This window comes from Rhodococcus erythropolis NBRC 15567, assembly GCF_001552595.1.
Classification (GTDB): domain Bacteria; phylum Actinomycetota; class Actinomycetes; order Mycobacteriales; family Mycobacteriaceae; genus Rhodococcus_F; species Rhodococcus_F erythropolis.
In genome coordinates this window covers 455,467-568,417 of sequence record NZ_BCRM01000001.1, presented here as the reverse complement: position 1 = coordinate 568,417, position 112,951 = coordinate 455,467, and the positions used below count along the sequence as shown (strand labels likewise).

Sequence of the window (112,951 nt, the reverse complement as noted above, 5' to 3'; positions counted from 1 at the left end):
GACCACGCGAACAACGACAAGAAGTACGAAAGCTTTTTCGACACAATCGGTTCCATCTTCCCGAAACCCGACGCGATCCTCTCCAACGGCGACATGATCAACGACAACGGAGACGGCAAGGGGCCTGACCACAAGATCGTCGCAGAAATCTTCCAGGCAAACCTCGCCAGGAAGGGCATGAACGACACACAACTCCTGATCTCCAACGGCAATCACGATGCAAGTCTCGCGGCGATCAGAGCCGGATATCCGGCGGAGTGGTTCCCGGATTCCGGTGGCGGATACTACGAGTCCGACGTCAGCGGTGTCCATCTCTTCACGGTCAACACCGAGACATACAACAATGATTCAGCGCAACGTAGTTGGCTGAAGTCCCGCCTGACCGAAATCACCGCGGAGTCCGGGAACCTGACCAAGCCGATCCTGGTCCAGGGACACCGACCGGCAAGCAACACAGCCATGGACGGCCAGCAGGCGTCGAACCCTCGACTGACCGAAGACTTGAGCGCCTTCCCTCAGGCAATCTTCTTCTCCGGGCACTCGCACCTGAACAACAACGACGACCGGTCGATCCATCAACGCGACTTCACGGCGGTCAACGACGGCTCGATGTCGTACATCGAAATCGATCACGGCTACCAGATGGTGACCGAGTCCGGTCTCGCGAACCGTTTCGAATCACCCACTGCCCAAGCGCTCTTCGTGGAGGTCTACCAGGACCGCACGGAAATCAACCGCATCAACATGGCGGCAGACAAGCACGACATCTACACCGGAGGCGCGTGGTCAGCCAACTGGCAGCCGCCGTACTCGAGCGCGGGCACGCTGAGCGGCTCGGGTTGGACGGTCGAACTCGACGGGTCGACCAACCAGCAGATCAAGGACAACTTCCGCTACACCTCGGGTGCACGAAACACGAATGCACCGGAATTCACCACGGCCACCCCACTCTCGGTGAGCACCGGAGCGAACGGTGAAACTGCGCTACGGATCGCGCAGGCGAAGGACGACCAGATGGTCCATCACTATGCCGTCGAGATCACGGACACAGCCACCGGAGCGAAGGTGGTCTCGTCGAAGGTGCTCTCCGACTTCTACTTCATGCCACGGCCGAACAGCCTCGACATTCCGATTCCCGATGCCGCAGCGGGCACCGCATACGAAGCCCGCGTCGAAGCCGTTGACGCATACGGCAACCGGTCACCGGTGACAACCCTGGCCTTCACCCGCTGACCCGACACGACAAAGCGGCACCGCGCATGTTCGCGGTGCCGCTTGTCGGCTCAGTTGTACGTGCGAAGCAGGCCCTTGCTGATGATCTGCTTCTGGATGTCGCTGGTGCCTTCACCGATGAGAAGGAACGGCGCCTCACGCATCAACCGCTCGATCTCGTATTCCTTGGAGTAGCCGTATCCACCATGGATACGGAAGCTGTCCTGCGTGACCTCCGAGCAGAATTCACTCGCCAGATACTTCGCCATACCCGCTGCGACGTCGTTGCGCTCACCCGAGTCCTTGAGCCTGGCTGCGTTGACCATCATCAGATGTGCCGCTTCGACTTTGGTGCCCATTTCGGCGATCCGGAACGCGATGGCCTGATGCTCGGCGATCGGCTTGCCGAACGTCTCGCGCTGCTTGGCGTAGGTGACAGCCAGTTCGAAAGCGCGCTGGGCGATTCCGCACGCACGCGCGGCGACGTTGACCCGGCCGACCTCGACGCCGTCCATCATGTGCCGAAATCCCAAGCCGGGAGTGCCACCGAGAACCTCTTCGGCTCCGATCTCGAAGCCGTCGAAAATCATCTCCGTGGTGTCGATTCCCTTGTAGCCCATCTTCTCGAGCTTGCCCGGAATGGTCAGGCCCGGGAGTACCTCGCCGAAACCTGCGGGCTTCTCGATCAATATCGTCGTCAGATTGTTGTGCGGCTTCTCCGCGCCCTCGTCCGTCTTGACGAGGACTGCCACCAACGTCGACGAACCACCGTTGGTCAGCCACATCTTCTGGCCGGTGATCACGTAATCGCCGGACTCCGTACGCTTCGCCTTGGTCGATATGGCAGCAACATCGGAACCCAGGGCCGGTTCCGACATGGAAAATGCGCCGGTGAGTTCCCCGGACGCCAGACGTGGCAGGTACTTCGCCTTCTGTTCCGGCGTCCCGTGCGCGGAGATCATGTGAGCCACGATGAAATGCGTGTTGATGACGCCGGACACGCTCATCCATCCACGGGCCAGCTCTTCGACGCACAGCGCGTAGGTGAGCAATGATTCGCCGATACCCCCGTACTCGGGGTCGATGGTCAGTCCGAACAGACCCATGTCCTTCATCTGCTTGACGATGTCGGTCGGGTACGTATCGGAGTGTTCGAGCTCCTGCGCCGCGGGGATGACCACACGATCGACGAACTCGCGTACCGCCCCGACGATGTCGCTCTGGGTCTCGGTCAATCCCGCCGTCTGCGCCAAACGAGTCACTGTTCCACCTGCCTGTCGGTACTTCGTGCTCTCCTGTCGACGAAACTGATTCGACTCCAGGAACTTTCACCCCACCGCGACATGTGTGCGGCAGAGACGCTGCATCCATTCAATCCCCGAACGGTATATGTGTCAAAGTCGATTTCGCATACGAACCGTATGGCGGAAACTATGTCCGAACAGGTCGTTCCTACTGTTGACAACCGCGCCACGCGTGCTGGATATTCGAGTGGCCAGGTCGCTATGGGGCCCTTCGATCGGCCCGTTCACGCGACGCATTCCCCACCTCTCCTCGAGACAGGCGCATTCCATGCACGACGCAGTCATCTGTGAACCCGTTCGCACCCCGGTGGGCGGATTCGGCGGAGTCTTCAAGGACGTTCCCGTCACCACTCTCGCCAGCACTGTTGTGCGTGGCCTCGTCGAACGAACCGGCATTGCGTGCACCGATGTCGACGACGTCATCTTCGGTCAGGGTTACGCCAACGGAGAGGCCGCGGCCATCGGGCGAATCGCGGCACTCGACGCCGGTCTGGACGTGTCCGTTCCCGGAATACAACTCGATCGCCGTTGCGGTTCGGGATTGCAGGCGATCATCTACGCCGCGATGCAGGTACAGACCGGGATGAGTGATCTGGTCATCGCCGGCGGCGCCGAGAGCATGAGCGGAACCGAGTTCTACTCCACCGATATGCGTTGGGGCACAAAGCGCCCTTCGGTCGAGTTCCACGACCGATTGGCCAAACCGCGCACGAACTCCGGCGGAGTCAACTTCCCGGTCGAAGGCGGCATGATCGAGACCGCCGAGAACTTGCGCCGGGAGTACTCGATCACCCGCGACGAGCAGGACCGATACGCGGTGCGATCGCACGAACGGGCCGTTCATGCCCAGGACAGCGGGTATTTCGACGACGAGACCATTCCCGTTTCGGTGCGCGGGCGCCGTGGTGAGCAGACAGTCGTCACTCGCGACGAGCATCCACGCCGAGGGATTCAGCTGTCCGATCTTGCTGCACTGCGCCCCATTCGAGGTCGAGTCGACCCCGAAGCCACAGTCACCGCCGGAAACGCCTGCGGCCAGAACGACGCCGGAGCCGCGGCCATCGTCACCACTGCGGCCAACGCCGAACGCCTTGGCCTGCGACCGTTCGCGAAACTGGTCAGCTGGGGTGTGGCGGGTGTGGAGCCGAACCGAATGGGCATCGGACCGGTGCCTGCCGTGGCGAAAGCTCTCTCCCGTGTCGATCTGTCGCTCGACGACATCGACCTCATCGAAGTCAACGAGGCATTCGCCGCACAGGTTCTCGCGTGCGCCAAGGCCTGGGGATTGAGCGCGCAGGACATCGAGGAGCGCTTCAACGTCAACGGTTCCGGGATCTCGCTCGGACATCCTGTCGGTGCCACCGGTGGGCGGATCCTCGCCAATCTGCTGCGCGAACTCGACCGGCGCCAGGGACGGTACGGGATCGAGACCATGTGTATCGGTGGCGGACAAGGGATTGCAGCGGTGTTCGAGAACCTGCGACGCTAGAAGCGTTAACCGATCGATCCGTCGCGGCGAAGGTCCGCGATCTGGTCTCCCGTACGCCCCAACTCGGCCAGCAGAGAATCCGTCTGCTGGCCGAGTGCCGGAACGTCACCCATGCGCATTTCGACGTCCGAGTACGTCATCGGAGGCAGCACGGCATCGATCGGTCCGTTTTCGGTGCCCACGGACCTCCACCTGGCACGCTTCTCCAACTGCGGATGTTCCAGTAGACCTGCCATGTCGTTGAGTGCAGCGGCCGGGACACCGGCGGCGGCAAGGCGTTGATCCAGATCTGCCGTCGAATACAGACGAGTCAGGGAACCCACCAATTCGTCTACCTCGCCGCGATTTTCGACGCGCACGATGTTGGTGGAAAAGCGCGGATGGTCGACCAGATCCTCTCGCTCGAACACGTCCACCATCAGTGCACGCCATCCACGATCGTTCTGGACGCCGATCAGGATCTCGCCGTCGGCCGTGGGATACGAATCGTAGGGAACGATCGCCGCATGGCCGAGCCCGACCCGCGAAATCTGCTTTCCTGCATACATTTTCATGTACATCGGATGCCCGAGCCACTCGACGGTGGAATCGAACATCGAGACCTCGACGAGCGCTCCCTTACCCGTTCGCTCTCTACGGAACAGGGCGCTCAGAATCGAAGTCAGCGCGTACATTCCAGCGGCGATGTCCGAGACCGGGATACCCGTCTTGGTGGCCGTCTCCGGTGTGCCTGTCACGGAGATCATTCCGGTCTCGGCTTGGACCAGCATGTCGTACGCCTTGCGCTCACGCCGTGGGCCGGCACTGCCGTATCCGGACATGTCGATCACGATGAGCTGTGGGAATTTCTCGCGCAGTTCCTCCGCGCCGAACCCCAGTCGCGCAGCTGCGTCAGGTGCCAGATTCTGTAGGAACACATCGGCTCGCGCGACAAGATCGAGAACGATTTGCCGGCCGGATTCCGACTTCACGTCGACAGCGATCGATTCCTTGGAACGGTTGAGCCACACGAAGTGTGACGCCTGACCATGAACCGCCCGGTCGTAGTGACGCGCAAAATCGCCCTCGCCGACGCGTTCTATCTTGATCACCCGCGCACCCATGTCCGCGAGATGCCTGGTGGCGAGCGGTGCCGCCACCGCCTGTTCGAGTGCAACCACGGTGATTCCGTCGAGCGGAAGATCCGAGTTCGGCTGTCCCATGTCAGTAGTCACCCCAGAAGTTTTACACCCAGAAGTTTTACACTCTGAATTCTTGCACTCGAACAGGACGGGTCAGATGTGGCGGCCGCCGGTGATCTCGAGAACCGTGCCCGTCATGTAGCTCGAGAGTTCGCTCGCGAGGAACAGTACAACCGAAGCAACCTCCGAGGGCTCGGCCGCACGCCCCATCGGGATCTCGGCAAGCTTCTCGTTCCAGATCCGTTCGGGCATTGCCTCGGTCATCGCCGTGCGGACAAGTCCGGGCTGAACGGCGTTGACGCGAACGTTCTTGAACGCGACCTCCTTTGCCGCGGCCTTCGTCAGACCGACGATGCCGGCCTTGGCGGCCGAGTAGTTGGTCTGCCCGAGCATGCCCACCTTGCCGGAGATCGACGAGATGTTCACGATTGCGCCCGTCTCACGCTCGCGCATGCGGGCTGCGGCAGCGCGTGTTCCGTTCCAGGCGCCCTTGAGGTGAACGGCGATCACGTCGTCGAAGTCCTGCTCGGTCATCTTCCGCATCGTGGCGTCGCGCGTCATGCCGGCGTTGTTGACCATGACATCGACTGGACCGAAAGCACTTTCGGCCAGATCGAGCATGGCCTCGACCTGTCCGGAATCACGCACGTCGCAGGAAGCGAAACGGGCGACCGACTCTCCACCGAGTTCGGCGACCGCAGCCGTTCCGACGGTTTCGTTGATGTCGCCGAGAACGACGGTCGCACCTTCCTTGATGAAGGTGCGCGCAATTTCGAGCCCGATGCCCTGCGCTCCGCCGGTCACTACCGCAACCTTGCCGTCCAACAATCCCATGTCCACTCCGTTCGTGAGGTTAAAGCTCGTCAGGTAAAGGTGTCAGCGCTGGTTTTGCTTTTTCGCTTGCGCCACGAGCCCACCGCCGAGAATCAGTCGCTGGATCTCGCTGGTTCCCTCGTACAGGCGCAACAGGCGAACTTCACGGTAGATGCGTTCGACCGGCACACCGCGCATGTACCCGTTGCCACCGTGGATCTGCACGGCGAGATCCGCGACCTTGCCCACCATCTCGGTGCAGAAAAGCTTTGCCGCCGAGGGGCCGAGACGTCGATCCTCACCGCTGACGTACCGCGCAGCCACCTCACGCACCATCGCACGCCCGGCCATGACACCGGCCTGCTGGTCAGCCAGCATCGCTTGAACCAGCTGGAAGTCACCGATAGCGGTGCCGCCCTGTTCCGTGACCACGGAGAACGCGACAGATTCGTCGAGCGCTCGCTGTGCTGCTCCCACCGAGAGCGCCGCGATATGGACTCGTCCGCGCGCGAGAGACGTCATCGCTGCGCGGTATCCGGTGTCCTGGTCGCCACCGACGAGGGCCGACTCGGGAACCCGGACGTTGTCGAAGGTGACCTCGGAGGTCCAGGCACCTTCCTGACCCATCTTCTTGTCCTTGGGACCAACTGTGACTCCTGGCGTGTCAGCCGGAACCAGGAAGACTGCAATTCCCGGACCATCGGAATCCGCCGGGCGAGTGCGCGCGAACACCACGAACAGCTGTGCCAGTGGAGCATTGGTGATGAACCGCTTGTTGCCGTCGATCACCCATTCGGATCCGTCCAGAACGGCCTTGGTCCGAAGGCCGGCCGGGTTTGAGCCCGCGCCGGGTTCGGTGAGAGCAAAGGAAGCCACGACGTCGCCGGAGGCGATGCGCTCTAGCCACTGAGCCTTCTGCTCGTCGGTACCGAAGCCGACCAGCACCTGCCCGGCAATTCCGTTGTTGGTACCGAACATCGAACGCAGCGCCAGGGACGTGTAGCCGAATTCCATTGCCAGTTCGACGTCTTGGGTGAGATCGAGTCCGAGCCCACCCCATTCCTGAGGAATCGCGTAGCCGAACAGCCCGATGGCTGCGGCCTTCTTGCGTATGTCCTCAGGAATGGCGTCGGTGTCGGCAATCTCCTGCTCATGCGGAACTACTTCCTTACGGATGAACTCCCGCGCAGTCGCCAAGATATCTGCGAAGTCATCTGCATCGACCTGCATTCCCACCACTCACCTTGCTGTTTCCGAAGTCCATGCCGTCCTCCGAAGTCAATACCGTGAGGCAATCGGAGTCAAAGACCTGAAAACGAACCGAAGGTAAGGCAGAACCTATAGCAGGTGTCAGACGGTGCGCAGTTCCCGCTTGAGCAGCTTTCCGCTCTGATTTCGCGGGAGTTCGGCCACGAAACGCACGTGCTTGGGGACCTTGAACGGGGCAATTCGCTCCTTGACGTGGGCAATCAACGCCTCAGGCGTCAACTCGTCGTTGCCGTCCTTGAGCACGACGATCGCGGTGACGGCCTCGATCCACTTCTCGTCGGGCGTACCGATCACGGCAACTTCTGCCACAGCCGGGTGTGTGTAGACCGCATCTTCGACCTCGCGCGACGCCACCAAGATGCCGCCGGTGTTGATGACGTCCTTGATTCGGTCGACGACCGTGATGAACCCTTCTTCGTCCCGCACGACAAGATCGCCCGAATGGAACCAGCCGTCGCGGAAGGCGTCGGCGGTGGCTTCCGGATTTTCCCAGTAGCCGTTGCACAGCTGCGGTGAGCGGTAGAGAACCTCACCGGACTCACCGTCGGCAACGTCGTTTCCGTCGGCGTCGACGACACGGGTTTCGACGAAGAACACCGCTCGCCCGCAAGAAGACGGACGATCAGCATGCTCGCCGGGCTGGAGAACTGTTGCCAGCGGACCGATTTCGGACTGGCCGAAGCAGTTGTAGAAGCCGATGTCCGGGTAACGCTCACGCAGACGATTGAGCACCGTGACCGGCATGATCGAGGCGCCGTACTGCGCCTTCTTGAGCGAAGACAGATCGCGGGTCTCGAGGTCCGGATGGTTGGCCAACGGTACCCACACGGTCGGGGCCAGGAACAGCGATCCGATCTTTTCTGCTTCGACGCGGCGCAGAATCTCCGGGATGTCCGGCGCCTGCATCAGACTGACCGTCGCACCGACGGACAGGTACGGCAGCATGAAGACGTGCATGCCCGCGGAGTGGTACATCGGCATGCAGATCAGCGGGTTGTCGTTCTTGTCGAGCCCGAGCGCGATCACCGAGGACACGTACTCGTGAACCAGCGCGCCGTGAGACATCATGGCGCCCTTGGGCTTCGAGGTGGTGCCCGAGGTGTACAGCAGTTGCGCCAGATCCGTCGACGTCGCACGCGGTTCGAAAACAGGCACCTCGCCGGCCTCGCCGATCGTGACCACCGACAGTTCCGCGTCCCGCAGTGCGATCACGTGGTCGAGATCGAGGTCGGAGCGAACCGAGTCGAGCGTCGACGCCAATGCCGGATCCACCAACACCGCGCGGGCGCCTGACTGCGCCACGAGGTACCGGAGTTCCTCCCCCTTGAGTGCGTAATTGACCGGAACATGCACCAAACCTGCTCGCGCACAGGCAAGGAATCCGATTGCATAGGCGTCGGAGTTGGTTCCGTATGCCGCGACGCGGTCGCCGTGTTCGAGGCCCAGACCGAGCAAGTGGGCCGCGACCCGCGTCACCGCGTCGTCGAGTTCGCGGTAGGTGCGAGTGCGATCTTCGAAGACGACGGCTACGCGGTCGGGGTACTTGGCTGCCGAGCGCCGAAGCACTCCGTCGACGGTGTTGGTGCGTGGATCCAGGCTCATTCGCTCAGGTTATAGGACGTCCAACTAAACCGGAAGAGCGATCGTTACTTATTGCGCCATTCAGGCTTTCGCTTGTCCACAAAAGCTTGCATACCTTCTTGAGCGTCGCAGGTCACGGCATTGGTTGCCATCGTTTCCGCCATCGCCTCGTACGCCTGGGCTTGCGGCAGATCGATCTGGTGATAAAACGCTTGTTTACCGATCTTCACCGTCAGGGGGCTGGCCGTCGTGATCTTGCCGGCCAGTTCGCGCACCTCTCGGTCCAGGTCTTCGGGCGCGACGACGAAGTTCACCAGACCCCAGTCCGCAGCGGTGTCGGCGTCGATCGTCTGCCCGGTGAGCAACATCTGCATCGAGCGCTTGCGCCCTACTGCCCTGCTCAGGGCCACCATGGGCGTCGAGCAGAACAGTCCGATCTTGACGCCGGGAGTACCGAAGACAGCGTTCGACGCAGCAACAACCAGATCACACGACGCGGCCAGTTGGCAGCCCGCCGCGATAGCCGGGCCCTGTACTGCGGCAATCACCGGCTGCGGAATCCGCTGTACGGTCTCCATCATCTCGGTACAGCCGTCGAAGATCGCCCGCTCGTCTTCGAGGGTTCTCCCGATCATCTCCGTCAGATCGTGGCCGGCGGAGAACACCGGGCCTTCGGCGCGCACGATCACGACCCGCACGCGCTCGTCTGCAGACAATTCGAGAAGGGCAGCCGTCACCTCGCGCATGGTCTCCGCCGAGAGCGGATTGCGCCGCGCCGGCCGATCGAGCGTCAGGAATCCGAGTCCCACCGACTCCTCGACGGAAATCTTCACTGCAGTGTCTTCTACCTGTGTCTGCGACATGTGTTCTCTCTACCAATCGAATCCGTCCCGGTCAACGAGACGAAAGGGGCATCTGTTCGCGCCGCGTCGATACGGTCCGGTCAATACTTCGCCACTACGAGGAGTGCCCATGAGCACCGATGCCGCCGTCACCACCGATCTCGAAGAGATTCTGCGGGCCCAGCAGGAAGCAACTCGCGCCGCTGGTCTTCCGTCCGCGCAGACACGACGCGAGCGCATCCAACGCGTCGTCGATCTTCTGGTGGCAAACCACAAGGATCTGACCGAAGCGATCAACGAAGACTTCGGCGGCCGAATCCCGGCCTACTCGGTGATGAATGATGTTCTGGGATCCATGGTTTCACTCAAGCACGTTCGTGATTCACTCGAAGAGTGGATGATTCGCTCACCGAGAGCCACCGGGGCGATGCAGGATCAGCTGGGTGCCACGGCGTACGTGTCGTACCAGCCGAAGGGTTCGATCGGCATCATCGGAACCTGGAATGCTCCCCTTTTCACTCTCCTGAGCCCGCTCGCCTGCGCCCTCGGAGCGGGAAATCGCGCCGTTCTCAAACCGTCGGAGATCGTGCCGAACACTGCGGCGGTCCTGGCCGAGGCGGCGCGTCGAACGCTCGACCCCGTGGAGGTCGCGGTGGTGACAGGTGGACCGGAGGTCGCTGATCTGCTGACGTCGCTGCCTTTCGACCACCTCGTCTTCACCGGCAGCACAACCGTCGGAAAGCTGGTCATGGCCAATGCTGCGAAGAACCTGGTGCCGGTCACCCTCGAGCTCGGCGGCAAGTCACCGAGCGTCTTGAGCCGCAGTGCCGATATCAGCTCTGCTGCATCACGTTTGGCCATCGCGAAGTCGACCAATGCCGGCCAACTCTGCGTCTCTCCCGACCTGATCTACGTCCCGCACGAGAACACAGAAGCGTTCATCGACGCGTTCACCGATCAGTTCACCGGACTGTTCCCCACGATCGCCGACAACAAAGACATGGTCTCGATAGTCAGCGATCGTCACCTCGCACGCATCGAGGGGTACATCGCGGACGCGGAAGAGCGTGGGGCACGAATCATCACCGTTCCCGACGAAGAACTCTCCGCAGACACTCGCCGCCGCCCACTGCGAATCGTGGTCGACCCTCCGACCGACGCGCAGATCATGAAGGAGGAGATCTTCGGACCGGCCGTCGTGATCCTGCCGTACGACCAACTCGACAGCGTCGTCGCCGACATCAATTCACGGCCGAAACCGTTGGCGCTGTATTACTTCGGAACCGACCTGGACGAGAAGGAATCCGTGCTCGAACGCACCGTCTCGGGCGGCGTCACCATCAACGACGCGATGTCACACCCGGGCCTGAGCGACGCACCCTTCGGCGGCGTCGGAGCTTCGGGTATCGGGCACTACCACGGCCGCGAGGGTTTCCTCGAGTTCAGTCACGCCCGAACGGTATTCGAAGCAGCGCAGCATGACCCGCGCGGTGAATGGGGAATGCTCCCGCCGTACGGTGAGGGTTTCGAGCAGATGATGTTGGCTCAGGTCACGCCCTGAGGCCCTCCGGCCCCGTGCGCCTTTTTGGTAGTGCACGCTACCGGAAAGGCGCACCGGCAAGGCCGCGGCTGAGGAACTCCACCAGCTGACCCGGTTCGGTATCCACCGACTCGATCAGTTGGATCAGTTCCTTCTTGTCCTCTGCTGCAAGCGGTTCGATGCCACCGAAGGTGCGCATCGTGGAGCCGGCGGGGAGAACGCGTGCACAGACGAGCGTGCCCGGCTCGAGATTGACTGAGCCCCACTCGTCCGTGACCTTCACCAGATGCCCGTTGCGGACGTCGCTGAGGGTCACCAACTGTCCCGGCTCCGTCGAGGCGACCTTGTACACCGAGCGCGGAATCGACAACCACTGATCGGCCAGTTCGCGTTCGTCGGCAGGCAACAGTTCTCCGCGCCGCTCGACAAATGCCGCGAAAATACCCGCATCGAACAAGGCAGCGTCGACGGCCAATCCGCCTTCGACGGCCAACGTCAGTGCTTCTTCGCTGTTGAACTGCTCGGCACGGATGAGCGCAAGATCGAACACGGCGTCGAAGTACTCCGGTGTGCGCGAGAACAACTGAGCCTTGACGTAGAGCCAGTTGGCCCGATCGTCGAACGTCACCTCGGACTTGCCCAGATGGCAGACCTTGAACTTGCGACCGGAACCGCACCAGCACTTGTCATTTCGGCCGAGTTCGGGGTGCTCGGCCGGGGCATAGCGCTGAAGAACCTCGTGCAGAACCTCGGACTCGCCACCCTCGATCCGGCCGAGAAGTGCCAGCGCGCGGGTCACGTCGCTGCGATCGGCCGCCAGTAGTGCCAGATCGAAGATCGCGGGAGTCCAGTCGGGATCGAGATCGTGCGCCGTTTCGTACGACGCCTCAGCGACAAGGATCTTGCCGAGACGATCCGAAGCCTTGCCTGCCAGCCAATGCGCTGCCGGCTTGACACGACGCGACCCTTTCTCGGCGAGAGCAGTTGCAACAGAATGCAATACGGAATCATGATCGTCGAGTTCGGACAACAGCTCCAACGCTGCCGCAGCCGCGGGCGGCTCGGCGATGCCGGCGAAGGTCTGCGGATCCTCCTTGATCTGCTTGCGCGCCCAGTCCGAGACATCCTCGACGGCTTCGGCTTTCGCGGCCATGACCACATCGACGAAGGCAATCACCGAGGCGGCTTCTTCCGGGTGCAGGTTCTCCCGAACCTCGAGCATGCGGGCTCGGTTCGCCAGGTGGTATGCCTCGAAATCGAATCCGTCGACCGCAACGTAATCACCGTCGCGGACGTAACCTGCCGCCTCGAGCATTTCGCCCAGCGGTGCGGTGGGCTGACGGAACAGCGACGGCTCGTCGAGCATCAATTGCCAGACAATGGCATCGAGGGTGTCAGCACCGATGTCTGCGAGGACCGTCCCCAGGCTCTCGCCGAATCCGGGTGCGGGATCCAGTACCTCGGGGATGGTGCAGAGCGTCAGCTCACGGTCAGCGACGAACAGTCCGATCAAATCGCCCGCAGAACATTCGGCGAGAGTATCGGTGTCGAGGAGAAAACCCTCGTCGTGCGGGAACTCCGGATCTTCGATCCCACGATCAGCCAACAGGTCGTCGTCGATCCCGCGGTGCACGACGCTGATGCCATGAATCTCGTCGTCGTCACGATCGAGGAACACCCGCAGCATCATCAGATCAGGGTTCGCGTCGAGAACGCCGGACTTTATTTCGGCTTCGGTGAGCCGATGGGTCAGCACTCGATGCTCGAACAACGTGTCGAGTGCGGCGTACCGCTCCTCACTCAAGTAGCCGAGCAGTGGGTCCTCGACGTACTCGACGAATTCGGCCATGTCGTCGGCTGTACCGTGGCCGGCATCGGCCAACAGGGTGCCCCAGTCCGCCGCTGTCTGCGGGCCGTGCTCACGCAACAACTCCATCGCGGCTTCGGCGATCAAGTCATTGGCATCCATCGGTTCGTTCACCTATCCAACTTTAACGGGGTCGACTCGATACATCGTCACCGGTCATCGGTCGAGTGATCGGCGCCTCCACGCGACTCGCGGACCAGTTCTTCGGCGTCGAGTTCCTCGGAGGCGAGAACCTCGAGTACCCTCGCAGCCTGCGATTCCGAGGACATGACGACTACGCCCACCGCAAGCGCGCCAGTGGGGGCCGTCAGGAGCCTGGCACTGATCAGGTCGCCGGGCTTTCCTTCGACCGGGTGAACAACGGTGACGGTTTCCTCGGACACACGATCGAGCAGCACGACGCCGGTGTCGGAAGTTTCGATCACCTCGTACACCGACCTCCGGACCCCGAGCCACTGTGCGGCTGTCACTACTTCCGCCTCGGGAAGTAGTTCGCTGCGTCTGGCCAGGAAGTCGGCAAAGATCCCACCCTCGAACAGAGCCACGTCCAGTGCCGAGCCGTCGAAGATCGTGGCGGCGATCAGTTCGTCCTCGGAGAGATTCGCGTTTTCGAGATCGTCGAGCCCGGTCACGACGTCGACGAATTCGGAGGCAAACGCAAACAGGCACGCCTTCTTGTACAACCAGCGACCATCTGCCTTGACCGATTCATCGGCCTTTCCGAGGTGGCAGACCTTGTACTTGCGGCCGGAACCGCACCAACACTTGTCGTTTCGCCCGAGTTCCGGGTGATCGACTGGGACGAAGTCCTGCAGTACGGCGTAGAGATTCTCTTCACTTCCGCCGTCGATCCGCCCGAGCAGTGACAGCGCCCGGGTCGCGTCGCCGCGGTCCGACGCGAACTGAGCCAGCTCGAACAAGGCCGGACCCCAACCGGATTCGGCAAGGAGCGCTTTCTCGTAGTGCGCCTCCGCTTCGAGGACGCGCCCCAGCCGATCGACGGCCTTACCGGCGAGCCAATGAGCCGCCGCCCTGACCGACCGTGGCCCTCGCTCGGCCAGTTCGGACGCAAGCGCTTCGAGGATTGCGTCGGTCACCGGGTCCTGATTCCGAAATCCGAGATCGAACACGGCCACTGCAGCACCCGGATCTGCCAGTGAGACAAAGAAATCCGGGGCGGCGCTGACGTGACGGCGAGCCCAGTCCACGATGTCGAAGTCGGCGATGACGGCATCGGTGTATCCGCGGTCCGCCAGATCGACAAATGCAACAGCAGCGACGGCCTCGTCGTGGGTCAGGTCGTAGGTACTGGCGATCAAAGCTGTCCGAATCTGCAGGTCGTAGGCATCGAAGTCGAATCCCCGCCGAGCCAGTAGTTCACGCTCGTGCTCGTAACCTGCCGCCTCGAAGATCTCACCCAGCGGCGCAACAGGAACCGTGAAGAGAGACGGATCCTCGAGCAGGAGTTGCCAGCACACCGAATCCAGGGCCTCGACTCCGTCCTCCTCGAAGAGTTCGCCGAGCGCCGGAGCAAGATCGGGTTCGTCCTCGATCTCGACCAGACGAAACGCAAGTCTTCCGTCTTCGACTGCCAGGCCGATGAGATCACCGTCGGCGCACTCGCCGAGGGTTCCGGCTGGAAGAACCACAACTCGTCGACTCCGGAAGGGAGCAGCTCCACGTTCCACGGCCGCTTCTTCCGCCAGGGCCACCCGGATCGCCCCGTCCTCGCCGTCGCCGAATGCCAAGATCGGTTCCAGATCGGGGCTCGCGTCGAGGATGTCGGACGCAATCTCGAGCTCGCTTAGCCGGTGAGTGAACACGAGCCCTTCGAGGACCGTGTCGAGGGCGACGTACTTTCCGTTGGGCAGGTACCCGAGCATCGGTTCGGACAGATACTCGAGCACGTCGGCCAACTCGGTCGCAGCTCCGTACTCCTCGAGATGGGTCGCCCACTCTTCGAGACTCAGCGGGCCTTGCTCGCGCAGAACAGCCAAAGCAGCGGAGGCAATGGAACCAGCAGCGTCGGAACCAGCGGTTTCGTCGTCGAAATCAGTCACCCGCCAATGGTAGGCGACTTATTGCAGTCCACTGAGCCCCTCGCCCAGCACGGTCGCACCGAGGATTGCCAGGATGACCGTCATCATCACTGCGTTGTTCGCGGTCATCCATGACTTCGCTGATGCGAGGATCTCGTCGGCTCGCTTGCCGGAGAACACCTTGACCAGGATCGGCGACGCGATGCCGACGCTCGCGATGACCGTGAAGATCACCGCGGCAACAATCTGTTGGGCAACAACATTCGTGGCGACCGCGATAGTGGCCGCACCGGATACCGCCAGCGCTGCATTTTTGGGATTGACCGCCGCGGACAAGAACGCCAACCCGAACGCCTTCCGCGGAGTCAAGCCGTCGATGCTCTTCATCCACTTCGGAACTGTCGGATCACTTCCGTCCCTCGGACGCGCTCGCCACTGCTTGTACGCCAATCCGAACAGAACGAGCCCCAACACGATTCGTACGACGCTCGACCACACCGAAGTCTGCGACGACTCCGACTCCGCAAACGAATAGTCCGCGATCACGATCGTCACCGCAACGACTGCCGAGATTCCGAGGACCCACCCGAGTAGAAAAGATGCCGCCCCTCGATGTGCTCCAGCGGTGATCATGACGAGCACGATCACCGCCATGGGCATCGAGACGAAAAGCAGGCCGAGGGCAATCGGAAGAGACAGACCGATCGCAGCTAGCACCAAAACCTCCAGTTGAATGCAAAATCGACGATCGATTCGAGGTCGAAATCACGACGGCGGAGGCAGCATGACCTCGATGAGATGCGGGCCGGGTTCCGCCAGCGCTGCGGCAAACTGTTCGGCCAACTCCTCCGCTGTGTTCGCCCGCGACGCGGGCACTCCCAACCCCTCGGAGATCTTGACGTAGTCCATGTTCGGAGACGACAGATCCAACATCGACTGTGCGACGACGCCGCCACCTTCTGCGCCGACTCGTTGCAGTTCGCCACGCAGGATGGCGTATGCGCGATTGTTGAGCAGAATCGTCGTGACGTTCAACTGTTCTCGCGCCTGCGTCCACAACGCCGTGATGGTGTACATCGCGCTTCCGTCGGCTTCGAGATTGATCACCGGCCGCTCCGGCGCTGCCACAGCGGCGCCCGTCGCCACCGGGATGCCCTGGCCGATGGCACCTCCGGTGAGCGTGAGCACGTCGTGGCGCGGCGCTCCGGCAAGGGCAATCGGGATCGCCCAACCGGAAGTGGCCGCCTCGTCGGAGATGATGGAGTCGTCTGGCAGCAGGGCCCCGATCACGTCGGCCCAATTTCGCACGTCGAGAGGCCCGCTCGGCAGCGACGGCCGATTTGCCTCCTGCAGAACGGGTTCCACTCCGGGTGCCACGAGTTCCGCCACTGCTTCCAACGCGCCGACAACATCGTCGCTGACATTCGCCAGCGTTGTCACCGCGGCGCCGTCCGGGACCAGATCGCTCGGTTTTCCGGGATACGCAAAGAACGAGACCGGCGAAACCGCGCCGGCCAGGACGAGCTGAGTTGTTCCGCGAAGTTGTTCGGTGGCGTGCTCGGCGAAGTATCCCAAGCGCTCGAATGACGGTAGTCCCGCACCGCGTTGAAGCCTGGCCGGAAAGGTCTCGACCAGAATCTGTGCACCGGTCGCGACTGCAATTCGGGAAGCGGCGCGCAGTCCGGCTTCGGAACACGCTACGCCGCCCAGCAGTAGCGTGGCGCGCCCCTCGGCATTGAGCGCGCCTACCACCGAGTCGATCTGTGCTGCAGTTACTTCCGCCCGCCCCGGTATGTCTCGAGGACCCGCAAGAACTCCACCTTCGCTCCACGAGACGTCGGCGGGGAGGACAAGTGTGGCAATGCGCCCGGGCGGATCCATGGAGGCGGCAACGGCGTCGGCCGCATCGCTACCGACGGTCGCGGTGGAGTCGGAGCGTCGACTCCATCCCTCCAGCCACTCGGTCAGCGCGTCGATATTCGATTCGAGTGGAGCGTCGAAACCGTGGTGGTAGGTCGCGTGGTCCCCGACGATGTTCACGATGGGGGTGTGGGCGCGGCGCGCGTTGTGAAGGTTCGCCAGTCCGTTCGCCATTCCGGGGCCGAGATGAAGCAGCGTCGCGGCAGGCTTTCCGGCGATACGCGCGTACCCGTCCGCGGCACCGGTGACGGCGCCCTCGAACAAGCCGAGTACCGCACGCATCTGGGGAACGGAATCGAGTGCGGCAACAAAATGCATCTCGGACGTTCCGGGATTGCCGAAGCACACCTCGACACCCGAGTCGACCAAGCTCTGGATAAGCGATTGTGCACCATTCATTTCGGTCACCTCTTCTTCATGAAAGCTGCGAAGGCTTCTTGCGCTTCGTCGGATCGCCGCCGTCTCGCGAAATGATCCGACTCCACGTCGATGGTTTCCAGCAGGGCATCGAGATGTGGGCGGCGGAGGAGCATCTTCGTCAGCGTCACCGATTCAGCCGGGGAGTCTGCAATGCGCACCGCGCGCTCCAATGCCACGTCGAGCGCGGTCTCGGTCTCCACAACGCGATTGATCAGGCCGGCTTCGGCAGCTTCCTCCGCCCCGAACATTTCTCCGAGCATCAGTAGTTCCGTTGCCCGCTTGAGCCCCGCGATCTGCGGCAACAGGTAACTCGATCCGCCCTCGGGCGAGAGCCCGAGCGGAACGAACGGCAATCGGAATCGTGTACCTCGCCCCGCGAATGCCAAGTCGCAGTGCAACAACATCGTGGTGCCGATTCCGACTGCAAACCCCTCGACCGCTGCGACAATCGGTTTGCGTGCGGTGACGAGTGCGATCAGCAGGTCTTTGGCCTCGCCGCCGTCTCTCCCGGCAGTGTCCTGGAAACTTCCGATGTCGTTGCCGCTGGTGAAGACACCACCGGCGCCCGTCAGCACCGAAACCCGCACTGCGTCATCGTCGTCAGACTCCCGGATCGCGTTCGTCAGTTCGCGGTAAGTCTTGGGGTCGAGCGCGTTGCGCCTCTCCTGGCGATCCATCGTGAGCAACCGGACTCCCGGTGCGTGCTCCTCGATCCGAACAGTCATCCGTACCTCCGTCGTGGCCGAGAGTCTCGATTCAAGCTACTCGGTCGGGAGTTCAGCGTTCATAGCCCTTGCGCATATCGTCGACGATGCGCGGCCGGTCGAGTGTTGACGGCTCCAACTCCCGCCTCGGGCGATCGCGAGGAAACACCGAGGCCGACGCCAGGGTGGGCTCGTCGAGGAACCGCAGGTTCGGCACATCAGCGGGCAAACGAAGCTCGGGCGGCGTGGAACCTCTTTGCGCGAGCACGTATCCCCAGTCACCGAAGCTCGGCACGAAAACGTGATAGGGCGAGACGCTCAGTCCGACAGCCGATACCGTCGACACCGTTCTCCAGTACGCATCGGGTGTCGAGTACGGACTGCCGGACTGGACGACCATCAGCCCGCCCGGATTCATCGCGGCAGCGGCAAGTCCGTAGAACTCCATCGAATACAAGCGGCCAAGTGCGGGGGTGTCCGGATCCGGGAGGTCGACGATGACCGCATCGAAGCCTGGATCCGGACGCTCGCGCAACCACCGAAACGCGTCGTCGAGTACGACGTCCACCCGTGGATCCTCGAGTGCTCCCGCGTTCAGATCACGAAGACGCGTGTTGGCCAACTCGATGACTGCCGGGTCGAGTTCCACCTGAACGATCTGCTCGACGCTGTTCATTCGCAGCACTTCCCGTGCAGCGAGGCCGTCACCGCCGCCCAGAATCAGCACGCGCCGCGGGTCGTTGACCAGGGCCGGATACACCAGCGACTCGGTATACCGATGCTCGTCGACACTGGAGAACTGCAGGTCTCCGTCGAGGAACAGTCGCACGTCGTTTCCCCGCTCGGTGACGACGATTTCCTGGTACACCGATCGCTCGGCGGCCACCACGGGATCGGTGTAGAGCCGCTGCCTCGACGTGGTCTCGATGTCCGAGGCCGCGATCAGCAGCCACCCGATCAAGCTCGCCGCCAACAGCATTGCGACGACGGCGATCAATCGTGCACGCAGGCTGAGCTGCCACCGAAGAAGTATCAGCGCGACAACTGCCGCAGCCACGAGATTGATCATGCCGGTGAGTGCGGCACCGCGAATCATGCCCGCCCACGGCAACAATACGAACGGCCACAGGAGGCCGCCGATCAGCGCGCCGAGATAGTCGGCTGCATTGAGGTTGGCCAATACCTTTCCGGTGCTCTGTGCGTCGTTGTCGCTGCGACCGGACTGCAACAGCGTCATCAGCAGAGGCACTTCGGCACCCACGAGGATACCGATCAGCGCGGTCGCAGCCACCAGAACTGCTGCGCTGGAACCGAAGAACGTGAAGGTCACGTACAGCGTGACGGCACTGAATCCGCCGATCAGCCCGAGCAGGATTTCGACGGTCACAAACGAGATGGCCGCATGCCCCAACAGCGGTTTGGCGGCCAGCGCTCCGATACCCAGCGCCGCAACAAATCCCGCGACGATCAACGACGTCTGGGTGATGCCGCCGCCGGTCAGACTCACGCTGAGCGTCAACAGGGCCAGCTCGTAGATCAGGCCGCACGCCGCGCACGCGGCAACAGCCGCAAGGAGAAGCACGCGTGCGCGTGAGCCGAGCATCGTCGAACGCTCGGCAACTTTCACATCGCGATCAGCGGCAACCATCAGGTGAGCGCTGCGGCGTTCACCAAACCGATGGACAACAAGCTCACACCCACCGCCCACGCGGCGCCGCACATCTTCGGATCCTGCACCAGTGCAACCAACTTGCCGGGAAGGAATGCGTTCATCAAACGCAGCGCGATCGCTTGCAACACGATCGCGAACAGTCCGTACACCGCGGAGTCGGCGAGTCCCTGGGCAAAGCCGTCCGAACTGGTCAGGATTGCCGTCACCACGATGATCGCCAGCGCAAGATGGTTGGAAGCCAACAGAATCGCAGCGTTCGGGTTCTTGTCGACGTAAACCTGGTGGCGGAGATTTCCGGGTGTCATGAGGTCGAGGACCAGGAATCCCGTCGCCAGAACCGCTACGCCGACGACGAAGTAGGCGAGGGTGCCGAGAACGCCCCCGACGAGCAATGCCGGATCCACCGTTCCGATCTCGACGGAAGTGGATGCAAAGATGTTCGTCACGCCGTTCTCCTTCTCATTGAGCACTACCGTCATTTGGCACTACCCGAGCCGCCGCTGCCACTGCTTCCACCCGCCGGGGATCCCGGGTTGAAGCCCGGTCCCAGGTACGCGTATCCGCCGCTGCGATACGTGCCGTCGATGTCCTCTACCTTGATGGTGCTGCCACCGCCCGAAGCCGAACTGACAGTGACGATGTCATCGTCGTAGCGCAGGTATTCGTTGCCGCCGTCAGCACTTCGCGCCGCTGGTTCGTCCGCGTCGACAATCCGTGAGACGGTCGTGCCCACTGGATCTTTCGACGAGTACAACACGACGTCGCCATCCTGGGACGTCTTGGAATAGTTGTCCGCGATGAAGTCTTTGGCTCCACCACCGCACGCCGACAACATAATTGCGGCTGCCACCATCACCGGAGCAAACCACGTCCGCCCCCTCACGGGCGCCACCTACTGCGCGTCTTCACGATCACTCCTGTCCCCTCCCCCGGGTACAAATGCCAACTCTGCCAACTCCACCCCTGGCGGTCTCGCACGCCACACAACGCGGTCAACGCTGTGTCGTCGCCGGGAAAGGATCCGCAGATCCAACCGTCCTGGCCGGCGGATTCTCTCAACGATGCAGCTTCCGAATCGAATTCGACTCGGTCCAGGATCAGCGACGAAGACTCGAACCGGTAGTTTTCCGTGGACTCCACTGCCGGCAAGGGTTCACCGCCGGCGGCAAGAGCATCGCACGAAACCTGCTCGGTCAGTTCCTTTCCCGACGCCCGGGCCGTCACCACGTGAGATGCCCCGAGCACTCCGAGTGTCAACGTCGCATCGGAGGTTTCGATCACCAACTCGGCGAGGGTCGGCGGCGAGGGAGCTCCCAGCACCAACCCCAGTGCCGAGGCATTCACGTCGGTCGGTTCCACATCGAGTCGATACAGACTCATTCCGGTGGGCCCGAGTGGATGACGGTGAGTTCGCTGCGGGTGACCGCACGTCCCGTGGAAACCTCCCACGACTGTCCGCGCGCCCACTTCTCGAATGCGATCAGCCCGGTCTTGTCGGCGGTCGCGTAGTCCGCGTATTCCATCGAGCCGGAGGGGGCCGTACCCGTCGTACCCTCGGCCGTGAACTTCGCCGTTCCACTTTCGATCTTGCGGTGAACCTTGTCGTCGAGAATGACGTCGCCGTTCGGGACCAGGTTGGTTCCTTCTCGACGCATCCAGAGAGTCATCTCGAGTTCGCCCTCGTCGTCCTCCACTGTCAGCCAACGACGACCGGTCGACCCGTCGAGAAGGTGCTCACGCCAGATGTATCCCTCTTCGTCGAGCGTGATGGTCCCTCGAACAACGTGGTCGATACCCGCGTACGTGATGATGTCGCCGACCCCGATCTTGTGGGGGTCGTACACCTCGGGATAGTCGGCGAGCGGGTCCACGCGAGCATTCGGCTTGCCCTGGCGTCCACGCAGGACCACAAACGCGACGGCAGCGATCACTACGAGTATCAGGACAACTATCAGCACGTTGGTCAACGGTTTCTCCGAAATCGTCTCGGCAGGGTTGCCGCGGGCCATACCCTACCGATCCGTTCTCAGCCTTTTCGGATGAGACTGCCGGCAAGCTGACCGACCGCCGGCCGGGCAGGTCTCCAGCGCCGTGGGCAGATCGAAAGACTGCCCCGGCGCACCTTTGCGTTTACGCTCAGCCCGAGGAACTCCGCGCGAAAGAAAGCCGGTCGACTGACGATGAGCAAGAACACGGAGCCGTCTGCCCGCACCGTCATGCACACTCCACGATTCTGGTTGACGCCGTTGATAGTGGTCACCCTCTTGATGTCGGCGCTGGCAGCGCTGTACATGGGCGGAATACTCGACCCCAAGAAACACCTGGACCAGTTCCCGATCGCCCTGGTCAACCAGGACGAAGGCGACACCCTCCCCGGCGGCGACCCCGCCGACCGGAAGAATTTCGGAAACGACATCGTCGCCGGCCTCGAAAACGGAATCGACCACCAGAAGATCGACCTGCAGCAGATCGGTATCGCCGAAGCCCAATCTCGGTTGAACTCCGGCACGCTGTACGGCGCGATCGTGATTCCCAGTGATTTCACGAAGAGGACGATCATCCTGGCGGAGGCCAGCGTCGTCGCCGGTGACGTAGAGCAACCGATCATCACGATCTACACCAATCCACGTGCAGGTTCCGTATCCGCATCTCTGGTCCAGTCGATCGGAACTACAGCCCTCGCCTCGGTCAACAAGAATATGGGCGAGCAACTCACCACCCTGGTCACCCAGCAGTTGGAAGCGGGAGGCACCGGAACCCAGATCTCAGGAGCGAGCCGCCTGCTGCTCGAAAATCCGGTGAACGTACTCACGGTGGCCCACGATCCGCTTCCCGACGGCACCGGATTCGGTTTGGTTGCATTCTATTTCGCGCTGCTGTTGGTCCTTGCGGGATTCACCGGAGCGACCGTGGTCAATTCCTTGGTGGACGGCATGCTCGGATATGCGCCTACCGAATTCGGTCCGCTCTTCGTTCAGAACGACGTTGTGGGTATCAACAGGTTTCGGACGCTGCTCGTCAAATGGGCGTTCATGATCGTGTTGTCCGGCATAGTCTCCGCGTTGTTCCAGTGGATCAGTCGCGCCCTCGGAATGCCGGTCACTCACGGGCTTGCATTGTGGGAGTACGGCGCGCTGGTCATCACTGCAGTCGGCATCACGGCGATGTCGGTGATGGCCGCATTCGGCTCGTTGGGCATGTTGATCAACCTGTTCGTGTTCGTCATTCTCGCGCTGCCCTCTTCCGGTGGCACCATCCCCCTCGAAGCCAGCCCCAGGTTGTATGCCTGGCTGGCGCAATTCGAGCCGATGCACCAGATCTACATGGGTACGCGATCGATCCTGTTCTTCGGCGCACGCGGTGAGGCAGGGCTGCTGCATGCCGTCTGGATGACGTTGGTGGGTCTACTGATCGGCGTCGTACTCGGCATCGTGACCACCCGTTTCTACGACCGCAAGGGCTACGAACGCACCCATCGCCCCAAGGTGGCGTGAGATGGTACCCAGCCGGGATTTGATCGAAACCTGTTGGGCCGATTCAATGTGATTGTGCGTTTCGGGAATCTTCGACCCCCTTCCGCACGTTGTACAACTATGGCTAATTACAAAACAGTCAATCCCGCGACAGGTGAAACCGTCAGGGAATTCGATACTTTGGATGACGCCGGAGTTGAAGCCGCACTTGCGAACACGCATCGCGGCTACTTGACCTGGCGCAACAGTGCGCCACAGCAACGTGCGGCAGTCCTGAGCAAGACCGCCGAACTGTACACAGAGCGAGCAGATGAACTGGCCCGAATGATCTCGTTGGAGATGGGTAAGCCGGTCCGCGAGGCCAAGGGCGAAGTACAACTCTCGGCCGCGATCTATCAGTGGTACGCAGACCACGGTCCGGCGTTGCTCGAGGAAGAACGGCTCGACGTTCCCGGGGCCGAGGAGTCGGTTGTGTACCGGCGACCGATCGGTGCCCTGATCGGCGTCATGCCGTGGAACTTCCCGTACTACCAGGTCGCCCGCTTCGCGGCACCGAATCTCATGCTGGGCAACACGATCATTCTCAAGCACGCGTCCAACTGTCCGCAGTCGGCTCTGCTGATGGAAGAGATTTTGCGACAAGCCGGATTGCCGGACGACGCGTACGTCAACGTCTTCGCGACCAACGAGCAGATCGCGGACATGATCGCCGATCCACGAGTTCAAGGTGTGTCACTGACTGGCAGCGAACGCGCCGGCACCAGTGTCGCCGAAACTGCGGGACGCAATCTCAAGAAGGTCGTCCTCGAACTCGGCGGATCGGACGTGTTCATTGTCCTCGATTCCGACGACATGGATGCCACCGTCAAGTCCGCAACCAAGGCGCGTCTGTCCAATGCCGGTCAGGCCTGCAATGCGGCCAAGCGTTTCATCGTCACCGAAGATTTCTACGACGACTTCACCCGCAAATTGGCGACGTCCTTCGAATCCGTTTCTGCCGGTGACCCGTTGGACGAATCCACTGTCCTGGGCCCGTTGTCCTCACAGAGCGCGGCAGACACTCTGATCGAGCAGATCGACGACGCTGTGTCCAAGGGAGCGACGCTGCTCACCGGTGGGAAGAAGATCGACGGCCCGGGCGCCTACGTTCAGCCGACGTTGCTCGCAGACGTGACCCCGGACATGCGGGCTTACAGCGAAGAACTGTTCGGACCTGCCGGCGTCGTCTACAAGGTCAAGTCGGCCAGCGAGGCTGTGAAACTTGCCAATTCGTCGGTCTACGGTCTGAGCGGGTCTGTCTGGAGCAGCGATCTCGATTCCGCCCGGTCGGTCGCTGCCGATCTCGACGTGGGAATGGCGTTTGTCAACGAGCACGGAACGACGTTGCCCGGTCTGCCCTTCGGCGGAGTCAAGCGCTCCGGAGTCGGCCGCGAGCTCGGTCCGTGGGGAATGGACGAGTTCGTGAACAAGAAGCTGCTCCGCGTCTCCAAGAAGTAGCTCGGTGCAAAAGTAGCGCAATACAAAGGAAGGCCCTGATCTCTGTTGAGGTCGGGGCCTTCAACTGTAACGCTCCGCAGGATGAAACCGACCTGCTGGTATGACACTTTCACGAATCGCTCGCACTACCGTGATCGCCGCCGCCATCAGCGCGAGCGCCGCGATCTGGTCCGCGACGTCAGCTTCCGCGGACGTAGTCGACGTCACGATCCTTCCGGGTCTCAGTAGCGGGCCGACAACGCCGTACGGGGCGGGCTGCACGTATCTGGTGGTTGCCAGGACAGCAGCGTTGGACGAGTCGAACGTCTCGATTGTCGACCTGAACCGGGCGTCGACCATGTTCCCGCAGGAATTGATCTGGGACACCGTCAATCCCTATTTCACCTTGCCGGTTGTACTCGGCCACGCCGTCACGCTGTGGACTCCGACCGCACCCGGCGAACACTCTCTGATGGCCTACCAGACGTCAGCGGGCGGGCCGGTCACAACGGTCAATGTCAATCCGGCCACCCCGATCGGTCCGGGGTGCGTCGTCGCACCCTGATCCGCTACCCCTCCAAGAAGTCGACGAGCACCCGGTTGAGTTCATCGGCGGGAACCATCGGAATACTGTGATGTGAAGCATCTTTCAGCACCTCGACACGTGCTGCGGGAATCCTCTCCCGCACCGACCTCGACACCGTTTCCGCATCATGCACCCGTCCGTCCTGTGCGAGGACCACCAGCAACTCGACATCCAGTGCGCTCAAGTCCTCTTTCGAAGGGCGTTGAGGCACTACGAGATCGGGTCGCGGTAGATCCGAAGTGCCCACTTCCACAAGAGACAGCCAGTCGGAGTCGATACTCGACTCACCTGTCTCCCACTCCAGCAGTCGTCGTCGGCGTGCTCGCGACGGGGATATCAACAGCGGAAGCGCACGCAGAAGGTAGCCCGCCTTCATGCCGGCGAAACTCGAATTAGGATCGAGCAGAACAAGTTTCCCGACACGATCCGGTCGATGCAGCGCAAAGGCCAACGCAATCATTGCGCCGTAGGAATGTCCGATCACATCGACGGTGTCGGCGCCGGTGCAATCGACTATCGAGTCCATCCACTCGATCAGATCGTCGACGGACTTCATCGGATCACCATTGGGAATGCTGAGTCCGGCATCGCCCAGGGTGTCGACGGCAAAAACACGCCGGAATTTCGACAGCGCCGCAACGTTGTCGAACCACACCGTCGAAGTGGCACCTCCCCCGGGCAGAAGGATCAACGGCCGCGAGTCTTCAGGTCCACAGACGTTCACATGCGTTCGGCCGAACCGGCCTGAGAGATCCACACCCAGCGGTTTTTGCGGCCATTTGGTCAGTACCGCGTCGTATGCGCGATTGAAGTCCATTCCCCACCCCCATTTTCTCTCGACTATCGAGATAGTAGACAATCGAGAGACAACACACCAGGGCTGGAGGCATCCATGAGCGTCGGCGATGCAGAAGACGAAGCGATGGCGATCGTCCACTCGCTTCGCGCACTGACCGTCGACTTGAACGTGGCGGTTTCCGGCTTTGCGAACAAGTACAAAATGCACTCGACCGACGTCCGCGCACTGATCTGCCTTCTCGATGCCGAGCGCTCGGACACACCGGCGACGCCTGGTTGGTTGGGCTCACAGCTCGGGATCAACTCGGCGTCGGTGACTGCACTGGTCGACCGGATGGTCAAAGCGGGGCACGTAGCTCGGGAGCGAGATTCAGCGGACCGTCGACGGGTGCTCTTGCAGGTCACACCATCGGCGGTCACTCTGGGCGAGAGCTTCTTCGGCCCCCTCATTTCACGGGCTGCGAGCACCGTCGGGAATTACACCGCGGCCGAGCGAGCTACCATCGCGAGTTTCATCGTGGCGATGCGAGCGGACGTGGAGCGGACTCGAATCGATCGGGAGCCCTCCCTGTGACTCGCATACTTCCCGCGGGAGAACGCGCATTTCTCGTAGACCTCGATTCCGAAGCTGACGTTCTCGCGTTCACCGAAGCACTGACGCGTAACACCCCGGTCGGGGTCGAAGACTTCCTCCCCGCTGCTCGCACGGTCCTGGTCACGTGCACCCCGGCGGCAGATCTCACGTACGTCCGGAAGTGCTTGAACGATCTCGAGCAAACCAATTCTGCCGCGACCACAGACGAGCATTCCGAGACGGATGCACTCACCATCGCCGTCAGGTACGACGGGCCCGACCTCGACGACGTCGCACAGTCACTCGGAATGAGCCGTTCCGAGGTGGTTGCGGCCCATACCGGGGCGATGTGGCGTTGCGCCTTCATCGGATTCGCACCCGGCTTCGCCTACCTGACTTCAGGCGACACTCGGCTCGACGTTCCACGTCGAACTCAGTCGCGAACCGCAGTGCCAGCCGGTTCCGTCGCCCTGGCCGCTGGATACAGCGCGATCTACCCGCGGGCATCGCCGGGTGGCTGGCAGATCATCGGGAGCACCGACGCCGTGATGTGGGATCTGAACGCCACACCACCGGCCGCCGTTCAGCCCGGGTGCCGCGTGCGCTTCGTCAACGAGGACGACCGATGAGCGGTCTGGAGATACTCGACACCGGGCCGCTGAGTTTGATCCAGGACCTCGGACGGACCGGACACCTTCGCTCAGGCGTCGGGGTTTCCGGTGCTGCGGACAGGCGATCGCTCAAACTCGGCAACCGGCTCGTCGGCAACGACGAGGGCGCGGCAGGCGTCGAGGTCCTCCTGGGCGGATTGAGCATTCGAGCGCAGCAAAAGGCAACGATCGCGTTCACCGGGGCGCCCGCACAGGCCTACCGCGACGGCATTCCGGTCGGGCATTCGAGCGTGATCGCTCTCGACGTCGGTCAGACCGTCCGCCTCGACTACGCACCGAGTGGCCTGCGGACGTATCTGACCGTTCGAGGCGGCATTGTGGTTCCCGAGATCCTGGGATCGCGCAGCACCGACACCATGTCCGGGATAGGTCCGGCGCCTCTCGAGCCCAAGGTTGTTCTCCCGATCGGGCCTTCGCCGACCGCGTTCTCGCTCGTCGACCTTGCACCAGTTCCACCGATGACAAACGAGACTCTCGAGATTCGAGTCGTATTCGGGCCGCGCGCAGATCGATTCACCAACCCCGAATCGCTCCTGCGGGGGCAGTGGGCGGTCTCCACCGACTCGGACCGAATCGGGGCGCGACTCGATCGTGTCGGCACCGACGAACTGCTGCAACAAACGAATGACGCCGAACTCCCCACCGAAGGCGTAACGCTCGGATCGATCCAGGTCCCACCCAGCGGCCAACCTGTCGTGTTCCTCGCCGATCACCCGATCACCGGCGGGTATCCGGTGGTCGGAGTGGTCGCGGACGCAGATATCGACCGACTCGGCCAAGCCCGCCCGGGTCAGCACATCCGGTTCGTCGGGGCCTGAGCAGCGCCGAGCGATGGCGTGTCGGACCCTGCCGTCACACTGATGTCGTGCGAGTTGTCCTGGTCCCCGGTAGTACGACGTCCACGGGAGCTGTGACGGCAACTGTCCTACGGACCGATCCCGGTGGAACGCCGCTCGCCGATCCCGTCGAATACCCCGACCTGATCGCAGCGGTGCGCACCATCGAGGAAGCCGAGCACCCGCGGTGGGTGTGGCCGAGTACGGCGACCGTGTACCCACCGCTACTGCGGGCAGGCGTACGGGTTCAGCGGTGCCACGACATCTCCCTGACCCGCGCGATACTCGGAATGCGCGTCGGCAAACCGTCACCGCCTGCCGAGGAGTTCGACGACGATCGACTCGGACTCTTCGACACTGCACCCGTTCTCGATCCTCTCGCCGTCGCCACCGAATTCGCCGATCAGCGCGCAACCATCGGCACGGACGCTCGACTGGACTTGTTGATCGCAGCAGAATCGGCCGGCGCTCTCAGCGCCGCCGAGATGACGCACACGGGCCTGCCGTTCTCGACGCAGAAGCACCGCGAACTCCTCGAAGAACGACTGGGGCCGCGGCCGACGGGATACGACCTCCCCGCACGCATGCAGGAACTTGCCGCCCAAATCAGCGAGGTCTTCGGGCGCACCGTCAATCCTTCGTCTTCGGTGGAGATCACCGAGGCGTTCGGGCGTCAGGGCATCGAACTGCCGTCGACGCGCAAGTGGTTTCTGCAGGAAATCGATCATCCGGCTGTGCCGCTGCTCCTACGTCACCGCGAACTCGCCAAGCTGTACAGCACCAACGGTTGGCAGTGGATGGACAGTTGGGTGCGGGGCGATCGATTCCGCCCGATCTACGTTCCCGGTGGTGTCGTGTCCGGCAGGTGGGCGAGCCGGGGCGGCGGGGCCCTCCAGATTCCTAAGACCATGCGCTCAAGCGTCGTCGCAGATCCGGGCCACGTGTTCGTCGTCGCCGACGCCGGTCAGCTCGAACCCCGAATTCTGGCCGCCATGTCCGGCGACCGCCGCATGATGGCTGCCGCCGGCGACGACGATCTGTACGCACTTGTCGGTGCCGAAGCCTTCGGCGGGGATCGCGCAAAAGCCAAGGTCGCAATCCTCGGAGTCCTGTACGGGGCGACGGCGGGTGAAGCCAAAGCACTGCTCATCTTGTTGCGGAAGCGATTCCCGGTCGCCGTCGAGTACGTCGAGCAAGCTGCCAAGGCAGGTGAGCGCGGCGAGGTGGTGAAGTCACTGCTCGGCCGGGCCTGTCCCCCACCGTCTCCCGACTTCTACTCCCACGGCGACGCTCATGCCCGCGGTCGTTTCACGCGAAACTTCGTCGTTCAGGCCACTGCGTCCGAGTGGGCGTTGTGCCTGCTCGCCGACCTCAGGCGACGCCTCGCCGAAGATCCGGACGGCGAGTTGGTCTTCTTCCAGCACGACGAAGTGGTCGTGCATACCCGAAACCCCGAGTCAGGTGCCGCCCACGTGCTGGCCGCTGCGGCTTCGGCAACTCGATTGTTGTTCGGCGACACAGTCGTTCGTTTTCCCATGGACGTCGCAGCCCGCGAGACTTACGGCAAAGGCACTTCGTAGCGTCGTCAATTCCACTCCAAGTGGTTCCACCGCGCCCGTATTGCGTGTTCTACTGGAAAACGTTGCTTTGTTGGTGCTGGTCGACTGCGTTCGAGGAGAACCATGACCAAGCTGGATACAACTGATGCAGAACGGAACGAGCGCGGAACGGTCAAACGCCGTCGACTGCCGATCTTCACCGTGATCGCGCTTGCAATCTTTGCCTTCGTCGCAGGCGGATTCGGCGGTTCGTTCCAAGGCAAACTCGCCGAGGTTCAGAAGAACGACAACGCCTCGTACCTGCCGAGTTCCGCAGAATCGACGATCGTCAGCAATCAATCCGCGAACTTCCTCGCGGTCGAGACGATCCCTGGTTTCGTTCTGTTCCATCGAGATTCGGCCCTCACCGAGGCGGACAAATCTGCAATCAACTCGGCGTACGGCGCTATTGCCGGCATCTCCGGAGTAGACGCCGACGGAATGCAACCCACTCAGTACTCCGCCGACGGCACAACTGCGTCGATCTTCGTGCCACTCGTCGCCAAGGACGGAGACACATCCGTGGCAGGCGATGTCCTGGCGACCACCGAGCAGAACGTCATCGACGCAGCAAAACAAGCAGCTGGTGATGTCGAGGTACTCCCAGCCGGGCCAGGTGGGCTACTCGTTGCGTTCATCGACGCCTTTGCCGGTCTGGACGGAGCGCTCCTTGGCGCGGCACTCCTGGTCGTGATCCTAATCCTGCTTGTCGTGTACCGATCGCCGGTGTTGTGGTTCTTCCCGCTGTTCTCCGCGCTCCTCGCCATCGGCTTGTCGTCGATGGTGATCTATTTCCTCGCGAAAGCCGAATTACTCACTCTGACCGGACAATCTCAAGGCATCCTTTTCGTGTTGGTGATCGGTGCCGGTACCGACTACGCCCTACTCTTGATCTCTCGCTATCGCGAAGAACTGCACACGTATCCCAACCGCTTCGACGCGATGATCAAGGCCTGGCGCGAGTCTGCGCCGGCCATCACCGCTTCGGCTGTCACCGTGATTCTCGGTCTGCTTTGCCTGACGTTCTCTCAACTCAACTCCAACAAGAGCCTCGGACCCGTTGCCGCCATCGGGATCGCCTGCACCTATCTGGTGATGATGACGTTCATGCCGGTCGCTCTGGCCGCCACCGGACGGTGGGTCTTCTGGCCGCGCAAGCCCAAGGTCGATCACGCCGCAGACCTTACGACGCACGGGATGTGGGGCAAGATCGCCGAGGCCGTCGGCAGCAAGGACCGCCCACTGTGGATCGGCGCCACAGTCTTGTTGATCATCCTGTTCGCGGCCGGGATCGGCAGTCTCAAAACCGATGGCCTGACATCCACCGAAAGCTTCACCAATCGTCCCGACGCTGTTGTCGGACAAGAACTCTACGACTCAAAGTTCGATCCCGGAGCCGGCGCACCGGCCGTGATCACCGCAAACGCCGACCAGGCCGACGCCGTCATCAAAGCAGCCAGCGGCGTCGAAGGTATCTCGCAGGATCCCGGCGCCGTCTGCACCCAGGTGGACGTCGCAAAGGTCAGCGAGCTGATCAAGACCAACCCCGCTGCCGTCGCACAAGCCGCCGCTGCGGGTTGCGCCCCTGCGGCTTTCACCGTTGCACCGATCGACGGCCGAACCATGATCAATGCAACCCTCGCCGACTCTTACGATTCGCCGCAGGCACTCGAAACTGTCAAGCGACTGCGGACTGCCGTCCACGACGTGCCCGGCGCCGACGCGCTCGTCGGCGGCAGCACGGCCACCACCCTTGATGTTCAGGCGGCCTCGGTCCGCGACAGAAACCTGATCATCCCGATCGTGTTGGTGGTGATCTTCCTGGTCTTGGCCGCTTTGCTCCGCGCTCTGCTGATCCCGGTGATTCTCATTGTCACCGTGGTACTTTCCTTCGCGGCGACCCTCGGTGTGAGCGGATTCTTCTTCACACACGTATTCGGGTTCGCCGGGGCGGATCAATCGTTCCCACTGTTCGCCTTCGTGTTCCTGGTCGCTCTGGGTATCGACTACAACATCTTCCTGATGACCAGAGTCCGGGAGGAGACCGGAGAATTCGGTACCCGTGCAGGTGTCCTGCGCGGTCTTGCGGTGACCGGGGGTGTGATCACCTCAGCCGGAATCGTCTTGGCCGCAACATTTGCCGTACTGGGCATCCTGCCGCTGGTCTTCCTCGCCGAGATCGGATTTGCCGTGGCCTTCGGTGTGCTGCTCGATACGATCATCGTGCGCAGTGTCCTGGTGCCTGCGCTCTCTCACGACATCGGGAAACGTATATGGTGGCCGTCCGAACTGGCCCGCGCGAAAGACTGACCACTACAGAAACGCTTCCTTGGTCCACAGATGAAAGAGTGCGTACGCTCGCCAGGGTCGCCAGCGCTCGGACAACGCTGCGGCTTCTTTGCCCGACGAGACCCCCAACGCTCGCTTCAACACCAGATCGTCGGGTACGAAGGCGTCGCGATCACCGAGAATTCGAACAGTGAGATAGTCAGCGGTCCACGGTCCGATTCCCGGTAGCGCCAACAACTCTTGTCGAAATTGGACAGGATCCGCATCCCAGGAGAGATCGAGACCGTTCGCTGCCGCAGTTGCCAACGTGTGCACTGTTCTTGCGCGCGCTGTGGTCAATCCGACGGCTTTCTGTATGTCCTCCGGCGATTGCGCTGCAACCGCGTCCGGATCAGGGAAGGCAAGAAACTCCCCTTCCACCGGCGCTCCGAATGCGCTGACAAAACGACCACCGAACGTCCTCGCTGCGGCGAGCGAAACCTGTTGCCCCAGAACGGTGAGCACTGCGGTCTCGAAACCGTCCACCGAGCCGAGCACCCGCAATCCTGGACGGGCGGCAACGAGTGGGGCCAACAACTCATCGCTACCGAACGCTGCTTCGACAGCAGTGTGATCGGCGTCGAGGTCGAGCCAACGACGCACGATCACCTCCAGCACTGCGGAATCCCCCGCTGGCACGTCGGAATCCACGACGACGCTGCCGTCTGTCCACGACACCGACACAACTACCGGACCGGAAGGCAACGGGATGACTCTGGTGTGAACACCGTCGTCGTGACGCTCGAGGCCTGCGACGCAGTGAGCCCGCAAGGCACCGGTGAGCGGTTCGACTGCGTAGGGCGCCTGAAAGCGCAGCGTCACTGCGCTCACCGGCCGGCTTCCAGATCCAGCAGAATGGCTTTCAGTTCGGGGCCGCCGGCGTACTGCCCGAGGCTGCCGTCGCTGCGCACCACCCGGTGACACGGGACCACCAACGGCAGCGGATTCTTTGCGCATGCGGTCCCCACGGCACGCACGGCACGTGGGCTTCCCGACGCTGCTGCGACCACCGAATAGCTTGCAGTGTGGCCGTATTCGATCTCGGGGAGATGACGCAACACTTCGCGTCGGAACCCCTTCGCGAGTTGGAAGTCCAAGCGCAGATCGAATTCTCGACGCGCACCGGCAAAGTACTCGTCCAACTCGCGAGCGACAGTGTCCAGCCTGCGCGGGTAATGAAGCACACGGGGGCTGACGGTGTCCGCCAAACGTTCCAGAACGAGGTCGTGCCCTTCGACGGCAAAGGCAACCCGCACCAGGCCGACATCGGTCGCCGCCAGGAGCAGCTTTCCGACCGGCGAATCGACGGTTCGATATGCCACGTCGATCAATTCAGCTTCGGACGCCTGCGCAGCCAGGCGCGCCCGTAGGCGGATCATGGCGTCAGCGTCAACGGCTGGAAGCGCCTCGAACACATCGTTACTCATGAGTGACTCCCTTCCGCAGCGGTAGCGGACAAGTAGGTTCTTCGTAGTGTGGCGATACCGTCGGCACCCGCGCGTCTGGCGGCCGCCGGGGTGTTGCCGAGGATGTCCGCGATCTCTGCGTACGGCAGCCCACCCAGAAAGTGATAGGCGACTGCCGCACGTTGTTTGAGCGGTAGCTGTTCGAGTGCGTCCCAGAGTTCGTGATCCCACGTTCCGGGTACGCCGATTCGCGTCGGCAACTCCGGAACCTCGTCTGTCGGCACGGCCACGCGGGCGCGCACTCGGGTGATGTCGATTGCCTTGCGGTGCGCGATGGTCACCAGCCAGGCTTCGATGTTCGCGTCCGGATTCAGATCCGGATATGCCCGCATCGCTGCGATGAACGTCTCGGACCACGCGTCCTCGGCGTCGACGGGACCGACCACCGCGCGGCAGACACGGAGGACCACTGCACCGTATTCGGTCACGACGTCTTCGAACGGTTTGAGTCTCACGATCGGTAGACGTTCCCGATCACCGAATTGTGAGCCGAGCGCATCAGAAGAGGACGTCCGATTCGCCGCCGTGCTCGCGGTCGAGCAGGAACCGCTTGCGTTCGAGGCCGCCGGCGAAACCGGTCAGACTTCCGTCGCTACCGACCACACGATGGCAGGGAACGATGATGCTGATCGGATTCTTGCCGTTTGCCGCGGCGGCGGCACGGATCGCAAGCGGGTTACCCAAAGTTTGCGCGAGCTCCATGTATGTCCAGGTTTCGCCGTACGGGATCGTTCGCAAGGTATCCCACACCCGCTTCTGGAACTCGGTACCCACGGGCGCCAGCGGCACGGAGAACTCCGTGCGATCACCCTCGAAGTACTCGGTGAGCTGCGATTCGACTTCACCGAAGACCGCCGCGGAACGATCACCGAACGTGGACTCGTCCGGCTTGTGGCGATGCTCCGCCATGTACAGCCCGCAGAGGTCGTCACCTGCTGCTACCAGCGTCAACGCCCCGATCGGCGAGTCGATCACGGTGTGCGTACGGATAGCCGTCATGTCTCGATCCTTCCAGGTTGCGCGGTGCAGCAGGCAGCGGGTGAATTGATTGTCCGCGCCGGCACCGACACCTCGAAGACGCCGCTGGCCTCGTGAATGTGAGATTTACCTGTACTTTGACGTCACATCAGGCAGTATCGAGGGATGGCTCTAGTTTTGCCCGGCAGCTCCACCGTCGTCCGCTCCGTCGGCGACGTGGTGCACTGGTCCCTGTCCACGGTCGCTTTTGCGGTCACCCTGCCCACTCGACTCGAGGCGCTCCTCTTCTCGGTCGAGAGGTTGGTGGCACGCATCAACCAGATCGCCGACAACGCCGACCGCGTCGTGATCGGAGCCGCCGCCGTGACCGTTCGAGCTGAGACGCTGGTCGAGGCCGTCGAACAGACCTCGGACATCGCGGGACAACTCCTCGAGATCTACGAGCCCATTGCGTTGCAGCTCGCGCCGCTGGCGGCCAGATTCGCCGACGACCTGTCCGAGGCGGAGGTCAGCGCCGCGATCAAACTGATCGACCAACTGCCGGAGCTCACCGACCGCGTGACCGCGGTGCTGCCCATCCTCGGAACCTTGGACTCCGTCTCGCCCGAGATCCACGAACTCCTCGGAGTGGTAAAGGACCTGCGTCAGGCGATCGTCGGAGTGCCCGGCTTCCACTTTTTCCGCAAGCGGGGCGAAGCCAAGCTGGATTGAAATTTCAGGCGGAGTAGCCGTTGGTCCCAGCACGCGTCATGACGACCTTCGGAACCACTGCTCGAGACGAGAGCTTGAGCAGTCCGTCCACCAACTCCACGATGTCGTCGACCTTGATCATGGTCTCGGGTGTGATCCGATCGTGCGTCCACGCCGACATGTCCGTGTCGACGTAACCGGGAGCAATGGCCGTCGCGCTCACTCCGTTTCCGGATTCCTCGGCGTTGAGTGCTTCGACCATCGAAATGAGTGCAGCTTTGGTGGCTCCGTAGACGGCCAGACCGCTCTCGGCGTAGACGCCGGCCATCGAGGCGAGAGCGATCACCTTTGCTCCGCCGGCGAGGTCCGCGTCCGCCGCTGTACGCAGGAGCGGCAGCGACGCTTGCAATAGTGCGAACGGTGTCCGGAGATTGACGGCAACGGTCTTGTCGAAACGTCGCATGGGGTAGTCAGCCACTCGCCCACTGGTTCCCACTCCGGCGTTGAGGACGAGGGCTCGCATGGAGCCGAACCGCTCGCCGTGCGTGGCTACGAGTGCTGCGGCGAAGTTCTCGTCCGCCATGTCGCCGGCCGAGACGACGACGTCCGGCGATCCGGCGCGCGTAAGTTCTTCGGCGACAACGGCGAGCCGTTCGGCATCACGCGCCGTGATGGTCAGCCCGTACCCTTGCGAAGCCAAGCGTGTTGCGATGCCGAGCCCGATTCCCTTGGAGGCGCCGGTGACCAGTGCTGATCGAGTCATTCGAATTTCCCTTGCAGTGCATTGAGTCCGGCCGAGATCAGTTCCGGCACAGAAGATCCAGCCTTGTCGAATCCCCCACCGACGGTGGCGCCTGCTCGGAATCGGTGATCGATGCCCTGCGCCACGACGGCGAGTTTGAAGAACCCGAGCGCCATGTAGAAGTTCCAATGCGCCAGTTCACGACCCGAAACGGACGAATACCGTTGCGCCAGATCGACAACGGACGGTAGCGACGGGCTCGTCCACGCAGCAGGCTCACCCAGAACCAGATCCAGCGCGGGATGCCGATAGACGCACATCATCGCGATGTCCGCCAGCGGATCTCCCAGCGTCGACAGTTCCCAGTCCACCACTGCGGCAACCTTGGTGACGTCGTTCGCCGCGAGAATCGTGTTGTCGATCCGGTAGTCGCCGTGCACGATCGACGAAGCCGATTCAGCCGGAATCAATTCCGCGAGGCTCGACGCCAACCTGTCCACATCGGCCGAGTCCTCGGTCTTGACGCGTGACCATTGACCGGCCCACAACTTCACCTGGCGGGCTACGTAACCGTCGGGTCGGCCGAGTTCGCCGAGACCCACTGCGTTGTAGTCGACGTCGTGCAGGGCAGCGAGAACACGCACCAACTCGTCGGTGCACTGCGTGACCAGCTCTGCCGGAACAGCTTCCAACTCGGTTTTGGTCCGGATCACTTGACCGGTGACGAACTCGACCACCGTGAACGACGCACCCATCACCGAGGCGTCCTCGCACAGCACGACGGTCGGCGCGACCGGCACGGCAGTGTTCTGCAACGCCGAGGTGATTCGGAACTCGCGCGCAACGTCGTGCGCCGAAGGCGTCAGGCCGGCCGTGGGTGGACGACGCAGAATCCACTTCGAGTTGTCGTCGAAGATTCCGTAGGTGAGATTGGATTTGCCGCCTGAAATCAGTTCGGCTCGCAACTCACCGCTCACCTCGACGCCTGCGGCTTGCAGATACTTGTGGAGCGCCGCGAGATCGAGTCCTGGGAAGTCCGTCACTTCGACTCCTCCCGAGCAGCGCGCTTCGCAGCGCCGACAACACGTTTCGCAATTGCCCAGCGATGAACCTCGGACGGACCGTCGTAAACGCGGAAGGGACGCACTTCGCGGGACAACCGTGCCAGCGGCAGATCGCCGGACACGCCCATTCCGCCACACATCTGAATGGAGCGGTCGACGATCCGGAAGATCGCCTCGGCCGCGTAGGTCTTGGCGATGGACGTCGCGTTGCTCGCGTGCCCGCCCTGATCGAGTTCGAAGCAGGCCTGCACCAGAAGTGCGCGACTGGCTGCGATGTCGATCTCGTTGTCGGCGACCATCTTCTGGATCATTCCGAGATCACCGAGTTTCGAGCCGAAGCCTTCTCGTTCGGCAACCCTGGCCACGGCGACGTCGTGGCCGCGGCGCGCTGCACCGAGCCAGCGCATCACGTGCGTCATCCGGGCGGGACCGAGACGAACCTGCGCGTAAGCGAAACCCTGATCGACCTCACCGAGAACGGCCTCGTCGGGAACGAAGAGATCCTCGAACGTGACCTCGCAGTGCCCGCCGATCATGGCCTTGTCGAGGGTGTCGATGTGTCGACCCACGATGAGACCCGCTGTGTCCGTCGGCGTCAGGAACATGGTCGCTCCGCCGCGCTGCCCGGGCTCGCCGGAGGTGCGCGCCATGATGATGAAGAATCCGGCGCCGTCGGCGCCGGTGATGAACCATTTCTTACCGTTGATCTTCCAGCCACCGGGGACTTTCTCGGCGCGGGTGTTCAAAGCCGAGGGATCGGATCCCGCTCCCGGAGCGGGTTCGGTCATGGCGAATGCCGACCGCATGTCCCCGCTTGCGAGCGGCGCGAGGAACTGCTGCTTCTGTGCTTCGTTCGCGACGTGGGCCAGCATGTGAACATTGCCCTCGTCCGGCGCAGCGATGTTGAGCGCCGTCGGCCCGAAGAGCGAGTAGCCGGCTTCCTCGAAGACAGGCGCGCGATCACTCATGTTGAGTCCGTGGCCGCCGTACTCAATCGGTGCATGCGGTGCGAAGACACCGGCTTCTTTTGCTGCCGCCTGCATCTCGATGCGGATGGCATCGCCACCCGCGACGGCGATGTCACCGGCGTGTTCGTCTTCGATGGGGAGCACTACGTTGCGCGTGAAGTCGCGCGTCTTCTCGATCAGCGCCACCACCTCGGGCGCGTACGTCAGATCGATTGCCACCAGCCACCTCCGAAAGAACATCCCGACCGAGCGATCGCTCGGTAACAGCACTCTCGCACATGCCGATGCGCCGGGTCAACAATCTTCGAGCATCGCCTCGCCCTGATCGAGCCGGCCGGCAACCACCATGTCGCGGTACAGATCGTCCTTGTCCATGAGCTCGTCATGGTTGCCGATGTTGCGGATCCGACCGTCTTCCATGACCACGATCCAGTCGGCGTCACGCACCGTTGAGAGCCGGTGAGCGATGGTCACCACGGCCCCGGTACGTGCACGTTCGTTGATCGCGTCGACAATCGCGGCTTCGGTGAGTGTGTCGACCTGGGCAGTGGCTTCGTCGAGCAGAAGCAAAGCACTCGGTCGCAGAACTGCGCGTGCCATCGCGATCCGCTGACGTTGGCCGCCCGACAGCGAGGTGGCCGTCAGAGCGGTGTCGAGTCCGTTCGGCAGGGCCTCGATCGCGTCGTCGAGTCGGAGCAAGCGCAGAACGGCCTGGACTTCTTCGTCCGTCGCGTCGGGATGGCTGAAGACGACGTTCTCCCGAATCGTTCCGGGCACCACCGGTGTCTCTTGCTCCACGTACGCGAGACTCTCGCGCACAGCGCGGTGATCGAGCGCGTCGTAACCGACTCCATGCAGGAGAACCTCACCCGATCGCGGTTCGACAAATCGCAGCACAGTCGAGAGCAAGGTCGTCTTTCCGGCACCCGACGGGCCGACGATGGCCATGTGCCCACGCGTCGGAATGACCAGCGAGACATCGCGCAACGCCGGCTGGTTCGACCCGTGGTAACTCACGGTGACGTCGCGCAACTCGATCAGCGGCGCGGCAGCATTTGTTTTCGCGACCACGTCCACGACCTCGTCGTACTGCTCGGTGGGCAACGACTGCATCTCGCGAATCCGGATAGCTGCCGCGATTCCCGACTGAACAGAAGTCACGTTCTGCGCAAGCTCCGACACCGGCCCCATCAGGGTGAAGGCGTAGAGCAGAAACGCGATGAGCGTCGAGACTGCCATTTCACCGTCGGCGACTCGCCAGGCACCGAAGCCCAGGATGGCAATGATCGATCCTTGAATGGCGGTCCACGCGACAGTCCACGCGGTTGCCGACACTCGAACCGCCGTGATCGCATGCTTTTTCGCATCGGACGCATTGGTCGTCACCAGAGCGCCGACGCGATCCTCGGCGAGGGAAACCTTGACCGTCCGGATCGCACGCAAGCCACCCTCGAGTACGCCGCCGAGCTGACCGAGCGATTCCTGGGTTCGCGCTTCGGCTGCGGAAATCCGAGGCATCAGAACGGCAAAGAGTATGGAGGCGAACACGATTGCCACCATGGTGACCCCCAACAACGGCAGATCCAGAACGCCCATCAGAACAATCGTTCCGATGGTCAACGCGGCTGCGTTCAGAATATTCACTGCGGCCGACGACGCCGCCTCCCGCAGCAGCAAGGTGTCCGACGTGACCCGGGTGACCAATTCACCCACGGATCGCGATTGCAGCGAAGGTACGGTCGCCGCCAGGAATCGCCTCACCAGCGAAGACCTGGCGTCGAAGACAACCTTCTCGGCGGCGGTTCCGAGAACGATCCACTGAGCACAACCGAGCACAGCACCGACGATCAGAAGGACGACGAGCGTGAGGATCGGTCCCTTCAGCGACGCACCGGTATCGAGGGTGTCGAGAACCCACTTGGTGACCATCGGCGTTGCCAGCGTCGCCGCCGAGCCGCACAGCGCCAGTACCAATCCGAGGAGGAGCGACGGCAGATGCGGTCGAGCGAACTCCGAGAGGACGCGGAGATTGCTCCCTTTCGGTGCGGGCTGAGAAGCGTCGGATTCAAGCATGAATTTATGGAACACGAATGTTCCATAAAGGGCAAGAGAAATTCCGATTCGGAAACACTGGATACCGAAACCGGACACGGCTACGCTTCGAATTCGTGACAACGATCCACAGCGCACCAGAACAAAGCGCGACCCGCGAGCGCACACGGAAGGCCATCCTCGATGCTGCCGTTTCGGTGTTCGCATCCAAGCCTGCTGCGACCCTCAGCGAGATCGCTTCGGCCGCGAAGGTCGGCCGGACCACTTTGCACCGCTACTTTCCCGAACGATCCGACCTGGTCGACGCAGTCGCGGCCGAGGCCACTCGCGCCGTCGGTGAGGCCGCAGCAGCGGCGCGACTCGGTGAGGGCACCGGAGCCGAGGCACTGGTTCGCCTCTGCCACGAATACTTCGAACTGGCCGACCTTTTGACGGTCCTGTTCTTCACTCCCGGCGTCTATCAAGAAGATTCGTTTGCCGAGTCCGCGTCGAACGACGACGGAGTCACCGACGCCATCGAACGCGGACACTCCGACGGGTCCATCGACCCCGACATGGGTTCGGACTGGGTGCAGAACCTACTGTGGTCACTGCTTTACACGTCGATGGACTACGTGAACCGCGGTTCCGGGACTCGACTACAAGCCTTGGATCTGACGGTTCGCAGCCTCCGTCGCGGAATCGCCCCCGATCCCGCGGTCTAGGTTGTCGGCTGCTTGAACAGCGGCACGCCGCTTGGCCACACCTAATTTGCGGTAAATCGAGCGAATGTGAGTCTTCACAGTGGGATAGGCGATGCCGAGGTGCGCAGCGATCTCGTCTGCAGTCATCGTGGTGCGCAGAAAAGTGAGAATCTCGTTCTCGCGTTCGGTCAGGACTCCGGCGAGCTGGGCAGAGAGCCGGCTCCGTTTTTCCAGAATCGTGCGCAGGAGGTCCTGGTGTCTCGACCCCTGTATTGCGTGCGCGTTCAAGAGATCGACAATTACCGGATCGCCGCTGAGAAAGGGGGCGAGGATCTGCTCCGGGATTGCCTCAGCCAGCGCACGATCCAGCTGCTCGTGCGCCTGCGGCCCACGCCCTGCGACGGAGCTCAGCGCTGCAGAGGTGACAAGTGTGCTCACCAGCGCATATCGCGGCAGCGCGGCCGAGCTTGCCAACCGAAGCGCCTGCGCCGACGGTTCCGGATCCCCCAAGACTCGATAGAGCTCGGCGAGCAGCGCGTGAGCGACCGCAGCACCTGTTCTGGTCAGCGTGGGCTTCGCGATGCGGCGCGCTTGCTCGTCCTGCCCCTGAGCGTGGGCGAGCCAGGCCGTGGTGACGCGCCGCAGCGTATCCCAAGGAATGCCGTGCTTGTCCGCAGTGCTCACGCCTCGCAGCAGCCGAGCGGCGTTGTGGTACCGGTCTTTCCGGTTCAGAGCGATCAGGCTCATCACCAGGTACAGACGGGCGAGCGCCTCGAAGTTGGTTCCGGGACTGCCCTCCACGATTATCGAGTCGAACTGAGCGATCGCTTCCTCGAAGTCGCCACGCCAATAGGCGATGCACCCTCGATTCGACTGTGGGAGTCCACCTTCGAAGCGTTCCCAGTCGGATGCAACCTCTCGGGCAGGAAGGCCGTCGAGGATCTGTTCGGCTTCGGTGAACACTCCCGCGTGGGTGAGTGCAAAAGCCAAATTGGATTGCGCGAGACGCAACGTCTCCGCACGCGACTGCAACCGCGCTTCATCGCCGGCGGAGCGAAGTAGCGCGATGGCGCGAGGTAGATCACGACGAAGCCTGATCTCGGTCCACCCGAGGAGGAAAAGCGCGGACGGGTAATCGTCCTCGGGCTCGCACTGGGCGAGCGCGTGACGCGCGCGATCGGCAACGACGGCCTTGGTCGAGGTGTCCGGAGCGAGCAGCAGGTCGGTGAAACAGACGACAAAATCGTCGGACGCGACCCGTAGACCCTGCCCGCGGAGAAACTCCGCGCCGTACGGATCGCCGCTGAGGTCGCGGCAGCACGCCCGTATCAGCAGGATGTGTGGATCGTGCGGATCGGGATGCGCAAGGCAGAGTTGCTCGAGTTCCCTGGTATGAGATTCGAGAATCAGACGGAGCCAATTCTTCCGCAGGACGCGTCGAGCCTGCTCCGCCTCACCGGAGGCAAGTGCGTCACGCACGGCTTCGATCATGTGTCGAAGATACTCGAGACGTTCGACGGCCGTGGAAATCCCGTCTCATCCGCTTCGGATGAGACAGCGACCGAAGCATGCGGAAACCGGTGAGAATTGCCGGAATCAACTGAAAAGCGCGAGTCGGCGGAATGCCGACGCGCAGGCCTGACACGAACGGACAAGACACATGAGTTTCTGGGAAAGCCTCGGCTGGATGCTGTGGGCGACCGTCTTCGTCGGATATCTTTTCGCGCTGTTCGCGATCGTCGCCGACCTGTTCCGCGACCACAAGCTGAGCGGCTGGTTGAAAGCTGTTTGGATATTTTTCCTGCTCTTCCTACCCATCCTCACCGCGCTCGTCTATCTCGTCGCCCGCGGCGATGGGATGACGGAACGCAGCAACAAGGCCGCACGCGAGGCCGAGAGCGCGGCCGAATCGTATATCCGCGAAGTCGCAGGAAAGAGTCCCAGCGAGGAAATCGCCACAGCTGCAGCACTCCTCGAAGCCGGATCGATCAGCGAGGAAGAGTTCGCTGCACTCAAGCTGAAGGTGCTCTCGTGAGTGCCACGCGTTTCGGCCCCGTCGACTTCTACCTTCTCGGTCTGCCGGGGCAGAGCCTCGACCCCGCCGCGTTCTCCGCGCTCACCGACATCACGGATACCGGCCTGGTACGACTCCTCGATCTGATCGTCATCTCCAAGTCCGACGACGGTGAACTCACCCTCGTCGAGGTCGAGGAATTGCCGAACGGCTTCGAGATCAACGTCGAAATGCTCGGCGCGTCCGGTCTGCTCGGGCATGAAGACATCACCGAACTCGCGGAGGCGATTCCCGCCGGCGCTTCAGCGCTGCTGGTCGCGCTCGAGCTGGTCTATCAGCGCGAACTCGCCGCCCGGACCGCCGAGTCCGGCGCGGTGTTGCTGGGTTACGAGCGGATACCCGCACCCGTCGTCAATGCCCTCATGGACACGATCATCCCGAAATTGGAGGTCTGACATGCCGTACATCCCGAGACGAGGACGCCCTGGACTGCTGGGCCTCGCCGCCCGCACCGCGGTCGTGACCGGTACCGCGAACGCCGTCAGCGACGGTATGGCCACCCGCCGGCAAAGGAGAGCTCAGGCCGACTACGAGCAGGCGCAGTACGAATTCGCCCAGCAGCAGGCCGTACTCCCCACACCCGCACCCCCGGTCGATCTTGTCGCCGAGTTGCAGAAACTCGGCGATCTCAAATCACAAGGCCTACTGAGCGACGCCGAGTTCCAGGCCGCGAAAGCACGACTGCTGGGCTGATTCACCCCGACGGGCCATGGATTACCGCGCCCGCTTCCGTACCCCGACACCGATTGGAATCCGCTATGTCCACGATCGCCGTCAACGTCCTGAACTTCAATCGGGCAGAATCCGATCTCATGTTCGCTCGCCTGGCCGCGGGCGTCGGCCTGGGCACGTGGAACCACACTCGCGAGCTCGGGTCACTCGACAACCAGCCGATCATCCGCCAGAACCGCGACACTCTGTACAGCAGCGCGATCATCGACGTGCGCGAAAACGTCACGATCACGGTGCCCGATACCGGCAAGCGCTACATCTCCGTCTGGGTGGTCAGTCAAGATCATTTCGGTCCTGTCATCCTGCGCGATCCGGGAGAGCACCTGCTCACACGCGAATTGGTCGGGACCGACTACGCCGCACTGATCGTGCGCATCCTCGTCGATCCGAACAGCCCCGAAGACGTCGCCGAGGTGAACCGGTTGCAGGACGCCCTCACCATCGACGGCGGCGGAACGGGCGAGTTCCCGTTGCCCGACTACGACGAACAGTCGCAGACCGAGACCCGCGACGCGCTCCTCGCACTCGCTCGTGGCATCACCACCTACGACCATTCATTCGGCACCGCGGCGGAAGTCGACCCGATCAGGCACCTGCTCGGTACCGCATCCGGCTGGGGTGGCCTTCCCGAGTACGAGGCCACCTACGTCAACTTCGACGAACGTCTCCCGGTCGGGGAATACCGTCTCCGCCTGAACGTTGTTCCCGTGGAAGCGTTCTGGTCGGTCTCGCTGTACAACGCAGCCGGATACTTCGAAGAGAACGCCTTGGGCGTCAACAGCATCAACAGCCTCACAGCCACCCCCGACTCCGACGGCAGCACCACCATCCGGTTCGGCGTCAATCTCGACGGCGTCGCGAACGCACTGCCCATCATGCCGGGCTGGAACTACGTACTGCGCCTGTACCGCCCCCGCCCCGACGTGCTCGACGGCACCTGGACGGCGCCTCGTCCCGAGGCCCTCCAGCAAAGCGTTCCCCACGCACACACCACTCTCGGGTGACTCGACCTGATCACGGAGGTACAAGCCGGTTTCTTGGCCGCTATCGGCGTATTCACCCTCGCCCACATGATTCTCGGCCCATTCGTGCTCAGCGTGGCACTGCACTACGCGGCTCCGCTCGCGGGTGGTGTCGGCTTGGTCGCCACGCTGCTCGCGCTCTGGGTTGCGACCCTGGTCCCCGACGGCATTGAGATCAGCGGCGTCGGGTCCTGGATCCTCGCCCCGATCATCGTGTGGGTGATCACCGCGTTGGGAGGATGGATCTTCATGGCTCTCGTCATCGACAAGTGGATCAAGAGACGCAATGCCGAAAAGCTCGTGCGCAGTGTGCAGAAGGCATGAATGATCAGTTCGGAAACGGAACCCACAAGGAGTCAGCCATGCCAACTCACCCGCTCGATCGTCGCGTTCTCCTGAAGACCGCTCCGAACTTCCGGGATCTCGGTGGCATTCCCGTTGCTGATGGCACCGTCCGCGCCGGCGCGCTCTACCGTTCGGCGACGCTCGCGAAACTCGACGGCGACGACGTCGCCGCGGTCGCCGACTTGGACGTCCGGACGGTCTACGACCTGAGGACCGCTGCCGAGCGCGACGGCGCACTCGACAATCTCCCTGACTCGACACGGACGGTCTGGCTCGACGTACTCGCCGACAACGCCCAAAATGCCGCGGCCACCGGACTACTCATGACGGACCCGGTCGCGTACGCCGAGACCATCAGCGGTGGCCTTGGGATCGCGCAGATGGAGGAAGCGAACCGCAACTTCGTCAGCCTGCCGTCCGCCCTCGACGCCTACCGCGCGTTCTACCTCGACCTCATCGACGAAACACGAACCGGGGCAGCACTTTTCCATTGCACCACCGGCAAAGATCGCACCGGGTGGGCCGCGACCTCTTTCCTGCTCCTCCTCGGCGCCGACGAAGCCGATGTACGCGCCGACTACCTGGAGACGAACACCGATCTGGCACCTATGACGGAACCGATCCTCGACTTCGCCGCAAGCAAAGGCGTTGACGGAGAACTGCTCCGGCCGCTCCTCGGAGTCCGTGACAGCTACTTCGACGCCGCGCTCGACGAAATGCGCACGCAATTCGGCGCAGTCGAGGACTACGCAATCAACGGACTCAAGCTCACCGCAGAACAAATCACCGCGCTCCGCGAGCGGTTCACATCGCGATCGGGCTTCGTCAGCGCGACGTGATCGGAGCTCTTGCCGGGCAGGAATCCGTGCTCTCATCATGCTTCTTCGGTCGATTGTCCACCCGGGTGACCACGACGACGGCGACGATGCCCACCGCCAAGCCGAGAGCGGTGAACGGAGTGAAGGATTCTCCGAACATCAGTGCGCCCCAGACCGCGGTGACGGGGGCGATCAAGAACATCAAGGTGTTGACGGACGTGATGCCGATGCGACGAAGCAACAACCAGTACAGCCCGTATCCGCCGAAGGTGGACAACACGATCAACCAGAGCAATGCGATCCAGAATGTGCTGACACTCGGCGGTACGGCAGCACCCGAGACGATCGCCAGAGTTGTGAAAACTATTGCGCTGGTTGAGCAGTGGATGGCCAAAGCCTGCAGTGGCGGCGTGGACGTGGGAGCGCGTTGCTGAACGAAGGTGGATGCAACGAGGCTGAGCATTCCCAGGAACGGAATCGCGTACGCCCACCACGGGGCCGATGTACCCGCCCCGGCGTCGGCTGCCGTGACCATCGCGACGCCGGCCAGTCCGATCGCCAATCCGATCCACTGCATCCGCGGGACCGCGACGCCGAGGACCGGACCGAGTAGCGCGGCTGCCACCAGCGGCTGAATACCGTCGATCAGCGCTGTGGTTCCGGTGTTCACGCCGAGATCGACTGCCCAGTAAACGGACAACAGATAGCCGCTCTGGGAGAGTATTCCGATCACCACCTGCCTGCCGAGAGCCCGCGGTGTCGGCATCGTTTTCCGGCGCCGGGCGGACAGCCAGACAATCGGGACCAGTACCGCCGCAAGCGGGAGAAAACGCCACATCAGCAGCGTGGAGACCTCGGCACTACCGGCGCCGAGTTTGGCTCCGATGAATCCCGAACTCCAGCACGCGACGAACAGGACCGACAAGGTGGCCGTCACGGCAGATCTCGAGGTCACGCTCCGAGGTATACCGATCTGTTTACTCATGGAGTCGACTATACAGATCGGTATACTTTTGTCCATGGCAGACGAATCCGTACCCGAATTGACTCCGAAAGCACGTCGCATTCTGGAGTCGGCATCGAAGCTGTTCTACGAAAAGGGAATTCACGCCGTAGGCGTGGATACCGTCGCACTGGACGCCGGGGTCACGAAGAAGACTCTGTACGAGCGGTTCGGCTCGAAAGACGGCCTCGTCGTGGAATATCTGAAGGATCGAGATCGGCGGTGGCGAGCCTTTCGCGACAAGAAGCTCGCATCAGCCGGACACAGCCGCGCCGAGCAGTTGAGTGCGGCATTCGACGCTTCCGCCTCTTGGTCCAAGGCGAGCGGAGGCAAAGGTTGCAGCATGGTCAACGCTCACGCCGAGTTCAGCGATCGGTCACACCCGGTGTTCGCTGTCATCGCCGAACAGAAGCAGGAAATGTTGGACGTCTTTCGGCGCATTCTGGCGACAGACGGGCAAGCCGACGAACGTCTCGTCGAGGCAATCATGCTGCTTCACGAAGGCGCCCTCGTCGCAGACGGTATCGGTATCGGCACCGACCCCTTCGACGTCGGCCGGGATGCGGCCCTCGAAATGCTGAAGCATTCCGGGTGATCGCCCCTACGCCCCCACCATCCGACGCGCTATCTCCAGATACCTCTCCACCAACTCGTCCGGAGACAACTCACCGTCCGGTCGGTACCACACCGCGACGGCGACGCACATCGTCACGACAGCTCGGCTGGCATCCTCGGGATGGTCGGCCTCGAACACGCCCGAAGCAACGCCGTCGAGGACGATCCGGTCCACCTGCTTCTGCTGTTCGTCGCGCTGCGCGATGTAACTAGCCCGGCTGTCGGGCTCCATGCTGCGGATCTCGGAGGAAGCGACGAACGACTGCTCGCGTCGAAACATGTGGAACCGCAACAGAGATTCGATCACCGCGTCGAAGCGATCCGAGGGATCGTCCCCGGCATCGAGTTCGGCGGCGCGGCTTCGCTCCAACAACTCCGTCATCACCACGGTCGCCAGACCGATCAACAGAGCCTGCTTGGACGGGTAGTGATGGTAGAGCCCCGGCACCGACAGCCCGGACCGCGACGCGACGTCACGGATCGAAGTCCCGTGATAGCCCTGCTCGACGAACGCCTCCAGCGCCGCAGCGAGCGGTTTCGGCAGTCCCAGGTCTTCGTAATCGCGCCAGGACCCGCGTACCGGAAGCTCGTTCGTCATACCGATACCGTAGATCGCCGTTGCGCCGCCGCCGAACGCGTCGGTGCCATTGGTTACAGTCGATGTTCACCGAAAGACAGGGACCAGTCATGATCCATGTTCGCCACTCCGCGGTTGCTGCCGTGCCGGTTGATGTCGCCTTCGACTACATCGACGACTACCGCAACGTCCCGACGTGGATGTTCGGTGTTTCCGAGTTCACACCGTTCGGAGAGTTCGATCAGGGGCTCGGCGCCACGTTCGACGCGGCCATGCAGATCGGGCCAAGCACGTTGCGCTCCAAGCTCGAGGTCACCGAGTGGGAGAAGAATCGGATCATCAAGCTGTCTTCGCTCGGCGGTGTATCCAACTCGTCCACGTGGGAGTTCGCCGCGATCGACGATTCCAAGACCGCGCTTTCCGTCGACTTCGCCTACAAACTCCCCGGCGGCATTGCCGGCAAAGCTCTCGGCCGCTTGATCGGGCCGTTCGTCGAAAACGCTGTCAGGAACAGCGAGGAGACGTTGCGCCACAGCCTCGAGCAGCAGTTCGCGGCCCGCGGCGAAGGCTGAAACTACCCGCGGTCGCCTTCGAGGCCCAGCGCGTTGGCCCACACCTGGGTAGCCGTCTTGACGACGTCCTCGAACGGGACGGGGTTGCCGTCGGCGCCAGGTTCCTCGGAGACGAACGAACTGTAGGCAAGACGGCTCACCATCGCCGACAGTGCTCGGGAAGCCAGCAGCGGATCCAGTGAGCCGTCTGCCTTGCCAGCTGCTTGCAGGCGTTCGATGGCTCGCGCATTGCGAGAAATGAAGGTCTCGGCTCGGTCCCGACGCAGTTTCGCGAAGGCCGGATCGATGTGCGATACCTGCTCGAGCAGACCCATCAGTTTGGCGTTGCGGCGGAAAGCCGTCAGGTAGGCACGGTTACTCGATTCGAGGACCGCATACGGATTGTCGACGTCGCGGACCCGTCCCATGCCGGGGTGCAACATGTCTTCCTGCGCAACGTCGAGAACTGCGGCGAAGATCTGCTCTTTGTTGTCGAAGTAGGTGTAGAACGTGCCGGTGGAGCAGTTCGCTTCCTTGGTGATGTCGGTCAGCCGGGCGTCGAGGTACCCCGCTCGCTCGAACACCGTTCGAGCCGCTGCGACCAGAGAAGCCCTGGTCCGGACGCCGCGGGCAGTCACCGGCAGGTCACGCAGAAGCTCCGTCGCAGCCATGGATGGTGGCGGACGGTCTTCCCAGTTCTCCTGAGGTTCGGCGCGAGAGGTCACCAGCTACTTATACGGCAAAGCCGGCGACATCTCGGCATCGGCGTCAGGTGATGGTGATTCCTCCGTCGACGGCGATGGTCTGACCGGTGACGTATCCGCCTGCCTCGGACGCGAGCCACACCATGGTGGCCGCGAGCTCTTCCGGATCGCCCATGCGGCCGAGGATCAGGCGCGGAGCCATCGCGTCCAAGTAACCGTCGTTGTATTGGTCTGTCATTTCCGACTTGAAGAAGCCGGGCGCGATCGCGTTGACGCGAATGCCCTTGCGCGTTCCCCACTGCTGTGCGAGGTCACGGGTCAACCCGACGACGCCTGCCTTGCTCGCCGCATAGGCGGCCTGTGGGAGTCCGGCGGTCGTCAATCCGAGAATGCTCGAGATGTTGACGATGGAGCTGCCCGGGAGCATGACGCGGCCGCAGGCCTGCGCTGCCCAGTAGGACCCATTGAGGTTGATGTCGATGACGGCGCGGAACTGGTCCGGGGTCTCACGGGTCGCCGGAACAGCGGTTCCGACGCCGGCGTTGTTGACCAGCACGTCCACGCGGCCGAACTTCTCCATCGCGGCGTCGACCATGTTCTGAGCCTGAGCCGGATCGACGATGTCGGTGGCCACGCACAACGCTTCGCGGCCTGCGTCACGCACGAGCTTGGCCGTGTCTTCGAGCTTGTCGACGCGGCGAGCAGCGAGGACGACGTCCGCACCCGCCTCTGCTGCGGCTTTCGCAAACGCCACCCCGAGGCCCGACGACGCACCGGTCACGATGACCACTCGATCGGTCAGAGAGAACTTGTCGAGAACAGACATGCGCGGTGATGCTCCTGTGTCGTCGGGTTCGGGAAGTGACGTATGGACTGCAGTGACGTATCGACTGCAGTGACATATGGACTGCAGTTGCGAAATTACAGGCCGAGATCGCGGCCGATGAGTTCCTTCATGATCTCGTTGGATCCCGCCCAGATCTTGGTGACGCGGGCGTCCATCCACGCGCGAGCGGCGCGGTACTCGGTCATGAAGCCGTAGCCGCCGTGCAACTGAACACAGTGATCGAGGACCTCGTTCTGAACCTGCGCGGTCCACCACTTCGCCTTGGCGGCGTCGATGGCGGTCAGCTCGCCGGCAGCGTGTGCTGCGACGCAGTTGTCGACGTAAGCCTGGGTGACCTCGATGCGGGTCACGAGATCCGCGAGAAGGAATTTGTTCCACTGCAGCGAGCCGATCGGCTGACCGAAAGCCTTGCGGTCCTTGGCATATTGCAGCGTCTCTTCGAGGATCGGAGCAGCGTGCGCGATGTTGGACACCGCAGCGCCGACGCGCTCCTGCGGCAGCATTTCCATCATGTGGATGAAGCCGCGGTCGATCTCACCGATGATGTTGGTGGACGGCACGCGAACGTTCTCGAAGAACAGTTCGGCGGTATCGGACTCGTGCTGGCCGACCTTGTCGAGCTTGCGTCCGCGCTCGAAACCTTCCATGCCGGTTTCGACGGCAAAGAGCGTGATGCCCTTGGACTTCTTCTCGGGACTGGTCCGCGCCGCCACGATCACGAGATCAGCGTTGTAGCCGTTGGTGATGAAGGTCTTGGAGCCGTTGATGATCCAGTCGTCGCCGTCCTTGACCGCAGTGGTCTTGAGCGAGGCGAGGTCGGATCCGCCGGAAGGCTCGGTCATGCCGATGGCCGTCAGCATCTCACCGGTGCAGAACTTGGGCAGCCAACGCTGCTTCTGCTCTTCGGTGGTGAGCTGAACGAGGTACGGAGCAACGACGTCGGCATGGATGCCGAAGCTCGAGGCAACAGCTGCACTGGCACGCGAGAGTTCTTCGGCCAGAACAGCGTTGAAGCGGTAGTCGCCGGCTTCGCTTCCGCCGTACGCCTCTGGAACCTCGAGTCCGAGGAAGCCGTTGCGTCCCGCTTCGAGCCAGATTTCACGATCGATGAAGCGCTGGTCGATCAGCTTCTCTGCGACCGGAAGGATGTTCCGGTTGACGAATTCGCGGGCAGATTCGCGAAATGCCTCGTGATCGGGTCCGTACAGAGTGCGACGCATGACGAGTTGCTTCCTTTCGGCGTGGCAATGCCACACGTAACGATGTTCCTAAGCATCCGCTTAGAATCTAAGCATCTGCTTATAGTGAATCGAGAGCGGGATATTGTCAACATCGAAATCCGTCACACCTGGAGGAAACCGTGAGCGATTCACCTGACGTGGTGATCAGCCCCTCCAAAGCTGCGGCCCGTATCCGCGCGGCAGCCGTGGACGCTTTTGCCTCCGCGGGCTACGGCGGCACCACCACCCGTGACATCGCCGCACGACTCGACATGAGTCCCGCCGCCATGTACCCGCACTATCGCTCGAAAGAAGAGCTGCTTTTCGCGATCAGCTTCGAAGGGCACACCGAAGCGTTGAAGGTGGTCGAGGGCGCCGACAGACCGGGTGAAGAGCCGTCCGTTCGCCTCCAGGAACTGGTCAGCACCTTCGCCAGTTGGCAGGCCGGGCACCACTCACTCGCTCGCGTCGTCCAATACGAACTCACTGCACTCACACCAGAGCACTACCGAACCGTCGTCGCGCTTCGTCGCAGCACGACGCGGGTGGTCCGGGAGGTTGTCGACGCCGGCGTCCAGTCGGGCGACTTCACAATCCCCGATGCCGAAGGCGTCACCCTCGCCTTGATGTCCCTGTGCGTCGACGTGTGCCGCTGGTTCCCAGCCGGCAATTACACGAATCCGGAAGACATTGGAAAACTGTACGGAGACCTGGCATTGAGGATGGTGGGCGCCGCCTGAATCAGGTGACACCGACCGCAGAAAGGACTCGGCCAGTGGCCAACCGCACCTATCTCTACTCGACCCCTGTTGCTCCGCATGAGAATCCGGCTGCCGCTCGCGCCCGAGGTCTCACCGGTATCTCCGAGTGGTCGTACGCGATACCGCTGGTCCCGAGGATCCTTGTGTCCGTGAATCCCTTCGCCCACCAGTCGGTCATCTGGGACGACACCCCAGACCTGATCGCGGTCACCGCGCCCTGCGGTCCTGGTATCGCCCGGCTCGAAGACTTCCTCGGCAGAATCGATCACCCCGAACTCGGCACGATGGCCGGCGATGCGCTGCGTTTCCTGCGCAGCCACACCGAGCCCGACCACTACTTCGTCCTCGAGTGTGGCGAGATCTTCGACATGGACGACGAACCGTTCGCCGAACAGGGCACGGCCCTGATGACCGGTCTGGCGGACATCGACGCCGAGATGGAGGCGGCGCTGGCCACACTCGCACCCGCCAAGCCGCGCTTCTGGGAGCGGCTGTTCACGCCGACTCAGGAGAGCGTCGAGGAACCGCTACGCGAGCTCGGCCTCGGTTACTGGTCCGAGACCCTGTACTTCGATCTCGACGTCCCGCGATAGGCGAACCGAGCATCCATCGGTTTCAGACCGGTTGGTCCGCAAACAGGTACCCTCGGATTTCGTGTCCGACTACGCCACCGATCTGCCAACCTCTGCGTCCACCGTCCTCGGCGGTTGGGGTCGCACAGCCCGAACTACCTCGCATGTCGTTTCGACTCCTGATGTAGAGGCGATCGCAAAGGCCGTCGCCCGCGTCGCAGACGACAACGCGGACAAGCCGTTGCACCTCCGACGTGGAGTCATCGCTCGTGGTCTGGGCCGGTCTTACGGAGACAACGCGCAGAACACCGGCGGCTTGGTCATCGACATGACTGCCTTCCGTCGAATTCACAAGATCGATGCCGAGTCCCGTCTCGTGGAGATGGACGCGGGAGTCTCTCTCGATCAACTGATGCGCGCGGCGCTACCATTCGGTCTCTGGGTACCGGTACTCCCCGGAACACGCCAGGTAACCATCGGCGGAGCGATCGCCTGCGATATTCACGGCAAGAACCACCACACCGAGGGCAGCTTCGGAAATCATGTCCGCTCGATGGATCTGCTCACTGCTGACGGCAGTATCCGAACACTGGAGCCGCAAGGCCCGACATCCGAACTCTTCTGGGCTACCGTCGGCGGGATCGGACTGACCGGGATCATCCTGCGCGTCACCCTCGAGATGACGCCGACCGAAACGGCATACTTCGTCAACGACGGCGCACTGACCGCAAGCCTGGACGAAACCGTCGCTTTTCACAGCGACGGCAGCGAAGCCGACTACACGTATTCGAGCGCCTGGTTCGATGCAGTCAGTGCGCCGCCGAAGCTCGGCCGGGCCTCGATCACGCGTGGTTCGTTGGCGACCATCGACCAGCTTCCGCTGAAATTGCAGAAGAACCCGTTGAAATTCGATGCGCCACAACTGTTCACGACACCGGATGTTTTCCCCAACGGCTTGATGAACAAGCTATCGGCGTCAGCGATCGGCGAGTTCTACTACCGCACCGGCGGCAACTACGTCGGGAAGGTGCAGAACCTGACGCAGTTCTATCACCCACTCGACCTCATCGGCGAGTGGAACCGCGCGTACGGGTCCAAGGGATTCCTGCAATATCAGTTCGTGGTGCCGGTCGAGGCAGTGGACGAATTCAAGAGCATCATCCGCGACATCCAGGGCTCGGGGCACTACTCGGCACTCAACGTCTTCAAACTTTTCGGCGAGGGAAACGCTGCCCCACTGAGCTTTCCGATGTCCGGGTGGAACGTGGCCTTCGACTTCCCGATCAAGTCCGGCCTGGGTGAGTTCGTCGCCTCCCTCGACAAACGGGTACTCGAATTCGGCGGTCGCCTCTACACCGCCAAGGACTCTCGGACTACCGCGGCGAGCTTCCACTCGATGTATCCGCGAATCGACGAGTGGATCCAGATGCGCAGAAATATCGATCCGACAGGTGTTTTTGTGTCCGACATGGCCCGAAGACTCGAATTGATCTGAGGCGCCGATCAGTCAGAGATCTCACCGAGCCGACGCTCCAAGTAGGCCCGCTCCGGTTCCGTACCAACCAGATTCAGCGCACGTCGGTATGCAGACATTGCCGCGTCGGTGCGCCCCAACCGCGCGAGCAGTTCGGCGCGCGCGAGGTGATACGGGTGGTAGTCGGCAAGTTTGGGCTCCGCTGCCAGTTCTTCCAAAGCTGCCAGCCCAACCTCCTCGCCGTCGCGAATCGCCAGCGCCACTGCCCTGTTGACTGCGACGACAGGCGAAGGCGTCAACGTGAGGAGCACTCCGTAGAGCGCGCAGATCTGCGGCCAGTCGGTGCTCTCCACATCCGCAGCCTCGTCATGCAATGCGGCGATGGCAGCCTGCACCCCGTACGGCCCCGGCGCTCCCCCGGTCAACGCGACCACGACGAGGTCGCTGCCTTCCTCGATCATCGGCTGGTCCCAACACCCGCGATCCTGGTCCTCGAGGAGGACGATCCCGCCACCGGCGTCGGTACGGGCATCCCGACGCGCGTGGACGAGAAGCATCAACGCCAGCAACCCGGCGATCTCGCGCTCATCGGGAAGCAAAGCGCGCAAGATCCTCGCCAGCCTGATCGCCTCCACCGCCAGGTCGACGCGTTGCAGATCCGGACCCGAACTGGCGGCATACCCCTCGGTGAACACCGAATAGATCACCTGTAGAACACCGGGCAGGCGCTCCGGGAGTTCTTCGGTGCTGGGAGTTCGGAAGGGAATCCGAGCCTGACGTATCTTCTTCTTCGCACGCACGATCCGCTGCGCCATTGTCGCCGAAGGAACGAGGAAGGCCCGAGCAACTTCGGGCGTCGTCAACCCGCCGAGGCAACGCAAGGTGAGTGCGATTCGGTCGTCCTCGGCCAGCGCCGGGTGCGAGCAGGTGAAGAACAGCTGCAACCGCTCGTCGGGAAGTTCTCCGTCGACCGTGGGCGGCGCCGGGTCGGCACGATCGGCGTCCACCTGCATCACCGCCAATCGCGCCGCATAGGCCTGATCACGACGAAGCCTGTCGACGGCTTTGCGACGCGCCGTGGTCAGCAGCCAGGCGCCGGGTTTGGCCGGCACTCCGTCCACCGGCCAGTGCACCAACGCGGCCTCGACGGCTTCGGAGGTAACTTCCTCGGCCAGATCCAGATCACCGAAACGGCGGACGAGCGAGGCCAAGAGTCGTCCACGTTCCTCCCGGAACACTGACTCGATGGAGTTCTCGGCCTGCTCGTCCACGGCGCATCAGTCCCCGAACCCGGCCAGTGGACGCACCTCGACGCTGCCGCCGTCGCGCGCGCCGGGGCACCGCGCGGCCCAGGCCAGCGCCGCATCCAGATCAGGAACGTCGATGACGTCGTAGCCGCCGAGGATCTCACGGGTTTCAGCGAAGGGTCCGTCGGTGACGGTCTTTTCTCCGGACTGCGAGACCCGAACCGTCGTCGTAGTCGTCAGGTCGGCGAGGGCATCGCCGGACACCCAGATACCGGCATCCTTCATTTCCTTGTCATATTGCTGCCAGTCCTCGAACGTGCACTGGGGTTCGGTGTCTCCGCCGGGCGCGGTGTAGATGAGCAACATGTACTTCATGACTGACTCCTTGGTCTGTTGTTTCTCTTCCGGCTTTCTTGCCTTACAACATGACGACGAACGGTTCTCCCCGGAATCGACAGGCGACTCGAAAAAACTTTCGGCGGGTTCGTCCGAGGTGCTGCCGTTAGGCTGAGTGTATGACCGAACGCGACCGGGACGCCGCTGGGAAACCCCTCAATTCGCGGCCCCGTGACGGACTCGGACGTCCACTGCCACGCGACTCAGCGGGCGGTGTCCCGCGCATTCCGGACGATGTACGCCTGCCACCAGACGAGTCGATCACCGAGGCGCAGCGCCTCCTCGACCACGGCATGCCTTTCCACGCACACGAGATTCTCGAAGGAACGTGGAAAAGCGCGCCGCCCGAGGAACGTGACCTGTGGCAGGGACTGGCTCAGTTGGCCGTCGGGCTCACCCATCTGCTTCGGGGCAACAACACCGGCGCCGTCTCACTCCTCGGCCAGGGTCACGACCGCATCAGGCACTACGAGGTCGAGAGTCCGCACGGCCTCGATATCCCCGGTCTACTGACGTGGTCCGAGCACCTGCTCGCCGAAATCGATCGCCCCGGCGATTTCCCCGCCCCTCCGATTCCGAGGTTGAGAATCCCCTGATGCCCATCTTCCCCATGTTTCCGCTCGGCTCCGCTTTGCTACCGGGTGAGGTGTTGCCCCTGAACATCTTCGAACCTCGGTATCGCGCACTGGTCGAGAACGTTCTCGAAGCTGCCGACGGCCCACTGTTCGGAGTAGTGCTCATCGCTCGTGGCCACGAGGTCGGTGGCGGCGAATCACGCCACGACGTCGGCACTCTGGCTCGGATCGAGTCTCATGTCGCCATGGGTGCCGGGCGGTATCAGTTGTATTGCCGGACCGAAGACCGCATCCGGGTCAATCGATGGCTGCCGGACGATCCCTACCCACTTGCCGAGGTCGAATTGTGGCCTGACGAGAACAACGGAACACCAGTCACTGCTTACGAATACGACTCGCTCCTCGAGCGCATCGAGTTCATGTACGGAATGTTGGGAAAGCTCGCACTTCGGGCCGGCGAACAGACTCCGCGAATGCCTGTCCCACCGGATCCCTTGGATCCGCTGGGTTCTCGGCTGTATGCCCTCGCCAGGAGCATTCCGATGGGTGACGCCGATCGCCTGGCGATTTTGACCGCGCCAGGCGCCGACGAACGTATTCGCACACTCTCGGAGGCAGTCGAGAACACCATCGAGGTCGCGCAGTTCAATCTCCTCTGAGCGCAACTACGCCATCGTCTGACCCATGTCGATGACGATCTTCGTCCCGGTGACCGCGCGGGAGAGGTCCGTCGCAAGGTAGACCACGGCGTTGGAGATGTCCTCGACGGTGGTGCGTGGGACGGACGTGAGCGGCCACTTGTACGAGTTCATGTACTCCGGATGAGTAGTGAGCACCTTACCCACGTTGGGATCGTTGCCCATCTCAGTCTCCACCGCGCCAGGGTGGATGCTGTTGACTCGAATGTCGAAGCTACCCAATTCCGTTGCCGCAGTGCGAGCCAAACCCACGAGACCGTGCTTGGCCGCCGAGTAGTGCGCACAACCAGGCGCTTCGGCGACGCCGGCAGCACTGCTGACGATCACGATGGAACCACCGTTGCCCGCCTCGATCATCGAGGGAACCGCAGCCGCCATCGTGCGCCACACACCATTGAGATTGATGTCCACCAGCGTCGACCACTGTTCTTCCGGCATCTCCCAGAAACGATTCCACGTAGCGATGCCCGCATTGGCGATCACGACGTCGAGGCGACCGAACTTGTCGACGCCCGACGCCACCGCCGCCCGCAGCGCCTTGAGGTCACGCACATCCGCTACCGCGGTGACGATCTCGCGCCCCTCTGCTCGCACGAGACGGGCCGTTTCTTCGAGGTCGGCTTCAGTCGCGGCCGCGTAACCCACGTCTTCAGACACCGACGCGCACACGTCGACAGCGATGACGTCGGCACCTTCCTGCGCGAGTCGGATCGCGTGATTGCGTCCCTGACCCCGCGCTGCACCGGTGATGAAGACGACCTTGCCTGCCAAGAGTTGTGTCATGGCCGGGACGTTAGACGCTGATGTGGCCCGCTGCCCCTGAGTTCCCGCTCGGCGGGAACCAGCCATCCACGATCACGACGTGCAGATTTCGCGGACCGTGTACACCTTCGACGCGTTCGAGTTCGATGTCGGAGGTTGCCGACGGGCCGCTGATCATGGTGGTGGGACGCTGCGGCGTCAGCCGCGCAATCGCCTCCGGCACTCCCACTTCCACACTGCTGCGATACACGACGCAGATGTGTGTGTCCGGTACCAGAGTCAACGCACGACGTCCCTGCTCCGGACCGGCGTCGAGGAAGATGGTGCCGGTCTCGGCGCACGCTACCTTCGAGCCGGTGACAACGGCGTCGAGGTTCTCGAGTTCGGGAGCCGGTACGTCCGGGCTGTCCACCACCAGCGTTCCGTCGAACCCGGCTACCCATGATCGGTCGAGGCCGGCGGGGATCCCCAGAGTGTTCAGTCCGTGCTGTCTCAGTATTCCGGCGACGGCCTCGGCGATTTCTGTTGCAGCGCAATGGTGAACGTGCGCCTTGTAGTCCACCAGACGGTCGACAAACAAATCGATGAGTTCCCCGTCGGACATGGTTCTGCCAGTCCGGTAGTTTCGCGGTATCTCGCCTTCACCGGCGGGCGCCAAGGTGATGGCATCACGAATGCGTCCGAGCACCACGTCACGTGAATTCATCTGTCTGCCTTCCCGTCACGACGCGCCTCGTCCAATGCCTCGCGGCCTTCGTCGGAGTCCCACCAGGATCGGAAGGTCTGCTTGGGCGGTGCGGGAATGTCTCTGGCAGCTGTCCAACCGTTCAATGGAGGTGGCAATGTGGAGATCTTCCCCTTCTTGCCGGCCACGACGCGTCCGAGCCCGGCAGCTTTCTGAGCCAGCGTCCACCTGCCCTCGGTCGACATCGCCAGAGATGCGGCTTTCATCGCCAAAGACTCTGCCGTGACACCGGATTGCTCGACCTTCTGGTGCCGCAATTCGACCAGCAGCGACGGGATGTCGATCTTGACCGGGCAGGCGTCGAAGCACGCACCGCACAGACTCGAGGCAAAAGGAAGAGTCGAATTCGGATCGTCTTTGCCATGCATGCCCGCGAGCTGCGGAGTCAGTACCGCGCCGATCGGTCCCGGATAGGTGGATCCGTAGGCGTGGCCACCGGTGCGCTCGTAGACCGGGCACACGTTCAGGCACGCCGAGCACCGTATGCAGCTCAGGGCTTCCCGCCCGATCTTGTCGGCAAGCGCGGCGGTCCGGCCGTTGTCGAGGAGGACCAGGTGAAATTCCTGTGGACCGTCGTCAGGCGTCACGCCGGTCCACAGGGAGGTGTACGGGTTCATCCGCTCCCCCGTCGACGACCGCGGCAACAGTTGAAGGAAGACCTCCAGATCCTGATAGGTCGGCAGAATCTTCTCGATGCCCATGACGGTGATCAGTGTTTTCGGCAGCGTCAGGCACATTCGCCCGTTGCCCTCCGACTCCACGACGGTCAGAGTGCCCGTGTCCGCGATGCCGAAATTGGCGCCGGATACGGCGACGGGCGTCGTCATGAACTTGTGGCGTAAGAACTTTCGTGCAGCTGCGGCAAGTTCGGCCGGGTTCTCCCCGAGGTTCGGATCGACATCTGGCATCTCACGCAGGAAAATCTCGCGAATCTCTGACCTGTTGCGATGGATCGCAGGAACCAGGATGTGCGACGGTTTGTCGTGGCCGAGCTGGACGATCAATTCCGCGAGATCGGTCTCGTAGGCGATAATTCCCTGGGTTTCGAGATGCTCGTTGAGACCGATCTCCTGCGTTGCCATCGACTTGACCTTGATGACCTCGTCGGAGCCGGTGGCTTTGACAAGCTCGGTCACAATGGCGTTGGCCTCGTTGGCATCCGCTGCCCAATGCACCTGCCCACCGCGAGCGATTACTGCAGCTTCGAACTGTTCGAGCAGTTCCGGCAACCGCGCCATGACGTCGGCCTTGATCGCCGAACCCGCATCCCGCAGCTCCTCCCAATCGGGGAGCTCTCCAGTTACGTTGATGCGCTTGGCACGGATGGTATGCGTTGCCTTGCCGATATTGCGTCGCAGTTGCGCGTTGGCCAGCTCGTGATGTGCTGCGACAGGGAACTTCTCAGTACCTCGCAGGAACCCTGCACCTTCGGGTGACCTCGGCGGAAAGCTGGGCAGACCCAGCGTCACAGCGCTCATGCGTGCACCCGGCTTTCCACCGATGCCAGAATCTCCGCGAGGTGAATGGTCTTGGCGCCCATCTGCAGTCGTGACATCCCACCGCCGATGTGCATGAGACAGGACGAATCTCCGGCGCTGCAGAACTCTGCGCCGGTGTCGGCCACATGGCGAATCTTGTCAGCCAACATGGCCGTCGACGTCTCGGCGTTCTTGATGGCAAACGTGCCGCCGAAGCCGCAGCAGGAATCTGCTTCCGGGAGTTCGACCAGATCGATGTCGCGGACGTTGCGCAGCAACTGAAGTGGCTTGTCTCCCACTCTCAACATGCGCAGTGAGTGACAGGTCGGGTGATAGGTGACCCGGTGCGGGAAGTACGCGCCCACATCGGTGACACCGAGAACATCTACGAGGAATTCGGAAAGCTCGTACGTCTTTGCCTTCACTGTCTGCACCTGCCCACACAGCGACGCGGTGCCGTAGCGCTCGGCAACGATCTCGTGTTGATGACGGATCGAACCGACGCACGATCCCGATGGTGCGACAACGGCGTCGATCGACGCATCACCGAAAGTATCGGCGTAGTTCGCGACCAGTGGCAGCGCGCCCGGCTGGTAGCCGGTGTTGACGTGCATCTGCCCACAGCAGGTCTGCCCGGACGGAAACACGACGTCGTGCCCGAGACGGGTGAGCAGGAGGGCGGTGGCCTTGACGGCGTCGGGAAACATCGTGTCCCCGATGCAGGTGGCGAACAGCGCTACTCGCATGTGGTTCCCCGCAATCTGTCGGTGTGGTCTGACCACAGTAATACATCCCCGGACAGGCCACCCCGTAAACGGCGTCCACCCGGTTATGCTCTTGCCTCATGCCGACCGAGCCGAGCCCGCGAGCGTGGGAACAAGTACTGAGCCACCTCGAACGTCGGCTCGTTTCAGGCGAGGTGTCTCCTGGCCAGCGCCTGCCGGGAGAGAGAATTCTGGCAGCAGAGTTGGGCGTCGGACGGTCATCGGTCCGAGAAGCGTTGCGGGTCATGGAAGCACTCGGCCTCCTCAAGGCGCAGACTGGCTCCGGCCCGACGTCCGGCGCGATGATCGTGGCCAAACCGACCGGCGGCATGACCATGCTGATGCGGATGCAGGTTGCAGCACAAGGGTTTCCGGTCTCGGATGTGGTGAAGACACGACTCGTTCTCGAATCCGAGGTGATGCAGTCCCTGGCATCGCGGACCCCGACGCCCGACCTCAGCACGGCCGTCGAACTGCTCGACTCGATGGATGACGTAAATCTCTCCGCCGAGGAATTCCTACTACTCGACGCGCAATTCCACGTAGCGCTCGCCGACGCGGCGGGCAATCAGGTGATCGCAGCCATGATGACCGGCCTACGAGAGTCCATCGAGGCCTACGTTCTCGCGGGCGTGCAGATCGACAGCTGGCCGAGCACCTGCATGCGACTGCGTCACGAACACCGAGGATTGGTCGATGCGGTCAACGCGGGTGACGGCGAACTCGCACGTCAGCGCATAGTCGGACACATCCGCGGTTACTACTCGGAAAGCGCTCACTCCAGCCGGTGACAGGGGGTGGTAATTGCACCTCCAGAAGTCGTGTACTGTTGGTTTCACACCGACGCGGGGTGGAGCAGCTCGGTAGCTCGCTGGGCTCATAACCCAGAGGTCGCAGGTTCAAATCCTGTCCCCGCTACAAAGAAGAGGCCCGTAGGTTGCGAAAGCGACCTACGGGCCTTTTGCTGTGCGCCTTTATTAACCGCCGGGGGTTAATAAAGGCGCACAGCAGTACCTCACACCGCCACGTTGTGAAAATCGATCTCCGCGGCCAGCATGCCGGAGAACCACCGATCCAGGTCCTCGTCGGTGACGGACTCGGGCATGGCGTCCACCTCGCACGCCAGCACCGCCACCTGAGACACGAACGGCGGAGCGACATGCATGTCTACCCAGTCCTGCAACGCTGGTTCGCGCTGTACGTTCACTGCCACCGCCTCCCGGCACCACGACAGATACAGGGTTTCCGCGGCGTACATGCCCACCAGGGCCGCCGCCCTGCCCTCTTCGCCAGCGAGGGTCAAGGCATGCGTCGACAGCACAGACGACTCCTCGACCAGAGCCGCTGCGTCCCCCGCGTACGGGAAGCGGGAACGCAACTGCGCGAAATACTCGCGCTGTTCGCCCACCAGGTTCGACATCGACGTCACGTGGTCGAACGCGTCGTCGAGCGTCGGGGATTCGGCGACCACCAACCCCAACACCTTGACGGCCGTCAGTACGAATGCCTCTTCGATCACGAGGTACCGGCGGAATCCCTCATCACTCAACGTCCCGCCGATGGTGTCCTCGATGAATGGAACCGCCCGCGCGGCAGCGAGATTACTCTGCTGCCGCGCGAGCAGGTCTGAGGAGCGACTCATTCGCCGGCGACCCAACTGATCAAGCCGTCGAACAGGTCGGTGTATCCGGGCCACTGCTCACAGAACTCCGGCGGAGCCCAGTGCGGCGAGCAGTCCGAGGTGAAGACGATCGACCGTCCGGCGCCGTATTCACCGGCAGCGACAAGCGGATCGCCGTTGATGGTGGCGGGAACCACGGCACCGTCCTTCGCGACGACGCGGTTGTATCCCAGGAGCGCCGGCCAGGAATCGCCGGCACCACCGAGAGCCGGGTGAGCAGCATCGACGACGGTGGGAACGATCCCGGCCGGTGTCTCGACGCGATCGTCTTCGGCCAGCATCGTCACGGGTAGTACCTCGGCGATCGCGGTCTGGCGGAAAGCTGCTCGCGCCTGGAACCCGGAGAACGAGAGGTAGCCACCGATCATCATCAGTGAGCCGCCGGCGTTCACCCAGTCACGAAGCGCGACAAGGCGATCCTCCCCGGCGCGGAACTGGTCGAAGACACCGGGAGCCAACTGCAGCGAGTTCGCTCCGATGTCGGAGAGAACGACGACGTCGAACTGGGACAACGCTTCTGCGGTACCGGGGAACTGCGTGGGCACCAGGTGTGCGGGCATGTGTGTCACGTCGTGGCCACGTGAGGTGAGCGCATCCCGAAGCGGACCGACTCCCTCGACGTAGGAATGGACACTGAACTCGTCGACGCCCTTGACGTGCGTCGACGTCGTCATCCAGCTCTCGCCGGCGATCAGTACTCGTTTACCCATGACTGCTTCTGTTTCCTTTCGCGGCCTGCTCGAAGAGCGACCTCGGGTTGTCTCGCATCAGTGCGGACACTTGCTGGGGATCTACGCCTGCGCGCACCAACCGGGCGGCGAAGGCGAGTGGTACGTAGGAGAATCCGTTTCCGCCGTGCTTTCTGAGCATTGATTTGAGGAAGAGGTCGTGACTGAGCAGGAGCTGTGATGCGTGGCCGGAGGTGACCAATCCGGCTACCGCAGTGGCTGTTTCCGCCGGATGCGGCGAAAGACCCTCGCCTGGGAAATCGAAAGGCATCCCGATCATGTCGAACTCGAGAAAGACACCGCGGTCGGCGAGCGATCGTTGGTAGTCGGCGTCGTGTCCGGACGGGTCCATGTGGCACAGGACCACTGCTTGCGGATCGACGCCCATCTCGTCGACCACGATGTCGACGACGTGATGTCCGACGCGCTGCCATCCCGGAAGGTGGACGAACAGGGGCACGTCCACCTCGCGCTGGGCGATGCATGCCGCCCTCAACGCTTTCGCCTCGTTCTGAGTGAAGAGCGGGGAGACTCCGATCTCCCCGATCACGCCAGGTGCCAATTCCTTTGCCGGATCGAACTCCTCGACGAGCGAACCTGCCAGATCGTCGACACCGAGTTCGTGGACCTCGACCGGATGGGTCGTCTCGAGGTACCACCCTGAACCCATGATCACTCGCACGTCTGACTTTCGCGAGAACTCCGCCAACTTCTCCGGTGCCCGGCCCAGTCCCGGCGGTGTCAGATCAACGATCGTCCGACCACCGAGGCGGGCGAAGTCCACAAGGTCTTCCACCACGGCCGCTGCGTCGTCGACTCGACAATTGTCGAGACTGTAATACGGATTGTCGTGAAGAAGCCAGGCATCCTCGGCGCGCACCGGACCGGCCAGCCGCTGTGCCACAACCGGATCCGGGGCCTCGGTGTACGCACCGGTGACGTCGTTGTGCAGATGTTCGTGTGGGAGAACCAGTCCGAGTTCCGAACTGTCCACAGTTCCCGTGACAGTACGAACCTTGCTCATGAACGTGCAGGCCCCGAGGGTGCGGACTGCAGGTGTCGCCACAGCGCGCTCAGGGTGTGTCCCCGCATGTTGATCCAGATGGCCAGTAGCAGAACGACACCGGTGATGATCGGCGTCAGGAACGGGCTCACGCCGAGCAGGGTCAGTCCGTTGGCGATGATTCCGGTCAGGACGGCGCCGATGACGGTACCGATCACGGTGCCGCGACCGCCGAAGAGGTTGGTACCACCGAGAACCACCGCGGTGATCACCGTGAGCTCGAATCCCGTTGCGGAGTTGGCCGAACCCGAGCCCAGTCGAGCCGCGATCAGCAGTCCCGCGATACCGGCAGCCAAGCCGGTGAAGACGAGCGTCATCATGAGCACACGACGCGTGTTGACACCGGACCGTCGCACGGATTCGACGTTGGATCCGATACCGGTGACGTAGCGCCCGAAGCGCATGCGGTTGAGCGCAATTGCTCCGATGACCACGACGACGAGAGCAATCCAGGCGCTGGCGGAGAACCCGAGGAACTCAGCAGTTCCGAGCTTCGCGAAGTAAGTGTCGGCCGGAACCGGAACGGAGAATCCTTCGGTCCGATACAGCGCGATACCGCGAATGACGGACATCGTCGCCAGAGTCACGATGAACGGCGGAATGCCCTGATAGGCAGCGAGCCATCCGTTGACCAGGCCCCAGGCCGCACCCATCACCGGGGCGGCGACGAAGACCAGGGACGAATCGACGCCGGCCTGGATAAGCTCGGCACTCATCGCCGCGACGAACGCGACGATCGCACCGACGGACAGGTCGATCTGACCTGCCGTGATCACGAAAGTCATCGCCACCGCGATGATCAGAACCGGAGCGATCTGGGTTGCCAGGTTCGACAGGTTCGTGAATGTCAGGAACGACGACGTGGTCGCCGAGAAGACGGCTGCGACAGCAACTGTCACCGCCAGCATCGCGAGGGTGGGCTTGTTGACGCTGTCCCACAAGGAGGGTTTCGCGGCGAGCTTGCGCTCGATCGGCGCCTGGGTCTTCTCGAGAGTGGTCATGCCGTGGCTCCCTGTGTTGCTGCCGATGTCCGTTGCGGCACCGGAGTTCGAGTGATGAGTCCGACGAGGGACTCGATGTTCAGGTCGCCGATCGGAACATCGTCGACACTCTGTCCCTCGTACATGACCGTGATTCGGTCACATACGCGGAACAGGTCCTGCAGGCGGTGTGTCACGAGAATGACGCCCACTCCGGCCGCTGCGACGTCCGTGGTCAGCTTGAGCACCGACTCGACCTCGGCGACGGCAAGCGCTGCGGTGGGCTCGTCGAGGATCAGTACGTCTGGCCGGAAGGAAACAGCGCGGGCGATCGCGACGGTTTGCCGCTGCCCGCCGGACAGTTGCCCGATCTCCTGGTAGGTCGACTTCACCTTGACATGAAGGTCGGCGAGAATGTGAGTCGCCTTCTCGTGCATGGCATGCCGGTCGAGAAATGGACCTTTTCGCGGTTCTCTGCCGAGGAACAGGTTGCTCGCGACATCGAGCGTGTCGCACAGCGCCAGGTCCTGGTAGACGATGCCGATCTTCTTCTGCTGCGCGTCGAGCGGCGTCGAGAAGCGCACTGGTTCACCGTTGACGCGCATTTCGCCGCCGTCGTGCTGGACGGCGCCCGCGAGGATCTTCATCAGGGTGGACTTGCCGGCGCCGTTGTCGCCGACGACTCCGAGTACTTCACCCTTCGCCAGCCGAAGGTCAACTCCTTGAAGGGACTTCACCGGTCCGTACGACTTGGTGATGCCCGAGAGTTCGATCAGTGGAGGTGCCATGATTACTTCTCCAAGTAGTACATGTAGTCGGCTACGTTCTCCGGGGTCACGATCTGGGTGGGGACGGGGATGTTCGCCGGAGCGCCGCGACCACAAGCCAGGTCGATTGCCGAATTCATTGCCTCGTGGCCGAATTCGAAGGTGTTCTGCTGGACCACGCCTTTAAGCCAACCGGCTTTGAGTCCGCCTACCGCCTGATCCGAAAGATCCCAACCGACTGCTTCGATGCGATCCTGCGCCTTCTGACTGTTGACCGCCGCAACGAGTCCGATCAACGCCGGCTCGCCGGTTGCATAGACGTACTTCATGTCGCCGCCGCCGGTCAGCAGGTTCTCCGCTGCGGTCTGTGCGTTCTCCTGAATGTTACGTCCGTCCACGACGGTGCCGACGGTCATTCCGCGGCCGGTCACGGTCTCAGTGAAGCCCTTCTGCCGCTCCAACTGGACAGTGCTGTTGAGCGCGCCGACGATACCGACCGTTCCGGTGTTGTTCGCGACGTCGGCCAAGGTGTTTCCGATCTTGGCACCGCCCTCGGCATTGGCCGTACCGACCTGAGTCGACAGCGCCGGATCGTCGATGGTCGCGTCGACCGCGACGACGGGGATGCCCGCGTTCTTGGCCTTGACCACCGACGGCTTGATTCCGTCCGTGTCGATTGCATCGACGATGATCGCGTCGACTCCGGCGGCGATCAGATTGTCGAAGGCGTTGGCCTGCGCCACGGAATCGTCGTTGCCACTGATGATCTGCAGGTCGACACCTGCCTTGTCCGCGACGTTCTTGGCGGCATTGTTGATCTGGTTGAAGTACAGCGCCTGAAGGTTGATGGTCACCAGACCGACCTTGAGCTTGCCGTTCGTCCCGTCGCAGCTTTCGGCGACTCGGGTCGGCTGCGGGATGGACGAGCCACCCGATGCGTCCTTCGAGTCGCTCGACGAAGCCGAGTCACAAGCGGTGAGCGTGAGCGCGACTGCAGCTCCCAGCGCCAGAGGCAATGCACGTTTCATCATCGAGTCTCCAAAAGGGTGTGAGGGGTCAATGTTGCTGTGAAGCTGTCCAATTCATCTCGGGTGGGGCATCCGCGGGGTCCGGCAGTGGCGCAAGCCAAGGCAGCCGAGGCTCCCGCGAGTCGTGCAGCGTCCACCGGTGAGCGCCCGGCGTCGACAAAAGCGATGTACGTACCGCCGAAGCAATCACCGGCCCCGACGGCATCGACGACGTCGACCACTACTGCCGGTTCGCTCGTCACCTCGCCGTCCGGTGTGGCCAGTGTCCAACCTCGCGAGCCGTCGGTCACCAGCAGGTGTGTGTTGTGCTCGGCGGCCAGTGCCTGCCACTGATCGAAACCGATCCCGAACTCGCCTTCCCACAGGGCACGCCCTACGACGACGTGGTCAGCGAGCGCGAATGCGCGCAGTGCCGCGGCTTTGTTTTCACAACCGTCCAGATCGATTACCAGACTTACGCTTCCCGGCAATCCCTCTGGCAGGAAGCCCGCACGGTATCCGTCGAGGAACAGCCGTCCACCACCGGCAGCAGCCAATCGGGTGATGACAACTCCGATGCGTTCGGCATCGTTCGGGTCGTCTTGACTGATGATGGAGCGATCGCCGTCCTGCGCGATGAGTACAACTGCCGTCGACAGGAACGCATCTCGCGGCGACCAACTGGTGTCGACGCCGTCAGTCTCGAGGGCTTCGAGAAACTCGGTGGACCGCGCGTCCGGGCCCACGGCACCGGCAAAGATCACCTGCGCGCCCATTCGGGCTGCGGATACCGCAGCATTTGCATTCATTCCACCGTCGATCTGACTGATGGCCGTTGCCTGCACGCGCTCTCCGAGCACCGGTACATGTGGAACATGTACCGTCACATCGTTGTTGGCGTATCCACAAAAGACAATCATGGTTACTTTCCTGCGGCCCGGGACAGTTCGCGGACCTTCTCGCCTGCGACCCGTCCCCACCAGCGTCCATTGTCCTTCACCGAGGATGCAACTATGGCGCCGTCGCATTCCTTCATCAGCGCTGCGACGTTGGCAGCCGTGATGCCGGATCCGATGATCACGGGAAGAACGGTGTTGTCTCGGATCACGGAAACCTCGTCGACCGAAGCGGCGTCACCGGTGCGCGAACCGGTCGCGATCAGGACATCTGCGTCGAAGAACTCGGCGTCTTCGGTCTGTTCCGCGACGGTGCGGTCCGCAACAATGGCATGCGCACCATGCTTGACGTGCACGTCAGCGAAGATCCGGACCGGGTCGGCGCCGATGCGATGGCGAAAGCGCGTCGTCTTGGCCGCCTGACCCTCGATGAAGCCCTCATTGGCAATGTAGGCATTGGCCCACTGATTGACGCGCACAAAACTCGCGCCTGCCGCCCACGCCGCGGCCACTCCGCACTCGCCGGCGTTGGACAGGATGCTGACGCCGACGGCCTTGCCGAACTCACCGACCACCGCTGCCGTGATGACTCCCATGCTGGCGGCGGTTTCGTATCCGTGTTCGCCGGGCTTGAGGAACGGTATGTCCCAGTGATTTTCGACGATCACACCGTCGAAACCGTTGTCGACGTACGCGTGCGCTTCCTCCACAGCGAAGCGAGCAATTTCCGAAACCGGCTGCCCGGTGTAGTGCGGGCTGCCCGGCAGAGCAGGGAGGTGGATGGCCCCGATGAGAGAAGGCGTGCCGGTGAACATCTCTGCCAACGCCGAGGGCTTGGGCGGAAAGACTCCGAGCGGTGATGCGGTCACTTCAGCTACCCCATTCCATGCGCAAGATTTGCGCTGTATGTCCATGCACAAGATCTGCACACGATGTAATCGATTGCCTTGATGAATTAGCAGGTTATGCGATCAACACCGGGTTGTGTCAAGGATTTCACAATTCGAATTTGTAAACGATTGCCTCAATCGCGTTACATGCGGGACACTGGACCGTGCGGTTCGATAACCTCGGACCCGAATCGAGCAGAAAACGGGGGACGCATGCGCAAGGCGACCATTCGCGATGTCGCGGAACTGGCCGGGGTCTCGACTGCCACCGTGTCGCGAGCACTGTCCGGATCCCGCCCTGTCTCGGACGAGCTTGCAGCGACGATCAAACGAGCCGCGGATTCTCTCGGATACTCGGGAAACATCATCGCCAGCTCACTGCGTCGCAATCGGACGGACACTGTCGGCATGGTGGTTCCCAGTATCGCGAATCCCTTCTTCACTTCGCTGGTGGTCAACGTCGAACACGTCCTCGCTCAGCGCGGCCTACAACTGTTCCTGTGCGATTCTCGTTCCGATCCCGACGTGGAAGCGCAGCGGCTCAAGTCGCTCGTCTCGCGGCAGGTGGACGGAATCATCATCAGCCCGTGCCACGGCGAATTGAGTGCCGAAGCAGTACGAGCCAGCGCAGCAACGCTTCCGGTCGTTCAACTGGACCGGTTTGCAATGGATACCCAGACGGATTGGGTCGGTGTCGACGACGACGCCGCTCAATCACTCGTGATGGAGCATCTGTCCGAGCGCGGCGCGCGATCGGCTGCCTTCATCAGTTCCGAGCTGACCAATTCGTCGACCGAACTTCGCCGGGCCGGATTCTTCCGCCATGCGGATCGAATGGGAATCGAAACTCGTGACGAGTGGACACAACTCGGCGAGTATTCGATCGAATGGGGACGCACGGCGTCCAACACCATCCTGACCGGCAAAACTCGCCCCGATGCCTTGGTCTGCGCCGACGACCTGATCGCGCTCGGTGTGCTGCAGACCTGCCACGCATTGGGCATCGACGTCCCCGGCGACATTCTGGTCACCGGTTTCGACAACATCCCCTTCTCCGAACTGTGCAATCCGCCATTGACCACCGTCGGACAGCCGCAGGAGAGAATCGCGGAAGAAGCTGTGCGACTTCTGGATCAGGCGATGAACAACTCTTCCGAGTCGACAGCCCACATTGCGCTTGCTCCTGAACTGATTGTCCGTCAGTCCACCGTCGACCAAGCAGCACCCACCGCACCGTAAGCCGCAATTGCATCGTCCAGTTCCGAGACCTTGACGCTTTCGTTGGCCGCATGCATCAACGAGGGAGTGCCAGGGCCCCAGATCACGACGGGAGCGCCGGGGGCGGCCGCTGCCAGCACCGAAGCGTCCGTGAAGTACGAAACCGGTTCGGTTGCAACAGGGATCGGCAAGGTAGCCAACCACGGATCCGACGCGTCGGTACGCACACCTCCCAGGTGAATCGACGTCTCCACCGAGTCGACTTCGGGTTGGGCGCGCCACCATGCAAGCAGGTCTGCGCCGTCTCCCACCGTGCGGTGATCGATCACCGCACGTGCATTGTCCGGCACGATGTTCGGAGCCGAACCGCCGCCGACCAAACCGAGGTTCCAGGTTTCGGCGCCCAGAAACGCGTCGGACGACAGCGGAAGCTCACGCCGAGCTCGATCGACGACGTCAAGCAGTTTGAGGACAGCGTTTGTTCCTCGCTGCGGCGTACTCCCGTGCGCGGCTTTTCCTTTGACGGACACTTCGAGCCACAGTGCACCGCGGTGCCCCAGGTTGATGCGATTACCGGTCGCCTCGGGAACGATGACGGCCCCGACCTCGAGATTCGCCACGGCGTCGGCCGAACGAACGGCCCCGAGCGATCCGATTTCCTCGTCGCTCGTCAGCAGTAGTGCGACCGGGACTCCACGTTCGAAGGCGTCGACAACCGCGGCAGTAGCGGCGACAAGGCCGGCCTTCATATCCGATGTCCCTCTGCCGAGGAACAATTCGCCGTCGACCTGTGCGGCGTACGGGTCGAACTCCCAGTCGGAGACAGTGCCCACTGGCACCGTGTCCACGTGGCAGGCGAACAGTAGTCTGGCTGCCGAGGGTGCAGCCTCGTTGGTGATCAAGGCCCAGGGATGATTGCCGGTCAGGTCTGACTCCACCTTCGCCTTTGGCGCACGTGAGAGAACCAACGAGACAATCGAATCCATCGCCCGCCGTTGAGGAGCGGCCTCCCCCGAGACCGTGTCGAGAGCTACCAGTTCCGAGAGAAGTCCGAGGGAATCCATGTACCTATTCTTGCACTGCCACGGATTCAGTGCGCTGCCAGCTGGGCGATGACGACGTAATTGTCGTCGGTCGACTCTCCTTCGACGACATCACAATTGGCGAGGATCAGCCGTCCCGGAACCGATTCGCGCAACTCGTGAGCGCCCAGCAGCGAACCTTTGTGCAGCGGCCCGACTGTTTCGACGTCGTACTCGAGTGTGCCGTTCGGTGTAGCCAGGAGAATTCGATCGCCCGGCTCCACTACCCGGAGCGCCCGGAACGGTGCTTCGCGAGTGGTGTAGTTGTGGCCGACCACAACAACTGTTTGTGTGGTCGACGTTCCCGGCATTCCGCTCTCACCCCACCACACCGGCAGTTCGTCGACGGGATTCAGTTGCTGCCCACTCTCGCCGCCGCGCATCAGTTTCTCCGAGTGCAACGGACTGCTCAGGTACGTGACCCCGGACGCAGTCCTCAACTCGATCCTCTCGGGTTCTGCCGGATCGACGGTCACCGAAGCCGGTGCAGCCGCGATATGCGACTGCACCGGCGAGCGGTCAGGTAGCGATCCCGCATTCTCGCCCGAACATCCGGATGCGAGGAGGGCGAGGATCGCTACCGCCGAGAGGCCGGCGCTACGCAGACGTGTTGCCCGGGCCGTCATGACGCTTGCGACGAACAACCACCGTCGTAGCTGCTGCGGCGGCAGCGCCCACGACTCCGACGCCGATCAATACAGCCGGCAGGTTGGAGTTGCTGCTACCGCTGGTGCTGCTGCTTGCAGTGTCACCGAGAGCAAGTTCGACGGGGGGCAGGCTTCCTGCAAGTGCCGGATCGCCGTCGGCATCGGTGACGTAGTAGTCGACGACGTCGAAGGCGCCCTTGTTGTTGTAGTAGCCGACCAGCTTGACGCCGGTCTTGTTCACTACAGCGGTGGTCTCGTCGACCTTCGTGACTCCGGAGCCGTCGTCGGTGTGCTCACCGATGATCACTTCACCGCCGACGCCTGTTCCGTTGTCGATCTCCTTCTCGCCCTTTGCCTTGAGCTCGTCGACGATCTTCTGCGCTGCATCCGCTTCAACCTTTGCTGCGGCTGCAGCGGCCTGAGCTTCCTTGGCCTTTGCTGCTGCGGCGTCGGCTGCGGCCTTCGCGTCTTCGGCGGCGAGGTAGAGATCCTGCGCCTTCTTGCTCGCCGCTTCGGCAGCTTCGGCCTTCTTGGCGGCTTCGGCAGCCTTTTCGTCGGCAATGGCTCGCTTGTCGGTGGCAGCCTCGCCCGCAGCATCGGCTTCGGCCTGGGCCGTCTCCGCGGCCTTCTGCGCAGCGTCGGCGTCCTTCTGTGCGGAAGCTGCGGTAGCTGCCGCTTCATCAGCAGCCTTACGGGCGGCGGTGGCAGCTTCTACCTCGGTGGCAGCCGCGGACTCGGCTGCCTTGGCCGTGGTTTCGGCGGCGGTGGCCACTTTCTGAGTTTCCTTGACGGTGATCGCGAGCTGCTTGGCGTTCCATGCGGCGGCGAGAGCCTGAGCCTTAGCGACGGCTGCCTTCGCGAAATCCCAGTTCTTGAAGGCTTCCTCGGCTTCCTTGTTCTTGTCCGCAACCAGCTTGGCGTTTGCATCCGCGGCAGCCTTCGCCTCATCGGCTTTGGCCTGCAGAGCATTAGCCTCGGCGCGCGCCTGTGCTGCCTCTTCTGTCTTGGGCCCCGAACCGGCGGCCTTCGCCGCTTCCTCGAGTTCAGCAGCCTTGGCTGCGGCGGCGTCTGCTTCTGCCTGAGCTGTTTTTGCTACCTCTTTCGCATCGGCCGCCGCGGACTCCGCAACCTTGGCTGCCTCTTCGGCTTCCTTGGCAGACTGTTCCGCGGCCCCTGCCTCCGCCTTGGCCTTGGTCGATTCGACCGCCGCCTTGGTTGCCTCGACGCTCGCCTGAGTCATTGCCTCGGTCGCCTTCACCGAAGTGTCTGTCGCTGCGGACGAGTCGACCCCTGCCGTCGCGGCTGCTTCGGCGGCCTTCGCTGCCGCGTCGGCTGCTGCTTTGGCTTTTGCTTCGGCTTCCGCCAGTGCTGCGGCGTCCGTACCTGCGGTTTCGGCACTGCCCGCGCCCGCGACCCCGGCTTCAACCTTCTCGGGTGTGGTCTCGGTGCTCGTCGCCGCGTCGGCGTCGGTGGTGGCAGCTGCCTCTTCCTCGGCGCAGGTCACCAGCGGATCGGCACTCGGGGTACACACGGTTTCGGGCTCTGCCGATGCAATTCCTGTGCCGCCCACCGCCAATCCGAGAGCTAGTACGGCACCGGCGGCCGCAGAGCGGACCCTCCGAGAATGGGCGATGGACTTCTCCGACATAGCGCTCAACCTTTCGGCCTTCTTTACGAAGACGGCAATTCCGGCGTGGACAGCCTTTACTTCGTCGGCTGAGTTCCAGACGTTACGACCGGTCGGTCCGAAAAATTGAAAGCTTATGTTCGAGTGGCAGGAATCAGGACCGCGGAACGCGCCCCATCAGGTAGAACTCCGGATTGGGCAGCATGCCGGAGAAGCTCGCCATGCGATTGCTCAGCCCGAAGAATGCAGTGATCGCGGCGATGTCCCACGCGTCCGCGTCGCCGAAGCCGTGCACACGGAGGGTGTCGAAGTCGACGTCGGCGATTTCGTGTGAGGCGGAGTTCACCTTGGTGGCGAAGTCGAGCATCGCGCGCTGACGATCGGAGATCTCTGCGGTGCGATAGTTGACCGCAACCTGGTCGGCAACCAGCGGCTTCTTCTCGTAGATACGCAGAATCGCGCCGTGCGCGACAACGCAGTACGTACATTTGTTGGCCGCAGAGATCGTGGTGACGATCATTTCTCGATCGCCCTTGGTGAGTGCGGAATCTTCCTTGAGCATGATCACGTCGTGGTATGCGAAGAATGCCCGGAACTCGGCTGGCCGCCGAGCGAACATCAGGAAGACGTTGGGCACGAACCCTGACTTCTCCTGGATCTCGAGAATCTTGGCGGCGATGTCCTCGGGCACCTCGGTCAATTCAGCCTGCGGAAAACGGGTGCTCACTGTGCCTCCTGGTCAACCATCGATGTTCGATTCAAGATAATGATGATTAACTGAGTTGTCCAGATGCATTTCCTGCCCTACTTTTTCGGGCACGGATAGTCGGGTACGGCCCAAGTGATCTGCGTAGCGTGAAACCCGTGAACAGGAAGACACGATGATCGACGGACTGAACCGCGCGCTCGACTACATCGAAAGCAATCTGAGCGGCGAGATCGACACAGCCGAGATGGCAAGGCTGGCAACCACCTCGGAGTATCACTTTCGGAGGATGTTCTCAGCCCTGGCCGGCATTCCCGTATCCGAATACATCCGTCGACGTCGACTCACCCTGGCCGGTGCCGAGTTGTCCGTCAGCAGATCAGGAGTGTTGGAGACCGCCGTGAAGTACGGCTACTCGTCCGCGGAAGCCTTCACACGAGCGTTCACCGCATTTCACGGCGTGAGCCCCGGCGCGGTCAAACGCGCTCCCGCCGTTCTCAAATCACAACCGAAACTTGTCATTCACGTGACACTGGAAGGAGCCACACCGATGGACTACATGCTTGTGGACAAACCTGCCCTGACGGTAGTCGGGTTCAAGACCCGGGTTCCACTGGTTCACGAAGGTCCCAACTCCGCCATCGAAGATTTCACCCGCTCCGTGGACAAGGTTGCGTTGCGCGGGTTGCGCGAGCTGTCCGATCAGGAACCGGCGGGAATCGTCAGTGTCGTCGACAATTTGGCGCATCCCAGAACCGAAGGTACAGAACTGGATTACTACCTGGGAGTGGTCACCGGCAAACCTTCACCCACGGGTTTCGATGTGCTGACGGTCGACGCACACACGTGGGCCGTGTTCACCGCCGACGGGTCGGCAATCGAATCTGTGCAGTACTTGTGGCGCGATATCTACACGGAATGGTTCCCGGCCAACCCTTTTCGCTCCGTACCTGGTCCCGAGATCATGCGTACCGAATACAACGACGATTTCACCGTCGCACGGTTCGAGCTCTGGATTCCGGTCGAGAGCGAGCTGAAGGACGTCGGGGCGTAAAACAGCCGCCGGGTCGGATGGAAGTCACGACCCGGCGGCTGAGCCATCAGATGAAACATACTGTCAAAGAATCAGTTTCGCTCCGGTGGCAGCAACCACGTCCTCGACGCTGATGCCCGGCGCCGTCTCCACCAGGCGGAGACCGTCGTCAGTCACGTCGATCACGGCCATGTCGGTGATGATTCGCTGGACACAGCCCGTACCGGTCAGCGGAAGCGAGCACTCCTCGACGATCTTGTGCTCACCCTTCTTCGAGACGTGCTCCATCATCACGATGACGCGCTTTGCGCCGTGGACCAGATCCATCGCGCCGCCCATGCCTTTGACCATGTGGCCGGGGATCATCCAGTTCGCGAGGTCTCCGGTGGCACTGACCTGCATGGCACCGAGCACGGCAACGTCGACCTGGCCGCCGCGGATCATGCCGAACGACGCTGAGGAGTCGAAGAACGACGCACCGGGGAGAACGGTGATGGTCTCCTTGCCCGCATTGATCAGCTCGGGATCGAGTTCGTCCTCGGTCGGGTACGGCCCCACGCCCAGAACGCCGTTCTCCGAATGCAATACAACGGTGATGTCGGTCGGGAGGTAGTTCGGAACCAGCGTCGGCATACCGATGCCGAGGTTCACGTACTGCCCGTCCTCGAGTTCGCGCGCGACGCGGGCCGCCATCTCTTCGCGGGTGAGTTTGGTGGGTAGTACAGAAGTCATGCTCGTACCGTCCGATTCTCGATGCCGACCGTCACGGGGCCGACGTGGACAACACGCTGAACGTGAATGCCCGGCGTGTGGATCTCGGCAGGGTCGAGCTCACCCGGCTCGACGAGGTGCTCGACCTGCGCAATGGTGATGCGCCCCGACGTTGCTGCAGCCGGATTGAAGTTCTGGGTACTCGCGCGGTAGACGAGGTTGCCGTGCCGGTCACCTTTCCAGGCGTGGACCAGTGCATAGTCGGCGACGATGCCGCGCTCCATCACGTAGGTGACGCCGTCGAAGTCACGAGTTTCCTTGGGCGGACTGGCAACTGCGATGCCGCCGTTGCCGTCGTAACGCAGTGGCAGGCCACCGTCGGCGACCTGGGTGCCGACGCCGGCCGGGGTGAAGAACGCGGGGATGCCCGCTCCCCCGGCGCGCATGCGCTCGGCGAGCGTGCCCTGCGGCGTGAGTTCGACTTCCAGCTCACCGGAAAGGTACTGACGCGCGAACTCCTTGTTGGAGCCGACGTACGAGCTGACAGTACGACGGATACGCCCCTTCTCCAGAAGCACTCCGAGCCCGAACCCGTCGGTGCCGCAGTTGTTGCTCACCGTTTCGAGTGATGTCGCGCCCTGCTCTAGGAGCGCATCGATGAGGATTTCCGGCACTCCGACGAGCCCGAAACCTCCGACAGCGATCGTGACGCCGTCCGGCACGTCGGCGACGGCCTCGGCAGCAGTGGGAATGACTTTGTCCATCATGTCGATCACAGTAGCGCGGTGCGTACGTATTGTGAACCCCCGTGCGCATTACGAACATTTTTCGCCCCCGGCATTGCCTGGGTCACATCTACGAACTATTCTGTTCGCAGAGCGCAACACATGTACACATTGCGAACAACTTCACGTAACCGAACGACGAGGTTCCCTATGCTGCATCTACCGCCGAGGTACCAGCGGCCGACTGGCGTCAACGCCCCGGCCGATTTCGCGGACTACAAGACCACTTCTCTTCGCCACCCGAAGCAACCGCTCAAGCTGCTCCCCCAGCGCCTCACGGAGCTCACCGGGCCGGTATTCGGCGAAGATCGCGTCGGCGCCGGCGAAAACGACCTGACCATCGCCAACGGCGGCGAAGCACAGGGACAGCGCATCGTCGTTCACGGCCGTGTACTCGACGGCGACGGAAAGCCGGTCCCCCACACACTGCTCGAGGTGTGGCAGGCCAACGCCGGTGGACGCTACCGCCACACCGGCGACAACTGGCCCGCGCCGCTGGACCCGTTCTTCAACGGGCTCGGTCGCTGCGTGACCGACGCGAACGGCCACTACAGCTTCACCACGATCAAGCCGGGCGCCTACCCGTGGATGAACCACGACAACGCCTGGCGACCGGCCCACATCCATTTCTCGCTGTTCGGCACGGCATTCACGCAGCGCCTCGTGACGCAGATGTACTTCCCCGACGATCCGATGTTCTTCCAGGACCCGATCTACAACGCGGTACCCGAAGCAGCACGTCACCGCATGGTCAGCGTCTTCGACTACGACGCCACAGTCCCCAACTGGGCTCTCGGGTTCCGCTTCGACATCGTCCTGCGCGGCCGTAATGCCTCCGTATTCGAGAACGAGGAAGACCACGATGACTGATCACACCGCGAAGCCCGCACCCACTTATCCGGTCGTCCCCGGCGACTTCACCACCGCCCCCTTCGGGGTCACGCCCTCTCAGACCGTCGGACCGTACTGGCACATCGGCCTCCCCTGGACGGACGGCCCCGACGCTGCCCCGACCGACACCCCCGGACGAATCACGCTGGCCATCACGGTGATCGACGGCGCCCGCACACCCGTCGCCGACGCGATGATCGAAACATGGCAGGCCGATACGCTCGGACGCTTCAACCATCCGGACGATCCCCGCGGCGCAGTGGACCTCACTCCGGCGGGTTTTCGCGGATTCGCCCGCAGCGCAGCAGATTCCACCGGCACCGCACTGGTCTACACCGTCAAGCCCGGAGCGCAGCCCACTGAAACGGATGCGGACGAAGCGCCGCACGTCAACGTGTCGGTCTTCGCTCGCGGCATGCTCGACCGCCTGGTCACCCGCTTGTACTTCCCCGAGGACACCGACGCACACGTAACAGATCCGGTGCTGTCCTCACTGAGCGAAACCGAACGCGCGAAGTTGGTTGCAACCAAGGTCGACGGTGGGTACTCCTGGACGGTCTATGTTCAGGACGAGGACGCGAACGGCGTCGAGACGCCCTTCTTCGAGCTGTAAGAGGAGTACACATGCCCACTCGCGGCGCACTGTTCGACCCGGTGTTCGGGGCCACCCGAGTATCGGAGCACCTGTCCGACCAGGCGTGGGTCACCGCGCTGCTCGAAGTGGAAGCCGCACTGAGTTGTGCGATGGCCACTGTCGGGTTGGCCGACGGGGAACATTGCGCCGCGGTGGCGACCGCCGCAGCTGAACTCTCACAACCGGGCGGCCTGGACATCGTGGCGCTCGGCCGCGCGTCGGCTGCCGGCGGAAATCCCGTCATTCCGCTGGTGAAGATGCTGCGCGAAAGGGTGGGACAGGAAGGCGTGCCTGCCTCCGTGGTGCACCCGGGCGCCACCAGTCAGGACATCATGGATTGTGCGCTGATGCTGTTGACGCGACGCGCGGGCGCGGTGGTTCTGGCCGACCTGACCCGCGCCGCCGATTCCGCCGCCCACCTCGCCCGCATCCATCGCTCTACTCCGATGGTCGCGAGAACCCTGGGACAACAAGCACTTCCGACCACCTTCGGGCTACTGGCATCGAGTTGGTTCACCGCACTCGACGCCGCAGCGATTCGTCTCGAAATCGTGCTGTCCACGTTGCCGGTTCAATTCGGCGGAGCCGCAGGAACACTCGCTGCGTTGTATCCCGACGGACTCAGGATCGCGGACGCGCTGGCCGACGAACTCGGTCTGGCCAGGCAGGTCACTCCCTGGCACACCGACCGCGTGACCATCGCAGAACTCGCGACCACACTCGGTATCGTCGCCGGCGCCGTTTCCAAGCCCGCCACCGACATCACCGTCATGGCGTCCACCGAGCTGTCCGAGGTCGCCGAGAGCGCTCCGGGCGGCTCATCGGCCATGCCCCACAAGCAGAATCCGGTTGCCGCGATCACCGCCCGCGCGGCAGCGCGACGTACTCCCGCCCTGGTGGCCACAGCCCTGTCGAACATGGATCACGAATTCGCTCGCGCCGCAGGCCCCTGGCACGCCGAGTGGGAAACCGTCACCGATCTCCTGCGTCTGGCAGGCGGAGCAGCGCACCAGCTTTCCGTGAGCCTCACCGGCCTGCAAGTACACACCGAGTCGATGGCTCGTAATCTAGACATCACCGGTGGCCTGATTCTCGCCGAGCGTGTCACCAAGGCCCTGTCCGCACACACTGATCGAGCACGCGACATCGTCACCGCGGCAGCCACTTCCGGAACCAGGTTGGATCGTGATCCCGCCATCGCAGAGCACCTGAGCGAAACCGAGATCGCCGAACTACTCGACCCCGCACACTATCTGGGCCACGCCACCGATCTGGTCGACCGCGCCCTCGCCGAACGCCCCACAGGAGGATCTCGATGAGCGTCGCGCTCAACTTTCAACAGACCGGCAATCCCGATGCCCCGGCAGTGGTTCTCCTGGGTTCACTCGGATCCGATCTGTCCATGTGGCAGCCGCAGATTCACGCGCTGTCGAATCGCTACCGCGTCATCGCCGTCGATCATCGCGGCCACGGCAAGTCACCGGTGCCTGCGGGCCCCTACTCCATTGCCGATCTTGCCGGCGATGTCATCGCTCTCCTCGATTCGCTCGAACTCGAGTCCGTACATCTCGTTGGGCTCTCCCTCGGCGGCGCTGTCAGCCAGTGGATCGCCGCGCACCACCCCACTCGCGTCGAGACGTTGACGTTGATGTGCACGTCCTCGCAGTTCGCCCCGACTCAGCCATGGATCGATCGTGCGCAGGCTGTCCGTGCGGACGGCATCGCGTCCATCGCGGCCGCCGTCGTCGGACGCTGGTTCACGCCGGGACTGGCCGAAAACGATCCGGAGCTTGTCGCCCGCCACGTCGCGATGGTCGAAGCCACACCCGACGAGGGTTATGCCGCCTGCTGCGAGGCGCTTTCGATGTGGGACGGCCGCGCCGACCTGGCCCGCATCGTCGCTCCGACGCTCCTCGTCGCGGGCGAGCAGGATCCGTCGACACCTCCGGCGACGTTGAGCGCGATCGCCGACGGTATCGCCGATGCGGTACTGCACGTGGTCGATCCCGGCGCACACCTCGCCAACGTCGAACAGGCCGGGCGCGTCACCAAACTGCTTGCAACGCATATTGCCTCGCACACATCTGCGCTCGCCCAACGTAGCGCCGCGGTATCGGCAGGTATGACCGTACGACGTCAGGTGCTCGGCGACGCCCACGTCGATCGTTCCATCGCCGGTGCCACCGAATTCACGGCCCCGTTCCAGGACTTCATCACTCGCACGGCGTGGGGCGACATCTGGTCACGCCCCGGCCTCGATCACCACACCCGCAGGCTCCTCACTCTCGCGATCCTCACCGCCGTCGGCAACGAACACGAACTCGACATGCATATTCGCGCTGCGCTGCGTGCCGGGATCGATCCCGACGAACTCGTGGAAGTATTTCTCCATACCGCGGTCTATGCGGGTGTGCCGAACAGCAACTTGGCTTTTGCGCTGGGAAAGCAAGCACTCGCAGACCTCTCGGCCGAACCTGAGGAGAACGAGACAACATGAGTGAGAACAGCAGCGAGCAAGCGCCGGGACCGTCACCGGACTACGTGCAGTCGCTGGCCCGTGGGCTGTCCGTCATCAAGGCTTTCGACGGTGAGCACCCGCGTCGCACCCTCAGCGAGGTTGCCAGGCACACCGATCTCACGCGTGCGACTGCTCGCCGCTTCCTGCTCACACTCGTCGAACTCGAATACGTACGTACTGACGGTTCGGTGTTCTGGTTGACGCCCCGTGTCCTCGAACTCGGCTACAGCTACCTCTCCAGTCTGTCCCTTCCCGAGATCGCCGGGCCGCATCTGGAAGCCTTGTCCGCCAAGGTCCGTGAATCCACGTCCGTGTCGATCCTCGACGGTGATGACGTCGTGTACGTGGCCCGTGTTCCGGTCAGCCGCATCATGACGGTTTCCATCACCATCGGCACGCGCTTTCCCGCGTACGCCACATCCATGGGTAGGGTTCTGCTCGCCGGCTTGCCGGACGACGCCCTGGACGCCTACCTCGCCCGAGTGTCCTTCACCCGTCTGACCGGCAAGACCATCTCCACCGCCGACGGTCTGCGTGCCGAACTCGAGAAGATTCGCGCCGACGGATTCGCGATTGTCGATCAGGAACTCGAAGAGGGTCTGCGCTCGCTCGCCGCACCCATCCGGGACGCAACCGGTGATGTGGTCGCGGCTGTCAACATCTCCACCCAAGCCGCCCGCTACAGCGCCGAAGCTGTTCGCGGTGAACTGGTTCCGGCCGCAGTCGCCACCGCGGACGCCATCTCCGTCGATCTCGGACGTACTCAGTCGTCCAACAACCACTCGGCTGCCACTCGCTGACCGAGCAGACCCAAGGAAGAACCAATGCCTGACGTTGTCATCTGTGAACCGCTCCGTACCCCTGTCGGCCGCTTCGGCGGTGTCTTCCGTGACGTAGCCCCGGAAGATCTCGCCTCGACGTTGATCGCCGAACTCGTCACGCGTACCGGCATTTCCGGCGCGGAGATCGACGACGTCATTCTCGGCCAGGCTTCGCCGAACGGTGAAGCTCCGGCGATCGGACGCATCGCGGCGCTCAACGCCGGTCTGGGCGTCGATGTTCCCGGCATGCAGGTGGATCGCCGGTGCGGGTCGGGATTGCAGGCAATCATCCAGGCCGTCATGCAGGTTCAGTCCGGTGGCAGTGATCTGGTCCTCGCGGGTGGTGCCGAGTCGATGAGCCAGGCTGAGTTCTACGCAACCGGAATGCGTTGGGGTGTCAAGGGTGAAGGTGTTGCGCTCAGCGATCGTCTCGCGCGCGCCCGCGTGACAGCCGGCGGACGCGACTTCCCGGTTCCCGGCGGAATGATCGAAACGGCAGAGAACCTGCGCGCCGAGTTCTCCATCAGCCGCGAAGATCAGGACGCACTCGCGGTGCAGTCGCATCAGCGTGCCGTTGCCGCACAGAAGAACGGCGTCTTCGCCGAGGAAATCGTTCCGGTATCCGTTCCGCAGCGCAAGGGTGAGGCCCTGCTCGTCGACACCGACGAGCATCCGCGGGCCGACACTTCGATGAAATCGCTTGCACGCCTTCGTCCCATGCGCGCAAAGATCGACCCGGACTCCACCGTGACGGCAGGTAATGCCAGCGGCCAGAACGACGGCGCAGCGCTGGCGATCGTCACCACCGCAGACAAAGCCCGCGCACTCGGACTGCGACCCCTCGCACGCCTGGCGAGTTGGAGCGTTGCCGGAGTTCCCCCGCGCACCATGGGCATCGGTCCCGTCCCGGCGTCGGAGAAGGCACTCGGCCGCCTCGGATTGACCCTGGCGGACATGGATGTCATCGAACTCAACGAAGCCTTTGCGGCACAAGCACTTGCAGTCCTGCAGAGTTGGAAGCTCGAAGCCGACGACCCACGCGTCAACCCCAACGGCTCCGGCATCTCCCTCGGCCATCCGGTCGGTGCCACGGGTGGACGAATCCTGGCCACCCTGTTGCGCGAGATGGACCGTCGCGAAGCGCGTTACGGCCTCGAGACGATGTGCATCGGCGGCGGGCAGGGCCTGGCTGCAGTGTTCGAGCGCCTGTCCTGATCAAGCCCCGACGTGCGCGACGCCAGGGTCACCGAGTTCGCCGCGTAGACCGTCGAGAAAGACACGCAGCAGTTCGGTGAGTTCGGCCTGCTGCTGCTCGGTGAGAATCGACGTCAGTTCGGCTTCACGGCCGAGGACTCGGTCCACCAATTGCTCCACCAGCTCGTGACCGGCGGCAGTGAGGGTCACGAGCACTAGTCGTGACCCTTGCGCGGCGGAGGACCTCTCCACCAGACCCGCGTTCTCCGCGCGCGCGAGTCGCTGCGAGATCGCACCGGCCGTGACTCCGGTCTGCTCGGTGATCTGGCGAGTCGTCAACTGATACGGCTCGCCGGATCGCCGCAGGACACTGAGTAGGTCCAGCGTGGCTGTGTCCGCACCGGCCGAGGCGAGTACCCGTCGGCGATCCTCACCGAGCAGCTTGGCGCACATCCACAGCCTGGTCACAATGCCGATACCCTCTACGGGCGTGCCCGGCCTTTCGCGAAGCCAGGCCAACGCAACCGCGTCCACCGCATCGTCCGGGTTGTAATCGCCCACCACTGCACACCTCATTTAGCTCTAAATGATACGTTCTTCGTATAGGTCTAAACGTAGCTCACGGAGGTAGGCATGACACGCACAGTTCTGGTCACCGGCGGCGGAACAGGGATCGGACGCGCAGTTGCAGCGGCGTTCGCCCGAGAGGGAGACACAGTTTTTGTCACCGGCCGACGCACGGAACCACTCGAAAAGACTGCAGAGGAGTTGGGTTCCGATGTTCACGCCTTGACGTGTGACAACTCCGACCCGAAAGACCTGAAGCGGCTGCAGGATTCGCTTCCGGGAACCATCGACGTCGTGGTGCACTGCGCCGGTGGCAACACGGACTTCGATCGCGAGGCACCGTCAGATCTGGAATCCCTGGCCGCCGGGTGGCGTGCGAATCTGGACTCCAATCTCATCTCGGCAGTGCTGACCACAGCCGCAGTTCGCGATCGAATCCCCAGCGGCGGTGCCGTCATCACCATCGGATCGATCGCCGCCGACAAGGGCGCGGGCGCGTACGGCGCTGCCAAAGCCGCAGTTGCGACGTGGAATATCGATCTGGCCGCCGAACTGGGCCCCGAAGGCATCACCGCGAACATCGTCTCCCCCGGCTACATCGCCGACACCGAGTTCTTCCGAGACTTTCTGACGGACGAGCGTCGCGCGATGCTGATCGAGTCCACCACCACCAAGCGCGCCGGAACACCGGACGACATCGCATCAGCCGTCCACTTCTTGGCCTCACCTGGCGCCCGGCAGATCACCGGTCAGGTATTGGCAGTCAACGGCGGTGAGAGAACCAGTCGCTGATCAGGCCAGGTGGCGCTCGAAGAACGAGTCGATTCGCTTCCAGGCGTCCTGCGCTGCAACAGGATCGGGACCGATTCCGAGGATGCGCTCCAACGGACGAAGCACCTTGGGTCCGGCCTCCGCGTCGTTGAGGAACGCGTGGCCGGCGGTGGGGTACTCCTTGACGTCGTTCTCGATACCGGCATTGCTGAGCGCCGTCTCCAGCTTCGCTGCCGCACCCCGGAGCGAGAAGTCCTTGCCTCCGAAACTCCCGACGATCGGGCACGCATCCACCACGGCCTCATCGAGTTTGCGTGGAAGCTGACCGTAGTTGACCGAGGCAGCATCGAAATCTCCGGCGCTGACCATCGCGAAGCCGCCGCCCATGCAGAATCCGATGACACCGATCTTTCCGGTGCAGTCCGGGGATTCCAAAAGCCAACTGCGAGCGACTTCGATGTCGGTGAACGCCTTGCCGTGTCCTCGAAGCATCGACGTCATGGTGGGCACGAGGCACCGCTTCGCCCCGCCCGCGCTGTAGAGGTCGACAGCGAGCGTCAGGAATCCCGCAGAGGCCAGCCGCTTGGCTTGCCGCTGCATCACCTCCTCGAGCCCGAAGGCCTCGTGAATCATCACTACCCCCGGCCACGGGCCGGGGGTAGTGGGGGTTTCGAGTATCGCTCGCAGCGGTTGTGATCCGCCGACAACTGCGGCGCGGCCAGTCAGATCTATGTCCACCATGTTTCGATGCTAGGCCGACGCAGGGTCCGTACGCTCGGAAGCGAGGTCAGGGGAGTTGTTTTCCCTGGCCCGCCGCAAGCCCGGTCAAGACCTCGGCGAGCTGCGGCAAGGCGTACGGCGCGCTCAGTGGACCGAAATTGTCGACAAAGGCATTCGAGAGCAGAAGTTCGACCGGCGCATAGGCTCGCGCCTTCACCGCGGGGAGGTTCTGGAAAACTGCGAAGTTCTCCAACCTCGTCGTCGCTTCCTGATCAGAAGCGAGGCTGAGCAAAATGTCTGCGGGTGCTAGTACCTCCGCCTGCTCCATCGACAGCGCAGTCATCTGCTCGGCGTTGTATCCGCGATAGTTGAGTCCGAGTTCGCGCAGCAGAACCCCGGGCGCACTGGCATCCCCCTGCACATACAACTGATCGCCGTACATCGAGCCGATCATGATCGTCTTGCCACCCAAGCCATTCAGCGAAGCGGCAGTGTCGGAGATCAGGGCGTCGGTCCGGGCGATCGCTGCAGCAGCGGCCTCGTCGACAAAAGCGGCCTGCCCGACCGTGGCGACGCCGTCACGCCACGAGGTGGTCCAGTCCAGCGCGATGACAGGCGCGATCTGGCTGAGCCTCTCGGCTGCCGGTTCGAGATAGGTCTTCATTCCGATGATGAGATCCGGTGAGTAGCGCGCGATGATTTCCGGGTTGATTTCGCCTGTGGTGTCGAAGCTTTCGAGATCGGCTATTCCAGCGGTGCTCTGCCAAGGCAGTGCACCGCGGTCCCACGCACCCGTATTGCCGTAGGCGACTGGGTGAACGCCGAGAGAGAGCAGGAATTCGAGATCCGTGAAGTCGCTGGCAACAACGATCCTTTCCGGCTTCCCCGAGATCGTGGTGGTGCCGAGCGCATTGATCACCTCGCGTTGTTCGCCGGCATCAGAAGCATCTGACGTAGTCGAACAACCCGCAAGGATGGCGGCCGCTGCCACTGCGCCGACGCCGAAGAACCCACGGCGACTGAGCTGGTCCACCAGTTCAGACGTCGTGGATTCACAAATCGTTCCGTACATGTATGCACTCTCCTTCTCGGCGACTGCTGCGCGCGCCGAGGGCACAGCGAATGAGAGGTTAGCCCACCCTCATCTTCCATAGGGTTCCTACGTTTGCGATTCCGAGAGATCGGAGCGATAAATATGGACCGTTCTCGAGCGGACAAGTACATTCCCGCTGATCTATCACCGCAGGCAGTTGGGCGAGCCACCAGTCCCTGCCTTCGGCGATCGGGTCGCTCCAGCGTCGAAAATCAGTCGAAGATCAGTTGCCATTCCCTCCTCGAAAGCTTCCGAATTACCGTCTTTTGCACGTCGCCCACCGTTCGACTTGCGCGGCGTGGGAGGATAGACACATCGAGATCGGGACTTCGATGTGAGGGCCCGGATCGAGTTTGTAGGGAGTATCGGTATGGCACAGGGCATCGTGAAGTGGTTCAACGGCGAAAAGGGCTTTGGTTTCATCGCTCCCGACGACGGAACACCGGACGTGTTCGTTCATTACTCTGAAATCTCGGGCAACGGCTACAAGTCGCTCGACGAGAACCAGCGTGTGGAGTTCGAGGTTGGCCAGGGCCAGAAGGGTCCTCAGGCCACCAATGTGCGCGCTGTCTAATCAGTGACACAAGAAGAGGGCCGCACCCGCAAGGGTGCGGCCCTCTTCTGCATTGTCCTTACGGCGACCCGAGAAGCGCTGTTGCACGAGCAATCAGGTGATCACGCAGTCGAATTACGGCGGGCGTCAGGCGGTAATTGCCGACGGCCAACGCGATGGTTCGATCGCGAACGCCCGTTACCGGAACAGCGACGAGATCCGGGTGATCGACCTCGGCGATGGGGAGCAACGCGATACCGAGACCACGCGAGACCAGGGCACGAATCGTTTCGAACTCCGTGATCTCGAATGCAACCCTCGGCTCGAATCCGGTTTGCATACAGCAAGAGTCGAGCAACATCCGAAGGTGATAGGTGGGCGGACTCGCGATGAATGTCTCGTCGACCAGTTCCGCGAGGTCGACACAATCTCTCGCCGCTAATCGATGTCCAGTACCCACATGCAGGAGTATTTGCTGATGCCCCAACAGCGTTGTGGGCAAGTCCTCCGGTGCTGGAATCATCACGGCAAGATCCAGACGCCCGTCTCGGACCATTTGCGCGAGTGATTCCCCATGCGCTTGCACAAGGTTCAATCGCACCCGCGGCGCCGCCTCGTGAAACTCTGCGAGCAGCGACGGGACGCTGATCGGGCCCAATGTCAGTGGAAACCCGAATCGTACGAGGCCACCCTCCGGATCCGCGTTACTACGGACCAGACCTACTGCGTTGTCCAGCTCCTTGACGAGGCGGCTAGTTAGTTCGTGTAATTCGCGCCCTGCCGAGGTCAGTGCAACCCGGCGCCCAACCGGCTGAAAAAGCTGAAATCCCAGCGTCTTTTCGAGCGTCTTCAATCTCCGGCTGAGCGAGGACTGAGGAATCCCGAGCAGGTCGGAAGCTCTCGTGATGTGGCCTTCCTCCGCTGCCACATCGAAGGCCGCCAGAAGCGGCGCCAGCCCTTCTACTTCAGCCGATCGAAACTCATCCATATTCGGATCATAAACCGATGGTTTCTTCATTGGACGGATGAGTCTGTTTGGGACCACGATGCACATACACCCCTACCTCTGAGGAAAGGCCGCCCATGTTCACGTCACAACCGTCGGGATCGAAACCTGGTTCCGAAGAGCCCCCACTCGACGCAATACTCATCGGCGCCGGGATCATGTCGGCAACGCTGGGTGCATTGATCGCGAGACTCCAACCCGATTGGTCCATCGAGGTACTCGAAAGGCTGGGCGAACCCGCCGGCGAAAGCTCCAACCCGTGGAACAACGCAGGAACCGGCCATTCGGGCCTATGCGAACTGAACTACATGCCCGACCCCAGCGACCCCGCGAAAGCTGTAGAGATCAGCCACCAATTCCACCTGTCTCGCCAATTCTGGGGATCACTCACGGAAACCGGCGAGCTGAAACAAACCTCATCGTTCGTCAACCCAACCCCTCACATGGACGTCGTTTTCGGCGAACGAGACATCGAATATCTACGTCAGCGCCACGCCACGCTACACGGATTACCCGAATTCTCAGCCATGGAGTACACAGAAGATCCTCAGACGGTGAATAATTGGGCGCCGCTGATGATGCGCGGCCGAATGGATTCCGAACCGATAGCTGCGACTCGATACGCAGCAGGTACAGACGTGGACTTCGGTGCTCTGACCCGAGAACTGCTTCACACCATGACAAATCGTGGTGCACGCATCCGCACGAGCCACGACGTAACATCACTCCAGCGCATGACAGACGGCACGTGGCTTATCTGTGGGCGAAACACTATCTCTGGCATTCGGTTCCAACTGAGATCAAGATTCGTCTTCGTCGGCGCAGGTGGGTACGCACTCAGGCTCCTTCAGAAGGCGCGAGTTCCCGAGGTTCGAGGCTATGCGGTGTTCCCACTCGGAGCCCAGTTCCTGCATACCGAGAAACGCACCGTCGTCGACTCCCACAACGCGAAGGTGTACAGCCAGGCCGCGATCGGAGCACCACCGATGTCGGTCCCCCATCTCGACAGGCGTATGGTCGACGGCTGCCCGTCATTGATGTTCGGACCGTATGCCACCTTCAGCACACGACTCCTCAAGCATGGCAAGCTAACTGACTTGTTCGCTACGATCCGATTCCGAAACGTCGCAGTATTGCTTGCTGTCGGAATACAGAACATCTCGCTTGTCCGATACCTGTTCAGCCAATTACTGTCATCGAAACGGCGCAAGTTTGCCGCACTGCAACGCTTCTATCCCGAGGCCGATCCCGCAGACTGGAAGCTGATTCAGGCCGGGCAGCGCGCCCAATTGGTGAAACCTCACCCGAGAAAGGTCGGGATGCTGACATTCGGCACAGAGGTAATCACCAGCGCAGAGGGATCGATTGCCGGTCTCCTGGGTGCATCTCCGGGAGCTTCGGTTGCACCATCTGTCATGACGGACGTACTCGCCAAGTGCTTTCCGAACCACATCGAGCAATGGATGCCGGCACTTAAGGAATTGATGCCGGCACTGACACCGATCACTGATCCTGAATGACGGCCAACGCTCCCACGATATTCGACTCCGCAACCGACTTCGAGATTCCGAGATCAGCCAGAACACCTGATCCGTCTTCGAGTTCGAGCAGCGCGAGCAGGATGTGCTCGGTTCCGATGTAGTTGTGGCCCAGGCGAAGAGCCTCACGGAACGTCAGTTCCAGCACCTTGCGCGCGCGAGCGTCGTACGGAATAAGTTCTGGCAGTTCGGAAGTCGGAGCCGGGAGTACACCGGCCACTGCAGCTCGGACGGAACCGAGCTCCACCCCCTGCGCCACTATCGCCTTCGCAGCCAACCCAGCAGGCTCCTCGACAAGCCCCAGGAGCAGGTGCTGGGGCTGGATCTCTGCGTTACCGGCAGCGCGGGCTTCGTTCTGCGAGGCCATGACGACGTTCTTCGCCCGAGGAGTGAACCGGTTGAACCCTTCGTTCGGATCCATCGGCTTCTGATCACTCGGCGCCTTGGGAACAAAACGCTTCTGCGCAGCCTGCTTCGACACACCCATGCTCGCACCGATCTCCGTCCACGACGCTCCCGACCTGCGCGCCTGGTCGACGAAGTGGCCGATCAGGTGATCTGCAACTTCACCGAGATGATCAGCGGCGATCACGGCGTCGGAAAGTTGGTCGAGCGCGTCGGTGTGCACCTTCTTGATCGCGTCGATGAGGTCGTCGAGTCGAACCTTGTTGGTCATTTCCACTGGCTTGCTCATGCGTCAACCATAGGTTGACGCAATCGAAAACGTCAACCCTAGGTTGACGATCGTTTTCGCCGCACAGCGATTAGCCGGAAAAGAACTCACGCAGAGCCGGGACAATAGCGTCGTCGGCAACGCCGTGACCCTGACCGGGGATCTCCAAAGTCTTTGTCCCCGAGACTTTTGCAGCGATTCTCGTCGCCGAAGAAGGCGCCCACTGACCACTGTCACCGCCGTACATGACCAACGTGGGGACGGTAATGGAGGCAAGCCAGTCGAGCGACTGACAGCCGTGATCACACACGGCGACGTCGTAAGGCAAGGTGTGCGCGATGGCGCACATGTCGGGCCAATCGGCACTCCGCTTGATCTCGTCGACCATCTCCGGGGATGCACCGGTCAGATCCAGAAAACGCGTCACAGCACCTTCCCTGTCGCCGGCCGCGATCAACCGCTCCAGGTCACTTTGGGCAGTCTCGTCACGCTGGTCGTCGTCCATGTACGGCGCCTCGTAGACGGCGAGCTTACGCATCGGAACGGCCTGCGCAGCGGCTTCCAAAGCCAGCGCAGCACCCGACGACAATCCGTAGACCAGCGGCGTTTCACCAGTGGCAGCGACGACCGCTCGCAAGTCCTCCACCTCGGCGTCGATCGAGAACGCGCGACTGTCACCGCTGTCCCCGCGTCCGCGCCTGTCGTACGAGTACACCGTGAAGTCCGCCGCCAACGCAGCAGCGAGAGAATCGAACCATCCTCGATCGCAGAACGCTCCGGCAACCAGAACCACTGCTGGTCCGGCACCGGAGCGTTCGTATGCGATGGTCGTACCGTCGCGGGATTGCACTACCGCTGGGGATTGCTCTGTTTGCACGTCGATCTCCTCAGGTTTGGTCAATGCCTACCTGATTAGACCGCCCGCGTTACCGAAACTCATCGGTCCGGTCGGCAGAGGCTTCAGCTGATCTTGTTGTACAGGGCATCCCAACCCTGTGCCACGTATGAAATCGTGTAGATCGAACCGTAGAACGTGGAGCCGCCCAGACTGGTGACGTTGCCAGCCTGCACTGCCGGGAGTCGCTGCCACAGCTTGCTCGCCACCAATGCCTGGTACGCGGCACTGTCCTCGTTTTCGGTGATCATGAAGCCGTCGACGCCGGCCAGCACATCGAGGCCTTCGAGGCTGACGCCGCCCTCGGGATCGAGGCCCTCCGAGGTGGCAGTTTTGCCACCGATGTCGCCGAGCGTCATGTCGCTGGGCTTGTCGCCCTTCTCGGACGTACGGATGCTCGTGACGTACAGCGTGTTCGTGTCTGGCATGAACGAGACACTGGCAACGGTTTTGGACGCAATCTTCTCGGCATGGCGACTGCGGATGTCGGAAATCAGATTGTCGTAGTCGAGCGTCAATCGATCGAGTGTGGCCGTTCGACCGAGCCAGCCCGACAACCGCGAGAGGTTTGTACGCCAGTCGTCGGTGAACTCGGTCGTCAGAACCGGTGCGATGGTGGACATCTCGGCTACCGGCCACCACTCGCTCTCGTAGTTGAGACACACGATCAGGTCGGGCTCGAGCGCCAAGATCTGTTCGCGGTTGGGGATCTCCGACAGGAACGGTACCGACGAATCGATAGGCACCCACGGTGTCGCCTGGGCGTACGTGTAGCCGACGAGCGGAAGTTCCAGAGCTACAGCAGGTTCCAGATCGAGCCGCGAGTCGATCGCGACAACCCTCTTCGGATTGACGGGAATGTCGTAGGTACCGAGAGGTGTCGTCACAGAACGCATTTCGGTTTCACCCGAACTGCTCCCGCTGTCACCGCAGGCCGCCAGGAACGCGCCCAGTCCGGCGATCCCGGCGCCGAAGCCGAACTGCCGACGTGTGAGGTCCGAAACGAGGCGGTTGTCGGAGTAGCCCTCGGGAAGCAAGAGCGTGGATTGAGCGGGCATGCGTGTCGAACCTCCAGAAGAAATGAATCATCCACTGTTGCGAGCGGATAAGGATGCCCTAACAGCGTACGCAGGGAGGGTCGTCGCGATCGGCCCAGAAATAGTCGAATCAGGCCAATTCGCACCCCTCACTTGTCGAGTTTGCGCATCTCGACGAAGTAGACCGCACTGAACGCGAGGTAGGTGCCGACGATTCCGAGGACCGAGATGATCAGGACGAGAGCGAGAAACATAGCCATGATGGTCTCCACTGACACGGGTTGTTCACGATGTCGATCGAGAGAAAATGGCTTCGAACTGCGGCGCTGCGACTCGAAGCGGGGCCGAAACTTGCGGTTACACACACCACGCTAGCCCCAGGCGTCTCGAGTTTCGATGAACTCGAGGTGAACTCTCCTACGGCTACGTCACACTTTTCTGTCGGACAGTCAGTTCGGTCCGAGCACCTGTCCGGACCATTCGACCAAGGGCGTCAGTGCGCGCCACGCTGTGCGAACTTCCTTCAATGTCCTGGCGCTGTCCAGCCACGACGGGCTTGGGTAACTACGACCAGCAGTCAGCGACTTGTGACGCAGCAATTCGATCCGCGGGTGGTCGACCGTGTATCCGCGAGGTGCCGTCTTGAGCTTGTCGCCGCCGATCGTGAATCCGGCCTTCTCGACGGAGGCCAAGATCTTCTCGAGCTCCGGCCCTCGAACGTCGTCGTCGACAGCCGCACGATAACGCGCGATGGTCTCCGAACTGCTGGCGTAGAAACCACCGGCCACCATCAACCCTGCCGCGTCGATCTGCACGTAGTAGCCACAGCTCTCGGCGAGACCGACGAACGCTCCCTGGTGCGTCTTGTACGGGATCTTGTCCTTCGAGAATCGAACGTCACGATATGGCCGAAAGAGCTTGGCCGTGCCGAATTCGTCCTCCAACGCCGCGGTCAACGACGCCATCGGACGACGAACCACTTCGTCGTACGTCTCCTTGTGCGCTGCCCACCAGGTCTTGCTGTTGTCGGCCTCCAGGTCTTCGTAGAAGTCGAGTGCAGCAACGGGTATGCCAGTGAACGCAGCCATGGCGTAAGCCTAGCTGCCTGTACGGCTTTGGACCGCCTGCCCTGCGACGATGCCCGGATCGGCCGGAATCCGTAGAATGCATGGGGATGATTTCCGAAATACAAGCATGGGAACTGACCGACACCAACCGAGACTGGCTGATACACCGACCCGTCGAGATCGCGATCTACGTGGCGCTCGCAGTCGTTCTGCGCTTCGCACTGCACCGCGGGATCGATCGAATGTCGAAGCCTCGCAAGTCTCCGAACGCCAAGGTGAACGAGCGCCGATCGCAGCGAGCCCGGACCATCGGTTCGGTACTCAAATCGACGGTGTCCATCGTCATCCTCGTCTGGTGTGTGCTGCAGATCCTCGGCATCCTCGGGATCAACGTCGCGCCGTTCATCGCATCCGCCGGCGTCATCGGTCTTGCCATCGGTTTCGGTGCACAAAACCTGGTGCGTGACTTCCTCTCCGGCATCTTCATGTTGCTGGAAGATCAGTACGGTGTCGGCGACGTCGTCGATCTCGGTGACGCGGTCGGCACCGTCGAAACAGTGGGCCTGCGTGTCACCACGATTCGAGATGCCAACGGCACCTTGTGGTACTGCCGCAATGGCGAAATCCTGCGAGTGGGCAACATGAGTCAGGGTTACGCCACTGCAGTTCTCGATCTCCCGATCGCCCACAACGCGAACGTGCACAAAGCGTGCGAGGTGGCGACGCGCGCGGTCCTCGAGGCGGCGGAGTCCGAACCGATCAGGGCGGACATGATCGACAAACCGGAGATGCTGGGAGTCAATTCGGTTACTGCCGAGGCAATTACCATTCGAGTGACGGCGCAGGTCAAGCCTGGGCGCCAGTGGGCAGTCCAGCGCGCATTTGCACGCTCGGCGCTGACTGCGTTCGAAGAGCAGGGAATCGAGGCACCTTACCTGCCTGTTCTGCGCTGACGGTTGAGACGGAATCGTCTGCCCTTTCCATCAATTACGCGAGCCCCCGGCGGGGTCGAAACCACCGGGGGCTCGCTGGTGCCTGACGCACGATTCAGACGGTGGAGGTCGAGAGCTCCCGATTTGCCGAGCTGTTGCCAAACACCCTGTGCAGGAACATCGTCAGGGCAATTGCTGCCACGATTCCGATCAGCGGCGGGATTCCCACCTCGAACTCACCGGAAAGCCAAGCGAGGAACGCTGCGACGGCATAGACGGCGAGGTTTCGCCAGTGGACCGGCTGCGGGGTGTAACCCTCGGGAATGCCGCGCCGCCACCGGCACAGGAAGTCCGCGATGATCACACCGCCCAATGGCGGGATGAACGTTCCGAGCAGGCTCAGATAGTCGACAAGATGGTTGTGCACACCGGTCAGAGCGAGCGCCGTGCCGATCACACACCCACCGATGACGAACGGGGTCTTGCGGGGCTTTCTGAACAGTTCGGCGCCGGCCACCCCGAAGGCGTATGCGGTGTCGGCGTTGCTCTTCCAGAGGTTCCCGAACAGCAAGACCAGGCCCCAGCCGACAAGCCCGAGGTTGTAGAGAATCAGCACGAAGTCACCTTCGTGGAACGTGATAGCTCCGATGGCACCGAACAGGATCATCAATCCGTTTCCGAGGAGGAACCCGATAACGCAGGCCCACACCGCTTGTGATCCGGAACGGGCAAACCTGGTCCAGTTGGGCGCTTGCGTTCCCGCCGATACAAACGTGCCGACCACAGTGGTGATTGCGAGCGCGATCGTCATGGTCGTCTGCGGTTGAACCGAGACCAGGCCGGAGAACCCACCGACTTCCTCGAGGGACCGGAACACGACCCAGCAGGCCAACGCCAGGATCAAGGGCGTCGAGACGAGCGAGACCCAATACATTCCGCGGTAGCCGTAGCAGGCGGTGATGCACATCAAGATGCTCGCCGCGATCATCACCGACGCCCGCGCGAGATAGGAATCCCAGCCCAATGCCTGCGCGGTGAGATCGCCGATCGTGCCGATGATGACTCCGTACCAGCCGATCTGGGTACCGCCCAGCAGGATCGAAGCGAGCTTGGACCCGCGGGTGCCGAAACTGTAGCGCGCCATCACAACTGTCGTCAGCCCGGTTCGGGCTCCGACGAACCCCATCATGGCGACGTAGACCCCCAAGATGGCGGATCCGGCGGCGATCACCACCATCAGTTTCCAGAACGAGAACGCGGTACCGAGCGCTGCTCCGGCCAACATCGTCGGTGTGAAGATGGTGAACCCCAGCAACACCACCGCGAGCGAGAAGAACGGCTTTCGTGCATGAAGCGGAACCGGACTAACGGGATAGTCCGGATCGACGGGGTGACCCGCACTCTCCGAATCGCTTGCGGCCGTGGCAGGTTCGACGGCGCTGCTCATACAACTTCGCCGATGTCTTCGAGCCACAGGCTCGGGCGCTCGGCCAGCATGCGGTCCATCAGTGCCACACACTCCGCGTCATCGACGACGTCGACCTGAATTCCGCTGCTGCGCAACCATTCTTCCGACGCCTCGAAGGAACGATTTTCGCCGACCACGATTCGAGGGATCTCGTACAGGCGCGCCGTTCCGGCGCACATGAAGCACGGTGACAAAGTCGTGTAGAGGACACACTCGCGATACACCGAGGCCGGCAGTCGTCCGGCGCGCTCGATGCAGTCGGTCTCTCCATGACGGATGGCGCTGTTCATCTGGACCCGGCGGTTGCGTCCGACTGCGAGAACCTCGCCGCGGTGAATCAGCGCCGCGCCGATCGGCACGCCGCCCTCCTCCCAACCGATCTTCGCCTGTTCGATCGCAAGTCCGAGAAAATACTCATCGGTGTGTGCCGGGTGGTTCATGTGCGCTCCTGGAGTCTGACCAAAATCGTCGATTGTGGCTCGTGTCACAATCCGACCACGGTGGTAACAGCCCGACAAGGGACAACCTGTCAGTTCGGCAGAACTAGCTCTATGACGAAGTGCCCCCTCGGCGGACGATATAGAAATGCTCCCGACTCTGCGACAAGTTCTTGCGATGCCCTCGTTCAAGGCCGCCGCAATCGAGGTTCTCGCGGGCGACGTCGATACCGCGGTGGTCCGCTGGGTCCATTCGTCCGAGGTGTACGAGATGGGTGGGCTGCTGTCCGGAGGTGAGGTCCTCCTGACCACGGGCCTCGGTCTGCACGGGCGATCTCCCGAGCAGCTCACCGCCTACATCGACCAGTTGGCGGACGCGGGATGCGTCGCGCTCGCGATGGAGGTCGGCCGCTCGTTCCTCACGGCCCCTCCCGAACTCGTCGAAGCATCGCGCCGACGCGGGCTCGCGTTCTTGGCCCTGCACGCAGTAGTGCCCTTCGAGCGGATGGTCGAAGACTTTCACGACCTCATGCTCCGCCGCACTCTCGGTTCGGCACAGGCGGGCGAGCCTGTCTGGCAAGAACTTCTGAGTCTCGTGGTGGCAGGCCAGGGTATGACCGCGCTGCTCGACAAGGTGTCACGACTCGCGGGGTGCGGCGTCGATCTCCTCGACGCGGATGGCAGAACCGTCGAGCGCAGCACAACCGGCGCAGAGCGATCCGAGACCGAACGCACGATCCACGACGTACGCGGTCCGACGAACTCACTCGGTCGACTTGTCCTGTGCGGGCCCGCAACTACACGCCGAACCGCCGTCGCAAACTGCGCCGCCGTCGCGGTGGCTCTGGAACTCGGCCGTCACGGCGATCTCGGCCCAAGACAGTCACTCGCCCAATCGGTGATCACCGACGTGGTGGGAGGTGTGCTCACATCGCACGGCGACTTGTCCGAGCGACTGACAGCGGCCGGGTGGACGCCGTTGTCGGAGGGGCACCACGTCCTCGTCGCCGCTGTCGACGTCGATCGGCAAACGCCGGTTCGAGAGCTCGCTGACCAAGTACGCGACGCCGTGCGGGCCGTGCTCGGCTCCTGTGTCGTCGGGACTGCGGCCAATCACGTCATCGTGCTCGCGCATGGGTGGGCGTCCGCATCCCCCGCTCGAGTGCGGACTGCGTTCACCGAAGCCGACGAGCTGCTACGCCGCGGGCCGGGCGGTTCCGCGGTACGCACGCTCGGAGTGGCGACGCCGGTCGAGGATCTGTCGGGCGTCGGTGCGGCGGTCGCGCAAGCTCGCGAAGTCGTCCAGATCGCACGGCGTTTCGGCACCCGGACCGGAGTGATCCTCGCCAGGGACGTCGGCGTCCAACGACTGCTCGCCGCCGGCACGACGCCCGCTTCCTTGTCCTCGTTCGTCACGGAGCAACTCGGTTCGCTGATCGCTTACGACACAGCACATTCCGCCGATCTCGTCCGGACACTCGACGCGTACCTCGCACACCGGGGCGGCAAGGCGAGAACCGCGGATTTCCTCGGCATTCGGCGCCAGTCGCTCTATGCACGGCTCACTCGTATCGAGAAGCTGATGGGAGTTTCCCTCGACGATCCGGCGCAGGTGGTGTGTCTCGGGCTTGCACTGACCGCATGGCGCATGCGTACCGGCCTTGACCCACAAGCTGCGTTCGAGCGTCTCCCCGGGTGAGCGACAACCTCTGCGATGATGAACGAATGACCGGAGCAGCGGAATTGATGATCGAGATCCCTGCCGGCGAGGTGCATCTCAGAGACGATCGCAAAGGCACTGCGTGGACCTCGAAAGTCGAATCATTCCGCCTCGCTCGTCATCTCACCACCAGGGCACTGCTTCACGGAGATTCGGCGGACGATCCGAGCAAACCCGCGGTCGACCTCTCGTGGAAAGACGTCATCGCAACCTGCAACACACTGTCAGTCGCGGACGGTCTGTCGCCCGCGTATCACGACATCGACACCGAGTCTCCCCGGTGGGACCGGGCGGCAACCGGCTACCGACTCGCCACCGAGGCCGAGTGGCAGTACGCGTGCAAAGCCGGCACCTCCGGCTACCGCTACGGCGAAATCGACGAGATTGCCTGGTACAGCGACAATTCAGAAGGACGAGCACATGACGTCGGGATGAAGGCACCCAACAACTGGGGCCTGTACGACATGATCGGCAATGTCTGGGAATGGTGCTGGGATCTCTACGACCCCGAGGTCTACGGCACGTACCGGATCTTCCGCGGCGGCAGTTGGGCCGAAAGTGAGCGCGGTTGCGGCGCTACCGTAAGGAGGCGAAGCCACCCGACGTTTGCTATCGATGACTTGGGATTTCGCCTAGCTCAGACGATCTGAGGGCAGACGGCCGAGGACTTCGAGCACAGCCTCGATCTCGTCTCGACTGCGCAGCTTAACTATCGGCAGCGACGGCACATCGACAAGGACCGTGGCCATACGCTCGCCGTTGCGTCCGTCGCTTCGCCAGGCCCAGCGCACCACATGATCCGGATCGAACAGAATGGTGTGCAGTGGCGGCTCCATGTTGCGATTCCACAACACCTCTCGCTGCAATCGCCGACGCACGGTTCGTGTGATCACCTGGCGCATCACCGTCCGCCGAGGCAGATCCAACCACAGCATCAGGTCCGCACGCTCGGCCAGAAGCTCACGCACCGCGCCGTACTGCCACTCGGTCACCCAGGCCGGCTCGCTGGAAAAGCGTCGTACTTCGGTTTCGAAACTCTCGAGCGGAACCCAGTCGGGCCCGTGGAACAGCGAGTCCAACTCAGTGTGTTCGATCCCGAGAAGCTGCCCGATTCGACCGGCGAGAGTCGTCTTTCCGGCGCCCGAGGTCCCCGCGACAAGGATCTTCTGCGGACGAGTCGTCAGCGAGGCGGGGTCTACGAAAGGCACCGATACACACTAGGTGCCTTACACTTCGCAGTCCACCCATTCGATGTAACCGGTGCCGTTGATCGACGCACCGTCGAAGCTTCCCCGGTAGGTGTACGCGCCGACGTATCCCTTACCGTGGCCATAGCGCCACTCCGAGTCGATCTCGGCCTCGAACTCGACAATCGCCCTGCCGTAATCGCGTACCTGCCAACGCAGTACGCGCGGCACACGCATCTCACGTCCCTGGGGGTCGACATGCAATGCGTCAGCGTACTCGAGTACGTCGAACACCACATCGTCGAAGACTCTTGCGCTGCCGTCCACCGTCCGAATGTAGGCGAGCTTGCACGCCGTAACCCCTGAAGCTCGAACATCGGTGAGCAACAATTGATGCCGGTCGTCGAGCTGAACGATCTGGTAGGTGAAGAAATCGGCCGGGAGCTTCCAGGACTCGGGAAGGGCGCGGCGGGTCAACGATTGCGGTGTCATACACCGCGCGTATTCGACGGTGCACGGAGCCGAAATACTCACCGGGCCATCCGGACTCGAGATCGTCCCGGAACACTGCGCCAGCAGACTGACGTGGTCGTAGACGGGATTGCGCACGAACCACGACGCTTGATCTGATGCCACGATCTCGAGATCGACGTCGAAAGAGTCGTATCGTCCGGTGACACGGAACTTCGGATAGCTGTTGTCGATGATCAGGTTGTCACCGAAGGCGATTCGCGAACCATCTTCTTCGAACGCACACTCATCGGCCGCGTCGTACGCCCGATAAAAGTGATGCCCCGGCGCTGCGGTAGAACTCAGCACGGTTGCAGTGTTTCGCGCGTCGGGTGCAGCGAGATAGTCGTTGTCGAACACCACCGTCCCGGTTGCACCGATCAACGTCATGATGTTGAGGTAACGGAAAGGCCCTGGCAGCCGGGGAACGAAGATCCCGTAGTGCGTCCACGCGAACTTCCGCGAAGCCAGGTGCGGACGCATCATCTCGGGCCGATCGAACGGGCGTACCGATTCCGCCATTCGCTTGTCGATCAGCGGTAGCGCGCCGTCCAGCAAGGCCCGAACCGCGGGTCGCCACAATCGGCGCGAGCGGGTGGCTGGAACAGGGTCGGAACGATCAACGGTTTGTCCGGTCACGCCCCTAAGTTAATGTAACCAGCCGTAACAAACAAGTGTCGAAGTTTCCTCGACGACCTCACACCCTGAACACCCGCGCCCTGCCCACGGGGCGAATAGCATGTGAGAATCCGCGTACCGGAACCGGTCGCAGAGAGGGCGCAACAATGCAGCACGAAGAGTCGTCGTTCACCGGAGTAGCCGGCACCAAGATCGTCTACGACGTGTGGACACCGGACCGCGAACCCACCGGGGTTCTTGTCCTGTGCCACGGACTCGGCGAACACGCGAGGCGCTACGACCATGTTGCTGCGCGGCTCGGGGAACTCGGGCTCATCGTGTACGCACCCGACCATCGCGGACACGGGCGCTCTGGCGGCAAGCGCGTTCACCTGAAGGAATTCTCCGACTTCACCGACGACGTCCACACGTTGTTCTCGATCGTGACGGCGGCACATCCCGGCAAGGACAAGTTCCTGCTCGGCCACAGTATGGGAGGCGCAATCGCACTTTCTTATGCCCTCGACCATCAGGCCGATCTCAAAGCGCTCGCCCTGTCCGGACCTGCTGTGATCATCGCAACCGGCACTCCGAAGATCGTGATGCAGTTGGGCAAGATCGTCGGCAAGTACCTCCCCGATGTGCCCGTCGAGAACCTGGAAGCGGCTGCCGTATCGCGTGATCAGAAGGTCGTCGACAAGTACAACGCCGACCCGCTGGTTCACCACGGCAAGGTTCCTGCCGGAATTGCGCGCGGCATGATCACCGCCGCGGAAGGCTTCCCGGCGCGCCTGCCATCGCTCACCATTCCGGTACTGCTTCAACACGGCTCGGACGACCGATTGACGGACCCCGCCGGCAGCAAGCTCGTAGCAGAGTTGGCCGGTTCTTCGGACGTCACCTTGAAGGTGTACGACGGCTTGTATCACGAGATCTTCAATGAGCCTGAGCAGGAAGAGGTTCTGAACGATCTGATCGAGTGGCTGCGCCCGCGGGTCACCGGAGCATAATCATGTCGACGTGCGGGATCCTGCTGGCTGCCGGGGCCGGATCCCGCATGGGCAAACCGAAAGCTCTCGTTACGGGCACGGACGGCCAGCCTTGGCTTCGCCACGGGGTGGCGACGCTGCAGTCCGCCGGACTCTCACCGGTCATCGTGGTTCTCGGCGCACAGGCCGAGGACGCCGTCGAACTGCTGCCCACCACCGATGTCATTGTGGTGAAATCGGATTGGGAACGCGGAATGAGCGCATCACTACGCTGCGGACTCGAGGCAGCCATGCAGATCGAGGGTGCCGAGGCGGCAGCGATCTCCTTGGTCGACGTCCCGGACCTGAACACCGACACCGTGACGCGAATCGCGGGTCAAGACATCCCATCACGAAACATACTGCGAAGAGCTGTCTTTCACGGCAGGCCCGGCCATCCTGTCCTGATCGGACGCGACCATTGGCCGACGCTTGCAGAGTCACTCACCGGGGACGGCGGCGCCAACACCTATCTACGCGAACACGGCGTGGAGTTGGTGGAGTGCAGCGACCTCAGCAGCGGCGTCGACGTCGACTATCCCGAAGCCTGATCGCACTGTCACAATCCTCCCAGGTGGTGGGTGTCCGAATTCGGTGTAAAGATGATCCGATGAAACGTACCGTCGCCGCCCTGCTCGACATCGAGATCGACGAGGCGACCAACCTGGAGTTCAAGATCGCGGTGACGCGCGCGCCGGGTGTCGAACTGCTGGAAACGATGTCGTTCGTCCATGACGGCAAGCCGATCGAACCCCGTGAGGTCATCGCCGAACACGGCACCCGGATTCACCTACTCGACTGTGCCCCAGGCAAACTGATCGTCAGCTACGACGCAACCGTCATCGGCCGCGCAGAACCGTCGTCGGTCGGCGACTACGACGTGTCGAAATATCTGCGCCCCAGTCGCTATGCCGAGGCCGACAAGTTCTTCGGTTTTGTCGCCGGGCAATTCGATCTCGCCACTCCCCCGGCCGAACTCCTCCTCGAAGTCACGCGCTGGGTGAGTACACATTTGAGTTATGTTCCCGGCACCAGTCGCGGCACCGACAGTGCGGTAGACACCTTACTGGCAGGCGCCGGAGTGTGCCGCGACTACTCGCACCTGACCATCTCACTATTACGCGCCGTGGGGATTCCCGCGCGCTTGGTGGCCGTCTACGCGCCGGGCTGCGATCCGATGGATTTTCACGCCGTCGTCGAAGCCAGTATCGACAACGTGTGGCGCGTGGTCGACGCAACGCAATTGGCGCCGCGCAGCAATCTTGTGCGGATCTCGACCGGGCGAGACGCCGCGGATACCGCCTTCCTCGACAACCACGGCGGTTCGATCACGTTGCATGCCTCGGAAGTTCGCGCAGTCGTCGAGGGCGTTCTCGACAACGACGACTACGCAACACTCACGTCGATCGGCTGACAAACACCTCAGGCGCTGATCTGGTTCTGCGAGGCCATCGTTCGCTCGAGGAACTTGACCGTGAGATCAACGATCGCCTTACCCTCCCGAAGAGCTTTGCCGATCACCGGGAAAGCATGGATCTGCCCACTCCAGATGTGCGTTTCGACGGCTTGTCCTGCCTTGATCAGGTTTTCGGTCATGATCTCGACGTCCGGACGCATCAGTTCGTATTCGGCGGACACCAGGAACGACGGCGGAATCAGACTGGCGTCGGCGTTGATCGGAGACTGCGCACCAGGAATCTCGTCCGGACCCTCCAGCCACCGGTCCTTGAGCTTTTCGACCTGTGACATCGGTAGGTAGGCATCGCGTTTCATGAAATCGGGATCGTGGTCCTCGAGGTTCACGTTGAGAAGAGGGGAATATCCCACCACGGCAGCGGGCCGCGTGATTCCGCGCAGTGCGGCAATTTCGGCGACCTTCATGGCCAGGTAACCGCCCGCCGAATCACCGGCAAGCACAATCTTGTTCGGGTCTTCCGCTGTCTCGAGCAACGCGGTGTACGCGGCCATCGCATCCTTGACGGAGGTGCCGATGGAACCTTCCGGCAGCTGACGGTAGCGCACGGAGATCACCGGCACTCCGGCCTTCGCCGAGAGCAAACCGCACAGTGCTCGGTGCGTTGCCAGACCGCAGAAGACGAATCCCCCGCCGTGGAAGTAGAGGATCGTGGCTCCGGCCAACTCGCCCTGCGCTTTGCGTGGATGCTGCACCTTCTCGCTTGGCACACCACCAAGCGTGAAAGGCTCGATGTCGAGGTTCTTCGGCTTCGGCAGTTTGTCCGCCATCGCGTCGAGTCGCTCGAGTTGGCGGATGCCGCGTTCGGTGGTCGGCCAGAGGGTGAACATCGGCTTCACGAACGTCCTGGTCAGGCAGAAGATAACCCGCGCTCGGGGACTCACGTTCCAATGCCATACCGTCGAATCTCGCGTCCGCATAGCGTCCTCCCAGGTCAAGACGTTTTGTGCATGTGAGTTACACATACTTGTCGACTGCTGTTGTGAACGATAACTGACGCTGCGTCAAAACGACACGACGGGTAGGCATGAATTACTCGAGCGTGTGTAAGTTCGGCTCGCAATCACGGCCGGGAGAGATACGCGGAGAGTCCGCGGTGCCCGCCACGCATCATCGCTTCATGATTCCACTCGAACACCGGCTTCGCGATCTTCGAGGCCAGACCGAGCGCTCCGGACACCGCTACTTGTTGCCGAAAGTCGGCGACGCAGCCAGATTCAGCGGGGCGTACCACCCAGCTACTCCACCCGGTCATTGCCCCGGAGAGACGCACTTGCAGATGGCGGGCAATGGGGTCTTCGACCTCGCGTCGTCCGAAGACCAGCAGGGTCAGAGGGACAGCGCTGCGGATGGCCATGGAGCCCGAGTGCTCGTCGGTCGCCCGGACTCGGCGTATCTGAGGCCACCACTGCGAATACCGCTCGGCGTCCGCGAGAACGGCGTAGACACGGTCGGCAGAGGCCTGGAGCGTCCAGACGCTGTGGAAGTCGAAGTCGGTCACGATCAGGCCGTCTGAGCAGCAGCAGTCACCCATGCACCGTAACCCGAACCTCGGGTGCTTACACGCCTGGCGAGCTCAGTACTCGAACGTCTCCACCCGTCGCAGGATCTCCTCCGCGATCTTGGCGGGACTACCGCCCACGTCGACGACGATGGCCTGCTCGTCCGGGTCGACGGCCTCGAGCGTCGAGATCTGGGAGTCGAGGAGCGAGGCGGGCATGTAGTGATCGAGGCGGGCGGTCAATCGCTGGCCGATCTGATCCCGCGAACCGGCGAGGTGCACGAACACGACGTGCTCACCGCGAAGCACGTCGCGGTAGCTGCGCTTGAGTGCCGAACACGTGACGATGCCCGGCTGACCGGCGTCGGTATGGCTCTTGATCCAGACGGCGATCTTGTCGAGCCAGGGCCAGCGATCGTCGTCGTTCAACGGATGCCCGGTCGCCATCTTGTCGATGTTCGCCTGCGGGTGCAGATCGTCGCCTTCTTGAAGGTCCCAACCCATCGCTCCGGCGAGCATGCCGCCGACCGTCGACTTTCCCGAGCCCGAGACACCCATCAGGACGAGCACGGGATACTGCTTCTGCTGTGCCGCTTCGCTGTTCATGTGCTCGCCTACCTAGATGAATGCGCTCAACACGAGCACTCCGGCCAGGCCCGATACCGAGATGATGCATTCCATCACGGTCCAGGTCTTGAGGTTCTGTACCACGCTGACGCCCAGATACTCCTTCACCAACCAGAATCCGGCGTCGTTGACGTGCGAGAGGAAGAGCGAGCCTGCACCGATCGCCAAGACCATCAGCGAGACATGTGCGGACGAGAGGTCGGCCGCAACCGGAGCGAGGATGCCCGACGCCGTCACCGTTGCCACCGTTGCCGAACCCGTTGCGACGCGGATCAATACCGCTACCAGCCAGGCCAGGAACAGCACGGGAAGGCTGCTGCCCTTGATCGCGTCGGCGATCACTCCGGCGATACCGGTGTCGATCAGGACCTGCTTGAAACCGCCACCGGCGCCGACGATCAACAAGATGCCTGCGATGGGAGGTAGGGAACTCTCGAGTGACTTCGAGATGGCCTTGCGGTCCATTCCGCCGCCGCGACCCAGCAGCACCATTCCGACCAGAACCGCGAGACCCAAAGCCACAACGGGTGTTCCGAGGAAGTCGAGGACGGACTTGGGGAGTGCCTCGGAATCGGGTGCGATCACGTCGGCGAATGCCTTGCCCAGCATGAGAACGACCGGGAGGAGGATCGCTGCGAGAGTCGCCGCAAACGAAGGGCGCTGCTGCTTCTCTTCTTCACCTCGATCTTCGCCTGTGACAAAGAGATCCGGAACCTTCACGTCGACCCACCGCGCTGCGTACTTGCTGAAGACCGGTCCGGCGAGAACAACAGTGGGGATCGCGACGAGCACACCGAGTGCGAGGGTGAGGCCGAGGTTTGCGTTCAATGCCGAGACTGCAACCAGCGGCCCTGGGTGCGGGGGAACCAAACCGTGCATGGCCGAGAGGCCGGCGAGGGTGGGGATCGCGATGCGCATCAGGGACAATCCGGATCGCCGCGCGACGAGGATGATGACCGGCATCAACAGAACGAGACCGATCTCGAAGAACATCGGCAGACCGATGACAGCGCCGACCAGAGCCATGGTCCACGGGAGTGCCTTGGTGCTGGAGCGGCCGACCAGTGTGTCGACGATTCGGTCGGCACCACCGGAATCGGCCAGGAGTTTGCCGAACATCGCGCCGAAACCGATCAGGATTCCGACGCTTCCCATGGTCGATCCGAAACCGGTGGCGAATGCTGCAACCGACTCTGCCGAACCGAGGCCGGCCGCCAGACCGACACCTACCGCGCCGATGGACAGCGCGAGGAAGGGATGCAGGTCGAGCCAGGTGATCAGCGCGATGATGACCGCGACGCCGGCGACTGCAGCGATGATCAATCGTGCGTCGCTACCAGCGGGGACGACCTCGGCCGCCAGCAATGCTGTGGTGTTCATAGGGACTCCCAGTCCGATGAGTGATTGAGGTCACTGTTCCTTAATTAACCTACAATTTCAAGAGCAGACACTAATTTGTAGTATTTATTCGCCTTGCACCGGGCTTACTCCATACGCATGGGACGATCTACGTATGCCTTCTGTCCCGTTTCAGCAGTTACACGACTCGATGCTGGAACAGCTCGGCCAAGACATAGTCGGTGGTGTGCTCCCCCCGGGAACCACGATCTCCGCCGACGAGGTGGCAACGCGCTACGACGTGTCGCGAACCGTCATCCGCGAAGTTGTCCGCGTTCTCGAATCTCTCGGATTGGCTTCAGTTCGTCGACGCGTCGGAATCACCATCCTGGGCTCCGAACACTGGAACTCGCTCGACCCCAATGTCATCCGCTGGCAACTGGCCGGTCCTGATCGGTTCGAGCAGCTTTCGATCCTGAGTGAACTCCGTTCCGGTATCGAGCCCCTGGCGGCGCGACTGGCCGCAACTCGCGCAACACCCGAGCAGTGCGGCGCTCTGACCGCAGCCGTCATCGGCATGTCAGCTACCTCTCGCGCTGCCGATACCGGTGCCTATCTCGGCCATGACTCCGACTTCCACCGCACCCTGCTCGCCGCCTCCGGTAACCCGATGCTGCGGGCGATGTCGCAGATCGTCGTCGAGATACTCGAAGGCCGCACACGCCACTCCTTGATGCCCCACGAAGCCGACCCCGAAGCGATTCACCTGCACGGAGTGGTCGCATCAGCCATTCAGTCCGGCGACGCCGACGCTGCAGAAACCGCGATGCGCTCGATCGTCGCGGAATCCGCAGAAGCGGTCGAAACAATGCGCGAAAGCCCCGAACCGCCGCCTCATCTGTAAGTCGAGCCACAGACTCGCCGGAATTGGCCCGCAACTGCTCCGCAAGTGGAACGCTTGGCGCCATGACAGCACTCGCTACCCAGAACAGCGCACTCTGATGGCCCGCCCGGTACGCGTCGTCGTCCTCGGTGCCGGATCGTGGGGAACCACGGTGGCCGGCCTCGCTGCCCGCAACACTCCCACCCTGCTGTGGGCACGAAATTCCGAAGCGGCCGACGAGATCAATTCGCAACGGACCAACTCCAAATACCTTGGTGAGCGCAAACTTCCCAAGGGACTCAAGGCAACCTCGGATCTGGTCGAAGCCGCTCGTGAAGCGGACGTACTCGTATGTGGGGTGCCTTCGCACGCCGTTCGCGCCACCCTCGCCGAGATCGCCAACGAGGTTCGGGCGTGGGTCCCGGTGTTGTCACTGTCCAAGGGCCTCGAGCCCGGCACCCGGCAGCGCCCCACCGAAGTGATCGCCGAGTGCCTGCCCGGCCATCCCGTCGGACTGCTCGCGGGCCCCAACATCGCCAAAGAGATCGTCGACGGCATGGCCGCGGCATCGGTCGTGGCCACCCAGGACGATCGCGTCGCCGCCGCGCTGCAACCCCTGTTCGCGTCGTCGGTCTTCCGTGTCTACCGCAACACCGACGTGCTCGGCTGTGAACTCGGCGGCATCCTCAAGAACATCGTTGCCATCGCCTCGGGCATGGCCGACGGCCTGGGAGTCGGGGACAACACTCGTGCGATGGTGCTCGCGCGCGGTCTCGCCGAAATGACCCGACTCGGTGAAGCGATGGGCGCCAACCCGCGCACCTTTGCCGGCTTGACGGGCGTCGGCGATTTGATCGCCACCTGCATGGCTCCGACTTCTCGCAACCGTCGCGTCGGCGAAGCTCTGGCGCAGGGATTGACCGTCGAGGAGGCGGTCGCCAAGCTCGGCCAGGTCGCCGAGGGAGTAAAAACTGCCCCTACCGTCATGGATCTGGCTCGCGAATACGGAGTCGACATGCCGATTGCCGCGGAGGTCGAGGCCGTCATCGGTGGTCGCCAAAGTGCCAGCGACGCATATCGCGGACTTCAGAAGGTTGCCCCGGGCGGCGAGCACGAGGTGGCGTGAGGAAGATCTACAGGTATCTAGCGATTTGGCTAGATACCTGTAGATCGCCCGAGATCACGGAATTGGAGCGTCGACGAAAATGTCGATAGCCAACGGTGACTGACCGCCGTACTGCGAGAAGTCCGAAATCCCCGCCTCGCGCAGGACATCGACGTCGAGCACCGTCCGACCGGTATCCGTGCCGGCGGGACGTCCGAGAATCTCGATAGCCGCATCAGCCATGATCTCGGGTGAACGCGAGTGATCGATACTTTCGTCTCCCCCGAGCAGGTTTCCGACGGCCGCCGTGGCGATCATGGTCTCCGGCCACAGACAATTACTCGAAATCGGTGCACCTGAATACTCCGCGGCGATACCCAAGGCCGCCAATGTCATTCCGTATTTGGCCAGCATGTAGCCCGGATGAGCACCCAACCAGTGCGGCGAAAAGTTGAGCGGTGGCGACAGCGTCAATACGTGCGCGTTGGCCGAAACCCGAAGGTACGGAAGGCACGCTCGGGTGAGCGCGAAAGTGCCACGGACGTTGACCTGCTGCATCAGATCGAATCGCTTCATCGCGAGGTCTTCGGTTTTCGAAATGTCGAGGACGCTCGCGTTGTTGACCACGATGTCGATACCACCGAAGTGCTCTACCGCTGCATCGACGGCGTGCGCGATGTCGTCGTCGTTCCTCACGTCACCGACGACGGGAACGGCATGACCCCCAAGCTCGTTCAACTCGTCCACAGCCGTGTGGATAGTTCCGGGCAACCGGGGGTCAGGCGTATCGGTCTTGGCGAGCAACACGATATTTCCGCCGCGGCGCGCTATCGCACGGGCGATGGCAAGTCCGATGCCACGGCTTCCCCCGGACATGATCGCGGTTCGTCCGCGGAAGTTCTTGTCGTCCAAAACGAATCCTTGTCATCGTCGACGGTCTTCGTCGCTGCGGTTGTGGCCGCGGGAAGTCCCGGCACGACCACTCGTCGACTTCCACGATATGAGCGCCTTCACGCGATGACTACGGCCGCGGAGCATCAATAATCGTTGATCCATTGTCCCGTCAGGACAACTGATCAATGCGGTCAGCCACCCACCGGGCGCAGGATCCACCATCCGCCGAGCACGAGCACCGCGACGTTCACGAGCAGAAACAAACCGACCCAGACGATCGCGGGTATCGGTGAGAGCCTGGCCAATTGGTCGGCGTCCGAGTCCGGTGCCCCGCCTCGCCGCATTCGCTGCCGTTGAAGTTCCACGACCGGGCGTGGTCCGGCAAAGAGGAGGAAGAGCGTCAGGAAGTACGCTGCGGCCACTTGCTGCTCCTGGGTCCCCCACCAGACGAGCCCGAACAACACGGCTCCCACGACTGCAAGTGAGAAGACTCCGTAGAGGTTTCGGATCAGAACCATCATCACCGCGATGACGAATACGCCGATCCACAGCACCGAGACCGCACGCTGCGCGCCCAACAACCCGGCCGCGCCGAGTCCGAGAATCGACGGTCCGACGTACCCCGCGAACGTCATCAGAATGACGCCGAAGCCGGTCGGTTTGCCCGACGAAATCGCGACACCCGACGTATCCGAATGCAGGCGAAGACCTTTCAACCGTCGACCGACCAGGACGGCGACGATCAGGTGAGCACCCTCGTGTGCGATGGTGACGACGTTACGGGCGATCCGCCACAGGTGTGGTTCGAGAACAATGATCACGGCGATCAACGCGGCCAGTTGAACTACCCACGCCGGTGGATTGGGACTGAGCGCCGCCACCCGATCCCACGCGGTTTCGAGCGCGTTCACTCCGCTTGTCCGCGCAGGTATCGGCCGAAGTGCGGGACCGTGAATCCGATGGATCCACGTTCTGCCGAATAGATCAGCCCCTTCTTGATCAGTCCATCGCGTGCCGGCGACAGGGAAGCCGGCTTGCGCCCCAACTCGACGGCGATCTTCGCGGTTGCGACGGGCCCGTCGTCACCGGCGAGATCGGCCATGGCGCGCATGTACTCACGCTCCGCGGGCGTTGCTCGCTCGTACCGCGATCCGAAGAAACCGACAGCGAGTTCTTCCTCAGCCGTCGGCGCGCCGACGCGCACGTCTTCTGCCGTGATCGGACTCGACGCCGCCACATCCCACGTGGCTTTTCCGTAGGCCTGAACGAAGTACGGATACCCGTCAGCCGCTTCGTACAGAGCGTCGAGCGCGGATTCGGTGAACTCGACGTCCTCACGCTCGGCAGGTGCGATCAGCGCCTGATCTGCAGCTTCACGCTCGAGGCGGTCGATCCGGTGGTAGCTGAACAGGCGCTCCGAGTAGCTTTTCGACGCCGACAGCACAGCAGGCAGATGCGGAAGCCCCGCCCCGACGACGATCAACGGTGCCGCGTCCTGACTCAACTCGTGGCAGGCCCCGCAGATCGCCGAGACATCCGCGGCACCGAGGTCCTGCATCTCGTCGATGAAGATGGCGATCCCGACGCCGACATCCCTGGCCAGCGACGACGCGTCGAGCAGCAACTCGACGAGGTCGATCTCGATGTCGCCGCTGTCTGCCCGACCCTTGATCGCGGGTGCATCGATGCCTGGCTGCCAGCGCTCGCGCATTCCCTTGTCCGCAGTGGCGCGTAGGGCAAACGATTTGAGGACTCCGAGGAACTGCTCGACCCGCTCGGGATCGCGATGGGAGACCGCGATCTCTCGGACTGCCATGTGCAGCGCCGACGAGAGTGGGCGTCGTAAATCCTGATCGGGGCGCGCCTCGATCTTGCCGGTCCCCCAACTTCGGGAGATCGCGGCCGAACGCAACTGATTGAGCAGGACGGTCTTGCCGACGCCACGCAAGCCGGTGAGGACAACACTTCGTTCCGGGCGGCCACGCGCAATTCGCTCGAGAACGACGTCGAAGGCGTCGATCTGCTTGTCGCGCCCGGCGAGTTCCGGCGGGCGTTGACCGGCACCGGGGGCATACGGATTGCGCACGGGGTCCATGCCCATCGACGGTACAAGCCGAATAGACGAATATCCCGCTCTCTAGCGCGTGTCCTAGAGAGAACTAGGAACCGCAATATCGGCTCGACCTTGTCGAACCGGGCTCCGGCATCGTCGTCTAACCTTCCAGGCTTGACGCTCGGGCGAAGTCCCCGGCCACGTGGGCCCCAATTGCCCCGGCCAGAATGATTGCCGGATGCGCCGCGGCAAGATAGAGCCCCGACACGCCTTCGGCGAAGCCCAGCAGCGGGCGGCCACCACGCGGGATGGGACGGTCAGCGACTACCGCCTCGATCAGTTCCACTTGGTCACCGTCCACGAGCTGACTGCGGATCGCGTGCAGCGTCGGCCCCGCAAGCTCACGAGCATCTCCGGAGAACCCGGCCGGAACATCTTCAGCCGCAATCAGTGTCGTGTCGTCCAATTGCCGGATCTCGAAATCCGGAGAGGACAGTATTCCGTTCACCAATGGGTGGGGCGTCGAGAATCTGATGAGGCAACACGGGGAGGCGTCGACCTCGACGTCGACTCCCGCCGACGCCGCGAGTCCAGGGATCGCGGTACCCGCAGCGAGCACGGTGGCCGATCCGTAGACGGGACCGTCGGCAGTCATTACTCCGTACACTCTCATGCCCTCCGTGAGCACCCCGCGCGCACTGACATCGGAATACACTGTGGCACCGCACTCTTCGGCACCTCGCAGGAGCGATCGAGCGAACGCAACCGGGTCAACGCCACCGTCATCAGGCGCGTACGCTGCGACCGAGGGGGCCGTCCGCAATCCCGGCTCACGAGCAAGGATTTCCTCTTTACCGATGAGGTCGACGGGATGGCCGAGTGCTCGATGAGCATCTACGAACGCTCGAGTCTCCGCTTCCGTCTCTTCCCAGGTGATCGCGCCTCTGCGGCGCAAACCGATTGGCTCGACGAGTTCGCGCTCCAGGCGGTCGAATTCGACTGCAGCGCCTTGCCGGAACGGATCTGAGTAAGTTTCTGCGGCACTCTTCGAGAGGCCGACCCAGGCAAAGGAGTTGCCGGTCACCCCTCCTGCCACCGAGCCGTGGTCCAGCACCGTGACTCGGAGACCAATGCGCGCCAGGTGATACGCGATCGACGCGCCGACGACACCGGCACCAATCACCAGGATCGGACTGTCGTTTCGGCCATTCGGATGCGTCACCAGTGGACCATATCTGCGAGCCGCAACCTGGATCCACTCAATTTGGATGCGAGGACTTCGGCGGTTAACGGAGGACTAGGCCTGTTCCCGCTCGACGTACATCGGGAACGATACGGTGTGCTCATGCTCTGGCGTTGGTTCGCAGTCGTGATCGTCATCCTCGCTGTTGCCGGCATTTGGCACGTGACCATCCCCGATCGACCAGTTGCCGTAATAGTCGACGCCGAGACGCTGGGGTGCGCGACCCCGTATCCGATCGGCCCGCTCCAGACGACATCAACGGCGACGGTTCCAGACGATTTCGTACCCGTCGCCGCAGTCACGTGCGACCCGTTTGTCAGCGACAACGTGGCAGCCGACCGAACCGTCAGCTTCTCTGCTCATCGTTGGGAGGGCGATTTCAGTCGGGCGGTGGAAATGCTGAACCGCTCGTCCGCGCACAAGACTTGGTTCCCCGAAGGCTGCGGTGACAACTACAGCCTGGCTGTCCTGGACCAATTCTGGTTGGTCGACGATCGAGGCCGAGCAACTCGGCCGGGGTATCCCTCCGATTCGTGTGGACTGCCGAAACCCGGTGGCCTGGCCGCCATCAAGGAACTGACACCGGTCGGCAGTACCGAACACCGAATAGCGTTGTCCGACGACCAGATCTACGAACTGTCGCATTGTCGGCCGGCCTACCGACCAGCCACAACAGGTACCACGGCGCTGACGTCGCTGTCGGCGGGCAGCGTTTTCTGCCGATTCTCCGCCACCGAATTCGTAGGCACATCGTCTACGACGGAAACCTTCGACGGACTTTCACCCGCTCCCGACTGTGACGCGGTGGCCACCGAGGTGGCGTCGACGATCTACGTGGACCGTCCTACGAACGAGGAACGATTACTCACCGTCGAACTCGACGGCTGTCGGCGCGTCATCGCCGACGGATACGCACCGATGCAAGCGTCGGACGAGCTGTTGGTGTCTTTCCGGTAGTGCTGCGCCACAATGCAGTTGATCTCCCGCCCGGATGCGTAGGTCCCGATGTGACCAGTGACAGCCCGCAATCCTGTCAGGCGCCCGGGAACTGAAGGTGCGCCTGGGTCTTTCCCAGAACCGTCTGGCCCTTGTGCATGACGGTGACATCGATACGCACAGTCCGCGTTGTGGAGTCGATCCGCGCGATCTTCGCAGCGATGGAGAGATCAGCACCATCGACGGCATCGACTACGACGGGCCGAGTAAAGCGAGTTTCATACGAGATCACACCGCTCGGGTCACCAACCCAGTCGACGATGGCCTGCAAAGCAATTCCGGCAGTGAGCATTCCGTGCGCCAGAACTCCCGGTAGCCCAGC

General features: G+C 62.6%; 119 protein-coding genes and 1 tRNA gene (2 of these 120 running past the window's edge). 48 read left to right on the top strand and 72 right to left on the bottom strand.

Annotation, left to right across the window (positions count from 1 at the left end):
* Positions 1–1,233 carry the 3' portion of a chitobiase/beta-hexosaminidase C-terminal domain-containing protein gene (locus tag RE4_RS02770; protein ID WP_060937946.1) on the top strand. Its footprint begins 438 nt before the window's first position, so 1,233 of the gene's 1,671 nt are visible here — the last part of the coding sequence; the start codon falls outside the window, past its left edge; it ends in the stop codon at positions 1,231–1,233.
* A gap of 50 nt (positions 1,234–1,283) precedes the next feature.
* On the opposite strand, the gene RE4_RS02765 is transcribed toward RE4_RS02770, so the two are convergent.
* The gene (locus RE4_RS02765; protein ID WP_019745412.1) at positions 1,284–2,474 is read right to left on the bottom strand and encodes an acyl-CoA dehydrogenase family protein; all 1,191 of its coding nucleotides are present in this window, start codon (positions 2,472–2,474) and stop codon (positions 1,284–1,286) included.
* A gap of 310 nt (positions 2,475–2,784) precedes the next feature.
* Between RE4_RS02765 and RE4_RS02760 the strand changes: the two genes are divergently transcribed.
* Positions 2,785–4,005, top strand: a complete 1,221-nt coding sequence (locus tag RE4_RS02760) for an acetyl-CoA C-acetyltransferase (protein ID WP_060937945.1) — start codon at positions 2,785–2,787, stop codon at positions 4,003–4,005.
* Between the two features lie 5 nt (positions 4,006–4,010).
* Here RE4_RS02760 and RE4_RS02755 read toward each other — a convergent pair whose 3' ends face one another.
* The 5 genes from RE4_RS02755 to RE4_RS02735 all read right to left on the bottom strand — a co-directional run bounded on the left by RE4_RS02755 (position 4,011) and on the right by RE4_RS02735 (position 9,712).
* Positions 4,011–5,207: a CaiB/BaiF CoA transferase family protein gene (locus RE4_RS02755; RefSeq protein WP_060937944.1), complete on the bottom strand. Its 1,197-nt coding sequence runs from the start codon at positions 5,205–5,207 to the stop codon at positions 4,011–4,013.
* Between the two features lie 72 nt (positions 5,208–5,279).
* Positions 5,280–6,020 (bottom strand): 3-oxoacyl-ACP reductase FabG, encoded by a 741-nt coding sequence (gene fabG, locus RE4_RS02750; protein ID WP_029256327.1) that lies wholly within the window; start codon positions 6,018–6,020, stop codon positions 5,280–5,282.
* 42 nt (positions 6,021–6,062) lie between these two features.
* Positions 6,063–7,229 (bottom strand): acyl-CoA dehydrogenase family protein, encoded by a 1,167-nt coding sequence (locus RE4_RS02745; protein WP_060937943.1) that lies wholly within the window; start codon positions 7,227–7,229, stop codon positions 6,063–6,065.
* A 120-nt stretch (positions 7,230–7,349) separates the two neighbouring features.
* Positions 7,350–8,870, bottom strand: a complete 1,521-nt coding sequence (locus tag RE4_RS02740) for an acyl-CoA synthetase (protein WP_029256328.1) — start codon at positions 8,868–8,870, stop codon at positions 7,350–7,352.
* Positions 8,871–8,914: 44 nt separating this feature from the next.
* The gene (locus tag RE4_RS02735; protein ID WP_029256329.1) at positions 8,915–9,712 is read right to left on the bottom strand and encodes an enoyl-CoA hydratase; all 798 of its coding nucleotides are present in this window, start codon (positions 9,710–9,712) and stop codon (positions 8,915–8,917) included.
* A gap of 109 nt (positions 9,713–9,821) precedes the next feature.
* Here RE4_RS02735 and RE4_RS02730 point away from each other — a divergent pair, with 109 nt between their 5' ends.
* Complete coding sequence (locus tag RE4_RS02730) at positions 9,822–11,252, top strand: coniferyl aldehyde dehydrogenase (RefSeq protein WP_060937942.1); 1,431 nt, start codon at positions 9,822–9,824, stop codon at positions 11,250–11,252.
* A 37-nt stretch (positions 11,253–11,289) separates the two neighbouring features.
* Here RE4_RS02730 and RE4_RS02725 read toward each other — a convergent pair whose 3' ends face one another.
* Genes RE4_RS02725 through RE4_RS02680 form a run of 10 tightly spaced genes read right to left on the bottom strand, consistent with a single transcriptional unit; the run spans position 11,290 to position 21,862 of the window.
* The gene (locus RE4_RS02725; RefSeq protein WP_223257823.1) at positions 11,290–13,212 is read right to left on the bottom strand and encodes an SEC-C domain-containing protein; all 1,923 of its coding nucleotides are present in this window, start codon (positions 13,210–13,212) and stop codon (positions 11,290–11,292) included.
* 35 nt (positions 13,213–13,247) lie between these two features.
* A complete protein-coding gene (locus RE4_RS02720; RefSeq protein WP_060937941.1) occupies positions 13,248–15,158 on the bottom strand; it encodes an SEC-C domain-containing protein in 1,911 nt (636 codons plus the stop codon).
* Between the two features lie 18 nt (positions 15,159–15,176).
* Positions 15,177–15,854: a GAP family protein gene (locus RE4_RS02715; protein ID WP_019745421.1), complete on the bottom strand. Its 678-nt coding sequence runs from the start codon at positions 15,852–15,854 to the stop codon at positions 15,177–15,179.
* A gap of 48 nt (positions 15,855–15,902) precedes the next feature.
* A complete protein-coding gene (locus RE4_RS02710) occupies positions 15,903–17,456 on the bottom strand; it encodes an acetolactate synthase large subunit (RefSeq protein ID WP_170320384.1) in 1,554 nt (517 codons plus the stop codon).
* A gap of 5 nt (positions 17,457–17,461) precedes the next feature.
* Positions 17,462–18,202 carry an enoyl-CoA hydratase/isomerase family protein gene (locus RE4_RS02705; protein ID WP_029256333.1) on the bottom strand — a complete coding sequence of 247 codons (741 nt, stop codon included), beginning with the start codon at positions 18,200–18,202 and terminating at the stop codon, positions 17,462–17,464.
* Positions 18,203–18,254: 52 nt separating this feature from the next.
* Positions 18,255–19,829: a polyamine aminopropyltransferase gene (locus RE4_RS02700; RefSeq protein WP_020970881.1), complete on the bottom strand. Its 1,575-nt coding sequence runs from the start codon at positions 19,827–19,829 to the stop codon at positions 18,255–18,257.
* The gene (locus tag RE4_RS02695; RefSeq protein ID WP_019745424.1) at positions 19,829–20,332 is read right to left on the bottom strand and encodes a DUF350 domain-containing protein; all 504 of its coding nucleotides are present in this window, start codon (positions 20,330–20,332) and stop codon (positions 19,829–19,831) included. The genes RE4_RS02700 and RE4_RS02695 overlap by 1 nt, the downstream gene beginning before the upstream one ends.
* Entirely contained in the window at positions 20,329–20,706 is a 378-nt protein-coding gene (locus RE4_RS02690; protein WP_044480673.1) for a DUF4247 domain-containing protein, read from the bottom strand. Before RE4_RS02690 ends, RE4_RS02695 begins: the two co-directional genes overlap by 4 nt.
* 26 nt (positions 20,707–20,732) lie before the next feature.
* Entirely contained in the window at positions 20,733–21,233 is a 501-nt protein-coding gene (locus tag RE4_RS02685; RefSeq protein ID WP_020970882.1) for a DUF2617 family protein, read from the bottom strand.
* Positions 21,230–21,862, bottom strand: a complete 633-nt coding sequence (locus RE4_RS02680; protein ID WP_019745427.1) for a DUF4178 domain-containing protein — start codon at positions 21,860–21,862, stop codon at positions 21,230–21,232. The genes RE4_RS02685 and RE4_RS02680 overlap by 4 nt, the downstream gene beginning before the upstream one ends.
* A 171-nt stretch (positions 21,863–22,033) precedes the next feature.
* On the opposite strand from RE4_RS02680, the gene RE4_RS02675 reads away from it, so the two are divergent.
* The 3 genes from RE4_RS02675 to RE4_RS02665 all read left to right on the top strand — a co-directional run bounded on the left by RE4_RS02675 (position 22,034) and on the right by RE4_RS02665 (position 25,367).
* Positions 22,034–23,347: a YhgE/Pip domain-containing protein gene (locus RE4_RS02675; protein WP_021345628.1), complete on the top strand. Its 1,314-nt coding sequence runs from the start codon at positions 22,034–22,036 to the stop codon at positions 23,345–23,347.
* Between the two features lie 99 nt (positions 23,348–23,446).
* Positions 23,447–24,823: an NAD-dependent succinate-semialdehyde dehydrogenase gene (locus RE4_RS02670; protein ID WP_060937940.1), complete on the top strand. Its 1,377-nt coding sequence runs from the start codon at positions 23,447–23,449 to the stop codon at positions 24,821–24,823.
* A gap of 100 nt (positions 24,824–24,923) precedes the next feature.
* Positions 24,924–25,367 (top strand): hypothetical protein, encoded by a 444-nt coding sequence (locus RE4_RS02665; protein ID WP_021345630.1) that lies wholly within the window; start codon positions 24,924–24,926, stop codon positions 25,365–25,367.
* Between the two features lie 4 nt (positions 25,368–25,371).
* Here the strand turns inward: RE4_RS02665 and RE4_RS02660 are convergent, their stop codons facing one another.
* A complete protein-coding gene (locus RE4_RS02660) occupies positions 25,372–26,205 on the bottom strand; it encodes an alpha/beta fold hydrolase (protein ID WP_021345631.1) in 834 nt (277 codons plus the stop codon).
* 75 nt (positions 26,206–26,280) lie between these two features.
* Here RE4_RS02660 and RE4_RS02655 point away from each other — a divergent pair, with 75 nt between their 5' ends.
* From RE4_RS02655 to RE4_RS02635, 5 genes are all read left to right on the top strand, one after another.
* Positions 26,281–26,760, top strand: coding sequence for a MarR family winged helix-turn-helix transcriptional regulator (locus RE4_RS02655; RefSeq protein ID WP_019745433.1), 480 nt, complete (start codon positions 26,281–26,283; stop codon positions 26,758–26,760).
* Positions 26,757–27,389: a 5-oxoprolinase subunit B family protein gene (locus tag RE4_RS02650; RefSeq protein ID WP_029256337.1), complete on the top strand. Its 633-nt coding sequence runs from the start codon at positions 26,757–26,759 to the stop codon at positions 27,387–27,389. The genes RE4_RS02655 and RE4_RS02650 overlap by 4 nt, the downstream gene beginning before the upstream one ends.
* Positions 27,386–28,249, top strand: coding sequence for a 5-oxoprolinase subunit C family protein (locus tag RE4_RS02645; RefSeq protein ID WP_021345632.1), 864 nt, complete (start codon positions 27,386–27,388; stop codon positions 28,247–28,249). The genes RE4_RS02650 and RE4_RS02645 overlap by 4 nt, the downstream gene beginning before the upstream one ends.
* Positions 28,250–28,296: 47 nt before the next feature.
* Positions 28,297–29,847, top strand: coding sequence for a bifunctional 3'-5' exonuclease/DNA polymerase (locus tag RE4_RS02640; RefSeq protein ID WP_019745436.1), 1,551 nt, complete (start codon positions 28,297–28,299; stop codon positions 29,845–29,847).
* Between the two features lie 102 nt (positions 29,848–29,949).
* Complete coding sequence (locus tag RE4_RS02635) at positions 29,950–32,175, top strand: MMPL family transporter (protein WP_046379348.1); 2,226 nt, start codon at positions 29,950–29,952, stop codon at positions 32,173–32,175.
* Between the two features lie 3 nt (positions 32,176–32,178).
* Here the strand turns inward: RE4_RS02635 and RE4_RS02630 are convergent, their stop codons facing one another.
* The 4 genes from RE4_RS02630 to RE4_RS02615 are packed head-to-tail and all read right to left on the bottom strand — an operon-like array spanning position 32,179 to position 34,658.
* Entirely contained in the window at positions 32,179–33,024 is an 846-nt protein-coding gene (locus RE4_RS02630) for a DNA-3-methyladenine glycosylase family protein (RefSeq protein WP_060937939.1), read from the bottom strand.
* On the bottom strand, positions 33,021–33,620 hold the full coding sequence (locus tag RE4_RS02625; protein ID WP_007729599.1) for a methylated-DNA--[protein]-cysteine S-methyltransferase: 600 nt from the start codon (positions 33,618–33,620) through the stop codon (positions 33,021–33,023). The genes RE4_RS02630 and RE4_RS02625 overlap by 4 nt, the downstream gene beginning before the upstream one ends.
* Complete coding sequence (locus RE4_RS02620) at positions 33,617–34,114, bottom strand: RNA polymerase sigma factor (protein WP_021345638.1); 498 nt, start codon at positions 34,112–34,114, stop codon at positions 33,617–33,619. The genes RE4_RS02625 and RE4_RS02620 overlap by 4 nt, the downstream gene beginning before the upstream one ends.
* Before the next feature lie 43 nt (positions 34,115–34,157).
* A complete protein-coding gene (locus RE4_RS02615; RefSeq protein ID WP_019745441.1) occupies positions 34,158–34,658 on the bottom strand; it encodes a methylated-DNA--[protein]-cysteine S-methyltransferase in 501 nt (166 codons plus the stop codon).
* A 144-nt stretch (positions 34,659–34,802) separates the two neighbouring features.
* Between RE4_RS02615 and RE4_RS02610 the strand changes: the two genes are divergently transcribed.
* The gene (locus tag RE4_RS02610; protein ID WP_019745442.1) at positions 34,803–35,348 is read left to right on the top strand and encodes a hypothetical protein; all 546 of its coding nucleotides are present in this window, start codon (positions 34,803–34,805) and stop codon (positions 35,346–35,348) included.
* A gap of 4 nt (positions 35,349–35,352) precedes the next feature.
* On the opposite strand, the gene RE4_RS02605 is transcribed toward RE4_RS02610, so the two are convergent.
* From RE4_RS02605 to RE4_RS02590, 4 genes are all read right to left on the bottom strand, one after another.
* Positions 35,353–36,090 (bottom strand): SDR family NAD(P)-dependent oxidoreductase, encoded by a 738-nt coding sequence (locus tag RE4_RS02605; protein WP_020970896.1) that lies wholly within the window; start codon positions 36,088–36,090, stop codon positions 35,353–35,355.
* Positions 36,087–37,112 (bottom strand): phosphotransferase family protein, encoded by a 1,026-nt coding sequence (locus RE4_RS02600; RefSeq protein WP_021345641.1) that lies wholly within the window; start codon positions 37,110–37,112, stop codon positions 36,087–36,089. Before RE4_RS02600 ends, RE4_RS02605 begins: the two co-directional genes overlap by 4 nt.
* Positions 37,109–38,320: an acyl-CoA dehydrogenase family protein gene (locus tag RE4_RS02595; RefSeq protein ID WP_020970898.1), complete on the bottom strand. Its 1,212-nt coding sequence runs from the start codon at positions 38,318–38,320 to the stop codon at positions 37,109–37,111. Before RE4_RS02595 ends, RE4_RS02600 begins: the two co-directional genes overlap by 4 nt.
* A 75-nt stretch (positions 38,321–38,395) precedes the next feature.
* Positions 38,396–40,174, bottom strand: coding sequence for an ABC transporter ATP-binding protein (locus tag RE4_RS02590; protein WP_037249671.1), 1,779 nt, complete (start codon positions 40,172–40,174; stop codon positions 38,396–38,398).
* A 95-nt stretch (positions 40,175–40,269) separates the two neighbouring features.
* On the opposite strand from RE4_RS02590, the gene RE4_RS02585 reads away from it, so the two are divergent.
* Complete coding sequence (locus RE4_RS02585) at positions 40,270–40,857, top strand: TetR/AcrR family transcriptional regulator (RefSeq protein WP_019745447.1); 588 nt, start codon at positions 40,270–40,272, stop codon at positions 40,855–40,857.
* Here the strand turns inward: RE4_RS02585 and RE4_RS02580 are convergent.
* Positions 40,792–42,327 (bottom strand): LuxR C-terminal-related transcriptional regulator, encoded by a 1,536-nt coding sequence (locus tag RE4_RS02580; protein ID WP_060937938.1) that lies wholly within the window; start codon positions 42,325–42,327, stop codon positions 40,792–40,794. The two genes, RE4_RS02585 and RE4_RS02580, sit on opposite strands and share 66 nt — an antisense overlap.
* A 169-nt stretch (positions 42,328–42,496) precedes the next feature.
* Here RE4_RS02580 and RE4_RS02575 point away from each other — a divergent pair, with 169 nt between their 5' ends.
* From RE4_RS02575 to RE4_RS02550, 6 genes are all read left to right on the top strand, one after another.
* A complete protein-coding gene (locus RE4_RS02575; protein WP_019745450.1) occupies positions 42,497–42,871 on the top strand; it encodes a PLDc N-terminal domain-containing protein in 375 nt (124 codons plus the stop codon).
* On the top strand, positions 42,868–43,305 hold the full coding sequence (locus RE4_RS02570; RefSeq protein WP_060937937.1) for a DUF6325 family protein: 438 nt from the start codon (positions 42,868–42,870) through the stop codon (positions 43,303–43,305). Before RE4_RS02575 ends, RE4_RS02570 begins: the two co-directional genes overlap by 4 nt.
* A 1-nt stretch (position 43,306) precedes the next feature.
* Complete coding sequence (locus tag RE4_RS02565; protein ID WP_060937936.1) at positions 43,307–43,603, top strand: SHOCT domain-containing protein; 297 nt, start codon at positions 43,307–43,309, stop codon at positions 43,601–43,603.
* A 65-nt stretch (positions 43,604–43,668) separates the two neighbouring features.
* On the top strand, positions 43,669–44,646 hold the full coding sequence (locus tag RE4_RS02560; protein WP_047888303.1) for a DUF1214 domain-containing protein: 978 nt from the start codon (positions 43,669–43,671) through the stop codon (positions 44,644–44,646).
* Positions 44,647–44,712: 66 nt separating this feature from the next.
* A complete protein-coding gene (locus RE4_RS02555; protein WP_238076582.1) occupies positions 44,713–44,988 on the top strand; it encodes a hypothetical protein in 276 nt (91 codons plus the stop codon).
* Between the two features lie 38 nt (positions 44,989–45,026).
* Complete coding sequence (locus RE4_RS02550; protein WP_238076589.1) at positions 45,027–45,848, top strand: tyrosine-protein phosphatase; 822 nt, start codon at positions 45,027–45,029, stop codon at positions 45,846–45,848.
* Here RE4_RS02550 and RE4_RS02545 read toward each other — a convergent pair.
* Positions 45,835–46,764: a DMT family transporter gene (locus RE4_RS02545; RefSeq protein WP_060937934.1), complete on the bottom strand. Its 930-nt coding sequence runs from the start codon at positions 46,762–46,764 to the stop codon at positions 45,835–45,837. The two genes, RE4_RS02550 and RE4_RS02545, sit on opposite strands and share 14 nt — an antisense overlap.
* An 82-nt stretch (positions 46,765–46,846) precedes the next feature.
* On the opposite strand from RE4_RS02545, the gene RE4_RS02540 reads away from it, so the two are divergent.
* Entirely contained in the window at positions 46,847–47,425 is a 579-nt protein-coding gene (locus RE4_RS02540) for a TetR/AcrR family transcriptional regulator (RefSeq protein ID WP_021331899.1), read from the top strand.
* A 6-nt stretch (positions 47,426–47,431) separates the two neighbouring features.
* Here the strand turns inward: RE4_RS02540 and RE4_RS02535 are convergent, their stop codons facing one another.
* A complete protein-coding gene (locus tag RE4_RS02535) occupies positions 47,432–48,043 on the bottom strand; it encodes a TetR/AcrR family transcriptional regulator (protein ID WP_020909261.1) in 612 nt (203 codons plus the stop codon).
* Positions 48,044–48,132: 89 nt separating this feature from the next.
* Between RE4_RS02535 and RE4_RS02530 the strand changes: the two genes are divergently transcribed.
* Positions 48,133–48,594 (top strand): SRPBCC family protein, encoded by a 462-nt coding sequence (locus RE4_RS02530; protein WP_029256351.1) that lies wholly within the window; start codon positions 48,133–48,135, stop codon positions 48,592–48,594.
* Positions 48,595–48,596: 2 nt separating this feature from the next.
* On the opposite strand, the gene RE4_RS02525 is transcribed toward RE4_RS02530, so the two are convergent.
* The 3 genes from RE4_RS02525 to RE4_RS02515 all read right to left on the bottom strand — a co-directional run bounded on the left by RE4_RS02525 (position 48,597) and on the right by RE4_RS02515 (position 51,344).
* Complete coding sequence (locus RE4_RS02525) at positions 48,597–49,244, bottom strand: TetR/AcrR family transcriptional regulator (RefSeq protein WP_019745481.1); 648 nt, start codon at positions 49,242–49,244, stop codon at positions 48,597–48,599.
* Between the two features lie 97 nt (positions 49,245–49,341).
* The gene (locus tag RE4_RS02520) at positions 49,342–50,103 is read right to left on the bottom strand and encodes an SDR family NAD(P)-dependent oxidoreductase (protein WP_003939707.1); all 762 of its coding nucleotides are present in this window, start codon (positions 50,101–50,103) and stop codon (positions 49,342–49,344) included.
* A gap of 95 nt (positions 50,104–50,198) precedes the next feature.
* On the bottom strand, positions 50,199–51,344 hold the full coding sequence (locus tag RE4_RS02515; protein WP_007730036.1) for an acyl-CoA dehydrogenase family protein: 1,146 nt from the start codon (positions 51,342–51,344) through the stop codon (positions 50,199–50,201).
* A 140-nt stretch (positions 51,345–51,484) separates the two neighbouring features.
* On the opposite strand from RE4_RS02515, the gene RE4_RS02510 reads away from it, so the two are divergent.
* The 3 genes from RE4_RS02510 to dprE1 all read left to right on the top strand — a co-directional run bounded on the left by RE4_RS02510 (position 51,485) and on the right by dprE1 (position 54,172).
* A complete protein-coding gene (locus RE4_RS02510) occupies positions 51,485–52,084 on the top strand; it encodes a TetR/AcrR family transcriptional regulator (protein WP_020970923.1) in 600 nt (199 codons plus the stop codon).
* Between the two features lie 35 nt (positions 52,085–52,119).
* Positions 52,120–52,698 (top strand): DUF7822 domain-containing protein, encoded by a 579-nt coding sequence (locus tag RE4_RS02505; RefSeq protein ID WP_019745483.1) that lies wholly within the window; start codon positions 52,120–52,122, stop codon positions 52,696–52,698.
* 61 nt (positions 52,699–52,759) lie between these two features.
* Complete coding sequence (dprE1, locus tag RE4_RS02500) at positions 52,760–54,172, top strand: decaprenylphosphoryl-beta-D-ribose oxidase (protein WP_060938247.1); 1,413 nt, start codon at positions 52,760–52,762, stop codon at positions 54,170–54,172.
* 8 nt (positions 54,173–54,180) lie between these two features.
* Here the strand turns inward: dprE1 and RE4_RS02495 are convergent, their stop codons facing one another.
* Positions 54,181–55,422: an RNA polymerase sigma factor gene (locus RE4_RS02495; RefSeq protein WP_060937933.1), complete on the bottom strand. Its 1,242-nt coding sequence runs from the start codon at positions 55,420–55,422 to the stop codon at positions 54,181–54,183.
* Between the two features lie 6 nt (positions 55,423–55,428).
* Positions 55,429–55,773 (bottom strand): YciI family protein, encoded by a 345-nt coding sequence (locus RE4_RS02490; protein ID WP_007730031.1) that lies wholly within the window; start codon positions 55,771–55,773, stop codon positions 55,429–55,431.
* 140 nt (positions 55,774–55,913) lie between these two features.
* Here RE4_RS02490 and RE4_RS02485 point away from each other — a divergent pair, with 140 nt between their 5' ends.
* Both RE4_RS02485 and RE4_RS02480 read left to right on the top strand, forming a co-directional pair.
* A complete protein-coding gene (locus tag RE4_RS02485; RefSeq protein WP_060937932.1) occupies positions 55,914–56,390 on the top strand; it encodes a DUF309 domain-containing protein in 477 nt (158 codons plus the stop codon).
* Positions 56,390–57,028 carry an LON peptidase substrate-binding domain-containing protein gene (locus RE4_RS02480; RefSeq protein WP_003940076.1) on the top strand — a complete coding sequence of 213 codons (639 nt, stop codon included), beginning with the start codon at positions 56,390–56,392 and terminating at the stop codon, positions 57,026–57,028. Before RE4_RS02485 ends, RE4_RS02480 begins: the two co-directional genes overlap by 1 nt.
* Positions 57,029–57,034: 6 nt before the next feature.
* Here the strand turns inward: RE4_RS02480 and RE4_RS02475 are convergent, their stop codons facing one another.
* Genes RE4_RS02475 through RE4_RS02460 form a run of 4 tightly spaced genes read right to left on the bottom strand, consistent with a single transcriptional unit; the run spans position 57,035 to position 60,798 of the window.
* Positions 57,035–57,850 carry a mycofactocin-coupled SDR family oxidoreductase gene (locus tag RE4_RS02475; RefSeq protein WP_060937931.1) on the bottom strand — a complete coding sequence of 272 codons (816 nt, stop codon included), beginning with the start codon at positions 57,848–57,850 and terminating at the stop codon, positions 57,035–57,037.
* Between the two features lie 10 nt (positions 57,851–57,860).
* Entirely contained in the window at positions 57,861–58,535 is a 675-nt protein-coding gene (locus RE4_RS02470) for a LutC/YkgG family protein (protein ID WP_060937930.1), read from the bottom strand.
* Positions 58,532–60,052: a LutB/LldF family L-lactate oxidation iron-sulfur protein gene (locus RE4_RS02465; protein ID WP_060937929.1), complete on the bottom strand. Its 1,521-nt coding sequence runs from the start codon at positions 60,050–60,052 to the stop codon at positions 58,532–58,534. Before RE4_RS02465 ends, RE4_RS02470 begins: the two co-directional genes overlap by 4 nt.
* On the bottom strand, positions 60,049–60,798 hold the full coding sequence (locus RE4_RS02460) for a (Fe-S)-binding protein (protein WP_019745490.1): 750 nt from the start codon (positions 60,796–60,798) through the stop codon (positions 60,049–60,051). The genes RE4_RS02465 and RE4_RS02460 overlap by 4 nt, the downstream gene beginning before the upstream one ends.
* A 98-nt stretch (positions 60,799–60,896) precedes the next feature.
* On the opposite strand from RE4_RS02460, the gene RE4_RS02455 reads away from it, so the two are divergent.
* Together RE4_RS02455 and RE4_RS02450 are read left to right on the top strand one after the other, a co-directional pair.
* Positions 60,897–61,607 carry a FadR/GntR family transcriptional regulator gene (locus tag RE4_RS02455; protein WP_020909270.1) on the top strand — a complete coding sequence of 237 codons (711 nt, stop codon included), beginning with the start codon at positions 60,897–60,899 and terminating at the stop codon, positions 61,605–61,607.
* Between the two features lie 53 nt (positions 61,608–61,660).
* A tRNA-Met gene (locus tag RE4_RS02450) sits at positions 61,661–61,734 on the top strand.
* A gap of 97 nt (positions 61,735–61,831) precedes the next feature.
* On the opposite strand, the gene RE4_RS02445 is transcribed toward RE4_RS02450, so the two are convergent.
* The 8 genes from RE4_RS02445 to RE4_RS02410 are packed head-to-tail and all read right to left on the bottom strand — an operon-like array spanning position 61,832 to position 68,807.
* Positions 61,832–62,458, bottom strand: a complete 627-nt coding sequence (locus RE4_RS02445; protein ID WP_060937928.1) for a TenA family protein — start codon at positions 62,456–62,458, stop codon at positions 61,832–61,834.
* Positions 62,455–63,207, bottom strand: a complete 753-nt coding sequence (locus RE4_RS02440; protein WP_003939869.1) for a glutamine amidotransferase — start codon at positions 63,205–63,207, stop codon at positions 62,455–62,457. The genes RE4_RS02445 and RE4_RS02440 overlap by 4 nt, the downstream gene beginning before the upstream one ends.
* Complete coding sequence (locus tag RE4_RS02435) at positions 63,200–64,249, bottom strand: phosphotriesterase family protein (protein ID WP_003940279.1); 1,050 nt, start codon at positions 64,247–64,249, stop codon at positions 63,200–63,202. The genes RE4_RS02440 and RE4_RS02435 overlap by 8 nt, the downstream gene beginning before the upstream one ends.
* Positions 64,246–65,289: an ABC transporter permease gene (locus tag RE4_RS02430; RefSeq protein ID WP_003939698.1), complete on the bottom strand. Its 1,044-nt coding sequence runs from the start codon at positions 65,287–65,289 to the stop codon at positions 64,246–64,248. The genes RE4_RS02435 and RE4_RS02430 overlap by 4 nt, the downstream gene beginning before the upstream one ends.
* On the bottom strand, positions 65,286–66,056 hold the full coding sequence (locus RE4_RS02425; protein ID WP_060937927.1) for an ATP-binding cassette domain-containing protein: 771 nt from the start codon (positions 66,054–66,056) through the stop codon (positions 65,286–65,288). The genes RE4_RS02430 and RE4_RS02425 overlap by 4 nt, the downstream gene beginning before the upstream one ends.
* A 2-nt stretch (positions 66,057–66,058) precedes the next feature.
* Complete coding sequence (locus RE4_RS02420) at positions 66,059–67,066, bottom strand: substrate-binding domain-containing protein (RefSeq protein WP_019745494.1); 1,008 nt, start codon at positions 67,064–67,066, stop codon at positions 66,059–66,061.
* The gene (locus RE4_RS02415) at positions 67,063–67,962 is read right to left on the bottom strand and encodes a carbohydrate kinase family protein (protein ID WP_060937926.1); all 900 of its coding nucleotides are present in this window, start codon (positions 67,960–67,962) and stop codon (positions 67,063–67,065) included. Before RE4_RS02415 ends, RE4_RS02420 begins: the two co-directional genes overlap by 4 nt.
* Positions 67,963–67,964: 2 nt before the next feature.
* The gene (locus RE4_RS02410) at positions 67,965–68,807 is read right to left on the bottom strand and encodes a BtpA/SgcQ family protein (RefSeq protein WP_003940276.1); all 843 of its coding nucleotides are present in this window, start codon (positions 68,805–68,807) and stop codon (positions 67,965–67,967) included.
* A gap of 234 nt (positions 68,808–69,041) precedes the next feature.
* Here RE4_RS02410 and RE4_RS02405 point away from each other — a divergent pair, with 234 nt between their 5' ends.
* Positions 69,042–70,067: a LacI family DNA-binding transcriptional regulator gene (locus RE4_RS02405; protein WP_060937925.1), complete on the top strand. Its 1,026-nt coding sequence runs from the start codon at positions 69,042–69,044 to the stop codon at positions 70,065–70,067.
* Here the strand turns inward: RE4_RS02405 and RE4_RS02400 are convergent.
* The 4 genes from RE4_RS02400 to RE4_RS02385 all read right to left on the bottom strand — a co-directional run bounded on the left by RE4_RS02400 (position 70,028) and on the right by RE4_RS02385 (position 74,129).
* Positions 70,028–71,110, bottom strand: a complete 1,083-nt coding sequence (locus RE4_RS02400) for a M20/M25/M40 family metallo-hydrolase (RefSeq protein ID WP_060937924.1) — start codon at positions 71,108–71,110, stop codon at positions 70,028–70,030. The genes RE4_RS02405 and RE4_RS02400 overlap by 40 nt on opposite strands.
* Before the next feature lie 26 nt (positions 71,111–71,136).
* Positions 71,137–71,754, bottom strand: a complete 618-nt coding sequence (locus RE4_RS02395) for a sortase domain-containing protein (RefSeq protein WP_060937923.1) — start codon at positions 71,752–71,754, stop codon at positions 71,137–71,139.
* Complete coding sequence (locus RE4_RS02390; RefSeq protein WP_060937922.1) at positions 71,726–73,423, bottom strand: hypothetical protein; 1,698 nt, start codon at positions 73,421–73,423, stop codon at positions 71,726–71,728. The genes RE4_RS02395 and RE4_RS02390 overlap by 29 nt, the downstream gene beginning before the upstream one ends.
* 133 nt (positions 73,424–73,556) lie before the next feature.
* On the bottom strand, positions 73,557–74,129 hold the full coding sequence (locus RE4_RS02385) for a peroxidase-related enzyme (RefSeq protein WP_060937921.1): 573 nt from the start codon (positions 74,127–74,129) through the stop codon (positions 73,557–73,559).
* A 154-nt stretch (positions 74,130–74,283) separates the two neighbouring features.
* Here RE4_RS02385 and RE4_RS02380 point away from each other — a divergent pair, with 154 nt between their 5' ends.
* On the top strand, positions 74,284–75,162 hold the full coding sequence (locus RE4_RS02380; protein ID WP_021331871.1) for an AraC family transcriptional regulator: 879 nt from the start codon (positions 74,284–74,286) through the stop codon (positions 75,160–75,162).
* A gap of 63 nt (positions 75,163–75,225) precedes the next feature.
* Here RE4_RS02380 and RE4_RS02375 read toward each other — a convergent pair whose 3' ends face one another.
* Both RE4_RS02375 and RE4_RS02370 read right to left on the bottom strand, forming a co-directional pair.
* The gene (locus RE4_RS02375; protein WP_060937920.1) at positions 75,226–75,873 is read right to left on the bottom strand and encodes a CoA transferase subunit B; all 648 of its coding nucleotides are present in this window, start codon (positions 75,871–75,873) and stop codon (positions 75,226–75,228) included.
* Positions 75,870–76,616 carry a CoA transferase subunit A gene (locus RE4_RS02370; protein ID WP_007730016.1) on the bottom strand — a complete coding sequence of 249 codons (747 nt, stop codon included), beginning with the start codon at positions 76,614–76,616 and terminating at the stop codon, positions 75,870–75,872. Before RE4_RS02370 ends, RE4_RS02375 begins: the two co-directional genes overlap by 4 nt.
* Positions 76,617–76,787: 171 nt before the next feature.
* Between RE4_RS02370 and pcaH the strand changes: the two genes are divergently transcribed.
* Genes pcaH through RE4_RS02340 form a run of 6 tightly spaced genes read left to right on the top strand, consistent with a single transcriptional unit; the run spans position 76,788 to position 82,716 of the window.
* Entirely contained in the window at positions 76,788–77,507 is a 720-nt protein-coding gene (gene pcaH, locus RE4_RS02365; protein ID WP_007730015.1) for a protocatechuate 3,4-dioxygenase subunit beta, read from the top strand.
* Entirely contained in the window at positions 77,500–78,141 is a 642-nt protein-coding gene (pcaG, locus tag RE4_RS02360) for a protocatechuate 3,4-dioxygenase subunit alpha (RefSeq protein ID WP_060937919.1), read from the top strand. Before pcaH ends, pcaG begins: the two co-directional genes overlap by 8 nt.
* Positions 78,142–78,152: 11 nt before the next feature.
* On the top strand, positions 78,153–79,481 hold the full coding sequence (gene pcaB, locus RE4_RS02355; RefSeq protein WP_060937918.1) for a 3-carboxy-cis,cis-muconate cycloisomerase: 1,329 nt from the start codon (positions 78,153–78,155) through the stop codon (positions 79,479–79,481).
* A complete protein-coding gene (pcaDC, locus tag RE4_RS02350; protein WP_019745506.1) occupies positions 79,478–80,659 on the top strand; it encodes a bifunctional 3-oxoadipate enol-lactonase/4-carboxymuconolactone decarboxylase PcaDC in 1,182 nt (393 codons plus the stop codon). The genes pcaB and pcaDC overlap by 4 nt, the downstream gene beginning before the upstream one ends.
* Entirely contained in the window at positions 80,656–81,480 is an 825-nt protein-coding gene (locus RE4_RS02345) for an IclR family transcriptional regulator domain-containing protein (protein ID WP_020909283.1), read from the top strand. The genes pcaDC and RE4_RS02345 overlap by 4 nt, the downstream gene beginning before the upstream one ends.
* Positions 81,481–81,504: 24 nt before the next feature.
* Entirely contained in the window at positions 81,505–82,716 is a 1,212-nt protein-coding gene (locus tag RE4_RS02340; protein WP_060937917.1) for an acetyl-CoA C-acetyltransferase, read from the top strand.
* On the opposite strand, the gene RE4_RS02335 is transcribed toward RE4_RS02340, so the two are convergent.
* Positions 82,717–83,256, bottom strand: a complete 540-nt coding sequence (locus RE4_RS02335) for a MarR family winged helix-turn-helix transcriptional regulator (protein ID WP_020970947.1) — start codon at positions 83,254–83,256, stop codon at positions 82,717–82,719.
* Between the two features lie 72 nt (positions 83,257–83,328).
* On the opposite strand from RE4_RS02335, the gene RE4_RS02330 reads away from it, so the two are divergent.
* Entirely contained in the window at positions 83,329–84,054 is a 726-nt protein-coding gene (locus RE4_RS02330) for an SDR family NAD(P)-dependent oxidoreductase (RefSeq protein ID WP_019745509.1), read from the top strand.
* On the opposite strand, the gene RE4_RS02325 is transcribed toward RE4_RS02330, so the two are convergent.
* On the bottom strand, positions 84,055–84,774 hold the full coding sequence (locus RE4_RS02325; RefSeq protein ID WP_060937916.1) for a dienelactone hydrolase family protein: 720 nt from the start codon (positions 84,772–84,774) through the stop codon (positions 84,055–84,057).
* A 46-nt stretch (positions 84,775–84,820) separates the two neighbouring features.
* Positions 84,821–85,870 (bottom strand): ABC transporter substrate-binding protein, encoded by a 1,050-nt coding sequence (locus RE4_RS02320; protein WP_021331867.1) that lies wholly within the window; start codon positions 85,868–85,870, stop codon positions 84,821–84,823.
* A 346-nt stretch (positions 85,871–86,216) separates the two neighbouring features.
* Between RE4_RS02320 and RE4_RS02315 the strand changes: the two genes are divergently transcribed.
* Positions 86,217–86,420 (top strand): cold-shock protein, encoded by a 204-nt coding sequence (locus tag RE4_RS02315; RefSeq protein WP_003939930.1) that lies wholly within the window; start codon positions 86,217–86,219, stop codon positions 86,418–86,420.
* A 58-nt stretch (positions 86,421–86,478) separates the two neighbouring features.
* Here RE4_RS02315 and RE4_RS02310 read toward each other — a convergent pair whose 3' ends face one another.
* Complete coding sequence (locus tag RE4_RS02310) at positions 86,479–87,387, bottom strand: LysR substrate-binding domain-containing protein (RefSeq protein ID WP_060937915.1); 909 nt, start codon at positions 87,385–87,387, stop codon at positions 86,479–86,481.
* A gap of 95 nt (positions 87,388–87,482) precedes the next feature.
* On the opposite strand from RE4_RS02310, the gene mqo reads away from it, so the two are divergent.
* Positions 87,483–88,925, top strand: a complete 1,443-nt coding sequence (gene mqo / locus RE4_RS02305) for a malate dehydrogenase (quinone) (protein WP_060937914.1) — start codon at positions 87,483–87,485, stop codon at positions 88,923–88,925.
* Here mqo and RE4_RS02300 read toward each other — a convergent pair.
* From RE4_RS02300 to RE4_RS02285, 4 genes are all read right to left on the bottom strand, one after another.
* Positions 88,909–89,637 carry a Clp protease N-terminal domain-containing protein gene (locus tag RE4_RS02300; RefSeq protein ID WP_174531755.1) on the bottom strand — a complete coding sequence of 243 codons (729 nt, stop codon included), beginning with the start codon at positions 89,635–89,637 and terminating at the stop codon, positions 88,909–88,911. The genes mqo and RE4_RS02300 overlap by 17 nt on opposite strands.
* Positions 89,638–89,707: 70 nt before the next feature.
* On the bottom strand, positions 89,708–90,493 hold the full coding sequence (locus tag RE4_RS02295) for an alpha/beta fold hydrolase (protein WP_031333816.1): 786 nt from the start codon (positions 90,491–90,493) through the stop codon (positions 89,708–89,710).
* A gap of 83 nt (positions 90,494–90,576) precedes the next feature.
* Complete coding sequence (locus tag RE4_RS02290; protein ID WP_007729992.1) at positions 90,577–91,569, bottom strand: ABC transporter substrate-binding protein; 993 nt, start codon at positions 91,567–91,569, stop codon at positions 90,577–90,579.
* A gap of 428 nt (positions 91,570–91,997) precedes the next feature.
* A complete protein-coding gene (locus tag RE4_RS02285; protein ID WP_003939783.1) occupies positions 91,998–92,636 on the bottom strand; it encodes a DUF2461 domain-containing protein in 639 nt (212 codons plus the stop codon).
* A gap of 80 nt (positions 92,637–92,716) precedes the next feature.
* Here RE4_RS02285 and RE4_RS02280 point away from each other — a divergent pair, with 80 nt between their 5' ends.
* On the top strand, positions 92,717–93,568 hold the full coding sequence (locus tag RE4_RS02280; protein ID WP_020970954.1) for a mechanosensitive ion channel family protein: 852 nt from the start codon (positions 92,717–92,719) through the stop codon (positions 93,566–93,568).
* A 94-nt stretch (positions 93,569–93,662) separates the two neighbouring features.
* Here RE4_RS02280 and codB read toward each other — a convergent pair whose 3' ends face one another.
* Together codB and RE4_RS02270 are read right to left on the bottom strand one after the other, a co-directional pair.
* On the bottom strand, positions 93,663–94,994 hold the full coding sequence (codB, locus tag RE4_RS02275; protein ID WP_060937913.1) for a cytosine permease: 1,332 nt from the start codon (positions 94,992–94,994) through the stop codon (positions 93,663–93,665).
* Positions 94,991–95,455, bottom strand: coding sequence for a nucleoside deaminase (locus RE4_RS02270; protein ID WP_003940577.1), 465 nt, complete (start codon positions 95,453–95,455; stop codon positions 94,991–94,993). The genes codB and RE4_RS02270 overlap by 4 nt, the downstream gene beginning before the upstream one ends.
* A 175-nt stretch (positions 95,456–95,630) precedes the next feature.
* On the opposite strand from RE4_RS02270, the gene RE4_RS02265 reads away from it, so the two are divergent.
* The gene (locus RE4_RS02265; RefSeq protein ID WP_238076593.1) at positions 95,631–97,151 is read left to right on the top strand and encodes a PucR family transcriptional regulator; all 1,521 of its coding nucleotides are present in this window, start codon (positions 95,631–95,633) and stop codon (positions 97,149–97,151) included.
* Positions 97,152–97,177: 26 nt separating this feature from the next.
* Complete coding sequence (locus RE4_RS02260; protein ID WP_030243927.1) at positions 97,178–97,822, top strand: formylglycine-generating enzyme family protein; 645 nt, start codon at positions 97,178–97,180, stop codon at positions 97,820–97,822.
* Here RE4_RS02260 and RE4_RS02255 read toward each other — a convergent pair.
* A complete protein-coding gene (locus RE4_RS02255) occupies positions 97,805–98,380 on the bottom strand; it encodes a P-loop NTPase family protein (protein ID WP_020970957.1) in 576 nt (191 codons plus the stop codon). The genes RE4_RS02260 and RE4_RS02255 overlap by 18 nt on opposite strands.
* Positions 98,381–98,398: 18 nt before the next feature.
* A complete protein-coding gene (locus RE4_RS02250) occupies positions 98,399–99,508 on the bottom strand; it encodes a DUF6670 family protein (protein ID WP_060937911.1) in 1,110 nt (369 codons plus the stop codon).
* Positions 99,509–99,654: 146 nt separating this feature from the next.
* Here RE4_RS02250 and RE4_RS02245 point away from each other — a divergent pair, with 146 nt between their 5' ends.
* Genes RE4_RS02245 through RE4_RS02235 form a run of 3 tightly spaced genes read left to right on the top strand, consistent with a single transcriptional unit; the run spans position 99,655 to position 101,929 of the window.
* Complete coding sequence (locus tag RE4_RS02245) at positions 99,655–100,497, top strand: alpha/beta hydrolase (protein ID WP_020970959.1); 843 nt, start codon at positions 99,655–99,657, stop codon at positions 100,495–100,497.
* Positions 100,498–100,499: 2 nt separating this feature from the next.
* A complete protein-coding gene (locus RE4_RS02240) occupies positions 100,500–101,066 on the top strand; it encodes a nucleotidyltransferase family protein (RefSeq protein WP_046379382.1) in 567 nt (188 codons plus the stop codon).
* A 59-nt stretch (positions 101,067–101,125) separates the two neighbouring features.
* Positions 101,126–101,929: a transglutaminase-like domain-containing protein gene (locus RE4_RS02235; protein WP_060937910.1), complete on the top strand. Its 804-nt coding sequence runs from the start codon at positions 101,126–101,128 to the stop codon at positions 101,927–101,929.
* Between the two features lie 8 nt (positions 101,930–101,937).
* Here RE4_RS02235 and RE4_RS02230 read toward each other — a convergent pair whose 3' ends face one another.
* From RE4_RS02230 to RE4_RS02215, 4 genes are all read right to left on the bottom strand, one after another.
* The gene (locus RE4_RS02230; RefSeq protein WP_041815310.1) at positions 101,938–102,909 is read right to left on the bottom strand and encodes an alpha/beta hydrolase; all 972 of its coding nucleotides are present in this window, start codon (positions 102,907–102,909) and stop codon (positions 101,938–101,940) included.
* Between the two features lie 143 nt (positions 102,910–103,052).
* The gene (locus RE4_RS02225; RefSeq protein WP_060938245.1) at positions 103,053–103,490 is read right to left on the bottom strand and encodes an SRPBCC family protein; all 438 of its coding nucleotides are present in this window, start codon (positions 103,488–103,490) and stop codon (positions 103,053–103,055) included.
* A 75-nt stretch (positions 103,491–103,565) separates the two neighbouring features.
* On the bottom strand, positions 103,566–104,096 hold the full coding sequence (locus tag RE4_RS02220) for a gluconokinase (RefSeq protein ID WP_020909302.1): 531 nt from the start codon (positions 104,094–104,096) through the stop codon (positions 103,566–103,568).
* A 12-nt stretch (positions 104,097–104,108) separates the two neighbouring features.
* Complete coding sequence (locus RE4_RS02215; RefSeq protein ID WP_019745529.1) at positions 104,109–105,497, bottom strand: GntP family permease; 1,389 nt, start codon at positions 105,495–105,497, stop codon at positions 104,109–104,111.
* Between the two features lie 133 nt (positions 105,498–105,630).
* Here RE4_RS02215 and RE4_RS02210 point away from each other — a divergent pair, with 133 nt between their 5' ends.
* Together RE4_RS02210 and RE4_RS02205 are read left to right on the top strand one after the other, a co-directional pair.
* Complete coding sequence (locus tag RE4_RS02210) at positions 105,631–106,359, top strand: FadR/GntR family transcriptional regulator (RefSeq protein ID WP_019745530.1); 729 nt, start codon at positions 105,631–105,633, stop codon at positions 106,357–106,359.
* A gap of 97 nt (positions 106,360–106,456) precedes the next feature.
* Complete coding sequence (locus RE4_RS02205; RefSeq protein WP_019745531.1) at positions 106,457–107,464, top strand: NAD(P)H-dependent glycerol-3-phosphate dehydrogenase; 1,008 nt, start codon at positions 106,457–106,459, stop codon at positions 107,462–107,464.
* Between the two features lie 54 nt (positions 107,465–107,518).
* Here RE4_RS02205 and RE4_RS02200 read toward each other — a convergent pair whose 3' ends face one another.
* From RE4_RS02200 to RE4_RS02185, 4 genes are all read right to left on the bottom strand, one after another.
* Positions 107,519–108,355, bottom strand: a complete 837-nt coding sequence (locus RE4_RS02200) for an SDR family oxidoreductase (protein WP_060937909.1) — start codon at positions 108,353–108,355, stop codon at positions 107,519–107,521.
* A gap of 173 nt (positions 108,356–108,528) precedes the next feature.
* Positions 108,529–109,248, bottom strand: coding sequence for a M50 family metallopeptidase (locus tag RE4_RS02195; RefSeq protein WP_003940327.1), 720 nt, complete (start codon positions 109,246–109,248; stop codon positions 108,529–108,531).
* Positions 109,245–110,432 carry an ATP-binding protein gene (locus tag RE4_RS02190; protein ID WP_007729973.1) on the bottom strand — a complete coding sequence of 396 codons (1,188 nt, stop codon included), beginning with the start codon at positions 110,430–110,432 and terminating at the stop codon, positions 109,245–109,247. The genes RE4_RS02195 and RE4_RS02190 overlap by 4 nt, the downstream gene beginning before the upstream one ends.
* 118 nt (positions 110,433–110,550) lie before the next feature.
* Positions 110,551–111,612, bottom strand: a complete 1,062-nt coding sequence (locus RE4_RS02185) for an NAD(P)/FAD-dependent oxidoreductase (protein ID WP_060937908.1) — start codon at positions 111,610–111,612, stop codon at positions 110,551–110,553.
* 123 nt (positions 111,613–111,735) lie between these two features.
* Between RE4_RS02185 and RE4_RS02180 the strand changes: the two genes are divergently transcribed.
* Entirely contained in the window at positions 111,736–112,590 is an 855-nt protein-coding gene (locus tag RE4_RS02180) for a hypothetical protein (protein WP_019745535.1), read from the top strand.
* A gap of 76 nt (positions 112,591–112,666) precedes the next feature.
* On the opposite strand, the gene RE4_RS02175 is transcribed toward RE4_RS02180, so the two are convergent.
* Positions 112,667–112,951 carry the 3' portion of a MaoC/PaaZ C-terminal domain-containing protein gene (locus RE4_RS02175; RefSeq protein ID WP_060937907.1) on the bottom strand. It continues 156 nt past the right edge of the window, so 285 of the gene's 441 nt are visible here — the last part of the coding sequence; the start codon falls outside the window, past its right edge; it ends in the stop codon at positions 112,667–112,669.

Bases quoted from the DNA above. Each gene is read 5' to 3' on its own strand.
- RE4_RS02760 (WP_060937945.1), top strand. From the start codon at position 2,785: ATGCACGACGCAGTCATCTGTGAACCCGTTCGCACCCCGGTGGGCGGA.
- RE4_RS02755 (WP_060937944.1), bottom strand. From the start codon at position 5,207: ATGGGACAGCCGAACTCGGATCTTCCGCTCGACGGAATCACCGTGGTT.
- fabG (WP_029256327.1), bottom strand. From the start codon at position 6,020: ATGGGATTGTTGGACGGCAAGGTTGCGGTAGTGACCGGCGGAGCGCAG.
- RE4_RS02745 (WP_060937943.1), bottom strand. From the start codon at position 7,229: ATGCAGGTCGATGCAGATGACTTCGCAGATATCTTGGCGACTGCGCGG.
- RE4_RS02740 (WP_029256328.1), bottom strand. From the start codon at position 8,870: ATGAGCCTGGATCCACGCACCAACACCGTCGACGGAGTGCTTCGGCGC.
- RE4_RS02735 (WP_029256329.1), bottom strand. From the start codon at position 9,712: ATGTCGCAGACACAGGTAGAAGACACTGCAGTGAAGATTTCCGTCGAG.
- RE4_RS02730 (WP_060937942.1), top strand. From the start codon at position 9,822: ATGAGCACCGATGCCGCCGTCACCACCGATCTCGAAGAGATTCTGCGG.
- RE4_RS02710 (WP_170320384.1), bottom strand. From the start codon at position 17,456: ATGAATGGTGCACAATCGCTTATCCAGAGCTTGGTCGACTCGGGTGTC.
- RE4_RS02705 (WP_029256333.1), bottom strand. From the start codon at position 18,202: ATGACTGTTCGGATCGAGGAGCACGCACCGGGAGTCCGGTTGCTCACG.
- RE4_RS02700 (WP_020970881.1), bottom strand. From the start codon at position 19,829: ATGGTTGCCGCTGATCGCGATGTGAAAGTTGCCGAGCGTTCGACGATG.
- RE4_RS02695 (WP_019745424.1), bottom strand. From the start codon at position 20,332: ATGACGGTAGTGCTCAATGAGAAGGAGAACGGCGTGACGAACATCTTT.
- RE4_RS02690 (WP_044480673.1), bottom strand. From the start codon at position 20,706: ATGGTGGCAGCCGCAATTATGTTGTCGGCGTGCGGTGGTGGAGCCAAA.
- RE4_RS02685 (WP_020970882.1), bottom strand. From the start codon at position 21,233: ATGAGTCTGTATCGACTCGATGTGGAACCGACCGACGTGAATGCCTCG.
- RE4_RS02680 (WP_019745427.1), bottom strand. From the start codon at position 21,862: ATGGCCCGCGGCAACCCTGCCGAGACGATTTCGGAGAAACCGTTGACC.
- RE4_RS02675 (WP_021345628.1), top strand. From the start codon at position 22,034: ATGAGCAAGAACACGGAGCCGTCTGCCCGCACCGTCATGCACACTCCA.
- RE4_RS02670 (WP_060937940.1), top strand. From the start codon at position 23,447: ATGGCTAATTACAAAACAGTCAATCCCGCGACAGGTGAAACCGTCAGG.
- RE4_RS02665 (WP_021345630.1), top strand. From the start codon at position 24,924: ATGACACTTTCACGAATCGCTCGCACTACCGTGATCGCCGCCGCCATC.
- RE4_RS02660 (WP_021345631.1), bottom strand. From the start codon at position 26,205: ATGGACTTCAATCGCGCATACGACGCGGTACTGACCAAATGGCCGCAA.
- RE4_RS02655 (WP_019745433.1), top strand. From the start codon at position 26,281: ATGAGCGTCGGCGATGCAGAAGACGAAGCGATGGCGATCGTCCACTCG.
- RE4_RS02645 (WP_021345632.1), top strand. From the start codon at position 27,386: ATGAGCGGTCTGGAGATACTCGACACCGGGCCGCTGAGTTTGATCCAG.
- RE4_RS02635 (WP_046379348.1), top strand. From the start codon at position 29,950: ATGACCAAGCTGGATACAACTGATGCAGAACGGAACGAGCGCGGAACG.
- RE4_RS02625 (WP_007729599.1), bottom strand. From the start codon at position 33,620: ATGAGTAACGATGTGTTCGAGGCGCTTCCAGCCGTTGACGCTGACGCC.
- RE4_RS02615 (WP_019745441.1), bottom strand. From the start codon at position 34,658: ATGACGGCTATCCGTACGCACACCGTGATCGACTCGCCGATCGGGGCG.
- RE4_RS02610 (WP_019745442.1), top strand. From the start codon at position 34,803: ATGGCTCTAGTTTTGCCCGGCAGCTCCACCGTCGTCCGCTCCGTCGGC.
- RE4_RS02605 (WP_020970896.1), bottom strand. From the start codon at position 36,090: ATGACTCGATCAGCACTGGTCACCGGCGCCTCCAAGGGAATCGGGCTC.
- RE4_RS02590 (WP_037249671.1), bottom strand. From the start codon at position 40,174: ATGCTTGAATCCGACGCTTCTCAGCCCGCACCGAAAGGGAGCAATCTC.
- RE4_RS02580 (WP_060937938.1), bottom strand. From the start codon at position 42,327: ATGATCGAAGCCGTGCGTGACGCACTTGCCTCCGGTGAGGCGGAGCAG.
- RE4_RS02575 (WP_019745450.1), top strand. From the start codon at position 42,497: ATGAGTTTCTGGGAAAGCCTCGGCTGGATGCTGTGGGCGACCGTCTTC.
- RE4_RS02565 (WP_060937936.1), top strand. From the start codon at position 43,307: ATGCCGTACATCCCGAGACGAGGACGCCCTGGACTGCTGGGCCTCGCC.
- RE4_RS02560 (WP_047888303.1), top strand. From the start codon at position 43,669: ATGTCCACGATCGCCGTCAACGTCCTGAACTTCAATCGGGCAGAATCC.
- RE4_RS02555 (WP_238076582.1), top strand. From the start codon at position 44,713: ATGATTCTCGGCCCATTCGTGCTCAGCGTGGCACTGCACTACGCGGCT.
- RE4_RS02550 (WP_238076589.1), top strand. From the start codon at position 45,027: ATGCCAACTCACCCGCTCGATCGTCGCGTTCTCCTGAAGACCGCTCCG.
- RE4_RS02540 (WP_021331899.1), top strand. From the start codon at position 46,847: ATGGCAGACGAATCCGTACCCGAATTGACTCCGAAAGCACGTCGCATT.
- RE4_RS02535 (WP_020909261.1), bottom strand. From the start codon at position 48,043: ATGACGAACGAGCTTCCGGTACGCGGGTCCTGGCGCGATTACGAAGAC.
- RE4_RS02530 (WP_029256351.1), top strand. From the start codon at position 48,133: ATGATCCATGTTCGCCACTCCGCGGTTGCTGCCGTGCCGGTTGATGTC.
- RE4_RS02525 (WP_019745481.1), bottom strand. From the start codon at position 49,244: ATGGCTGCGACGGAGCTTCTGCGTGACCTGCCGGTGACTGCCCGCGGC.
- RE4_RS02520 (WP_003939707.1), bottom strand. From the start codon at position 50,103: ATGTCTGTTCTCGACAAGTTCTCTCTGACCGATCGAGTGGTCATCGTG.
- RE4_RS02515 (WP_007730036.1), bottom strand. From the start codon at position 51,344: ATGCGTCGCACTCTGTACGGACCCGATCACGAGGCATTTCGCGAATCT.
- RE4_RS02490 (WP_007730031.1), bottom strand. From the start codon at position 55,773: ATGAAGTACATGTTGCTCATCTACACCGCGCCCGGCGGAGACACCGAA.
- RE4_RS02485 (WP_060937932.1), top strand. From the start codon at position 55,914: ATGACCGAACGCGACCGGGACGCCGCTGGGAAACCCCTCAATTCGCGG.
- RE4_RS02480 (WP_003940076.1), top strand. From the start codon at position 56,390: ATGCCCATCTTCCCCATGTTTCCGCTCGGCTCCGCTTTGCTACCGGGT.
- RE4_RS02475 (WP_060937931.1), bottom strand. From the start codon at position 57,850: ATGACACAACTCTTGGCAGGCAAGGTCGTCTTCATCACCGGTGCAGCG.
- RE4_RS02470 (WP_060937930.1), bottom strand. From the start codon at position 58,535: ATGAATTCACGTGACGTGGTGCTCGGACGCATTCGTGATGCCATCACC.
- RE4_RS02465 (WP_060937929.1), bottom strand. From the start codon at position 60,052: ATGAGCGCTGTGACGCTGGGTCTGCCCAGCTTTCCGCCGAGGTCACCC.
- RE4_RS02460 (WP_019745490.1), bottom strand. From the start codon at position 60,798: ATGCGAGTAGCGCTGTTCGCCACCTGCATCGGGGACACGATGTTTCCC.
- RE4_RS02455 (WP_020909270.1), top strand. From the start codon at position 60,897: ATGCCGACCGAGCCGAGCCCGCGAGCGTGGGAACAAGTACTGAGCCAC.
- RE4_RS02445 (WP_060937928.1), bottom strand. From the start codon at position 62,458: ATGAGTCGCTCCTCAGACCTGCTCGCGCGGCAGCAGAGTAATCTCGCT.
- RE4_RS02440 (WP_003939869.1), bottom strand. From the start codon at position 63,207: ATGGGTAAACGAGTACTGATCGCCGGCGAGAGCTGGATGACGACGTCG.
- RE4_RS02435 (WP_003940279.1), bottom strand. From the start codon at position 64,249: ATGAGCAAGGTTCGTACTGTCACGGGAACTGTGGACAGTTCGGAACTC.
- RE4_RS02430 (WP_003939698.1), bottom strand. From the start codon at position 65,289: ATGACCACTCTCGAGAAGACCCAGGCGCCGATCGAGCGCAAGCTCGCC.
- RE4_RS02425 (WP_060937927.1), bottom strand. From the start codon at position 66,056: ATGGCACCTCCACTGATCGAACTCTCGGGCATCACCAAGTCGTACGGA.
- RE4_RS02420 (WP_019745494.1), bottom strand. From the start codon at position 67,066: ATGATGAAACGTGCATTGCCTCTGGCGCTGGGAGCTGCAGTCGCGCTC.
- RE4_RS02415 (WP_060937926.1), bottom strand. From the start codon at position 67,962: ATGATTGTCTTTTGTGGATACGCCAACAACGATGTGACGGTACATGTT.
- RE4_RS02405 (WP_060937925.1), top strand. From the start codon at position 69,042: ATGCGCAAGGCGACCATTCGCGATGTCGCGGAACTGGCCGGGGTCTCG.
- RE4_RS02400 (WP_060937924.1), bottom strand. From the start codon at position 71,110: ATGGATTCCCTCGGACTTCTCTCGGAACTGGTAGCTCTCGACACGGTC.
- RE4_RS02395 (WP_060937923.1), bottom strand. From the start codon at position 71,754: ATGACGGCCCGGGCAACACGTCTGCGTAGCGCCGGCCTCTCGGCGGTA.
- RE4_RS02390 (WP_060937922.1), bottom strand. From the start codon at position 73,423: ATGTCGGAGAAGTCCATCGCCCATTCTCGGAGGGTCCGCTCTGCGGCC.
- RE4_RS02380 (WP_021331871.1), top strand. From the start codon at position 74,284: ATGATCGACGGACTGAACCGCGCGCTCGACTACATCGAAAGCAATCTG.
- RE4_RS02375 (WP_060937920.1), bottom strand. From the start codon at position 75,873: ATGACTTCTGTACTACCCACCAAACTCACCCGCGAAGAGATGGCGGCC.
- RE4_RS02370 (WP_007730016.1), bottom strand. From the start codon at position 76,616: ATGGACAAAGTCATTCCCACTGCTGCCGAGGCCGTCGCCGACGTGCCG.
- pcaH (WP_007730015.1), top strand. From the start codon at position 76,788: ATGCTGCATCTACCGCCGAGGTACCAGCGGCCGACTGGCGTCAACGCC.
- pcaG (WP_060937919.1), top strand. From the start codon at position 77,500: ATGACTGATCACACCGCGAAGCCCGCACCCACTTATCCGGTCGTCCCC.
- pcaB (WP_060937918.1), top strand. From the start codon at position 78,153: ATGCCCACTCGCGGCGCACTGTTCGACCCGGTGTTCGGGGCCACCCGA.
- pcaDC (WP_019745506.1), top strand. From the start codon at position 79,478: ATGAGCGTCGCGCTCAACTTTCAACAGACCGGCAATCCCGATGCCCCG.
- RE4_RS02345 (WP_020909283.1), top strand. From the start codon at position 80,656: ATGAGTGAGAACAGCAGCGAGCAAGCGCCGGGACCGTCACCGGACTAC.
- RE4_RS02340 (WP_060937917.1), top strand. From the start codon at position 81,505: ATGCCTGACGTTGTCATCTGTGAACCGCTCCGTACCCCTGTCGGCCGC.
- RE4_RS02330 (WP_019745509.1), top strand. From the start codon at position 83,329: ATGACACGCACAGTTCTGGTCACCGGCGGCGGAACAGGGATCGGACGC.
- RE4_RS02325 (WP_060937916.1), bottom strand. From the start codon at position 84,774: ATGGTGGACATAGATCTGACTGGCCGCGCCGCAGTTGTCGGCGGATCA.
- RE4_RS02315 (WP_003939930.1), top strand. From the start codon at position 86,217: ATGGCACAGGGCATCGTGAAGTGGTTCAACGGCGAAAAGGGCTTTGGT.
- RE4_RS02310 (WP_060937915.1), bottom strand. From the start codon at position 87,387: ATGGATGAGTTTCGATCGGCTGAAGTAGAAGGGCTGGCGCCGCTTCTG.
- mqo (WP_060937914.1), top strand. From the start codon at position 87,483: ATGTTCACGTCACAACCGTCGGGATCGAAACCTGGTTCCGAAGAGCCC.
- RE4_RS02300 (WP_174531755.1), bottom strand. From the start codon at position 89,637: ATGAGCAAGCCAGTGGAAATGACCAACAAGGTTCGACTCGACGACCTC.
- RE4_RS02290 (WP_007729992.1), bottom strand. From the start codon at position 91,569: ATGCCCGCTCAATCCACGCTCTTGCTTCCCGAGGGCTACTCCGACAAC.
- RE4_RS02285 (WP_003939783.1), bottom strand. From the start codon at position 92,636: ATGGCTGCGTTCACTGGCATACCCGTTGCTGCACTCGACTTCTACGAA.
- RE4_RS02280 (WP_020970954.1), top strand. From the start codon at position 92,717: ATGGGGATGATTTCCGAAATACAAGCATGGGAACTGACCGACACCAAC.
- codB (WP_060937913.1), bottom strand. From the start codon at position 94,994: ATGAGCAGCGCCGTCGAACCTGCCACGGCCGCAAGCGATTCGGAGAGT.
- RE4_RS02270 (WP_003940577.1), bottom strand. From the start codon at position 95,455: ATGAACCACCCGGCACACACCGATGAGTATTTTCTCGGACTTGCGATC.
- RE4_RS02265 (WP_238076593.1), top strand. From the start codon at position 95,631: ATGCCCTCGTTCAAGGCCGCCGCAATCGAGGTTCTCGCGGGCGACGTC.
- RE4_RS02260 (WP_030243927.1), top strand. From the start codon at position 97,178: ATGACCGGAGCAGCGGAATTGATGATCGAGATCCCTGCCGGCGAGGTG.
- RE4_RS02245 (WP_020970959.1), top strand. From the start codon at position 99,655: ATGCAGCACGAAGAGTCGTCGTTCACCGGAGTAGCCGGCACCAAGATC.
- RE4_RS02240 (WP_046379382.1), top strand. From the start codon at position 100,500: ATGTCGACGTGCGGGATCCTGCTGGCTGCCGGGGCCGGATCCCGCATG.
- RE4_RS02235 (WP_060937910.1), top strand. From the start codon at position 101,126: ATGAAACGTACCGTCGCCGCCCTGCTCGACATCGAGATCGACGAGGCG.
- RE4_RS02230 (WP_041815310.1), bottom strand. From the start codon at position 102,909: ATGCGGACGCGAGATTCGACGGTATGGCATTGGAACGTGAGTCCCCGA.
- RE4_RS02220 (WP_020909302.1), bottom strand. From the start codon at position 104,096: ATGAACAGCGAAGCGGCACAGCAGAAGCAGTATCCCGTGCTCGTCCTG.
- RE4_RS02215 (WP_019745529.1), bottom strand. From the start codon at position 105,497: ATGAACACCACAGCATTGCTGGCGGCCGAGGTCGTCCCCGCTGGTAGC.
- RE4_RS02210 (WP_019745530.1), top strand. From the start codon at position 105,631: ATGCCTTCTGTCCCGTTTCAGCAGTTACACGACTCGATGCTGGAACAG.
- RE4_RS02205 (WP_019745531.1), top strand. From the start codon at position 106,457: ATGGCCCGCCCGGTACGCGTCGTCGTCCTCGGTGCCGGATCGTGGGGA.
- RE4_RS02190 (WP_007729973.1), bottom strand. From the start codon at position 110,432: ATGGACCCCGTGCGCAATCCGTATGCCCCCGGTGCCGGTCAACGCCCG.
- RE4_RS02180 (WP_019745535.1), top strand. From the start codon at position 111,736: ATGCTCTGGCGTTGGTTCGCAGTCGTGATCGTCATCCTCGCTGTTGCC.